The organism is Chroogloeocystis siderophila 5.2 s.c.1 (assembly GCF_001904655.1).
Taxonomy (GTDB): Bacteria; Cyanobacteriota; Cyanobacteriia; order Cyanobacteriales; family Chroococcidiopsidaceae; genus Chroogloeocystis; species Chroogloeocystis siderophila.
This window is the reverse complement of the sequence record NZ_MRCC01000001.1, coordinates 115,343-230,685: the sequence shown is the minus strand read 5'-3', so window position 1 is coordinate 230,685 and position 115,343 is coordinate 115,343. Positions and strand designations below refer to the sequence as shown.

The window sequence follows — 115,343 nt, the reverse complement described above, 5'->3', positions numbered from 1 at the left end:
TTCTTAATGCGCTGCGGTTGCCATACAGGAATATTGTGCTGCATAGCCACAGATTTCACTGGCGAAGCACTTAACTGATTACCACGCCCGCGACGTTTATCCGGCTGCGTGACAACTGCAGACACTTCAATCGCTGGATGCTGCAATAATTTTTTTAACGTGGGTACTGCAAAATCAGGAGTACCAAAAAATACGACTTTCATTCAAAGCGACAAGCTAGGCGACTATCGGCTATCCTACCGCAGAGTTTTGCTCAGAAAGCAATTAGAGTTCATTGTAATCTCAAAATGTATAGGCTCTTGATTCAAGCCCCTGTATTTATATATGGGGTTTAAGCTAAAAGCTAATCGCTGGTTTTGACAAGGCACAGGTACAAGTGTTGTGACACTTTTATTTGTGAACTTCGATTGAACCAACGCAAGCTGTAGAAAAATTTAATTGAAATAGGTCTTCTCAGTTGCCTATTTCTCTTGTTATACCTGAAATAGCATACTGCCACATCGCCTACTTCAGGTGCTTCTGACCTCGCTACTGCCCTACCTAAAACTGTACAAATGCTACAAAACTTCTTCTCAGGATGGTTTTGCCCACAGCCACGCCTCAAGCTGTTAGTGGCTATGCTACTGACACCAGTGATCGCAGCTACGTCAATTCAAGCGGCGTCAGCCCAGTCGTTTGAAGCACTCACGTCTTCGTTAAGTCAATTGTCACCAGAAAAACAGGCTAGCGATCAGCCATCAGTATCTCTCGATCCATTAAATAGCCCTTATCCAATTCCTTGGAATTGGGTAATGAAAACTTACGAAGATGTTAGTTCGCAAGAAGGTTCGGGAGTGCGTTACTATCGCAGTCATTCGCTGCTTTCGCCTGATGGCGAGTATGCTGCTTACAGCCGCATTCAAATGCAAGTACAGCCAGAACTCTATCATAGTCAAGTCAGCAGTGTCATGTTTTTAGAAAACTTGCGCACTGGAAAGTTACAAGAAGTCAAAGCTTCATCTCCCTTAGCGCTGCATTTATTGATCCGTGGAGAATCAGCAGTACCAGGAATTATTTCAATTTTGTCTCCCATCGGTTGGTCAAAGTCGAGCGATCGCTTACTCGCGCGTCAATTTGAAGGTTTCTTTAATACTTCTGATGTGTCTGACTATGCTGTGATTTGGCATCGATACAAAAACCAAACAACAACACTTGCGCCAGCACAAACTTATCACGACCATGCCATGTCAATCCTACTCGGCTGGAGTCAAACTGACCCCGATCAAGTTGTCTTCCGAGTCGGTGAATTAGGTGATGAGCATTGGCAGATGTGGACAGTGGCAGAAAACGGTCAAACAACACCCGCAACAAGCATAGAACAACCTATTGTTTTCGGACTACAGCAAATGAAACTTTGGGCAGGCGAACAAATTGCTTCTCGATAGTATTACAGAGATCAGGGGTCAGGGTTCAGAGGTCAGAATAGTTCTAAACTCTCCTATTGTCCTAACCATCTTGACCACTGCTATAAAAGTGAGTATTGCTAATTGCTCAAGCGATTAAAAACGCGATTGACCAAGGTAACGTCCTGCAAGCTGTATAGCATCAGCAATATCTACCTCGCCATCGCCGTTGGCGTCTAAGAAAGTATCTAATACGGTATTTCGGTTATTAGTTTGAGTATTAGCAACTGGTGCATTTTGTACGCGGCTGCCGCTTTGCAATAGATTTAGCACAACAGGCACTAAAATAGGTAGCATTTGCACAATCATATTTGGATTCAAACCTGTGCGCTGTGCGGCAAATTGTGCGAGTTGTTGAATTTGACTTTGAGAAAACAACCCAGAAACCGCTTGCGGGTTTGGTGATGCACCGCTGTATTGATTGACAAACGCTTGTGTTTGGTCGTAACCATCTCTAGAACGCTTTTGCTGTAGTCCTGAGCGAACGTAATTACCTACAATCGACATTAACGATTGCATCGTCGATGGATTTGTGTGATAGCTATTGCTTAGCTGCTGTACTGTATTCAGAATGTTAACTAGCTGTCCAGAACTTGCTTGCTGCGAAGGATTATTGATTGCACCAAGAATTTGGTCAAAAAGTCCCATATGTCTATACTTATATCATGTATGACTTCAATTTTCCCTAGTCAACAAGCTGACGACCTCTAGCTAACAGTAGAAAATTTGCTCAAATCTGCGGTAACGTTCTTCCTTACTTTCTCCCCCTAATTGGGCTACGGTGTACACATAAATTTAGACTGGCGTCGCTCCAAGCTTTTTCACCCCCTTGCATCGGTGAAAGCGGGGTGAAACCCCAATCCCCACTACGTGAGGACACCGAGTCTCCTGTTGTAGGAACTGGCGTGGGCTGGGGGGCGGTTCGCCAGGGACTTTGCTAGATACCGACTATTTGTGTACACGGTAGCCATAATTAGGAAAGAGCGAGAGGGGCGAGAAGCCGCAAATTTGAATCAGTAAAATTGTACAGACACTATGACTCGGCTTGCATTAAAGATTTTGATCGGAGTCGAATGAGACGGTCAATACAGGCTTGACCATAGCTAATTGCCTCATCAAGCGTCTGAAAACAAAATGGTTCGCTGTAGTGATTTCCTTCTGGATCGGTGTAGTCTACGACGATACCGTTCAATTCTTGCTTTGCAAGTAAGATCCACTGTTTGTAGTAATTCATTATCCTTACCTCTGTTTACATGTAGCGACGGACGAGGTGGGCCGAAAGGTCAGCAGCTAACCCAAATTATTGATTAAGGGATACCTGCGAAGAGACCCTTAGGACAATTGCTTATATAAAATATAAAGCTAATGCCACAGGTACTCCTTCCATTGCCTACGAAGTTAGCTGACGGGCTAAGATTGGAAGGTATCTTTCTCTTATATAGAGATTCGCCCCGAACTTTGGTTCCTCCGTTCTTCAACGCAAGCGGTAGAAGATTAGGCTACCCACTAAACAACTGATCGCTAGTAGCAAATGGATACTTTATATCCATGGTAATAACTCATCAGCTATACCAAATATACTGGAATTGCTTTTGTTGCGCAATCATTTTTGTTGTAAATTGCTAGTGTAATATCTTGATACACAAAATTGAGTCAAGCTATAGCCTTAACCGCATCTAACTTTCAGAACTATATTAAATTTTTCTAAAGTTTCAAAACGCCTTGTTGTGATCGCCCTATTACCCCTGACGCAGTCAGGACAACAGCAAGCAGATTAAGATCAAAAGCATCTCCTGCGTTGTAGTGACTCTAAGACAATGCCTTTTCCACGCATCGTAATGCTGCTGATTGCCCTAATTGTTATCGTCGGGCTGTTGCTGTGGCTGTTTGCTAGCTTGTCACAGTTGTTATGGCAGTTGTCTTACACTTCGCCGTTCCTGGCGGATGTGCTGCTATTTCTGATTGTCGCCTTGGTTGTCTTGCTGATCGGTGTAGTTATCTACTACATCGCGATTGTCCAACGCGGTGAAAGGCGATCGCGACGACGGGCGCAACGGCAAATTCAAATTCCCGAAGACCGCACGGACGTTGCGGAGGAAAATCTGCGTGCAATCCAACAGCAATTGACACAAATTCAAGATGAAGTGGCGCGTCAAGCGTTACTCGCGCGATCGCAGGAAATTGAAGCAAGTTTATCGCGCGGTGCGTTGCGAGTCGTTGTCTTTGGAACAGGTTCAGCGGGCAAAACTTCACTCGTGAATGCGATCTTTGGGCGAATTGTCGGACAAGTCGCAGCACCAATGGGAACAACACAGGAAGGACAAACTTACAGCTTGCGGCTCAAAGGCATGGAACGCCGGATTTTGATTACGGATACGCCAGGAATTTTAGAAGCAGGAGTCGCCGGAACAGAACGCGAAAGACTCGCACGACAATTAGCTACTGAAGCTGACTTATTGTTGTTTGTTGTAGATAACGATTTACGGCGTTCGGAATACGAACCGTTGCAGACATTGGCAGAAATTGGCAAGCGATCGCTTTTAGTTTTGAATAAAACCGATTTATACACTGACATAGACCGCGAAACAATCCTCGCCCAACTGCGCGAACGAGTTAAAAACTTTATTGCACCAACGGATATTGTGGCGATCGCTGCGAATCCGCAACCTGTCGCGTTAGAAAATGGCGAAATTTTTCAGCCTGAACCAGATATTATGCCGTTACTGCGCCGCATGGCTGCGGTTTTACGTACTGAGGGTGAAGATTTAGTCGCAGACAATATCTTACTGCAATCGCAACGACTCGGCGAAGAGGCACGGCAGATTATTGATGCTCAGCGGCGTCGTCAAGCGGATCAGGTTGTAGACCGTTTTCAATGGATTAGTGCAGGTGTTGTCACAGTAACGCCGTTACCAGGTGTTGATTTACTCGCCACCGCAGCGGTGAATGCGCAAATGGTTGTCGAAATCGGGAGAATCTACGGCAGCGATTTGAATTTAGAACGCGGTAAAGAGTTGGCACTTTCTTTAGCAAAAACGCTTGCAAGTTTGGGGATTGTCAAAGGGGCAATTCAACTGTTATCAACAGCACTACAATTTCATGTTGCGACGTTTGTCGTTGGTCGTGCAATTCAAGGCGTGACTGCTGCGTATTTGACGCGAATTGCAGGTAAAAGTTTTATCGAGTATTTTCGTCACGATCAAGATTGGGGTGACGGTGGAATTACTGAGGTAGTACAGCGTCAATTTGAACTTAACCGCCGCGATGAGTTTATCAAAGCTTTCGTGCAAGAAGCGATCGCCCGCGTAATTAAACCGCTTAAAGTTGATTCGTAACTTGGTAATCGGTAATTGGCGTGTCTAGCCACTAATCACTCGTCATACCAAGGACTTCGGATAAACTTTTTAGCATCAAATATACAGATGTTGCCCCAGGATCTTGATGGTCGATGCTGCGATCGCCTAAGTAGCTGGCGCGACCTTTTTTTGCCAGCATGGGGATAGTTGCTTGCATTCCTTGTTCGGCGGCGGCGGTTGCTTGTTGAATTGCTTCTGAGGTTGTTTTACCTTGACCGATAGCTTGGGTAAAAGCCGTAACCGCAGGCGATAGCGCGTCAATCATTGTTTTATCACCAAGTTGCGCTTTGCCGCGTTGTAAGACGCCATCTAAGCCTGCTTGCAGTAAACTTGCCAAATCTTCGTTCGATAATTCTTGTTTTCCAGCAACAGCGGTACTCGCGCGTAAAAAGAAAGTGCCATACAATGGTCCACTCGCACCACCCACACTAGAAATAAGTGTTATACTAACTGTTTTCAAAACACTGCTGATATCTTGCTCTGCAAGTTTAGGTAACTGACTTGCGACTTTTTGAAATCCACGATCCATGTTGATACCATGATCGGCATCACCGATCGCCGCATCGAGTTGTGTCAAGTATTCTTTGTTCTGCGCGATCGCATCTGCGAATTGCTCTAACCATTGTAAGATCTGCTCTTTTGTCATCATCATCAACTTCCCCAGCGCCAGCTTGCTGTTTTTACGGGTGCATCCCAAAGGCGAATCATTTCATCGTCTAACCTTAGTAGCGTAATCGAACACCCTTGCATATCGAGCGATGTGATGTAAGAACCGATTAAGTTGCGGACAATTTGCCATCCTTGCTGCGCGCACAAATCGGCAAGTTGGCGATAAACAATGTACAGTTCAGCTAGCGGCGTACCACCCATACCGTTGACAAAAGCTAAAAGGCGATCGCCCTTTTCCCATTCAGGATTGGTTAATTGCACGTCAACAAATCCTCCTTTGCTTTCATCCCACTCGCGGACTGTGCGAGTATAGACAATATCCTCAAAAATTGACATTGCTAGCATCTCAGTAATCTCATCCGCCGACTTAATCGTCATTCTTTCGCGCCCTGGTTCGCCGTGAATGCCAATTCCCATTTCAATTTCGTCAGCATCTAATTCAAACGTCGGCTTCATGATTGCGGGTACAGTACATGAAGTTAAGGCGACTCCCATACTTCGCCCATTGAGATTAACTCGGCGACACAAATCGGCAATATCGGCTAAATCATATCCTTTTTCTGCCGCCGCACCACAAATTTTTTCGGCTAGTACCGTTGTTCCTACACCTCGCCGCCCTTGCGTGTACAAACTGTCTTTGACGGCAACATCATCATCGATTAAAATACTCAAAACTCGCAGATCTTCAGCACGCGCTAACTCGGTTGCCATCTCGAAGTTCATAACATCACCACTATAGTTTTTGACTATATAAAGAATTCCTGCACCACCATCAACTTGTTTTGCCGCTGCTAGCATTTGATCGGGCGTTGGCGAAGTAAAAACTTCACCAGGACAAGCAGCATCCAGCATTCCCCTACCAACAAACCCTGCGTGCAGTGGTTCGTGTCCGCTACCACCACCTGAAATTAGCGCAACTTTTCCTTGTACGGGTGCATCTGCACGATAGACAAACGTAGGCTCAAATTGTACTTTTAATAGATCAGAATGCGCCTTTGCCATTCCTATTAAACTCTCACGGACAAAATCTTCCGGTTGATTGATGAGTTTTTTCATTGTAGTGACTTCTGACAATGTAGCTTTGAGGCTGGTAATCGGTAATGCGTATCTATCCGTTAAAGAAGAAGACAAATCAAAACTCTTTTAGGGTAATTGTTCTTTTAGTTGGCTAAGACTATCAGGATTGAGCGTAATTTTTACTTCTAGTTGTTGATGATTATCTCGTAATGTGAGAATGTGGTTTTCGCCAACACGACGATACAGCCAGTGCGGATTTTTGACTTCAATTGTTTCATAATTTACCTCGCGTAAAGCTACACGGATAACGAGTTGTTTTTGCGATTGCGGGAAAATATATAACTGCTGTAGGTGTGTATCGAGTACCAACTGATGCGGTGTCGTGTTACGTGTTTGCGATGTATCAGGTTTTTGCCAGTAAAGCGTGATACCGCGAATTTCAGGATTTTTGATTTCAAAAACTTCATCAAAGCGTTGTGGTTCCCAGTCAAGTTGATCAACATCGCCAGCTTGGGGAATCATCCGCTGTGCCAGCGTAACTTGCTTATTTGCTAAGCTTGACCACCATTGTTGAATTACTGCAAAATTGTCAAGATTATCTGGTTTAGGGTTACCTTGCTGCCAAAGTATTTTACCTTCCATATGTCTTATCTCAGTTGCGATCACTTCTCTTTAGCAGAATACTTGATGCATGATTAGCTAAGGGCTAAAAGCTAATCGCTTGCTAAAGATGGATTTACCAATTATTTACCACCCTGACTACGTAGCACCTCTGCCCGAAGGTCATCGCTTTCCGATGCCTAAGTTTAGCCAACTCTATGAATTACTCATCGCAGATGGTGTAGCAGATCCTGGACAATTTCATACTCCCGTACAACCACTATCCGAATGGATCACATTAGTTCATACTCCAGATTACTTTCAAGCATATTGTACAGGGACACTCGATCCTAAAGCGCAACGCCGAATTGGCTTACCTTGGAGTTCGGCGTTAGTCAAGCGCACGTGTATTGCTGTCGGGGGAACAATTTTAACAGCTAAATTAGCCCTCAGTCACGGTTTAGCGTGCAATACTGCGGGTGGAACACATCATGCTTTTCCAAGCTATGGTTCGGGTTTTTGTATTTTTAACGATTTGGCGATCGCCACGCGTGTTTTACAACAGTTGCAACTCGTCAAAAAAGTATTGATTGTAGATTTGGATGTGCATCAAGGTGACGGGACAGCGTATATTTTTCAAGAGGATGCGAGTGTTTTTACGTTTTCGATGCACTGTGAAGTAAATTTTCCAGGAACTAAACAAAACAGTGACTTGGATGTTCCTTTACCTGTAGGAATGGAAGACGATGCTTATTTGCAAACGTTAGCGAATTACTTACCCGATTTACTTTCTCATGTTAAGCCAGATCTTGTGTTATACGATGCAGGTGTCGATCCGCACGCAGGCGATCGCTTGGGTAAATTAGCTTTAACTGACGCTGGTATTTATCGCCGCGAAATGCAAGTCTTAAGTACCTGTTTCGGTCGCGGTTATCCGGTAGCTTGTGTGATTGGTGGTGGTTATGCGGATGACTTTAACAGTTTAGTTTATCGCCATTCTTTACTGCACCGCGCCGCAAGTGAAGTTTATCGGCATTATCGCTAAGCAAAGTTACGAATTTTGAATTATCAATGAGTTAACTCAAAACTTTTCGGATGCTAACCTCTTGACGGATGCGTCGCAATAATTACAGATTTACACTGTAAGGTGTAAAAATATATCCAATTTGAGGAAATACCGTGCTGCTATCCAAAGGTTTTGAAGTCGAGATGTACACTGGTACACCCCAGGGTGATATTGTCGGTCTTTCAGACCAAATTGTAGCCGGTATAGATGGGTTTGTCCGCGAACCAGATAGCCGTAATGTCGAATACACAACGCCTCCACTAACGAAGTATGAAGATCTTCTGTGTTCCCTACTACGTCCTCGCTTGCGATTACGCGAATATTTACAAAAATTAGGAAACTATACTTTAATACCTGGAAGTACGCTGGCTTTGGGTGGAAGCGATCGCTTCTTTCGTTCCGATCCAAGCAACCCGTATCACGACTATATCGAACAAACCTACGGTACCAAAGTTGTCACCGCTAGCGTTCACATCAATATTGGTATTGCCGATCCAGAGACATTGATGCGTGCGTGTCGTTTGGTACGCGTAGAAGCTCCATTATATCTCGCACTCAGCGCCGCATCTCCCTTTATCGATAGCAAAGCCACAGGATATCATTCAACGCGCTGGGGATTATTTCCGCAAACTCCTACATATGTACCTTTATTTGAAAGCCACGCGCATCATATTCGGTGGGTAGAAGAACAGTTAGCAGCAGGAACGATGCAAAATGTCCGCCACTTATGGGTGTCAGTACGACCGAATGGTGATCGCCGTCCGTATAACCTGAATCGTTTAGAATTACGCATTTGCGACCTTGTTAGCGATCCTATCAGTTTACTCGCGATCGCCGCTTTGCTTGAAGCACGTCTTTTACAACTGATTGCCGATCCGAGTCTCGATCCCCTCGAAACCAGTACTATACCTGCAACAAATCGCCCAGAGGAACTAATTGCGATTACCGTTGCAAATGAAGCGGCGGCGGCACAATCTAGTTTAGATGCGCGCTTGACCCATTGGCAAGATGGTAGAAGTATCTTAGCACGCGATTGGATTGCAGAAATTTACAAAGATGTTTGGGCGATCGCGAAACAAAGTGGCTTTAACTGCTTTCTTTCCCCTGTGCAAAAAATTCTTCGCGAAGGAAACGAAGCACAGCAGTGGTTGCAGCTTTTTACTTATGGTTTCAGTGTCCAGCAAATTATGACACAAGCAAGCCTCGCGATGCGCGAACGCGAAAGCAAACTCGAAGCTGAAATATGTTCTCCTGTAGCAGCTTGAGTTGAATTGTTGAGAAGATTCAAAATATTTAATCAGTGTGATTGGGTATATTAACATTAAAAAAAACTATAAGTTGACTTTAGGCGCATCTTGATTGGAACAGACGATTTAAGATGTTCGCAGTCCGATCAAGATCACATGCCTCAGATTGTCTTAGTTCATCCCCAAATTCCGCCGAATACTGGAAATATTGCTCGTACCTGCGCTGCAACCGAAACCGAGTTACATCTAGTTGGTCCACTAGGTTTTGAGATTAGCGATCGCTATCTCAAGCGGGCCGGATTAGATTACTGGCCTTATGTCAACTTGCACTATCATGAATCAATTGCTACTTTTCAGTCTTACTGCAAACAACGGGGCGGACGCACAATTGGTTTTAGCGTGAGGGGAAGTGACAACTATGCAGCTTTCCAATTTCAAACTGATGACTGGTTAATATTCGGTAGTGAAACGACAGGTTTACCGCCTGATATGCTGGCAGAATGTACTGCTACGGTGTATATTCCTATGCCACATCCCAAGGTGCGGAGCTTAAATCTCTCCGTCAGCGTTGCGATCGGTTTATTTGAAGCTCGACGTCAACTAGGATATCTTGTATGAATTGTTGTTTTTACACTCAGCAAAGCATTCAAGAAAACGACAAGTTTGATGACTAAATGCATTTTTGGACGCGCGTCAATCCGCAATAGAGTTAAAGTTTAGCCTGTGCTTACTGAGAAGTCAATATGGTTTTAAGCGCAGGTATTTTTTGTATTTATCTATTCTTACTAGCATAAATTTATACAAAGTATTTTGGTAAAAGTTTGTGAGACTATCGCTTTGCGCAAAATGTACTTTGGTTAAAACACGATAAGAAATTTTTATATTAAAAAAGATTTTTTAGGAGAAGAAAGCGATAGATTTTACTCATTCTAAATTGGCTAAATCTGTCATGTCTTTGGGGATCAAATCTGAGTAAACCGAGTACAATCGACAAGCTAAGCTATTTAGCTAGATTTAACGATCTTCAACATTAGCTAAAGGAGGCAAAAGTAAACTTACAGCAGGATGACGACGACATAGCACAGCCACATAACAACTGTGGGTATGCGTACTCTGATTGCCAAAAATTTAGAAAAAAGGTTAAGTACATAGCAACTGCGATCGCTTGTATAAAGAAGAATGGCAGTCGCAATTGACTACCAACGAATGGTAGTAAAAATCGATACCCATTTCTTTAGGTATGCGCTGAGCGACAAGATTCAGCACAGTGTTAGGAGTTGATGTAAACTTGTCTAAATTAAAATTGCCTAGTAATCTTGCTTAAGTATGTTTGCTGGATCTGAGGTGAATCTATAGAAAGTAGTAGCCTAATTCATTGACTAGTAATAAACTCGATAAATCGAGATCAGGTAAGCCCTATTGCTCATAGGAGGTCATTTTTGAAACGAGCATGGATGAAGAAGGTTAAGGCTGTTCCTGCTAGCGCTAAAAGCAAAGCAGCTGCGGAGGAGCAATTGAAGCCCGTTCAGCCCAAGGTCAAACGGCGAGTGCGCACTTCGGTCGCGATGATGGCGATCGCAATATCAATGGGAGGACCCAACCTTTTACTGACTCGACACGATCGCACTCCAGCGGCTGAGATCCCGCAGGGTGAGGAACCGGCTGCTATTCCAGTTTCGACGACTTCGTCTACTCAAGCAGCGTCAATTGTGGTAGAAGTTGTGCCAGCGCCAGCCACTACGTCTGTAACCCCTGCGAGTCCTCCTGCGCCGGATACAGTGCAAATCAATACAACGCAGCAGACAACGCCAATTCGAGTAGAACAAGAACAACGGCAAAAGCCACCGCTGGCGATAGATGCGAGTCAGAAAAAATATACCGCACCAAAAGCAGTAGCGCCACGCCGCGTCGAAACGACGACAAATGATTCGACACAAATCAGTACGAGTAAAGTACGGGCTACACAGCGCCAAGATCGCTTAGTACAACAACTCAAATCAGCCAACAAAGTAGACGCACTCAACAAATCGAGTGGCGTTCCTCTTCACGCATCAACACAGCCAGTTAGCAGTAGAAACAACCAACAGCAAGAACCAACAGCCCCAGCAGCAACTAAACAAAAGTTGCTGGTCAATCGCTTAAAGCAACAATCGAACCACTCAAAAAACAGTTCGGCGGAGTTGCGGTCTGAGGAGTTCAATACGCGTACAGCTATTCAAGCAACACCACAATCGCCCAGTACGGATGTGACGCAGCCAAGCAATCGTTTAGTTAGCCCATATGTCGAGACGGCTAGACGCGAAGCATCAACGAATAACAGCACAAGCGAGTTAAATCAACCTGTAGCAACTGCACCTCAACAGCCTAGCTACGAATCTAACCAAAATCAACTGGTACAGCGATTGCGTACAGCGCAGCGTCCGATGCGATCGCAGCCAGAAAGTACGGGTAATCAAAACGTTATTGTAGAAACTCAAGTTCCATCAGTAGCGATCAATCCACCCCAAATTTCAACTCCAAGTTTAGATCCACTTAATAAAATTACGTCTCCTACTGTTATTGGAACGCAAGTAACACCAACCGAAGATATCCGCGATAACAGCGTCGTGGTCGATATTAAAGAATCTTTAACACCAATTGCCGTGACTTCTGAGGCGTCACAGCAACAAACGCAGGCAGAAATTGTCAACGGGCAACACCGAATTGATCGCACTCAACTGCCAACGACATCAGTAGAATTTGGAATTGCAAATGTACCATATACGATTCCTAGTCCTACGCAGACGGCAACTCAAGAAGCAGAAACGACAACACCACAAACCGCAGAAAACCAAAGTATAGTTGCAGAGCGTACGCAGCCAAAAACGCTAGAAGCACAAACAGTTTTTGTTATTTCTGAAGTACCTGAAGACACGAACAAAGCCAGCGTCCAAGTCGCATCGCTGGCAACAGAATATCAGGTAAAACCAGGAGATACACTAACCGCGATCGCGCGTGCGCATGATGTTGCCCTAGATGAACTTGTCAGTGCGAACCAAATCACTAATCCTGACCAACTACAAATTAACCAAAGCATTACGATACCGACTTCGGTATATCACGGTGCAGTTGCTCAAAATATCAATGTCAGCGATCGCTCTCAACAACAAAACAGAGCAACAATTTCTGCACAACCCCATGTATCGGTTATTCCTGATAGCCGTGAAGCCTCAGTAGCTACATTTGTTGCTTATAACAACCCTTCAACGAATACAGCAGAACAAGAACCAACAGTAGCAATGCTTGGCGTGGGTGGTAGTCTCTCAAATGAGGAACCACTTGATCCACCAAATCTGTATGTCCAAGGCTTACAGGCAGAAATTCAACAACTGCGTCAAAAGTACAACACTCCTACAGCTAATTCTGCCAAGCAAACCGTTGAAGCTTCAATTAAAGTAAATACTAAGCTTACTGCTACTCCAGCCAAGCCCAAATCGGTGGCGTCCGTTGTGACTCAAACCCGTTCTCGTAAAGTAGCTTCTGAACCGGTTAACCCAGAGTTTCGTGTCGCTCAAGCAAATACCTCAGGTTCCGGCACAATTAAAGCTCGATTAGCAACTGCACCGACAAACGTCGATCCTACCGAAGCATTACAATCGCTCCGAGGAAGGCAAGTATCTCCAGAATTGCCACCGCTGGGTGCAGCAGATATGTATTTGCCTAAACCAGGATCGTCAGCACCATTCACAGGCTATATTTGGCCTGCAAAAGGCGTTCTCTCTTCTGGTTATGGCTGGCGCTGGGGAAGAATGCACCGAGGAATCGATGTAGCAGCACCAGTGGGAACTCCTATTTTTGCAGCAGCTTCTGGTGTGATTGTGCGCGCCGGTTGGAATTCTGGTGGTTATGGCAACTTGGTAGATATCAGACACCCTGATGGTTCACTGACTCGTTATGCTCATAACAACCGCATCTTAGTCCGTGCAGGGCAAGAAGTCGAACAAGGTCAACACATTGCTGAGATGGGAAGCACTGGTTTTAGTACAGGTCCTCACCTTCATTTTGAAGTGCATCCTGCAGGTAAAGGAGCCGTTAATCCGATCGCTTTGTTACCTCGTCAGCGTTAGTCATTGAATCGCCTCAAATTAGCAGTGAGTAGGGAAGGGATATTAAGTTCCTTTCCCTACTCATTTAATGGTCTAGCTGAGAGAGTGTGGTCTTAGAATCAGAGTGATCGCATTCTACGCCAAATTGTAAAGCTCAGTAGTGCGATAATACTAGCGATTGTGACTAGCGCGGCGATCGCACTCATTCCCTGTAGCTGCATTGCGAGCCAATTCGAGACAATTGTGCCTGTCCACAGTGTTAGCGCTGTATGCCTTTGAGAAAAGCCCCAAGCAAGTAATCGATGGTGCAAATGGTCTTTACCAGGGTTACTCAGAGGATTTTTACCTGCCATCAAGCGCAGTACAAAGACTTGAGTTGTATCGATGACTGGTAACAGCAGAAATAAAACGGGTGGTACTAGCGCAAATACTGTAGTTACTTTGAGATTACCTAAAATCGTTGTTGCTGCTAAGACATATCCAAAAAAATAGGCTCCGGCATCGCCCATAATAATCCGTGAAGGATGGAAGTTGTGCCGCAAAAATCCTAGGGCGCCTCCTCCTAAGGCGGCGAGTAGTAACGTTGCGGCTGCCCGTGTTTCAAATTGCGCAGACACCGCCAGCAAACTCATCGCGGTAATAAAGCTAACTCCCCCAGCCAAGCCATCCATTCCATCCATCAGGTTAATGGCATTGGTAATTCCGACCACCCACAGCACGGTAAGACATATCGCAAGTAGCGAGTCAACCGGAGTTCCTAACGGTGCTTCAATTTTGATACCACTGCTGATAAGTAGCAGGGCTGTCAGAATTTGAGTGAATAAGCGTACCCAGGGCGGTAAGCCAAATTGGTCATCAATAAAGCCAACAAGGACTAATATCGATCCTCCCAGTAAGATGGTCAGTACTTCCGCAAGGACACCTTCAATCACGATCGGGCGTAACAGCGTCGCCAGGACTAATGCAGCTAGAACTCCAAAATAGATTACTAAACCTCCGGCGTTGGGCAACGGTTCGCGATTGAGTCGCCTTTCATTAGGTTGGTCTGCCCAACCAACTTGTAATGCAAACGAACGCACGGGCGGAGTCAACAGCCAGGTGACTACCCAGGCTAATAAAAAGGTAAAGATCACCGCTAGCCAGCCAGTTCCACTAGGATTAGCAATGCCGAGCGATTGAAGAAATCCGTACAGGTTCATCTGTTAATTCAACCCTTACTGGGAATGATGACATCAAGCATTATTGCTACATAAATGAATATGCTACTGCGTTAGGGAAGTTTCGTCGCTGATATAAATCAGGGAAAAAACTAGGAAATTTCACATTTTTATGACTCAATGCCTGTCTTTATGCACAAATCGTGCTATTTCTATTTAATTTAAGCAAGACTAGTAATCGCAGATAGTGTATGCTATATTTATAAGTCGTTGTCTAATACTTGGCTCAGTAGCTCAGTTGGTCAGAGCAGGGGACTCATAAGCCCAAGGTCGAGTGTTCAAATCACTCCTGAGCCATTTTTTATCATAAATACAAAAGCTGTGCAAGGCTTATTCGTAAGGGTTTCAAGATTACTGGCATTTTCCGTATTACCGTTGAATACAGTTGATTGTTGCTAATACTGGGTGATTTTTTAGGCAAGTTTTAGGCATGAAATATTTCCGGTGGACGCGGGCGATCGCTGCGGTTAAAAAGATCATGTTTTTACAATCTTGCCACATTGGTTAGGCGTCACAATACAAGACGCTAAGATTGGAGCAAGCTCAATGAATTCATCACAAATCGTGTTCTTAGGCAACCAAAATACCGATATTTACGCGATTGGTCAGTACATCGCCAATCATATTACTGAAAACTGGCAAAATCTCCTCTTCAAACATCACGGTAAGTTGCTAGACGCATTTAACAAAGCCGGTGATATGGCGTATGGAGCGTATTGCTACAAGCTGTTTCGTCCACACCAACAACTTAAACACGCAGTTTCGCCTCCCTCGTCAACCCCAAGCGATCACTTTAACAGAAACTAGCAAGGAAGCGGTTGTCAAAGCGTTCCACCGATTTCAAAAATGCACTCGAATTTCAGATTGAATACGCAGAATATCTGCAAAGCTTAGAAAACAAGGTTGAAGCACTACAGATGCAGCACACCTAGACCTTAGCTTCAGAAAATTTGAACAACGCTAACGATATCCAGTTGCATCTGCGGGTTTACCAACAGCCTCAACTTCACAAATGTAGCGCCAAGCATCAGGCTGCGAGCCATCCAAGTCTGTAAAGCCATAGACTTTTGCCAGTTGACCACTTGACAGCGACTGACCATTCCAGCGGGTAACGTTTGGATCTCCAGCAAGACAAGCCACAGCACGACCAATATAATGAGGGGTTTCAGAAATAACAAAGTGAGGCTCTTTTGCAGTTGCGTCTTGCCAATTGGCTTCGCTAACCCCAAAATGATCTAACATGATTTCTGAGCGCAACCAGCCTGGAGTTAGCGCCACAGATGTGCATTGATGAGGTTGAAGCTCTTGTGCTAGTGCCCAAGCCATGCGAATTACTGAGGTTTTTGCTAGATCGTAGAACAGTGATAATCGGTAGTTTGTATTGTTGTATTCTGCCGTACCATCAGTGACTTCGATGACTAGACCCCCTGAATTTTTGATTAAAAGCGGTAGCGCAAAGTGGCTAGTAATGATGTGCGTATCGAGTGCCAGTCTAAACAATCGCAGTCCCTTTTCTAAAGAAAGCTGCCACACGGGCCGATTAAACTCTGCCAGATATTCTCCACCGATATCATTAACTAGGATATCCAACCGACCTTGCTCGTTCTCAATTCGCGTTACCAGAACTTGAACCTGTGTTGGATCGAGATGATCGACCTGAACCGGTATACCATAACCGCCCGCTTGATTTACTAGTTCTGCCGTTTCTTCAATAGTTTCAGGACGGTTGTACTCGGAGCGTTGAGCGTGGGTGGTTCGACCTGTGACATAAACAATTGTACCTGACGCACCTAGTTCAATGGCAATACCGCGACCTGCACCGCGTGTTGCTCCTGCAACTAAAGCTACTTTGTTCTTCAGCACTTGATTTATCATCTAAACCTCCTCCATTTCTACTTGGGGAAGCAAATATCTAATTAGCGATCGCAACTATGTGTTGTAAAACACTGCCGAGTGCATAAGAGTGCTGCGAGTGTTATTTGATACCGCTTAACATGTACCTTACTTTGGCGACTGACCAATGTCACTAGACCAGGTACTTCGTCAACATAGCGAGCCATGACATCGTGTATCCGGCTGAGTCGTGCTTTGGAAAGCCGCCAATGCTCAATAGCTGTTTCTTCCGTCCTGCTACATGGTGCTAAAATCTGGAATTCTGCTATGACTGCCGTTGATAATTTACTGTCATAAACTCGTGCCACTCTCCATCATCGCCCAACACAGACGATGTCAGCACTCGATGATTGTCGTTTTTGAACTTGATCGCGTCTTTGTACTTTGCCAGCCCTTCACCAGTCATCGCCGGTCCCTCTGCGTTGAGCGTCAACACCCTTCTAGCCGCATCTAGTTCGCCATCGTATACCCAAAGGTGAGACATCATCGAGCCAATCCAAGTGCCCACATAACGCTGCTTTTGCGAATCGTAGCCAAGTGTCACCATCGTTGTTGCAGTACCACAGCCAGGCATCTCACCGTGTCCTTCAGCTAGAATCCAGATGCCATCAAGCGATCGCACGCTCTCGGTTCCCGTAGCCTTTTCCGGAGGCTGATTTGCCTCCATCATCACCTCTGTTTCGTATGTCCACTCGCCAACAAGCTTCTGTAGCCAATAGTGTTCGTTCTGTAGTTCAGTCTTCATCGCTGACTCCTATTGTGCTTTATTTGTCTCTATTGCTTATGCTCAGCTTTTCGTTTCACCGTAATGTTTAATGCATCAAGCGGCTGGCTCGGAGTTAATCATCCACGGGATGCCAAATTGATCGACAAGCATACCAAAACGGGCAGCCCAAAATGTCTTCTGCATAGCCATCCGCACTGTCCCGTTTTCAACCAATGCCTGAAAAATACGCTCTGCTTTTACTGGATTGTCAATGTTGAGTAATACAGAACAGCCTTTTGTTTCTTCATACTGCTCAGGTGAACAGTCAGAACCCATTAATAGTCGGTCGTCCACAATTAAGCTGGCATGTATAATTTTGTTGCGCCACTCCGACGGCACTTCCTCTGCCATTGGCGACTCACCATAGCTCATCATCGCTTCGATTTTGCCACCTAGACACTGCTCATAGAACTTAAACGCTGTCTCGCATTGTCCGTTGAAAGTCAGATAGGGATTCAACTGCATCGTGCGCTCCTTTGGCTAATTGATGATTGAAGAATCTACTTGCGTGAAATGATGTAGCTCCCTGATTTCCACTTGAATAGTACAAATGTACCATAAGAGACGAAATCTATTCACCAGCGAAATATATCTTAAGAAAGATGTGCAAAGTAATTTAGAATTCAAACCTACGGTGTTGAACTAACGCTCAGCAAGCCCAACTTCATCGACAAGAAGCTGAGTGATTGATTTGGAACACACTGACGAACAAAACACAAGTCTCAGAAACGCTGGCAAGAACAACACCACACTGCTGATGAGTTGTTTAAGTGCCGTACTAGAACCTCAACAAAGAGGCGATCAGGTTTTGACGGCATTGTTGTGCTGAAACCTTAGATGCCACAAGGCGTTGATCACTAGCTCTGTAGGAACTGGGTATAGCTGCCTTACCATCGACGCAGCTTCGTTACTCTGGACGCGACCAAGATTCAGTAAAAGTGATCGCCTCTTCCCCTGTGACGGTTGTATTAAAAAAGGAATTTACCGCTACCCAACCGAGTCGCGGAGTAATACCATAAGGTTGCAATGTCGATAATTTGAATATATTTTCCGACTTTAACCGAGTAAGCGATCGCACTTCCAGGCGTGATGCGATATTCTGCAACTACTTTGCCCAATGGTACAGGTATATCTAGGTAAAATGCATGAGTTGATTTAACCGCAACAGTCACTTCTTGTATTCAGTAAAAGTAAATATGTACCTGTATCAACCCAAAATTTGAATCAAATCGCCGCAACTGATTGTACCACCTTGCACTACGCTGGCATAAACGCCCACATTACCATGATTGTGCTGCACCGCAGTTTTGAGAATACTCGGATCGTTCGGTAAATCGCCTTGCGGTAATGTTGTCATGACACAACGCGGACAAAAGCCCGTAATCTTGATTTGAACTTCTTCACCGATCACAACGATGCGATTAATCCAGTCGTTTTCGATAAAATCGTTAGTTGTATTTGAAGCAATTGCAATATTAGGGCGAAAGCTGCGCATCTCAAATCGTCCTGATGGTGTTAATTTTTGTAAGCGTTCGATTGTTGCGGTTGTGAGCAAATGTAATGTAGCTAAATCAAAGAAAGTACCCGCTGGTATCTTTTCATCAGTAACAGTTTCTTGGTAGGGAAGCCCTTCCATGTTTAACCAGTATTCTTCTAGGATAGGTTCGGGCGGTGCGGTTGATGCCAGTGTTACCCCACGCCCTAACACATCGGAAAGTAACTCGTTGATGTTTTCTTGTTCACTTGATAGTTTTGTTCCGTCTGGAAGGGTAATTTCAACGGGCGGAATGTTGTTTATTATTGGTGAAGCAACAAAAGCAGCGTGGAAATCAAACAGTTTAGCCATTTGCGAGGATTTTTGGCGCTGACAACTTTACCTGTGGCAAATTCAATTAAAGCATAAGCGCGATCGCCGACTACTCCTTTGTGGCTTATCTCAGTCGCATCCAATTTTTCCCCCATCATTGATTTAACAGGGTAGCGCCGTAAAGAAACAACTGAACCAACTACCAACGCTGCTCTCATCACAATACCTCACAACTCATGCTGATTACGATTAGTCGTTTTAATTCGCTTTCTTTGACGATTCTTTGTACGACGTTGCAATAAACTACCCGATGCAACCATACCTATTAAAGTCATTGGTAGTTGCCATTGCTGTTTTTTTGAGCTAATAACTCGTGATTCTCTTCTCGCAGGTTGATGGATTTTATCAACTGTAGAATTATAAGCTGTTCCTGCTAAAGACAACGCACTTGCCACAATTAAAAGACTCAAAGCCACAGGATTTTTTGCTGGAAGCTTGCCACTTTTTATTTTGTACGAAGCATAGATAAACCACAAGAAGAGAATACTACTAACAATCAGTAAAAAAGTAATAATTGATGGATTGTTGCCAAAGGTGTAAATTGGTCCTTCAGCTTCAAGAAATTCTTTTGGATTGCTAAACGGACTACTCATATCTTTCTCCCTTGTTTAGTCTTGCATCCCTGGTTGTGGCTCTAATCTTCCTGTTACCGCTTCAGCACGATTTTGTATAGTCACTGTTGATGTTGCCCAATTCATGCTGTATTCGGGATAGCCTTCTACACCTAAGTCAGCGATATCTAATCCAGCAATTTCTTCATCACGAGGTACGCGTAAAAGATGCAATTTCTTGAGTAGCCAGCTTGTAGTATAACCTGGAATAAAGCCTAAAATAATGACACAAATTAAGGTAGGAACTAATTGTCCAATAAAACCTGTTACCGGTACACCTTCGCCTTGAGGATATCCAGTTGCTAATACTCCTACTGCTAAACTTCCTAGCAATCCACAAAAACCATGTACGCCAAAAGCACCTACTGCATCATCAATCCCAATTCTTTCGATAAATAAAGCGACTTTTGGCATTAAAAATGCACCAAAGAACGCTAAAACAATGACAACAGTTGGATGATATAAATCCATGCCAGCACCAACTGAAATGATTCCCGCAAGTCCTCCTGAAATTGTGAAAAAAGGATCGGCTTTAGAAGAAATATAAGCACCGATAATTCCAGATGCTAATGCGAGCGTTGTATTAACTCCAATCGAAGCTAAAGTCATTGGAGTTCCGTAAATCGTTGTTTCTCTGGTATAGCCTGGTAGGAAGATTAAACAAGCTGCTAAGAAGGCATAAAATCCCACAAAAATAAGCATCAAACCTACCATTGTTAACGGTAGATTATGTGGTAATATTGGTTTAGGATTGCCTCGTTCATCGTACTTACCAATTCGAGGACCGAGATTAAGTAATACGCCTAAAGTAAAGAAGCCAGAAACACCGTGAACAACTGCTGAACAACCAAAATCGTGATAGCCAAATGCAGTATAAAACCAACCAAAGGGGTTCCATCCCCACGCCGCAGCCACAACCCAGGTAAACGAACCGAGAATGATTGACATAATAATATATGCACCGATTTTAACTCGTTCGATCAAGGCTCCTGAAAGAATCGAGGCTGTAGTCATAGCAAATAATGCAAAGGCAAAAAAGAAAACTCCGGTTAGATGATCGGCGGTGTTTGGTGCTAACGCAGGCGACCAAGGATAAGATGTTTCTACAACTGCCATTGCCGCTTTTATGGTATCATTTGTTGCAGTTGTCCACGGACCAAGGATTCCTCCACTCACAGGAAATAGAGGAAAAGCGTTATAAACCCACCATCCAAAAAAGAAAAATGCGAGTCCTACGCTAGAAAGGGTGAGTAAGTTTTTTACCATCGTAGCGAGAACGTTTTTGGTGCGTGATGCACCACCTTCGTAGGCAAGAAAACCCGCATGAATCAGTAACATGAATACAGAGGCATAGAAGTAGTAGCTCTCTGATATGAAGGTTCCTAAAAATTCTTGAGCTTCAGCATTCATGGGTAATGCTTGGTAAGTTCATACTTGCGATAGATTTGTTATTACAAGTTTGCGGCTGGTAGTCTTTATTGTTTGTAACCAGTGTTACCAATAGCGATTTAGATTGATGAAGCTCATAAATGAGCAAATCGCAGACGTACAAAGGTAGGATTATATTGTAGTTTCTTGGAGAACTTTTGGAGAATTTTTAGCTTCTTCGGCGGCTACTTGGGCGAGTAAAGTTCAGCGAGTTGTTTTTTTATCTTCAATATTTAATTTGTTAATTTCGTTTGTAATACATGCTCATGATGCTCATTGACGTGTTGATTCCAGTAGTCGAGTGAGTCGATTCCTAATAATGCCAATTTGCCAACAAATTGTCTTAGTACTTCATTTGTTGGTCCCATAGCCCACCCGGCTTTACCATCACGTAAATAATGTTCGATTCCTAATTCTTTTTTGAAGCCTGTACCACCGCAAGCATGAAGCATTTTATCACAAACTTGAGCGACGTTTTTGGCAGCAATAAATTTAATTTGCCAGTACCAATGTAAGTAAGCAGAACGGGGAACATGTCACTTTTTCTACAAGCAATTATGCTGAGCGGCTGGGCAATGGTGAGTCAATTAACCCATTCAGATAAGCACAACGATGAGCTAACACTTGCGGGACATTTTCCCGCTTCCACTGGGCAGCTGAAAGTTGCACTCGCCGACCAATCTGTTTGATAGCGGATTCCACGGCACCCGAACCGATTGAGGAAAATTCTTGTGCCTGGTAATACTCATAATTCACAATGCGATATCGTGACCATCTTTTAGACAAACTACAGGTTGAGCGAAGGATTGTTCATTGGTCCAATCAATCAATTGAGCATTAGTTTGAAAGTTAGCGAGCATTCCTTGGTCTTTGGTAAATATGCCTTGACTTTATTCTCTTGTAGAGTGGCTGCGATCGCTTCCGCAGAATTACTAGAATCAACTGTAGAATGTCTACGCATTAAAATATTGGCAAACTCAATAATTTATGCATAAGAAGCATCTTTAGCTTTAAATTAAACGTTTTGACTCAACCAAGCTTCTAAATCAGCGATTTGTTCTAACGACAGCGATGCAATTTGAGTTTGCACCTGTGGCGGTAACTCCCTCAAGCGTCGCGTGAGTAGTCGCACCACAAGTTCGCGCCCTTCTGCTAAGCGCCCTTGTTATTCACCAAATTACTAAGCACGATCGCCTCTCAGAGTTAGTCCAAATAAAATAATATCGAAACGCACAAATTATCAAAAGCGATCGCTTTTGATATACATGATACAGAAAGCGATCGCGCGTCATTTAAAAGTCAATCTTTATGCTTGTTGATGAAAAGGACAGCCATTTGCAATCGTTCCACCTGATGTTAGTTTTCCTAAGAAAGAATTAGTATCAAAATAATGTTCTAGCAATTCAATTTTGAGATCGTCAGTCACCCGCGCTACACTAATACCGACGATTTCTACAACTTCTCCTGTAGGTTCATGTCCTTTGTAAGAACCGCTAAAAGTTCCCCAATGACGCCACTTGAAAGTTACATTAGGTGGTCCTGCTAACACTTCAATAAGTTCCCATAAGAAACCATTCGGAAAAGTATCATGAAAGATTTTTCCTGATGATTCAAAATCTTCAGACTTAGCACTATAGTGCTCTGATTCTCCTAAAAATAAGTTGTAAGTTCCCGCAGCAACAACATCGTTAGCTGTGTATTCTGGCTGATTATTTGTCCGCATCCGAAACTTATCAGCAACAATAGATAACCACTGTTGAGGATTCGTCTTAAAAGAGGCTTCCATTTCAAAAGTTCTGACTAAATTTTGGACGATCGCCTCTAAAGAACCTTCGATATGATTGTATTGACTTTGCTCTTTGAGTGCTGCATTATTACGCGAGTAGTCTGGTGGTTCTCCATAACGCCACTCAGCATGACTTTCCTTTGCAATCACTGTATCTCTGTCTTGAACCCACAAAGGTGTATCTGATGTACCCATAATTGTCGTTTCCGCTACTCGAAAGGATTTAATTTGATAGAGTTTAGCAAACTGTAAATTGCGCATAAATGCGAAATTTACTGAAAATCTCACTAGAATATTTATTCTTGAAGATAATAACAGTGGTACTACTGAACTCCAGCTAGCTTAATATTTGCTAAAGATTTACACCTGGGTTGCAATAAGTAGGAAGCTACAAACATCGCATAAGTTTTGTAATATAAGTCAGACAGGATATATCTTTTGCAGCCCTAAGCGCGATCGCACTTCTTACACCCATGACGACAAGTATTGACTTTCTCCATAGCCTCAATCCGAGTCAACGCCAAGCTGTAGAACATTTCTGCGGTCCGATGTTGGTCGTTGCTGGCGCAGGTTCTGGTAAAACACGGGCGCTGACTTACCGAATTGCCAATCTGATTCTGAAACACCGCGTCGATCCTGAAAATATCCTGGCTGTCACCTTCACTAATAAAGCCGCGCGGGAGATGAAAGAACGCATCCAAAAGCTGTTTGCCGAACAAATTGCGATTCGTGACTATGGAAAGCCCTTAGAAGCGTTAGTACCGCACGAACAGACAAGTTTGCGATCGCGCGTGTATAAAACAATGATTAAAGATTTGTGGATTGGTACTTTCCACAGCTTATTTTCCCGCGTGCTGCGATTTGATATTGAAAAATATCAAGATGAAAAAGGACGGCGTTGGAATCGCAATTTTTCAATTTTTGATGAATCTGATGCGCAAAGCCTTGTCAAACAAATAGTGATTAAACAACTTAATTTAGATGATAAAAAGTTTGAACCGCGTTCGGTACGCTATGCAATTAGTAATGCGAAAAATCAAGGATTAACTCCCCAAGAGTTTGAGCGTCAACAACCCAATTATCGCGGGCGCGTTATCGCTGAAGTTTACAGTCAATATCAAAGCGCTTTAGCCGAGAATAACGCTTTAGATTTTGACGACCTCATTCTCGTTCCTGTACAACTCTTTCAACAAAACGAACAAGTATTAGGCTATTGGCATAACAAATTTCAACATATTTTAGTTGATGAGTATCAAGATACCAACCGGACGCAATATGACTTAATTCGGTTACTTGTTACCAACGGAGAAACAAATAAACAAAATTGGAATTGGCAAAATCGCTCGATCTTTGTCGTTGGTGATGCCGATCAGTCAATTTATAGTTTCCGTATGGCAGATTTTACAATTTTACTAGAATTTCAGTCTGATTTTGGCGATGGTTTGCCTGATGCTGATACTCGCACTATGGTAAAGCTAGAAGAAAATTATCGCTCTAGAGAAAACATTCTGCAAGCCGCCAATGAACTAATAGAAAATAATACTCAGCGCATCGATAAAATTCTCAAACCTACGCGTGGGGCTGGCGAACAAATTTATTTATACAAAGCCGATGATGAAATTGCGGAAGCGCAGTTTGTCATTAATCAAATTCGCAATTTAGAACGCCGCTATTCTGATTTTGATTGGGGTAGTTTTGCTATTCTCTACCGCACTAATGCACAATCGCGACCGTTTGAAGATACTCTATTACGCTGGGGTATTCCTTATACAATTGTTGGTGGATTGAAGTTTTACGATCGCAAAGAGATTAAAGATATTCTCGCCTATCTGCGGGTCATTGTTAATCCTTCAGATACCGTGAGTTTGCTACGTGTAATTAACACACCGCGTCGTGGTATTGGTAAAGCTACAATCGATGCTTTGGTAAGCGCAGCGCAAGAATTAAGTATTCCTGTGTGGGAAATTATCAGCGATGAGACATCGGCGGGTACTTTAGCAGGGAGATCGGTAAAAGGTGTGACGAGTTTTGCGCAGTTAATCAGCCACTGGCAAGAACAAGTCGATATTACTCCGGCATCGGTCATTGTGCAAGCAATTATGGAAGAATCAGGTTACATTCAAGACTTGAAAAACCAAGGTAATGATGAAAGTTTAGAACGCCTGCAAAACTTGCAAGAACTCCACAATGCTGTCGTCCAATTTGAAGAAGAAAGTGAAGATACTTCTTTAGAAGCTTTTTTAGCTAGCACAGCTTTAAATTCTGATTTAGATAATTTAAAAGAAGGACAAAAAGCCGTTTCTTTACTAACACTACACGCGGCTAAAGGGTTAGAATTTCCTGTAGTTTTCCTAGTAGGAATGGAACAAGGTTTATTACCTAATTTCCGTTCGTTAGACGATCCTGATTCTTTAGAAGAAGAACGACGTTTGTGTTATGTTGGCATTACTCGCGCGCAAGAACTCTTGCATCTTTCGCACGCGCGGGAACGTCGTCTTTATGGTTCGCGCGAACCGGCGATTCGTTCGCAGTTTTTGACAGAGTTACCCGAAGAATTACTTGCAGATCAACAGCCTGCGAGTCGGAGTTACACAAAACCACCAAGTATCGCTTCGCGAAGCAGAGAAGTAGCTGCGACTCCTGTAAATACAAGTCCGCAAAATTGGCAAGTCGGCGATCGCGTCTTACACAAAACCTTCGGAGTTGGTGAAATCACTCATGTTTTCGGTTCTGGAAATAAAGTCTCTGTCGCGATTAAATTTCCCACACTAGGTCAAAAAATTATTGATCCGAGAATCGCCCAGTTGCAACGAGTAAATTAATCTTAAAACTACTTGCTTTTTGTCATGGATTGAGCATCAATCTTTAACTTAGATTTGAACCACTTGAGTGTAGCCATCACAAACTGGCTAGGCTTGGCGATCGCGGGTTTCAAGTGAAATCTTGAATAAATTTTAGTAACATTCAATACTCGCTCAACTGACAACAGCGAGCCTGTATTCGTATCGCTTCACTGTTTTTCGCCTCTGGTTTTACAAGCTATGTAAAACTACATAGCTCTACATGAATAAATGTTACAAAATCTTGGATACTTCCGGAAAGGCAAGATTTGACGTTGAGGGACACCTTGCAGACAAGTTTTAAGCAGGAGTGTCAATGTTTATGAATGGTAAATGATTAATAGGCTATCGCATCTCACAGTGACGAATTATTGCTCACCAAAGCGCTGAGGCAAAAAATTAACTGTTGCCATAAATTTTTGTGCTTAATAAATTAATCATGAACAATATGCACATATCAATTACGCAATCATTAACTATTGCATCAACTGGATTACTACTAAGTTTGCTAAGTAGTTATGGGTCTGAGGCTCTTGCCCAAAACCGTGATGTTGCCGTAGTCGTAGTAGGACAACAACAACCGTTGTCTCCAACGGCGATCAAAAACTCTTTGCCACACAGGAATTCTCTAGCACCACTATATCTTCCTAATCTCACTCCATCTAGCCAAGCAGAAATCAACCAAAGTGGAGTAACGCCAGGAGTAGCGACACCAGGGAAGGTTTCTAATCAAGGAAATCGTATGAATGGAGAATTCTCTACAAATTCAGTAGATAACTCGATTATTCCTCAAGCTTTTGGCTCTATTTCAGTACCATACACTTCCAAACGAGTGTCACATCTGCCTACTTCAGCCGTAGGTGCTGGTTCTAATGCTTACCTCAGCGCTACTTATCCTTATCGTACTATGGGAAGGCTCACATTCAACATCGGTTCTAGAACCACTCATTGTTCTGCAACCTTAATTCGTAGAAGTGTAATTGTCACCGCTGCACACTGCATTCAGGACTTTGGCACTGGCACAAGTCTTTTCTCAGGTTTCACATTTACACCAGCATCTTATAATGGCTCTGCTCCCTATGGAAGTTGGGCTTGGGAATCACTTGTGAGACCTGCTTCTTGGGCAAACGGAACCGACACAGGAAGCGGAACGGCTAGAAACAATGACTTAGCGGTTATTGCTTTGCGCAAGAATTCCCAAGGTCAGTTTATTGGAGATATAACTGGATATTTAACTTACGGTTGGAATAATTATTCATTTGTTAGCTCTAGTCGTACAGGTAATTTATCAGTTGCTGCACTTACCACCACTGGATATCCAGCATTATCAGATTCAGGTCGGATTATGCAAAGATCTGATGGACCTAGTTATCTGACCACAGTTAGTGGTGCTAAGCAAATCTATCAAGGTAGTAATTTTACTGGTGGCGCAAGTGGAGGAGCTTGGTTAGCTAATTTTGGATATCAAGATCCCGCTTTCTCTGGAGGAGCAAATGCAGGCAATGCATCTACGGCTAACGTAATTGTCGGTGTCACTTCTTGGGGTTCTATTGATCCAAATTCACCAAAAGATAATTACTCATCTCAATTTGCACAAAATACACAATACCCTTCTAGTAGTTATGGTACTTTTGGAGCCGGCAATATTGGTTCTTTGCTGAACACATTATGCTCCTCAAGACCTTCGGGTAGCTCCCAGACTTTTCAACAACTAGGATATTGTACTTAATATTTACCAATAGTTAGGTGTTATTAATTGTTAGCAATAAGTGCCTTTAGAGGTTACAATCTCGTTGCCTATTAAAGGCATTTATTTTATTATAAAAATCCAGTGGATTGAACAAAAATAAATATAGCAGTCCTAAATCATTCGTGAGACTCTCTCTTTTCTCTGCGTTACGCCAGTTGCTGTAACGGGGGACACCCCCAAGGGCGCACTGGCTCCTTCCTCTGTGTCTGGAGTGGTAGCCTACGGCATGCCGCTCCGCGTCTACGTCTCCAAAAAAAATCTTACAACTCAAATAAGATTGCTATATATGTAGCAGAGGTCAGAGATCAGGGTTGAAAATTAGTTAGAGTAATGGTTATTCGTATCTTCAATGTCTCAACTACCCCAACGAGACTGATATATTAGCAATTGCTTGCAATTTTATAGTTGCAAAGACTTTTATCGACTGAGATTTCTAATTTTTTTATAATCACAGCATTCTAACTCTAACAGCGTTCGTTTTTACTCTCTTTATACGCGATTGTAGAGGGAACAGAAAATAGGAAAAAAGTGTCTTTGAGTTTACCTAGCTTTGAAAAAAGAGGATAGGGATCTTCAATTTCTACTTCATTTATAGATGAGAGGTTATCCATCATGCGAACAAAGATGGTTACACTCAAACTTTTTTTAGTACCATTGGGTTCTATCTTAATTACCACGGGGGTTGTCTTAAGCTACAGTCTTAGTTTATTGGCTGGTACAACGTCTTCTTTAACCCAATTACTTTCTATGTCCTCCGAATCCTCTTTGCAGTCTGATATAGCTTTCAAAAATTATTCTTGGCAACTTGAACGTTGGGAGCGTCAAGGGTCTGTTGTCACTCTTGTACCCAAAACCAAGATATCTCTGCGTTTTGAAAACAATCAAGTAAATGGTTCTGGGGGATGTAATAGTTTCAACGGCTCCTATAATTTGGTGAATAATCAACTTTCTGTAGGCGCATTAAGTGCAACTCGAATGCGCTGTGACGAACAGGTAATGAATCAGGAATCCCAATTCTTTTTTGCTCTCCAATCGGTACGTTGTATTGCGACTGATGCTTCAGGTCGTTTAATGTTATTTTATAAAGGTGATACGAGTGAGGGAGTGCTGTACTTTGTAAAAGCAAAGTAAAACCATGTCACTTTTGAAAACAGTTATAACTAAGCCCCAAGATGACTTATCTTCTGCCTCTTCAGCAAAGGGAAATGGTAAAAACAAACGATTGCTATGTAGTACAAAATACAATATTTAAGTTTTACTATTTTTCGTAACAACTAGTGCTAGGTTTCCTCAATTTAAACAAGCCCCCTGGGTTCACTTCTCACGATTGCGTCGCGCACGTACGACGACTTTTACAAATGAAGCGTGTTGGACACGGCGGAACACTAGATCCTGCGGCGACAGGAGTTTTACCGATCGCTTTAGGTAAAGCTACCCGATTGTTACAATTTTTACCAGGAAATAAAGCTTATCAAGCAACAATTCAACTAGGAATTACGACAACAACCGATGATCTAGAAGGGGAAGTTATTACCTCACAGCCAGTATCAAATTTAACTCTAGAACAAGTTGCAACCGCACTCAAACAGTTTCAAGGCAAAATTGAGCAAATACCGCCGCGTTATAGTGCAATCCAAGTTCAAGGAAAACGCTTATACGATCTTGCCCGTGCAGGGGAAAATGTTGAAATTCCTGTACGGAGTGTCGAAATATTTCAGATTGAAATTTTAAATTGGTACCCAGGTGATTTTCCGCAAATCGAGGTGGTGATCACCTGTGGTGCGGGAACATATATTCGCGCGATCGCTCGCGATTTGGGTAGAGTCTTACAAACTGGTGGAACTTTAGCTAAACTCATCCGCACGCACAGTAGTGGTTTTGAAATTGCAGATAGCTTAACGTTTGAGCAATTGGAATTTCAAATTCAACAACACAGTTTTCAACCTATTCTACCGACACGGGTATTACAGCATCTTCATGCTGTCACCTTACCTATTGCGATCGCTCAAAAATGGTGTCAAGGTCAAAAAGTTTCTTACGATGCTACTGATGAATTACCGTTAAACTCACCGTTGCGGATTTATCACGAAGGCGAGAACTTTTTAGGGATTGGATATTTAACGATAATAGATACAGAAACCACGTTAGTTCCACAAATTGTCTTTTAAGCCACTTCAATTAGAATTTTTAGTTGCTGATTGATGTTGTGTGTACTCGTGATAGACTAGCATCTTCGTTAATTGCTTGTTCTGCTTCGATGTAAAGCTGAGCAACAATTGCTTGCCGGTTAATAAAAGCTTGCTCTAAAGCCGCTTGTATTCTTATATTTTTAGCATGCCCTCCTTCTTCAATCTATACGCAGCAAAGTCGCATAAACACTGATAGTCTGAATAGTGCCACGCAATTATTGAATCAAAACAAATCAACCATGGTTTGTGGCAAAGCTACTAGCTAGTTTTAGGTTTTAGAACGGAGAGGGAGGGATTCGAACCCTCGAATAAGTTGCCTTATTACAGCATTTCCAGTGCTGCGCCTTCAACCACTCGGCCACCTCTCCAGGTGTCACAAATTATAATTATACAATGAAGTCATGCACATTCAGCAAGAATAGATAATTTATTAGCTTCATGACTCGTTATTACAAAATTCAAATTCGCGATCGCGCGCGCGATAAGAACTACACGCTCAAAGTTCCTGAAGACGGCTATATCCTCCAAAATGCCGAAAAGCAAGGCGTAGAACTGCCATTTTCCTGCCGTAATGGTGCTTGTACAACCTGTGCGGTACGAGTGCTATCAGGAGAAATTTATCAACCCGAAGCGATGGGCTTATCTCCCGAATTACGCGCCAAAGGCTATGCGTTGTTGTGCGTTAGCTACCCACTTTCTGATTTGGAAGTCGAAACCCAAGACGAAGATGAAGTATACGAACTACAATTCGGACGTTATTTTGGTAAAGGAAAAGTGCGGGCGGGTTTACCGTTAGATGAAGATTAGAGGTCAGAGTCATGCTACGTTTAAAATTGTTTGCGTGCTGCTTCTACTCTTAATTTCGGCGTGTCAGCCAAAAACAACACCGCAAGGTAAGACTGTCAAGGTAACGCGGGTAGTCAGTGGTAATACACTTGAAGTCATCGGCTTAGAGGCGCAAAGTAATTTTAATGCACGAGTCCGCCTCATCGGAGTAGACGCACCCGATTTGCAACAACAGCCGTGGGGACAAACGGCAAAACAACAATTAGAAAAAATTGTTCAAGGCAGCAATGTTCTGCTAGAGTTCGACGTGCAACAAAAAGACCGTTTTGGTCGCTACCAAGCGTATGTATGGTATGACAAAGTATTGTTAAATGAATGGCTTGTCGCACAGGGATATCTTCTAGCTGTTGCTAGAAACCCTAATGACAAGTACACTCAGCAACTGACTCGCGCGCAAGAATCAGCTAGACTCATGGAGCGGGGGATTTGGAATCCCTTTCAACCAATGCGTTTGACTCCAGCAGAATTTCGCCGTCAGCTAATATTGCAGAGGACACCTCCGCAATCACTGCCATTTCAATCTCGTCAATTATGACTTCAACTTCCCAACTGCAAATTTATCTAGATATTGCAACAGAAGCCGCGCTAGCTGCTGGAGCGGTTGTTCAAAGCTATTATGGTGCATTAGATGGAGTTGTTGAAAAAGGACGCCCTGGAGATTTAGTCACCCAAGCCGATAAAGCTTCCGAAGCCGTCATTTTAGATGTGCTACGGCGTCACGTACCGCAACATGGAATTTTGGCGGAAGAATCAGGTAACGTCGGAAATTCAACCAGCGATTATCTTTGGGCAATTGATCCCCTAGATGGTACAACCAATTTCGCGCACCAGTACCCTAGTTTTGCTGTATCAATTGGGTTACTCGTTGCGGGGAGTCCCCACGTAGGCGTGATTTTCGACCCTTTCCATCAAGAATTATTTCGGGCTGCTAGAGGCTTAGGCGCGACACGCGATCGCCGCCCAATTTCTGTTTCCCAAACGCAGGAACTGAGTAAAAGCCTTTTAGTTACAGGTTTTGCCTACGATCGCCGCGAAACACCAGACAACAACTATGCAGAATTCTGTCATCTCACACATCTTACGCAAGGCGTGCGCCGCAGTGGCTCCGCCGCGCTTGATTTAGCTTATGTCGCGTGTGGGCGCTTAGATGGTTACTGGGAACGCGGACTTTCACCGTGGGATATCACGGCGGGAATTGTCTTACTTGAAGAAGCTAAAGGAAAAGTCACTGCTTACGATCAAAGTCCGTTTGATATGGCATCGGGGCGAATTTTAGCAACAAACGGCTATCTCCACGCAGCTTTGAGTGATGAGTTGCTACACGTTCGTTCTTTAACATCGGTAGGGAATAATATTAACAACAGCGATCGCGCTTTTAGCTACGAATCCCCAACTTAGGAAATATGGCGCAGTACACTAGAAACAACTTATAGGCTTTGCAGGTGGCACAAGGTTCTATGTCATTTAAAATCGACCGTGGCTTATTCCAGTATGATTTCACTGACCACCATGCAGTTCTCGGCATTCCTGTCGATGCAGATTTCGAGCGAATTCGCAAACGTTATCTGCAAATAGCCCGTCGTTTACACCCTGATAGTTGTGCAGCCAGCACTCCAGAAGAGAAACAACTCGCCAATCAACTACTCTCAAAAATTGTCAATCCTGCCTACGAACAATTCTCTAAAGAGCGTAACCGTACTGAACATCTTGTTGTACTAAGAGAAATGAGCAAGCGTCTGGCACAAGAACCAACTACCGTTGAACTAAAATCTAAACTAGCACAAAAGTTAGCTCAAGCAAGCAATATTGAACACTTTTATCAAACTTCACTTCACCAGCTAGCCGCAAAGCAGTATGAGAATTTCGAGCAAGTTTTCGATATTATTGGCACTTTAAGCGAACTCAATTTAGTCTACTTGATGCACAAAGGTGCGAGTGGTTTTCAGCAACCCAAAGCATCAACTCGTACTACTCCCAATCCCAGCGAAACCCCACAGCCAACGCCTACACCCCAACCTACAAGCGCTGTCGAGCAATATTATCGCCGCGCGCAAGCTTGTATAGAAAACAGTAACTTTGTGCAAGCGCGGATTGAGTTACAAGATGCACTCAAGTTAGAACCAAATAGTAGTAGCTGCCATAGCTTGATGGGAGTCTTGTATTTGAAGCAAAATCAAGTCACCATGGCTAAGGTTCATATTAATAAAGCATTGCAGTTGAATCCTCAAGACCCAATGGCACTTAAAGCAAAGAAATTACTCAATCAAGCAACACAAACATCGAGTACAAAATCAGCGTCAGTACCTCAGCCGAGTCCAGGAAAAGCCAATAATGGGGGTAGTGGTTTGTTTGGTGGTTTATTTGGCGGGAAGAAAAAGTAATGGTATATCAGTCGCCAGCAGGGGCGCGGGATTTATTGCCCTTAGATGTAGCACAAAAACGGTGGATCGAAGAACGATTGCAGCAAGTCTTTCACCGTTGGGGCTATCACCGCATTATTACATCAACTTTAGAACACCTCGATACCTTAATGGCAGGTGGTGCAGTCGAGCGATCGCAACTGATTCAGCTTCAATCTGATGAAGGCGAGATCGGACTACGCCCCGAACTTACCGCATCTATCGCCCGCGCCGCTGTGACGCGCATGGCAGGCTCGATGTATCCGCAACGCTTGTACTACAATGCTAATGTTTTTCGCCGCGCGTCAAGTAGTAACCACAATCAGCAACAAGAATTTTATCAAGCAGGCGTTGAATTACTTGGTGCTAAAGGTTGGCTAGCAGATGCGGAAATTTTACTGTTGCTTGCTGAGTGTATGCAAGAACTCAGTTTAAATAACTGGTGTCTGATCTTAGGCGAAGCCGGAATCGCGCGATCGCTCTTATCAACATTTCCAGTCAATTTGCGCGAACAAGTTCGCTATGCGATCGCCAACCTCGACCGCATCACACTAGAAACTTTACCCCTAAGTCACGAACTACGCGATCGCGCGCTGATGATGCTTGACTTACGCGGACGTCCTGCTGATATCTTACAAAAACTCGCCTCGCTCAATTTAGAAATACCTCAAACAGAAGCACTCAACTACTTGAAGTCGTTACTTGCTTTATTAGATGAATGCTTTCCAATATCATCACAAGCAATTATCCTCGACTTAAGTTTGATCCAAACATTTGATTACTACACTGGAATTGTTTTCAAAGTCGTCAGCAATACTCATCCTGCAAGAATTATTGGACAAGGTGGACGTTACGATCAACTCTTAGGACTGTATCACCCACAAGCCGAAACAATTCCAGGAATTGGATTTTCGCTGAATATTGAAGATTTACATCAAGTTTTACTTCCCTCACAACAACTGCCTCACGCAACTCCTGCAAGTCATTGGTTAGTGGTTCCCGAAACTCCCCAAGCTTACACCGCAGCCTTTGCCTATGCAGCTAAATTACGCACTTCGCAACATCTTGTACGCGTTGAATTGAATTTAAGCGATAGCGATCCTGATAAGATTCGCGAGTACGCCCGTCACCGCCGTATTCAACAAATTGCTTGGATAAAACCCGAAGGTCTACCTACGATAGAGGCGATCGCATTCACAAAAACGCCTCACTAGTAAGGAATTGAAAATGCCACCTTCACGAGTTTCTACAACAAGGTTTTGAAGTCGAAGTCCCCCAAATATTGGGGAGCTACTGAAGTGCGGAGTTTCCTCCCGCGCGTGAGCGCAAGTTGCGTGGATTCAAGGAGCAAATTTACCATCTTTAACACTTCTTAGGCATCCTCCTTCAATAAGATTTTATCAAGCTAGATTGTCAATTAAAATACAAGTTAGCTTATTTTTAACTGTATATTAAATAGTTGAATTTGTAGTAAAAAAAAACTAATTAATCCTAGTAGAAAACACTGTATTCTTTTGAAATTTATACTTAAAGTTAATTTCATTAAGTAGTAACACCATTTCACCAAATAAACACTACGAATCATTTTTCTTCTGCTGCCTATTTGTAGCAAATTCAAAGTGACATGGTATAAGAAGGTATTAAATAGTTAGTAATGACACTTACAATATACTTAAGGAATAGATTAATAATTTGGTTTAATTAGCTATTTATATAGTAAAAATAAAAAGGAAAAGATTTATACATCGGCTGACTTTTGGCAGCAAGATATAAGGACAAGGAAACTTAAAATCAAGTTTTTTGTTAGAATCAAAAAATATTCTAATCTATCTAGTTTAAAGAAGCAGAAGAGAGAAGGTTATGCCACATACAATCGTTACAGAAACTTGTGAAGGAGTTGCTGACTGCGTTGATGCTTGTCCTGTAGCTTGTATTCACCCTGGACCAGGAAAAAACATGAAGGGTACGGAATGGTTCTGGATTGATTTTGCTACCTGCATTGACTGCGGTATTTGTATTCAGGTTTGCCCTGTTGAGGGCGCAATTGTTCCAGAAGAAAGACCAGAATTGCAAAAAAATCCTTAATAAGTAGATATTAAGTTAGGAGATTTTTCAAATACAGCCTTAAAACCAATGAATTGTACTTAATTTAAGCGTCGTAATTAATTATGCAGCTAAAAGCTGAAGCTTAAAGGATAATATTCATACTTCACCTCTTTTGGCTGTGCGCGTATGATGCAAACGACTCCTTTATTAAAAGTTGAGGATGTCTGGGCGGGTTATGTTAAAGACTTAGACATCCTGCAAGGAATCAATTTTTATATCTTCCCTGGAGAATTAGTTGCAGTTATTGGTCCTAATGGTGCAGGAAAATCGACATTAGCAAAAACTATATTTGGGCTATTGACTCCGCAGCGCGGGAAAATCACTTTTAACAATGAAAATATCGCTGGACTTAAATCAAATCAAATTGTACAGCGCGGAATGTGTTACGTACCACAAATTGCAAATGTGTTTCCTTCTTTGAGTGTAGAAGAAAACTTAGAAATGGGAGCTTTTATTCGTAACACGCCCTTAAGTGAACTCAAAGAGAAGATTTATACAACTTTTCCTGTTCTAGCGAATCGCCGCCGCCAAAAAGCAGGAACACTTTCCGGAGGAGAACGCCAAATGTTGGCGATGGGGAGAGCGTTGATGCTAGAACCGAGTTTGCTGTTATTAGATGAACCTAGCGCAGCACTTTCACCGTTGTTAGTCAATAATGTATTCGAGCAAATACAACAAATTAACAAAGGAGGAACCGCGATTGTTCTTGTAGAACAAAATGCGCGTAAAGCATTAGCCATGGCGCATCGAGGTTATGTACTCGATACAGGACGCGATCGCTTTACTGGTTCAGGTAGTGAATTACTCAACGATCCCAAAGTCGGTGAACTTTATCTTGGTGCAGGTAAACACCACTAGCAACGCATATGTTTTTAAGTATCTCTCCAGCGCAGCTACAAGCGATTCGCGCGCACGCCGAAAGCACGTACCCAGAAGAATGCTGTGGTTTTTTATTGGGTAAAGTCGTTGACAAGCAAAAATTAGTTATCGAAGTTGTCCCAACGGAAAATGCTTGGCACGCTGCAGTACTAGAATGGAAAGACGATTCGACCAATCATGGCAAAATAGACCGATATGCGATCGCCCCGCAAGAAATGTTCAAAATTCAAAAAGCTGCACGTGATCGCGATTTAGATATAATTGGTATTTACCACTCACACCCGAATCATCCGGCAGTTCCTTCGCAATGCGATCGTCTCTATGCTTGGCAACAATACTCATATATCATAGTTTCGGTGGTCAATGGCGAATGTGACGATGTGCAGAACTGGAGCCTGGACGACCGTCATCAATTCCAGTCAGAAAATCTAATCGTTACAGAACGCTTTGAGTCGTTATTTTAAAAACTACAAAAATCCAAACATCCCAAAGCTATCCTCAGATAGGATCAAAAATCTGTTCCTTCACACACTGTTATGCTCAATCCCAATCTGGATGAAATCCAGTTAACAAAAGAAGAATACGAACGATATTCGCGCCACCTGATCTTACCCGAAGTTGGGCTTGATGGGCAAAAGCGCCTCAAAGCCGCAAGCGTACTGTGTATTGGTACAGGTGGACTCGGTTCACCGCTACTTTTATACCTTGCGGCTGCGGGTATTGGACGTATTGGTATCGTTGATTTTGATGTTGTCGATAATTCAAACTTGCAACGTCAAGTCATTCATGGCACATCCTGGGTTGGTAAACCTAAGATTGAATCGGCGAAAAACCGTATCTTAGAAATCAATCCCAATTGTCAAGTTGATTTGTACGAAACTCGCTTGAGTTCGGAGAACGCTTTGGATATCATCGCACCTTACGACATTGTAGTCGATGGTACAGATAACTTTCCAACGCGGTATCTCGTCAATGATGCGTGCGTGTTGTCTAATAAACCTAACGTCTACGGTTCGATTTTCCGGTTTGAAGGACAAGCAACCGTATTTAACTACGAAGGTGGTCCTAACTACCGCGATTTATATCCTGAACCACCACCCCCTGGAATGGTTCCATCGTGTGCTGAAGGCGGCGTTTTAGGAATTTTACCTGGTATCATCGGGGTGATTCAAGCAACTGAGACTGTCAAAATTATTTTAGGGCAAGGAACAACTTTAAGCGGACGGTTGTTACTGTTCAACGCCCTCGATATGAAGTTTCGCGAGTTGAAACTGCGTCCGAACCCCGAACGTCCTGTCATCGATAAACTCATCGACTACGAATTTTTCTGTGGTATTCCCCAAGCCAAAGCCGAAGAGGAGAAACGACAGATGGAAATGCCAGAAATGACCGTACAAGAATTAAAAGAATTGCTCGATAGTGGTGCAGATGATTTTGTACTACTTGATGTGCGCAATCCTAACGAATACGAAATTGCCAAAATTCCAGGTTCTGTCCTCGTTCCGTTACCCGATATTGAACGCGGTGAAGGCGTCGAGAAAGTGAAAGAACTACTCAACGGTCATCGTTTAATTGCGCATTGTAAGATGGGTGGACGCTCTGCGAAAGCGTTAGGGATTCTCAAGGAAGCAGGAATAGAGGGAACCAACGTTAAAGGTGGGATTACTGCTTGGAGTCGCGAAGTCGATTCTTCTGTACCTGAGTACTAAGGGATGGGGTGGGGATAACCCACCTTTTTTTGATCTAAAGCACTTTTATTGTCAGGCGATCGCGTTAACTAATCGTCTGTGTGATATCAGTATCTATTAACAGAGTCGCGGCTCCAGAAGTATAGCGATCGTACAACACACCACCAAAATTAGTGGTTCCACGATCGCTCCATCCTTGCAGTGTCGAAGTGACAGCATCTCCAGTATTACCTTTGACAATCAATTGATTTGTCGTCTCAGATAAATCCAACAAATCCAAGCGCGTGAGTTTGAGGGTGTTGTTACCAGTCCCTGCAAGATCAATAATTTCAATTCCTGTAATTCGGTTATTTGGTGTCGTTGTCAAGTCAATATTGACACCACTGATATCAACCGCGAGTGTATCTGTACCACTTCCGCCATCAAGACGGCGATCGATTGCACCATAGCTCAGAACGTCGTTACCCGCACCACCAATCAGGACATCGCGACCTGCTCCACCTCGGATTGTATCATTACCTAATCCACCGACGAGAATGTCATCGTCGTTTGTCCCCAGAAGTAGGTCATTACCCGTAGTTCCCTGGCGCGTGACTTTGTTTGTAAAATCGCGTCCAAAAATGACATAACTTTCTCCCGCAGATTCTAGACCATTAGGGTCAGCACCTGGGGCACCAATAATCAAGTCATTAAAGCCATCACCGTTGACATCGCCTGCACTGCTAACCGAGCCACCCGTGTAAAAGCCACGAATTCTATTAATGGTAAAGCCATTATTGCCATTAAGTTCTGCTAGGTTGAAGCTAGCATCAAACCCTGAAGCTTTGCCAAATACAACGTAGCTTTCAACTGCGTAATTGAACATTCCAGAATCAGAAGACAATACTGCCCCAACGATAATGTCATCAAATCCATCACCGTTAATATCTCCTGCATCACTGACAAAGCTACCCGAATAATCATATGTACTCGCGCCGTTAATCGTAAAGCCATTTCTACCGTTGAGTGTAGAAAGGTTGATTTCATCATTGGTGAACCTAAACATAGTTGCCGTTGAGATTCAGTGCCGCATTTCCTTGAACAATTGCAATCAATTCGTCTGCGGCACCACTGTTGTCACGGTAGATTGCTGTCCCTGCGGGTAAATTGCCTCCTGAAGCAGCTAAAAAATAATCGCTGCGTTTGCTATTGAGCCGGATAAAGTCATTATTAGCATTAAAATCGGTAATCAACGCATAATCTCCTAATCCTGGAGTTGCAGCGTTGCGATCATTGTAAAATGTGGTTGTGGCGTTTCCTAGGATAAATGTATCTCTGCCACTACCACCCGTAAGTGTATCTTTGTCACCAACTGTGCCATTGCTACCAATTAAAGTGTCATCGCCTGCATTGCCAATAAGCAAGTCATTCCCTGCTTTACCTCTAAGAATATTCTTAGATGAAGTACCCATAATCTTATTATTTAAATCATTGCCAGTACCAGATATAGTAAAGTCGCCTGTTTGCGTTAAAATCAAATTCTCTACGTTGGCACTCAACTCATTATTAGAAAAACTGTATATTGCAGTGTCGATACCAGAATTAGGCACTTCAATTATCTGTGGATCGTAGGAAATTGCTATATAAGTATCGTCACCGTCACCACCATACAAAACATCAAAACCCAATCCGCCATAAAGCTTATCCTTTCCTGCGCCGCCGTAAAGTGTGTCGTTACCACGACCCCTGTTTAAGGAGTCATTGCCATCTCCACCTCTCAAGACATTGTTGGCGTTGTTACCAGTAATGACGTTATTTCATGTATTGCCTGTACCATTGATTGCACTGTTTCCAGTTAAAACTAGATTTTCTAAATTGGTTCCTAATGTGTAGTTTCTCAAAGCTCGTACTGTATCGATTCCGGCATTGGGTGACTCGTTGATAATGTCAAGAGTATTATCGATGATATAAGTATCATTTCCCAATCCTCCGTTAAGGACATCAACACCCGCACCACCATTGAGTGTGTCATTTCCACTTAAACCTCGTAGCAAATCGTTACCGGCAAAACCAAAGATAGTATCAGCAAATTGGGTTCCGGTTAAGGTATCCTTACCAGAGGTTCCATTAATTGTTGCCATATACTTGCATCAATACTAAGAGTAAAATTAGTGAGTTTCTCCATAGCAATCTATGGAAACGAGCAATATCAAGCTGTCTACGCCAATTGACGCAGTCGGATTTTTTTCTATAGTTGAAATACAAATATGCTTTCAACCCTGATACTCTCAGAGTAGATTAATTGAAATACTAAAATAATAAATTTTTGATAAAGTTAGTAACAAAAGAGTGATTAATTTGAAGTTACAATAGAGTTAGACTAACGATGTGTTGTTGAGCTTAATGGTAATTACTTAATTTCAACGCATGAAAGATAACTTTTTATACATATAGTTAAGAGGCAAGAGGTGAAATCCTGTCATAACATGACACTTCCGGTGCGGAGGTTTCCTTAGCATTGTTAGCTGACTGATATTGAGGTTTTAACAATGTCCTCACCAACTCTTCAACTGGTATATTAATTCAATAAAAACTATCTAAATAAAGTATCAGCAACACGGCAGACATCGTACATTTCTTGCACATCGTGGACTCTGAGAATATCTGCACCGTTAGCAATCGCTGCACAACAAGCTGCAGCAGTTCCCCAAACTCGTGCTTTAGGTTCTGGCTGATTTAAGATATGTCCGATAAAACTTTTCCGCGATGGTCCGACTAAAATCGGACAGTTGAGCGCGCGAAAATGAGATAACTTACGAATGATTTCGATACTTTGGTTGTATTTTTTAGCAAAGCCAATACCAGGATCGATAATGATACGATCTTGAGAGATTCCAGATGCGATCGCTGCGTTGATTCTACTCGCTAAAAACGCATAAATTTCCCCGATTAAATCCTCGTATTCGGTATGTTGTTGCATCGTTTGTGGTGTACCGCGAATGTGCATTAATACAATTGGTACACCAAGCGCAGCCACGGTTGGTAACATATCCGCATCAAAAGTCCCGCCAGAAATGTCATTAATGATATCTGCACCAGCCGCAATCGCAGCTTTAGCAACTGTTGCTCGTGTCGTATCAACAGAAATGGGAATAGGTATTTCTGGACGCAAAACTTGTAATACAGACAATACGCGCTCTCGTTCTTCTTCAGGTGAAACTTCTTCTGCACCTGGGCGCGTCGATTGTCCGCCGATATCAAGAATATCTGCACCAGCGGCGACTAAGTGCCGTGCTTGAGCTAGCGCAGAAGGTGGGGTGTTAAACTCGCCACCATCACTAAAGCTATCTGGCGTGACATTCAACACTCCCATCAGGTAGCTACGCTTACCCCACTCAAAAGAGTCTAAGGTTACCATCGAGTTAACTCTAAGTCACCACTACTGATAATTAACAATTCGCGCAAAACTACTTGGTTCTAAACTTGCCCCTCCGACTAAAACACCGTCAATCTCTGGTTGTGCCATAATTTCATCAATATTGTTTGGCTTCACTGAACCACCGTATTGAATTGGCGTATCAGGATAATTTAACTGACTGCGAATTAACCCAATCACGCGGTTTGCTTCAGAGGCTTCGCACGTATCACCCGTTCCAATTGCCCAGATTGGTTCGTATGCGATGATCAGATTTTGCTGATCGACTTTCACCAGATCTTTTTCCAACTGTATCGAAATGAGTGCTTCAGTTTCACCCGCATCGCGTTGTTGCTTCGTTTCTCCTACACACAAAATAGGAGTCAATCCATGAGCTTGGGCTGTTATTAATCTTTTATTGACTGTTTCATCCGTCTCGCCAAAGAATTGTCGCCGTTCACTGTGACCAATGATCGCGTAACGTACGCCAATTTCTGTGAGCATGGGAGCCGCAATCTCACCTGTATAAGCTCCTTGAACTTCCCAGTGGACGTTTTGTGCGCCTAACTGCACGCGGCTTCCGTGAAGATTTTTAGAAATTAACGACAGTGCAGTAAATGGAGCGCATAGCACGACTTCTCGCGCTTCTGGTGTATGCTCCAAACTGGGCATAAATTCTTGCAAGAACTCCAGGGATTCTGCCTGGGTTTTGTACATTTTCCAATTACCGGCAATAACTATTTTTCGCACAGGTGACTCAATCAATCCGAATTTAAAACACGATGAAATGTAAAAACAGTTTAAAGCTTTAAGGGATCAATGTCACATTTTACTTGCGAATTTTATAGCAGATGTTAGAGGAGCAAGGCACTGCTTTGCCCGTAGGGAGTAGGGTTAAAACAGAGTCTATAATGTCACGGATTAACAAAGCGATTAGCTATTAGCCATTCGTATTTAGCTAATTGCCAACCGCTAACTGCTTTGTATAAATTATTGATTTGTTGTTGCGGCTTCGCGCGCTGCGGCGGCTTGGTCAGGATGAATTCCTAGGCGGGTCAGGTTAATCCGACCTTTGCTGTCTAACTCTCTGACTTTGACAATAACTTCATCACCTACTGCAACTTCATCTTCGACTCTACCTACACGGTAATCCGCAAGTTGCGAAATATGAATCATGCCTTCTTTACCAGGCAAAAATTCGACAAACGCACCTATGGGAATAATGCGAGTGACTTTACCCGCGTAAACATCGCCTTCGTTCAGCTTGCGCGTCATACCTTGAACGATGTTTCTAGCGCGTTTGGCTTTGCTTTCATCAATCGCAGAGATTGTCACTGTGCCATCATCTTCGATGTCAATTTTGGCTCCAGTTTCCTCAGTAATACCTTTAATTGTCTTACCTCCAGGTCCAATTAACATCCCGATCATCTCTGGATCGATCTTAATCGTGAGTAGCCGTGGGGCAAAAGGTGACATCTCGGTACGCGGAGTATCGATTGCTTGCAGCATTTTTTCTAAGATGTGCAATCGTGCGGGCAAGGCTTGCTTAATCGCTTGTTCAATTATTTCTAAGGGTAAACCTGGGATTTTCATATCCATTTGCAAGGCTGTAATCCCGCTATCTGTCCCTGCAACTTTAAAGTCCATGTCGCCTAAAAAGTCCTCTATACCTTGAATATCGGTAAGGACGCGGACTTCATCACCTTCTTTAATTAAGCCCATTGCTGCGCCACTGACAGGTTTGATAATTGGGACACCTGCATCCATTAACGCCAGTGTCGAACCGCAAACCGAACCCATCGAAGTGGAACCGTTAGACGAGAGAACTTCGGATACGACGCGGATGACGTAGGGAAATTCATTTTTGGGTGGTAACACTGGAATTAAAGCACGTTCGGCAAGCGCACCGTGACCGATTTCCCGACGCCCTGGAGCGCGCAGTGGCTTGGTTTCTCCTACCGAAAATGGTGGGAAGTTGTAGTGATGAATGTAGCGCTTTTCTAAATCTTGTTGCAGATCGTCGGATAAGTTTTGCGCATCTCCTGGTGTACCTAGCGTACACGCAGATAGCACTTGGGTGAGTCCGCGATTAAATAAGCCACTGCCATGAACTCGTTTCGGCAGAACGTCTACACGACAAGAAACTGGGCGGACTTCATCAAGCTTACGACCATCAACACGAACGCCATCTTCGACAATTTGACGGCGCATCAGTTTTTTGGTCAAGTCTTTGAATATGTTGCCTACAGCTTTGCTATTTGTCGTCGCGGCAACTTGAATGGGGTCTTCTTCTGGAAGTTCGGCGATCGCTGCAACAATTTCTTCTTTGACGGCATCTAACGCAGCATCGCGGTTATTTTTGTCAAGGTCAAATTGCGACAAAATTTGTTTAACTGGTGCTTGGGCGCGATCGCGAATAAACTCGACTAAGGTCGGCTCTACTTCGGCGGGCGGTTCCTCGTATACCGTCTCTATTCCAAGCTCCGCTATCAGGTTTCTTTGCGCCTGAATTAAGTCTTGTACAGCTTCGTAACCGAAATCAATTGCCTCAATGATGTCTTGTTCGGGCAATTGATTAGCGCCAGCTTCCACCATAATTACGCCTGCTGGCGATCCGGCGACAACTAAATCTAAATCTCCAGCTTCAATTTCTGCATACGTGGGATTGATAATAAAGTCATCTCCGACTAAACCAACCCGCACGGCTGCCATCGGACCATCAAACGGTATTTTTGCTAACAGCACTGCCAGCGATGCACCTGTTACAGCTAGTACATCAGGTGGAACTAACTCGTCCATCGATAAAGTTGTTGCGACAATCTGTAAGTCATCGCGCAACCACTGGGGAAATAAAGGGCGTAGTGGACGGTCTATTAAACGGCTAGTTAGAATTGCTTTTTCGGGTGGACGTCCCTCGCGCCGGAGAAAACCACCAGGAATCCGACCAACGGAATATAGTCTTTCTTCGTAGTCTACCGTTAGCGGCAGAAAATCAATGCCTTCCCTTGCGGCAGAGCGGGTAGCTGTTACTAATACAGCGGTGTCCCCAGATTGCATTAAAACTGACCCACCAGCTTGGGGTGCTAGTAGACCTACGGTCAATCTAATATCCCTTCCGTCAAAGGATATTGACCTATCAATCTCTACCATTAAGTTTTTTGTCCTTCTTTGTCACTTTCTTTTTCTGTGGCAATCCTAGCATTTCTAGCCCTATGACTGCCTTGCAGCGGATAAATTAGAAACTAATGTTACAAGAATAGAGGGTAGGGTTTTAGGTCTATGTATATGTCAGTAGAAAAAAGGTTCTATATATTAATTGAAGTATGTTTTTTTACTAACGCTTGTAGCTGATATTTACAGTCTTTTACACAAAGCGTCCATGTATCACATAGACGCCCATTTGCTAAAGCAGCGTATGAAGAATTAGTTAATAATGCTACATCAAAAGATTTTTATGCTTTAACCGCAGCTAGCTTCGTCTTTAAAACCAAAGAAAATCTTGGTGTGATATAACTTAGATGATTGAGATGCAGTACGTTGACTTGCAGCAATCTTGTTGGATCTTTTCAATTGCTATTTTAGTTGTACAATAAATTTAGTATCAATAATATTGATATATTCAGAAAATTTAGTTTGATCTAATATAAATACAAAGTTATTTATCCAAAATAGATATTTTTCTATTCTTACTTACCTTAGCAATAAATATTTTTTTTGCTTTACTGTTGATTTAGATATTTCAATTTAAGAACTTTTAATTAAAGAAGGAAAATCTTTGTTTACGTATAATTTTACCAGGTTGTTTAATTTAGATACTTAAAGCGATAGCAGTTAGAGAATATATCCTTTTAGAATAGTAGAAAATGTTATTTAAAACTTACGCTAGCTAAATTAGCATACTGGTTAGTTTAAATAAACAAAAGTATTTGTGTCAGATCGAGTAATTGGTAAATGGCAATTTTACATGGTAGTTGGCTAGTAGCAAATAACAGCTTATTCATTTGGGGAGAAATGTGGCGGTCTTTGGGTGGGATAGAAGCCGCGTCAACAGCGGAAATTTTAGATCATCCGTTGGTAATGACTTTAGCAGAATTAGATGAATTGCTACGCAAAACTGACTTTTTGCCGCAGGTATCGCGTAATATCTTAAAATCGGCGTTGCCAGTTATGGAAACTGCGACGACTGAACGCAGTCGTAAAGGAAAGACAAAACAAGCGAACAGTGTAGTAGAAATTAAGCGATCGCCTACTGCTATTTTTGCCTTACCAACCGATCCTGATACAGGTTATCCAATTCATTCAGCCGCGTTTTCTTTAGATGCAGACCCTACACTCAAACCTTGGCGTGTGCAAGGTTTATATCTAGATCCTTTAGCGACATTTCAGTTTCTCACTTCGTTACCGTTAGGTAGCGCAAGTCAAGATGAGTATCTAGGAGGCGATTTACGCTTTTGGTCGCACGTTGCGCGTTGGAGTTTGGATCTGCTGAGTCGTTGTAAGTTCTTACCCGCATTAAGCCAATCTAATGATTCATTCGTGGCTAGCTGGCGATCGCTGTTAGATAGCGCCGTCGATACTTCGCGACTCGAAAAATTTGCGAAAATCATGCCTAGTGTTTGTCTAGCTTATCGCACAGGTGAAGAGGACAATGACGCGAGCCAACCGTCGCCACAAGAAGTGATATTAAGCTTTCTGAATAGCACTATAGACGCGCAGATTAGAACTTTCCTCAATGGCACTACGCTACCAAATGCACCCTCTCCGATACCAGAATGGTTACAAGCATTAACAACGCCAGATGAAACCGTCAAAGCCGCACCCAATCAACTCGAAAGATTAGCCGCCGTACTGAATGCTTGGACAGCACCACTTCAGTATCAAATCAACCAAGCTCAAATTCGGACTTGTTTTATCCTACATCCACCGGCAACAGGTAATGAGTGGACACTAGCATACGGTTTGCAAGCCGCTAGCGATCCAGAATTTGTAATCGATGCAGCAAGCATTTGGCGTCATCCGGTTGCTGAGTGGGCGATCGCTGATCGCACAATTCATCAGCCACAAGAGACGTTTTTAAGAGGATTGGGGTTAGCTTCGCGTTTATTTAACCCCATAGCAGCAAGTTTAGACGAGCAATATCCGACATCATGTCGTTTAACGCCGCTTGAAGCCTACGAATTTATCAGATCAATCGCGCCAAGGTTTACTGATAGCGGATTAGGAGTGATTTTACCGCCAAGTTTAGCAAATCGCGAAGGTTGGGCAAATCGCTTGGGGTTGAAAATCCGCGCTGTAACACCGCGCGAAAAACAAGGAGTAGGGCTACAAAGTTTATTAAATTTCGAGTGGGAATTAGCAATTGGCGGACAAACATTATCGAAAGCTGAATTTGACCGCTTAGTAGCGTTAAATAGCCCGTTAGTAGAAATCAATGGCGAGTGGGTAGAACTGCGATCGCAAGACATCAAAACCGCTCAAAGCTTTTTTGCAAGTCGCAAAGATAAGTTATCGCTATCACTCGAAGATGCTTTACGGTTGAGTAGCGGCGACAGCTTGGTGATTGAAAAACTTCCCGTCGTCAACTTTGAAGCAACGGGGGCGCTACAAGAATTAATGTCCGCGCTGACGAATAATCAGGCGATCGCGCTTTTACCACCACCAAAAAGCTTTCAAGGCGAACTGCGTCCGTATCAAGTACGCGGCTTTAGCTGGCTCGCTTTTCTCGAACGCTGGAATTTAGGCGCGTGTCTCGCCGACGATATGGGACTTGGTAAAACGATTCAGTTTATTGCCTTTATGTTACATCAAAAAGAGCAGGAGGCACTAGAAAATCCCACATTACTTGTTTGTCCAACTTCAGTATTGGGTAACTGGGAGCGCGAAGTCAAGAAATTTGGACCGCAGCTAAAAGTGATGCTACACCACGGCGACAAGCGCCCTAAAGGTAAAACCTTTGTCACCGCCGCGCGCAAGCACGATTTAGTCATTACAAGTTATGCGTTGATTCACCGCGATGTTAAAGATTTACAAAGTGTTTCGTGGCAAGGAATTGTACTCGATGAGGCACAAAATATTAAAAATCCTGAAGCGAAGCAGTCGCAATCAATTCGCCAACTCGAATCCGCGTTTCGCATTGCCCTAACAGGAACCCCAGTCGAAAACCGCTTGCAAGAATTGTGGTCAATTTTGGATTTTCTCAATCCAGGTTATTTAGGCACGCGGCAATTTTTTCAACGACGCTTTGCAATACCGATCGAAAAATACGGCGATGTTGATTCTCTCACACAGTTGCGATCGCTTGTTCAGCCTTTTATTCTGCGACGCGTTAAAACAGATCGCGATATCATTCAAGATCTGCCTGAAAAGCAGGAAATGACCGAGTTTTGCGGTATAAGCCCCGAACAAGCCGCGTTGTATCAACAAGTTGTCGAGGAATCTTTAGCGGAAATCGACGCCGCAGAAGGATTGCAACGGCGGGGAATGATTTTAGGATTACTCGTCAAACTCAAACAAATTTGCAATCACCCTGCACAGTATTTCAAGCAAAATAAAATTGCCGAACCGCGTCAGTCAGGAAAGTTACTGCGCCTTGGAGAAATGTTAGAGGAAGCTTTAGCCGAAGGCGATCGCGCGTTGATTTTCACGCAATTTGCCGAGTGGGGTAAACTGCTGCAACCTTATCTACAACAGCATTTACAGCGCGAAATTTTGTTTCTCTATGGCAGTACTTCCAAAAAACAACGCGAGGAAATGATTGATCGCTTTCAGCACGATCCGCAAGGTCCGCCGATTATGATTCTATCTTTAAAAGCTGGTGGTGTCGGGTTAAATTTAACGCGGGCAAATCACGTCTTTCACTTTGATCGCTGGTGGAATCCTGCGGTAGAAAATCAAGCGACAGACCGCGTATTTCGCATCGGTCAAACTCGGAATGTTTTAGTTCATAAGTTTGTGTGTACGGGGACTTTGGAAGAAAAAATTCACGAAATGATCGAAAGTAAAAAAGCTTTAGCCGAACAAGTTGTAGGCGCAGGGGAACAGTGGTTGACAGAATTAGATACCGATCAATTGCGTAACTTACTTGTACTCGACCGTAACGCTGTTATTGATGAGGATGCAGAATGACCAACTTTAGTTTTCAAGCAAGCCGCGAATGGTGGTCGCAACGCTGGCTCGATCTCCTCGATTCCTACCGCTTCAAAAAGCGTCTAGAGCGCGCGCGCAATTACGCGCGTCAAGGTAATATCTTAGGTATCCAATTTGAAGGCGCAAAGGTATCAGCACGCGTCCAGGGTACAGAACCTGAGCCGTATCACGTTTCGCTGTTTTTGGAACCTTTTACGGATGAACAGTGGGGTTACGTCATTGAAACGATGTCGCAACGCGCCATTTTTGCAGCAAAACTCCTAGCGGGCGAAATGCCACCTAATATTGAAGAAGTCTTTACAGCGAATGGGCTATCACTATTTCCGTTTACACTTTCTGAAGTCCGTAGCAAATGCTCGTGTCCTGATAAAGCAAATCCTTGTAAGCATATCGGTGCGGTGTATTATCAATTAGGCGATCGCTTTAGTGAAGATCCTTTTGTCTTATTTCAGCTTCGCGGACGTACCAAAAACCAAATTATTGATGCTTTGCGCGAGTTACGCAGCGCGCACCAAGAAGAAGTTGTTAGTACTGAACCAGAAACGATTTCATCTACTCTAGACAATGCATCAAGTGTCACGAGTGCATCGTTTTGGCAATATCAAGAACCCCTCGATCCCGACTTAGTCGTTATTGCGCCATCAACGAGCAGTGATGTCTTAGAAATGTTAGGTGCAATTCCATTGTCTCACGATCTTGCTGACGATTCTGACGCTAACTCGTCTGAGATACTGATGAACTACTTAGATACGACTTACAAACAGGTGGCTCAGCAAGCTTTCATCGCAGCGATGAACACTGCAGCTAGTTAAAACCTAACGTTGATGATTACCAGAGTTGCATAATTTGTAACTTGGTGTTACTTTATTCCTGGAAAATACTTAGATTATTCAGCCATGCTACCAGGCTGTCAATCTGTATTGATGATATTTCATGAACTAGTACGCAAATCAACTATGTCAAAAAATTATACAAGTAGATTTCAATTTATATTTTTATCAAAGATTATCTTTCGTTATATATAACTTGTTCTCTACTACTAGCCCGATATTATGGTTGGGAAACTTAAATAGAAACAATTAGTCTTAAGCGCTAAGTGTCTTTTGCTTATCAAAAGTTGTGATAGGCGTTTTATAAACTATGAGAGTATACAAATGTAAGACAACCGACTTGAAAAAAGAGAATCTTAACTCAAATAAGAAAGAATGCTATTGTAGAAAGTTCCCAATTGGCTTATGGTTTGATGCTCGCAATAGCCTCGATGCTGAGAGTTTAAAACTAAAGCAGATTTAGGAATATCCTAAGTATTTTAATGAGCTTGTAGAAAAATTGACTAGCATATTATCTAAAATTAGGCAACCTTGACTTTGGCAGACAAAATTTAACGAGTAGAGTAGTTTTTTGCTATGTCTGTTAAGATAATCAATTAATTTTAAAAAACTTACGGCTCATGCTGTAGTAGCTTCAATAACTAGAGAATTTTCATAAATAGATCTATGCCAGAAATTTTGAAACTTGAAGATGCTGTAGAATTCGCCGAAAATCCAGAACCACGGTGTCCATGTGTTCTTCTTCTTGACACATCTGGTTCGATGCAGGGCGAAGCAATTGAAGCACTCAACGAAGGCTTAAAAGTATTTAGGGATGAGTTGAATCGCGACAGCCTTGCTAAAAAACGAGTTGAGGTAGCGATTATTTCTTTCAACTTTGAGGTAAAAGTCGTTCAAGAGTTCGTTACCGCTGATCAGTTTGAGCCACCGACACTTGTCGCGCATGGTTTGACTCATATGGGTGCAGCAATTCATCAAGGGTTAGATTTAATTCAAGCGCGCAAAACTGAATATCGCAACAACGGTATTGCTTACTATCGTCCGTGGGTATTCTTGATTACGGATGGCGAACCACAAGGCGAGTTGGAAAGTCTTGTAGAGCAAGCAGCACAGCGAATTAGAGATGATGAAAATAGCAAGCGCGTTGCCTTTTTTGCGGTGGGTGTCGAGGGTGCTAATATGGATCGTCTTAGCCAAATTGTCGTACGATCGCCATTGAAGTTAAAAGGACTCAATTTTCAGGAAATGTTTATTTGGCTATCAGCTAGTATGCAGCGCGTTTCACAATCGAAGCCAGACGATCAAGTTGCCTTACCACCTCCAGGTTGGGGCACGGTTTAAAATTTGTCGTTGTATTATTCTTCTCTGCTTACCTAGATGCCATCACGCAATCGCTTTGAGTCATTGTCTGTGGAGGAATTAAAGCCACAACATGGGGTACAGGGCGGGGCGTATAGCCGACAAGTGATTCTCCTTTGTAAGCAAGTGAAGTACTTGCACCCGAATCGAGCATCACGGCATCGCGTAATCCAGCTTGAGCGAGTGCTATTCCAAGCGATACTGAATCTATCAGTTTTGTAGAAACCCCAATTGTTGGTTGTCCTAGTTGATTAATACCCCAAAAAGCTCGATGGCGAGCTGCATCATAATCAAATAAACTGCCAAAGGTACTTGCGGGTTGTGGTTGACTGTCTTTGACTAGCCATGCTGCTGCAACAAAGCTATCGGTGACGTTTGGTAATGCGGCGTTTAATCCGGCTAGCGTGTTGTGCTGTTGAGAGTTGAAAGCAACAAATTTAACGGCTTGAGAATTGATAAGTACTAGAGGGCGTCCGTTCAGCTTGCGATTTTCGCTATTATTCCCAGGAACGAATTTGCCACTGTGACTTAATACAGGTCCAATCATGACATTAGAATCAAGGGATTTGAGCGAAAAGAAACCGCCATCGACAGCAGCGATCGCAGGACTTCCTACAAGAATTTGTGGAACTTGATAGCGGCTTTTGGCGTGAATTGTGATTGGTTTACCACCAGTGATGAGGATGAATCGCGAAGAGTCAATCGTGGTTGTTTGAACAGAAATATCCGTCGTAAAGTCAAATTTTACACCCCAAGCAGGTAATTGAGAACCTCCCCACGCACCAGCGATCGCGTGCTTTAAGCGTGATTGTCCAATACGGGCGATCGCCAAAAGACTTTCAGATTCTCCCGCAAAGCGATCTGCCGAATCATCCATTGTTAGTGCAGCTTTATACCCTGCTTGCCCGACAAAGCGCGTCACTCGCGAATCATATTTCCCCGCAGGATACGTGAAGTAATCAATGCTAATCCCTAACTGAGTTTCTAGAATTCGTTTCGATTCAGCGATTTCAAATCGCAATTCAGCTTCTGATAAATCTCTTAAATCGGCGGGATGCGTTACACTGTGAGCCGCGATCGTGACTAAAGGATCAGCCGCCATTTGTCGCAATTGTTCCCAGCTAACGTGTGGTCTTCCTGTATTTTTACCAATATTAGATGTATAAATTGAAAAAGTAGCCGGATAGCCGTATTTTTTTAGTAAGGGATAGACGTATTGATAATGACCGCTGTAACCATCATCAAATGTTAACAAAATTGGCTTTTTTGGTAGTGGTATTCCTGTACGAAGATGAGTAACTAATTGCGCCAAACTAATGGGAGTGAGTTGGTGCGATCGCATTAATTCGAGGTGCGTTGCAAGTTCTTGTGGTGTAACGTCAAAAAAGACTTGTTTTTGTGGCAAGATATCGTGATACATCATGATTGGTACTCTTGCCTGCTTTGCTCTGACGTGCAAGTTTGGTGTTGGAGGGGGATTCAAGTAAGCTGCAAGCCAAGGTCCAAGATCTTGTACAAGTTTTGGAATCAAAGTTTGTGGCGCATCTACCCAACTTGCAAGCTGGATTGTTGAATTTGCTATATTCTGCTGAATAGCACTCGGTTCTCGACACGCATTTGCTAACGCAGGTGCTGGCAAAGGTATTGCTAGCCCAATAACGCTAAAACCGCAGTAAAAACGGGCATTTAGAATCCGCTTTTGGTATATTTTCATATTGTTTGCACGCGACAAGCATCATCTCAAAGAAATGCCTGCGTCATGGCAGGTAGTTGAAGTCAATTACACCCTACTCATGAAGCGTTAAGGGTGTGCTAGCAACTTATTAACAAACAACTAAATTCGCTTTAAGCTGTTTTCATCTCGCTATCAAGAATAAGATTTCCAGAAGCGGCTACTGACCAAACTCTACTCTTGCCTGTTCAACCAACTCTACTGTGACAACTTCTTGCCCTGCGGCACGCGCTAATTGCTCAATTCGTGCTTTAGCTTGAGTTCGCGCAAAAAAAGGAATGTTTTTTAGCTTGGCTTTAGCTTCAGGTGTCCATCGCAAAGCCTCTAAAGATTCAAAGTCGTTCATAACTATTACTTATGATATAATGCCATGTCACTTTGAATTTACTACAAATAGGCAGCAGAGGGGCAGAGGAGAAATGATTTGTCGTTTTTATTTGTTGAAATGGTATAACATGACTATCCAAGTTGTGTTGAAATTAAGAAAAGCTTTTCTCATCGAATTTTCAAAAAAAATAGCTCCTGTACAAACACAGGAGCCAGAATATTATTCACGAACTATTAGTATTGACAAAAGCAAAATATGTTTGTTGCTTAGTCAATATCTCCCATCGCCATTACTGGCTCGTTCTCGCGGTTAATACCTTTTTCAAAACCAGCTACTGCTGCTCTTGCGCGACCCGCGTGCCACAAGTGACCCACGAGGAAGAAGAAGAACATAATAAAGTGGAAAGCAGCTAGCCAAGAACGTGGAGATACGTAGTTAAACGAGTTAATCTCGGTTGCTACACCACCGACAGAATTGATCGAACCTAGAGGTGCGTGTGTCATGTACTCAGCAGCACGACGCGCCTGCCATGGCTGAATATCGTTCTTGATTTTGTCTAAATCAAGACCATTAGGACCGCGCAGCGGCTCTAACCAAGGCGCGCGGACATCCCAGAAGCGCATTGTTTCACCACCGAAGATGATTTCACCAGTGGGAGAGCGCATCAAGTACTTACCCAAACCTGTAGGACCTTGCGCGGAACCAACGTTAGCACCCAAGCGCTGGTCGCGAATCAAGAAGGTCAATGCTTGAGCTTGCGATGCTTCGGGACCTGTAGGACCGTAAAATTCGCTGGGATAAACAGTGTTGTTAAACCAAACAAAGCAAGTGGCAATAAACGCCATCAAGGATAAAGCACCTAAGCTATAAGATAGGTAAGCTTCCCCCGACCAGATCAAAGCACGACGTGCCCAAGCAAAAGGCTTAGTCAGAATGTGGAAAATACCGCCAGAAATCAGCAGCAGCGCGACCCAAATGTGACCGCCAACAACATCTTCTAGGTTATTTACACTGACAATTGAGCCTTCACCACCAAACGGAGATTTGAGCACGTAGCCAAAGATCACCGCTGGGTTTAGCGTTGGGTTAGAGATCACGCGCACGTCACCACCGCCAGGTGCCCAGGTGTCGTAAAGACCACCAACAAACATTGCTTTAATTACCAGCAATAGCGCACCGCATCCTAGAATGATGAGGTGGAAACCGATGATGCTAGTCATCTTGTTCTTGTCTTTCCAGTCGTAACCGAAGAAGGAAGAGTATTCTTCTAAGGTTTCTGGACCGCGAATTGCATGGTAGATGCCACCAAATCCAAGAACTGCTGAAGAAATGAGGTGGAGTACACCAACTACAAAATAAGGGAATGTGTTAATAACTTCACCACCAGGACCCACGCCCCAACCTTGTGTAGCAAGGTGAGGTAGCAAAATGAGTCCTTGCTCATACATTGGCTTTTCTGGAATGAAGTGCGCGACTTCAAATAAAGTCATTGCTCCAGCCCAGAAGACAATCAAGCCAGCGTGGGCTACGTGAGCACCCAGTAACTTACCAGATAGGTTAATTAAACGGGCATTACCTGCCCACCAGGCAAAACCGGTCGATTCTTGGTCGCGACCGCCGCCCATTATTAAATCGCGATTAAAAGAGGCATTATAAGGCGTTTCCACGGGGTAGTACCTCCTCAGGGAATTGGAAATGCTCGTGAGGCTGGTCTTGGGGAGCCATCCAAGCCCGAATACCTTCATTGAGCAGAATGTTTTTGGTGTAGAATGTCTCGAATTCGGGGTCTTCTGCCGCACGCAACTCTTGCGAGACGAAATCATACGCCCGCAAGTTGAGCGCTAAACCGACAACTCCTACCGCACTCATCCACAAGCCAGTGACCGGCACAAACAACATGAAAAAGTGCAACCAACGCTTGTTGGAAAACGCAATCCCGAAAATTTGCGACCAGAAACGGTTCGCGGTCACCATGCTGTAGGTTTCTTCCGCTTGTGTTGGGTTGAACGCACGGAACGTGTTGGCTTTGTCACCGTCTTCAAACAGTGTGTTCTCTACGGTTGCACCGTGAATCGCACACAACAGCGCCCCACCTAACACTCCGGCTACTCCCATCATGTGGAAGGGGTTGAGTGTCCAGTTGTGGAATCCTTGGAAAAATAGCAAGAAGCGGAAAATCGCTGCTACGCCAAAGCTGGGAGCAAAAAACCATCCTGATTGTCCCAAGGGGTACATCAAGAACACGCTGACGAATACCGCAATCGGTGCACTGAATGCCAACGCGTTGTAGGGCCGGACTCCCACTAGGCGGGCAATCTCAAATTGCCGGAGCATGAAGCCAATCAGGGCAAATGCTCCGTGTAGTGCTACGAATGTCCACAATCCGCCCATCTGACACCAACGTGTGAAGTCCCACTGCGCTTCTGGCCCCCACAAGAACAGCAATGAGTGTCCCATGCTGTTTGCTGGTGTTGATACTGCTACTGTTAAGAAGTTGCATCCTTCTAAATATGACGATGCAATTCCGTGCGTGTACCACGATGTGACGAATGTTGTTCCGGTTAGCCATCCCCCTAACGCCATGTACGCGCAGGGAAATAGTAACAGTCCTGACCACCCGATGAATACGAATCTATCTCGTTTTAGCCAGTCATCAACGACGTCGAACCATCCTCGACTCGTTGCCTGTCCTACTGCTATTGTCATTGAACTATAATCCTCGCGGTTTACTAAAAATTGCAACTCATTTGAGGAATTAAATTTTTGACACTCTTCACTACGCCAAGTAGCGAAAATTTATGAGAAAATACCTACAAACCAAAGTTTGCTGTTTCCTCAAGGGTCTGTCAAATTGCCCTACCACTTTCTGGTTATCCAGTCTATGGTTTTTAATCTTTCTTAACTTATCACATTATTCACGCTCTGTAACCAGTCCAGCTATATGGGATTATGGTTTTAGCATTAGCTTCTTAATATAATAGATATCAGAAATTTTACAATTTGACACAAGTTTTCTCAGGAATGTAGGCAATTTGGCAAAATCTAACAGCTTAACGTTTTTTAAAGTTTTAGAATCAGCAGGGTAGATTAATGACTTTATCATCAACCAAGAATACGGGTGACTTTGCACAAGATAACTCTGCTTCTCAGGTTCTTCATCAGAAAATTTTAGGCTCAAGGCGTTTTAGTAACTACTGGTGGGCAACAGTTGTCTCGTTGGGAGCAACTGGGTTTTTGCTTGCTGGACTGTCGAGTTATTTCAAAATCAACTTACTTCCGTTTGCTACACCTAATGAAATTACGTTTGTTCCGCAAGGTTTGGCGATGACTTTTTATGGTGCTGCGGGCTTACTATTAGCACTGTATCTTTGGGTTGTCGTTATCTTAGATGTAGGGGGCGGTTACAACGAATTCAACAAAGAGACAGGCAAAGTCCGCATCTTTCGCTGGGGATTTTGGGGGAAAAATCGACGAATTGAAATCGATTTTCCAACACAAGATGTGCAAGCAGTACGAGTAGAAGTCAAAGAAGGTTTGAACCCGCGTCGGGCTTTGTATTTGCGGGTGAAAGGTCGGAGAAACGTCCCACTTACCCGTGTAGGGCAGCCACTGTCATTACAAAAGCTGGAAACCGACGGTGCACAACTTGCTCGGTTTTTAGGCGTGCCACTCGAAGGTTTATAATCAGATTTTGCAATGATGATGAAACACTCAGGTTGAGTGAGTAACATAATGCATCGAAAAATTCAGTTGTTGTTTGCTGTGTTGCTGATTGGTGGTTTGATGTTAGGCGGATGCACACCCGATCAAGCTTCTGTCTCTTCGCCAACTTCTCCAGCAACGCAGACAACATCGCCTACTACAACACCTACTACTCAAACGAGTAGTCCACAAATGAACTTACCTGTATTAGAAGGAACTGCCACCGTTGTGATGACGGTTAATAGTTCGCCGATTACGATTGAAGTCGATGGCAAAAATGCCCCAGTCACCGCAGGCAATTTTGTTGACCTTGTGCAACGCGGTGTTTATGACGGATTAGTTTTCCATCGTGTTGTCCGCCAGCCGGAACCTTTTGTTGTTCAAGGTGGCGATCCGCAAAGTAAAAACCCAAACTTCCCTCCACAGCGCTTAGGCACTGGTGGATTTATCGATCCAAATACAGGAAGCGAGCGCTTTATTCCTTTAGAGATCAAACCTAAAGGTGCTGCCGAACCAGTTTATAGTCAAACTTTTGAGAAAGCTAGGATCTCAACACCGCCACAGCTACCTCATACGCGTGGCGCAGTCGCGATGGCGCGATCGCAGCAGCCAGATTCTGCTTCATCACAGTTTTACTTTGCTTTAGCCGATTTGCCATTTTTAGACGGTAGTTATGCAGTGTTTGGTTATGTAACCGATGGCATGGATGTCGTCGATCAAATTCAGCAAGGCGATCGCATCGAATCGGCTCAAGTAACCCAAGGTGCGGAAAACTTACGAGGTGGGCAATAGTTAAAGAGTATTGAGGGATTTAACAGAGGTGAAAAGAGAATAAAAACTAGCATTAGGATCTTCTATTAGCAGCAGATCTTCACTCACCCCTGAATTGTGGATGTTGTTGTTACTGGTATTGGCTTAATCTCGTCTTTAGGTACAAACCTAGAGACGAGTTGGCAAAATTTACTAGTTGGTCAGTCTGGAATTCGCTTACAGCAGCCGTTTGCAAAACTCAACCCACGACCGTTAGCACTGATCGCACAGCAGCCAGCTGAGTTAGAAGATCTTGCTTGGCTGGCGATCGCATCAGCAATTAAAGATGCAGGATTAAAATTGCCACTACCCGAATGTGGCGTGGTTATAGGCTCAAGTCGCAGCCATCAAGCGGCGTGGGAAGACTTGGCACGACAGATATATTTTGACGTACCAGAAATAGCTCTAGAAAGATGGTTGGACAAATTACCACACGCACCAGCGATCACAGCAGCACGTCAAATTGGCGCAAAGAATTCAGTTTTAGCGCCGATGGCGGCGTGTGCAACAGGGATCTGGACAATTGCGCAGGCGTATGAACTAATTCAAACAGGGCAATGTCAACGCGCACTCGCTGGTGCCGTTGAAGCACCAATAACACCACTGACATTGGCTGGTTTTCAGCAAATGGGGGCATTGGCACGAACTGGAGCGTATCCTTTTGATCGCGATCGCGAAGGACTTGCGTTAGGGGAAGGTGCGGCGATGTTTGTTCTAGAAACCGCCAAGCAAGCAAAGGAACGTCAGGCAAAAATTTACGGGCAAATCCTCGGCTTTGGCTTGACGTGTGATGCTTATCACGCAAATACACCTGAACCTCAAAGTCGAAGCGCGATCGCAGCAGTCAAGCAATGTTTGGAACGTAGTAAATTATTGTCAACAGACATTGACTATATCCACACGCACGGTACAGCAACCAAGCTCAACGATCAAAGCGAAGCAAATATACTACAAATGTTGTTTCCGCACGGCGTTGCTGTCAGTTCCACTAAGGGAGCCACAGGACATACTTTAGGTGCTTCTGGTGCTTTGGGTACTGCTTTTTGCTTAATGGCATTACGCGATCAATTATTACCCCCGTGTGTCGGATTGCAAACACCAGAGTTTGATTTAGACTTCGTTACCACACCACGCCGAGGTAAGATTCATTCGGTTCTTTGTTTTAGTTTCGGTTTTGGCGGACAAAATGCTGTAGTAGCATTGAGAAAATTTGATGAATAAAATCCTCAATGTTCCACAATGAGTCTTACCGAAGAAATTCTCTCTCAATTGCCTGGCAACATCCTCAACAGTTTACGTCGTAGCGATCGCCTTTTAGCATCAATCAGAGAAGGTAACAATCCCGTACCCCTAGTAATTCACCAAGATCGGGAAGCTTTAGGGACAGTTGATTGGGATGTGGTTATCTGTGGCGGAACATTAGGGATTCTAATCGGCTGTACTTTAGCACAACGAGGATGGCGTGTAGCACTTGTTGAACGAGGAATTTTGCGCGGTAGAGATCAAGAGTGGAATATCTCGCGCCAAGAGTTGGAGGTTTTTTTAGAACTTAACATACTCACTGAAGCTGAGTTAGAACAAGCGATCGCTACCGAATACAATCCCGCCCGCGTTAGCTTCCATAATGGTGTCGAAGTATGGGTACGCGATGTTTTAAATATTGGTATCGATCCAGTTTATTTATTAGAAACGCTTAAATCAAAGTTTCTCGCAGCTGGCGGTAAATTGTTCGAGAACACACCCTTTGTCAGCGCTACAGTGCATCCTAATGGCGTTGCTGTCAAGACAGGAGACGCCCCACTCAACACGCGTTTGCTACTTGATGCCATGGGGTACGCTTCTCCTATTGTTCAGCAAGCCCGACAAGGAAAAAAACCGGATGGAATTTGCTTAGTCGTGGGAAGTTGTGCGACTGGCTTTCCTGAGAATGATACTGGAGACTTACTCGTCTCTTTTACCCCGCTACAAAACCAATGTCAGTACTTTTGGGAAGCGTTTCCCGCACGCGACGGGCGAACAACGTATTTGTTTACATACATGGATGCACATCCGCATCGCCCTACTTTAGAAGATTTGTTTGAGGATTATCTGCGCTTAATGCCAGAGTATCAGAATGTCACGTTAGATCAGTTACAACTGCAACGAGCATTGTTTGGCTTTTTTCCTTCTTATCAACAAAGCCCTTTACGTCTTGCGTGGAATCGCATTTTACCAATTGGCGATAGTAGTAGTAGTCAGTCTCCCGTTAGCTTTGGTGGTTTTGGTGCAATGATTCGTCATCTCCAGCGTTTAACTTTTGGTATTCATGAAGCGCTGAGTTGCGATTCCCTTTCCGTACAGGCTTTAGCACTCCTACAACCTTATCAACCCAATATTAGTGTCACCTGGCTATTTCAAAAAGCAATGAGTGTAGGTGTCAATCAAAAAGTTGCACCCGATCAAATCAATCAACTCTTGTCAGCCGTATTTCAAGAAATGAATTTGTTAGGAGATTCGGTATTAAAACCATTTCTACAAGATGTTGTCCAATTTCCGGCGTTAACAAAAACACTGCTAAGAACAGGATTTATGCATCCCGTATTAGTTGCTAAAATCATTCCCCAGGTGGGATTAAATCACTTATTGACTTGGATGTTCCATTTTTTGAGTTTAGGTGTTTATTCTGGTTTAGCTCAATTAACCGCACTACAGGTGTGCAGCAAAAATTTACCTGATGTACCTCGGTACTACTGTCAAAGATTGATTGATGCGTGGAAGTATGGTTCTGGTAGCGACTATAGCAAAAGTCAGAGTTAATAAAACAGAGACTTGGCACTGCTTAAGCCGTAGTTGGCGCGTAATATTCTGTATACCATTGAATAAATTTATGCATACCTTCCTCTATCGATGTATTCGGTTTAAATCCCACATCTGCCATTAAATCTTCAACATCGGCATAAGTTGCAGGAACATCGCCAGGCTGCATTGGCAAGAAATTCTTTTGTGCTTTTTTGCCTAGTGCCGTTTCAATAATTTCAATAAACTTCATTAACTCTACAGGGCTATTGTTACCAATGTTGTAAAGTTTATAAGGGACAGTAGATTCATTCTGTGCATCAGTACTCAGATTTTTTTGATTTTGCGGGGGTTTATGCATAACTCTTACAACACCCTCGATGACATCATCTATATAGGTAAAATCGCGTTGCATCTTGCCAAAATTGTAAACATCGATCGGCTTGCCTGTAGCGATCGCCTGTACAAACTTGAAATAAGCCATGTCAGGTCTACCCCAAGGACCATAAACTGTAAAAAATCGCAGTCCTGTCGTTGGTAAGTTATATAAATGACTATAAACGTGCGCTACAAGTTCGTTAGCTTTCTTACTGGCGGCGTAAAGCGAAATCGGGTGATCGACGTTATCAGTCACCGAAAAAGGAACTTTCTTATTCGCACCATATACGGAACTTGAGGAAGCAAAAACTAAGTGTTTAATATGACTGCGACGACAAGCTTCTAATAAATTAACAAATCCCGACAAATTACTATCAACATAAGCAAACGGATTTTCGAGTGAATAACGAACTCCAGCTTGAGCAGCTAAGTTTACTACATAATCGAACTCGACATTTTGAAATAAATCAAACATCCCTCCGCGGTCAATAAGGTCGAGAAACTGAAATGAAAAATTAGGATGGTAATTGATTTGAGCTAATCTATCTTTTTTGAGTTTGACATCGTAGTATTCATTTAAATTATCGATTCCGTAAACTTGAATACCTTCACTTAATAGGCGTTGTGCTAGATGAAATCCAACAAATCCAGCAACTCCTGTTACTAATACTTTCATGTACATCTTCTCCGGCGATTAAAGGATATTTATTTAGGGAGCAGACAGATTTATAGCTTGACTTATAGGTAAACTATCTTTCAATGGATAATGAACAACACTTAAGTAACCAGAATTTAACTGCAAGCGCCAAAAATCACTAGCATTGAGTCCTAATATTTGACCTATAATACATTTAATAATGGCACTACTAGCAATCACTAATCCGGTCACTAATGTATTAGTTGCCAATGAACGGCGCGAATCAATCGTTTGTTGCCATACAAGCGGAAAATTGTGTCTAGATACTTGCAGTTGCACTGTTGTTGAATGATACTGCAAAAGATGCGAGGTAATTTCTTGGCAAGTGCATAATTCACTTGTGAGGCTGAAGTCTATCGATACTGGCTTGAGAAATTCAGCCAATTGCAGCAATTGACTTGGGGCGATCGCATCTACAGGTAATAGTAACAAGCGTAACCCCTGCTTTCCGGCTTTGAGTTTGGGCAGAACTTCGCCTAAATGCGACGTCAAATTTAACGCGCTTAACTTTGCTGACAGGCTATTTGCTGGAAAATTCAGAATACTTATACCACAGTTTGATTGCTGAATTGTGTGATACCGTGCTGGTGGTAAATTGAGGGCGCTGCTAATCAAGGCACGATTTGTACCACCATGACTGACAACTAATATTGTTTTATCTAAATGACGCGGTAGAATCGTTTGCCAAAACTGTTTTGCTTGTTCGTAAAGATTGAGTACCGGAAATTCTGGCTTTATAGCAGTCGCAGCATTGTGATAGTAAGCTTTACTCAGAGAATCTTGGTGATTGATTTGAAATTCATGCGGACGTTGCTGCCAACATTGGTATTCTACAGCAAAATTTTGGCGCACATCCTCAAAAGTTTTGCCTTGCCAATCAGGGAGATCAATCTCTGTGAGATTGGGATCTGTATTGATTTTGATTAAAGATTTAGCACTGGGACTAAGACCCTTGATAATTTGATGCGTTGTAGCGATCGCGCGTTGCAAGGGACTCGTATAGATCGCGTCGATCGGTATTTTTTGCAGGGCAACTCCAGTTTGATAAGCTGAGTTATAACCTTTTTCGGTTAACACAGACTCATCACTACGACCTTGGTATCTTCCTTCAGCGTTGAAGGTGCTTTGACCATGACGTACTAGAATGACACGGGTAAAACCTACCTCAGCATTAGACTGCGAGTCCATTGAACTTTTCCTTTCGAGAGTTGTCAGTGCTAACTGTCATACAAAGCATCAGATATTCTTCTTTGAAGGACAATACAGATTTGTTCTGCTGAACCACAGCGTTTCTCAGTTAAAGCACAGCCATGTCGATCGCAACTGTGATTTCAATTCTAGACAGTTCAAAAGTTTTGAACTATGAGTTAAACCCATAGCGTCTATCGTGACCGCTTACCAGTCGCTAACTCAAATTGTTTTTTAGACTTCTAGGGCATAATCTTCTCCTGATTCGCTGCCAATGACAGCTTGCATACGGTACAAAGCAGCGTAGCGACCGCCACGATAGATGAGTTCTTGATGTGTGCCAGTCTCCAGGATTTTACCGCGTTCAATGTAAAGAATTAAGTCAGCGTGCTCAGTTGTTCTTAAGTTATGGGAAATGATGAATGTCGTACGTCCCGCAGTGAGTCGATCGAGTGCTTCGCTCACAGCACGTTCATTTTGATTATCTAAGCCTGTCGTGGGTTCATCGAGAATGACGATTGGTGGTTGACGAACCGCAGCCCGTGCGATCGCAATTCGCTGGCGCTGTCCTCCAGAAAGCGTTGAGCCGCGTTCGCTCAAAATCGTGTCGTACCCTTGCGGCATTGCCATAATAAACTCGTGCGCATTTGCTAGTTTTGCTGCGGCTGCGATTTGTTGTTGGGTTGCGCCGAGGAAACCGTAAGAGATGTTGTCGCGGACGCTGACAGCAAACAACACGCTGTCTTGTAAAACAATGCTAATTTGCTGGCGTAGAGAATCGAGCTTGTACCCGCGCAGATCGTGCCCGTCAATCAAAATGCTACCTTCAAGCGGATCGTACAAACGTAGTAGTAAACTGACTTAGAGGAGGTCTGAAAAGTAAAAAAGCTCTCGTTACAATAACCTGTCAATAGCGAAAAATGACAGAGAACGAGAGTCATGGGTCAATCATATCGTACCGATCTCACGGATGAACAATGGGAATTACTGAGGAAGTTGATTCCACCAGCTAAAGTAGGCGGTCGTCCTCGTAGCGTCAATATGAGAGCAGTCATAAATGGAATTTTTTATGTACTTGTAGCGGGATGCGCTTGGTCATTATTACCTCATGACTTCCCCTAGTGGAAAACGGTATATCACTATTTCCGGCAGTGGCGTTTAGATGGGCATTGGGAAAGGATTCACGAGCAGTTAAGACAATGGATGCGAGCTACCTGTAACCGTCATCCTAGTCCTTCGGCAGCAATCTTGGATAGCCAATCTGTCGAAACTGCCACCATGATTCATTTAGGTGTTGGCTATGATGCAGGCAAACAAGTCAAAGGTCGTAAACGTCATATTTTGGTTGATACTTTAGGCTTGTTAATGGTCGTGGTTGTCACCGCCGCTAACTTGCCAGAAAGAGAAGGCGCCAAATTAATCTTGGCTATTGGACATCAACGAAAAACTCAATTTTCTCGTCTTGTCAATATTTGGGTTGATGGTGGTTATCGAGGAGAGGGGTTGATGCGTTGGGTCATGGATACCTACCATTGGATTCTCGAAACAGTTTTACGCTCTGGCACTGCTCAAGCATTTAAGGTTTTGCCTCGTCGCTGGGTCGTAGAACGTACTTTTGGTTGGTTTAACTGGTGTCGGAGACTGAGCAAAGATTATGAGGTTTTACCTGCCACTTCTGAGGCGATGATTCAAGTTGCGATGATTCGTCTTATGTTGAGACGATTGGCATAGTCTTTGACTTTTCAGACATCCTCTTACACGTTACTGCAGGAGGGCACTTATATTCTTGACAGAAATCAAAAATTTCTGGCGAGCCTACTACCAAAACTTTGTCATATAACCATTGAACGACTGTATAATAACTTTGTTGTTTCTACTCATTTATAGTAACTTCAGGTGAATCAAGAATATCTCTTAAAACTAGTACAAGCTTGGTGCTATGTAGAAATTGTTTAATATAGTTAATCGTTGGTTTTAACTCTTGATTTAACCCATATGGTTTTTTATCTACTAAAATTAAATCAGGTTTAAAATTCGCAGTCGCTGCAAGAATAATATCGGCTCTAAGCTTGAGAGTTTCATCAGTTTGTGTACCCAAATATTTGGGAGACAATTTACCTGAATAGCTGCGATTAATACAAGGTAATTTAATATAGTCCAATTCTACTGGCGTCCTAAAACTATGAAGCATAGGTGATCCAGAAATAAGTAAAATTGATAAGTTAGGAAGAGACTCTAATAAGTATTCGCAGATAGATAGCATTCTCCGAATATTACCGAGACCGAATGTCTCGTGAGAATAAACCATCAGTCTCATCGTTAAATGACCTCTGCTTAAGTTCTATAGTTTTAGTAAAAAAGACAGCAGAGTTACGGTAGATAAATAGTGTAACTTTGCTCCCGTACTTCTATACCTTGACAAATTTTCATGAATTAAAAATGAATAATTTGTGAGAAAAAACCATTCTTCAAGAAAAGGTTAAGCAAAAGTTAATTAATGAATAAAAAACGAGTTTATAAGATAAAATGAGATAAAGCTTGGTTAACTTCGCAAGCGATAACCAATACCGCGAACTGTTTCAATAAATTTATTACCTAACTTCTTACGTAAATAGCCTACGTAGACATCTACAATATTTGAACCAGGATCGTAATTGTAACCCCAAACGCGGTTGAGGAGTTGTTCGCGACTCAAAATTTGTCCAGGATGTCGTAGAAAAGTTTCTGCTAGCGTAAATTCTCTCGCGGGTAATTCGACTAAGCGATCGCCTACGGTAGCTTTGCGCGCACGCAAGTCTAGAGTAATATCTCCTACCTTAAGTACGATTTCCTCATTCACTTTTGGTACGTGCTTGTCCCGCAACCGCAACCGCACCCGTGCCAGCAATTCTTCAAAGCGAAAAGGTTTGGTAACATAATCGTCAGCACCGCCTTCTAGCCCAGCAACTTTATCGTTGATATCATCGCGGGCGCTGAGGATAATAATTGGTAACTGCTCGCCTAAACCGCGTAATTCTTCTAAAACTTGCCAACCGTCTTTACCAGGAAGACCGATATCTAATAGTAAAAGGTCAAAGCGATCGCTTTGGATCATCACGATAACTTCATTGCCATCTTTTACTATTGCAGTAGTAAAACCTGCTGCTTTGAGTCCTTTTTCCAGAAAAGAAGCAATTCGAGGTTCATCTTCAGCAATCAGAATATGGCTCATGAGTTGCAAGGCTATTTATTCCAAAGACAATCTTTAACTAATCAAATTAAAATCGCAACACCGTCCTATTAAAGATTCAGTACATTTCAAGTTATTGGTTTAACCGCAACTAATGATATTCCTCTAAAAATTATTGAAGACCTAGCTATTTTTCTTCGCAAAGAGTATGGAAGTTTTAGTAGTGTATGCTCGCTCAACTCAATAATCTTTATCGTAGCAGGTGTGAGGGGGAGTTTTATCTGAAGGTTTTCTGTACTTTTGTAGTAACTCATTTGCGAAAATCCAACTTTTTTGAATAAGTTATACAAATCAGTAATCAAGTATTCTTGAAGATGAAACCCTGTTGCAGTTTCATCATAACAACCTGAAATATCGTGCGGTCCTGATAATCGATTAGGAGTATGACAAATGTAAACTCCGCCTGGAGTAAGCGCTTTATATATATTCTGTAACTGCTCGATTGCATCCTCTGGGTGCAAATGCTCCATCAGTTGATCGCTGTAAACAACGTCGATGCTACTATTAGACACTGGAATATTAACACCATCAGATATCACAAGTTCCATATTAGGCGGGAAGCTGATGTTTTTTGTAATTTCATTAGAAACATCGACTGCATAAACCTTACGAACAAGTTTCGCTACTTCTAAAGCAAGACAACAATCACCAGATCCTACTTCCAAAAACGTTGCCTCTGGAGGTAAGAATTCTCGGATTAACCGCATCCGGCTATGACTCCACTGCAAGTTAGCTTCAGGATCGGTGTTGATTAATTGCGGATGAAAAGGAATCTTTTGAAATAATTCGTCATACACGTGACTATAAAGATATTTTCGTTCTGCTTTTGTTGAGTTCCGCAATTTTTGAGCTAAATCTTTTTCAACTTTGTAGAGTTGCTCGACTTGCGCAACCGTAAGATTATTTTTTTTAGCGTATTCCTGAATATAATTTGGCATTGCGTTCGATCTATTTTTATTAAGAGACATGCACACCTGTGTAAGAAAGTTGGCTATCGAAATATTACACTATTAGTACTTGTATAAAAAGTAGCATTCTACGCTTCAACATACCAACAGTGAGTATTTTGTAAAAGCTGCATCGCCAGTAAGTAAACAATCGAGATATCGCATTAAATTAAGCGACAGGAGAATCTACAGGAATGATGAGCGTAAAAGTTGAACCAACACCTGGTTGGCTGGAAAGTTCTACTTGACCGCCGTGCGCAGTGGCGATCGCTTGTACAATTGCTAAACCTAATCCCGCACCTTCTGAACGACGACCATTGACACCGCGAGCGAAGCGTTTAAAAATACGCTTTTGGTCGTTATAAGCAATTCCTTCACCCGTATCGCTCACCCAGAAACGTGCTTTTCCATTCCGCACAATTGAACCAAGTGCAATTACATCTCCAGGCTGTGTATGCTGTGTAGCATTCTGCGCCAAATTGATGATCGCTTGTGTCAAGCGTTGGCGATCGGCAACAATCGAACCACAACCTTTACTATCGAGTCGCCAGTTACGTACTGCAAGTGTTCGCGCTTTGGTGTAAATTTCCTCAGTTAAAGACCCGACATCTACTGTTTCTAAACATAAAAACTTTGGTTGTTCTGCTTTAGCGAGGATTAGCAAATCATCAACAAAGCGAGTCATGCGATCAAGTTCGTCAGCAATTAGGTCGATTGTTTCCCGTCGTTCTTGCGGATCGTCGCTGATCAGTTCGAGGTGTCCGCGAATAATTGTGATTGGTGTCCGTAGTTCGTGACTCGCGTCATTGATAAAATCACGTTGACTCGCAAATGCATCCTCTAGCCGGTTCATCATTTCATTAAAAGTCAGCGTTAATTCGGCGATTTCATCAGTTCCTTGGACGGGGATACGCTGCGTTAAATCAGAATTATGACTAATCGAAAGCGCCGTTTTTGTCAGTAGGCGTAGAGGCGCTAAGACTCTACCTGCGACTATCCAAGCAAGTACTGAGGCTGCGGTCGAGACGATAATTATAATCCTAACAACGACCGCGATCGCTTCATCAACTTCTTCACGCTCTCCGGTTGTAATATGCGCAACAACAAAGACTCCTTGAACTTCTGCTGTGCTGTCAAGCGGTTCGGCTTGATATGTAATTCTGACTGGCTGTGCAAAATACAGTAGTTCTCCTGGCGTTGTATTTACCTGTCCTCGTTCTGGCTTAGTCAGTTTGCCCCAACGTTGCAGGAGTGGCGAGTCTTGTTGTAGTGGTTCGGGCAACGCGCTAGGACTATACTTGTACAAACTACCATTTAACAGTGTTAATAAAAACTCATCATCGTCGGGAATATTCCTTGACACAAACAAGTCAAACAGCGCAGTGACTTCATTACGTGTAAATGGTCTATTCGTATCCGGATTAACACCATTCGCTAATTTACGAAACTCCTCGACTTCTTGCCTAAGCGATCGCTGTACTCGGTCTTGGACACGCATAAACAACTCTTGACGAATTGCAAAAATCGATACCACCGAAGAGGCAGCCATCAAAATAATATACCAAGCTAAAATGCGCGTTCTAGCACTGAGTAAAAATCTATGCCATTTGCGAGTCTTAACGTGCATCACATTTGTTTCAGTCCTCAGGTGAGATTTTAATTAACTGAACCTCTGCATAAACTTCCTATCTTCTACCAAAACGTGTTTCTACTTTAGGATCAATTGTAGAATTGACTTGCCGCTATAACTGCTTAGAAAGTTAAAACAAGCTTGATTTTACTGTATATAACTAGATATTCATGTACTACTTGTTACTAAGCAATCAGTAGTAACCTCGCCCTCGTTCCTTTTATTCAGCCAGTAAAATCCTTATGGATTTCCCTTTAGCCCGCCAACATTTCTTTCAAGAAATTCATCAACCAGACGCTCAAATCGACTTAGCCAAAGCCGCACTTTACATCGCGCAAGAAGAATATCCGCAACTCGATATCGAAGAATACCTGAATGCACTTGATACAATGGCGGCTGAAGTACGAGAACAGCTGCCAAGCGAACAATACCCACTGCGGATTATTCAGACTGTCAATCGTTACTTGTATGACGATCTCGGATTTAGTGGTAACACAACAAGCTACTACGACCCTCGTAATAGTTTTTTAAATGATGTCATTGAGCGGCGGACAGGAATTCCGATTACACTCTCTTTAGTTTACTTAGAAGTGACTAAACGCATTGATTTTCCGATGTTGGGAGTGGGAATGCCAGGACATTTCCTGATCCGCCCTAATATCCAACAAATGGAAATCTTTGTCGATCCCTTTCACCGTGGTGAGGTGTTGTTTCCTGAAGATTGTCAAGACAAGCTGAGTCAAATTTACGCGCAGCCAGTGAAGCTTGAGAGTTCCTTTTTAGATGCTGTTACTCATCGGCAGTTTCTGGCACGAATGCTGACTAACCTCAAATTTGCCTATCTTCAAAAAGAAGAGTTAGCAAAAGCCCTCGCAGCTGTAGAAAGAATCTTACTATTATTTCCTGATATACCAATCGAAATACGCGATCGCGGTTTACTTTATTACCAACTTGGTAACTGGAATGCAGCAATTAACGACCTGCAAACGTATCTCGCAAAAGTCCCCCAAGCCTCTGATGCGCCAGTGATTCGTCGTCTACTCAATCAACTAGGAAGCAATTCTTAAACTCAATTATCTATTCTCTCCTGCGCTTCTATTACCTCTGCTAAGCGCTTCAGGCGATGTAATTGGGCTTGCATATCTTTTTGTGTCAACGCAAAAGCAAAGGTATTAAAGCCCCAGCGAACCACAGGATTGGGGATTTCAAACTCGAAGTGGTTAAGTAAATGCGTTCCTTGAGCGCGTGGTTGACATTCCCAGCGATCGTGTCCGTGAAAAAAACCTTGAAACTCCCATACTACCAATCCAGGCGACCGCTCGATGACGACATTATGTAAGGTAGGTTTGAAAAGCGGAATTTGAATAACAAAGCGGCTACGGCTACCAATTTCAGTACTCCAAGCGCCTATCGGTTCACAGTAGAGCAGCGGATTGAGCCAACGATGCATCAACGTTTGATCTGTGATGCAGCGGTCTATTACGTCTATACTGGCATTGATATCAATTGACTGTTTTAATTGACTAATAGGCATGGATTAGCCAAAGTAGCGATGAAATATTCAGCAGGATATTGCTTACTGAGTCAGTTTATAAAGTAGAACTAGTAAGATTCCCTTGTCAAGAAAGAATGGCAAACCAATTTGCTACTCGATAAACCCTAGCCCCGTAAGTACACTCTTGTGCAGAGCTTTTAATTATATTGTGCTGCCTTGCAGACTTTGCTTAAATAGCTCCGAAGGAAGTTGAAAGGCAGTTGTGATTCATGAGCTAGTTTACCGTATTAAAATTTACCATTATTAAAAAAAATCCAGCAATTTTGATAAAAATGTGTCACTAACAAAAACAAGCTTTTCACACAGTGTGACACAGGGACAGTAGTTTTGCTGACATTAATCTAGACGCTTGCTCTTTTCGCTTGCGACACTTTTAACCTTTTCCTCATTGCTGCAATTAAACTTAGCTTTTGTGCTGACAACTAGAGGTCAACTCGACTAAGCTGGAAAACAATTTTCTTATCGTGTCTCTAGTTCTCCCTTAAAGTATTTAATTCTATTAAAAAATGAGAAAAAACTGAATTTTTAGAGCTAATTACGCATACAGGTAGATGCCAAACGACAAACTTCGCCAGCACTCTAAATATTGACGTAATATTCTATTTTTCTAGGCGGTTTCCTCGTATAATGCAAGCGAAATACCCGACTCAAATGTAGGATTATCTACTGTAACCTAAATTTTGCAAGGAAAATTCGTATTCTCTCCTCACACCTGACGTTTACTCTAAAAAACCATGAATGAAACTTGGCAAGGTATAGCAAACGGAGTAAAAGTGCCAATAATCGGTAATGCAATACTGGCACAATTTCAACAACAAGCTCCAGCAGGACAACCACTACAGCAAACAGGACAAGCTGTACAAGATACGGTGGGCTTCACGACGGGCTTACTAGCAGGTTTGTGGTCGTTTCTGCCAAATTTATTAGCAGCGCTGCTGGTATTAATTATTGGTTGGATTATTGCTGCGATCGCCAAATCAATCACCAAAGGACTCCTAAACCGTACTAATTTAGATAACCGCATCGCCGCCGGAGTCGTTGGGCGTAGTGAAACAGGCGAACTCCCACGCGTCGAAAACTTAATCGGCAACATTGTCTTCTGGATTATTATCTTATTTACGGCAGTCGCAGTTTTACAAACTCTCCAGTTACAAGCCGTATCGCAGCCACTGAACAACTTCCTTAATCTCGTTCTTGGCTTTATTCCTCGGATAATCGGCGCAGCCATCTTGTTTGGCGTGGCGTGGTTAATTGCGACGCTCGTAAAACTGATTACAACACGGGGATTGCAAGCATTACGACTCGATGAACGTTTAGATCAGCGATCGCCCGACGAACCGCGCGAATCGAACCGAATGTCGTTGAGCGAAACCATTGGCAACGCGCTGTACTGGTTCATCTTTTTACTGTTTCTCATTCCGGTTCTCGACACTTTAGGGCTGCAACAGGCGCTGCTACCAGTACAGAACCTTGTTAATGAAATTCTGTTGATTCTGCCAAATATCTTAGCAGCAGTTTTGATCGCGGCTGCGGGTTGGTTACTCGCAACAGTTGTCCGGCGAATTGTTACCAATTTGCTCGCGTCAACCGGAGTCGATCAAATGGGCGAACGGTTCGGGTTGGGAAGAACTCGCACCAGTACATCGACACAGTCCTTGTCAGGAATTATCGGCACAATTGTTTACGTGCTGATTTTAATTCCGGTAGCAATTGCGGCGTTAAATGCGCTGCGGATTAATGCGATTTCTGTTCCGGCGATCGCGATGCTTCAGCAAATCCTCAACGCGCTACCCGCAATCTTTACTGCGGCACTAATTCTGATTTTAGGTTATTTCCTAGGGCGCTTTGTAGCAGATCTTGTTACAAACATTCTCTCTAGCTTGGGCTTTGATAACATCTTCTCTGTGATTGGCTTGTCAGGCTTGCAACGCCGCCGCGTGCCTTCGGATATTAGAAGAACCGAAGAAGTTTTTGTGATTCCACCTCCTGGTAGCGACCAAGAAACTATTTTGCAACCTGAGCGCACAACAACTGAGAACGCCGCCGCCGCGATCACAACGCGCACGCCATCAGAAGTTGCCGGAATTATTACCTTAGTGGGAATTATGCTGTTTGCAACAGTAGCAGCAGTTAATATCTTAAATATTCCCGCACTCACCGCACTCGTAAGCGGTTTGATTGTGATCTTCGGGCGCATTTTGGCTGGCTTGATCGTGTTTGCGATCGGTTTATTTCTTGCCAACCTGGCATATAGCTTAATTGTCAGTTCCTCTAGCAATCGTCAGGCACAACTTTTAGGTCAAGTAGCACGAATTGCAATCATTGTCTTTGTTTCGGCTCTAGCACTGCAACAAATTGGCATTGCAACCGAGATTGTTAACTTAGCCTTTGGATTGCTTCTCGGTGCGGTTGCAGTCGCAGTAGCGATCGCCTTTGGCTTAGGTGGACGCGATATCGCCGCGCAACAAGTGCGTAACCTCTTGAGTTCATTCCAAGAACAACGCAATCAACCACCACGTTAGTAGAAAGCAAAAGAGCAGCGGAGCAGAGGATGCAGAGGGTGCAGAGGAGCAGAGGAGAAATAATATATAATATAATGTTCTCTAGTCACTCACCCCTCACTCCTCACTCCTAACTTACTGCGCAATTCATCTTTAATCCGATTAATAATTGAAGCTTCATCGAGCGAAGCCAAGATACTTTGCACAACAGCTTTAGGACCTTCAGGACCCCAAGTTGCACCATTGGCGAGGTAAGTCTTGGTGACTTGTCCGATACCATAAGATGACACACCAGCCACTCCAGCTTGCGTCAATGCGACCGAGATATAAGGACCTAGCGAAAGACCGCCAGTCGCGGTTGCAGAGACACCCAGTAATGATTTGAGCGAACTTAAGCCTAAATTTGTCAGTAACTCACTGACACTGATTCCCCCCATACTGATAGCGATTTTTTGTAACAATCCAGCCGCACCCGTTTGCGTCATAGGAATATCGTAGAGTTTCGACAGGCTGAGAATCAAAGCAATATCAATAATCGCACCGCTCATCAAATCAACAACGGTTAATGGATTAAGTGCGATCGCGGTTGCTTTCGTCATCACAGCACGCCAAATTAATTGATTCGCACTGCGATCGCGAATTTCGAGTTTACGCTGAACTAATTGCTCGTTGACGCGATCGGCATAAAGCATACTGTTAAGTGCTACTAAAGCTTTGCCCTCGCGGTACAAAATTTCTAAAATTTTGAGCTTGAGTTCCTCGACTTGCGGCGTACTGGCTCGGAGTTGAACTCCACGCGTTCCATCAGCACGTTGCACCGCCGTCCTTACCAATGGCGAAGCTGCCGCCATCACAATTTCATCAGGAGAAAGTAACTCGCGGACACGCTCATCGCGGATTTTGTGGTAAATCGCTAGGCGATCAGTTTGTGGATACTGGTCTATTTTGTTAAATACAAGCAAAATTGGCTTGCCAGCTTCGCGCAGTTGTGATAAGGCTATGTGTTCTACCTGCGTTATGTCACCCGCCACAACAAATAAAATCAAATCAGCTTGCGCCGCGACTTGCGTTGCTAGTTCAGCTCGAGTTTCACCATCAACCTCATCTAACCCTGGAGTATCAATCAGTTCAATCTGCGACTTTCCAGCACCTGTAAGTGTCGCTTTTTGATACGAATCGCCATTAATACTTTCTTCGCTCACGCTCCAAGCTACACGCGATGCTGTACGCGTTACGCCATGTAGTGGTCCTGTGACAAACACAGGTTCTCCGACTAAAGCATTGAGTAACGATGACTTGCCTCTCCCTACCATACCAAAAGCAGCAATTTGTAATACTTGGCGTTCTAGGTTGCTTAGCATCGTTTCTAATTGCTGAATCTCAGCTTCTAAACCATGCCGCTCTTGAGACGTAAGATCGAGCTTTGTAACTAAATTGTGGAGTGTATTTTTTGCTTGTTGATAATTTAACTCTGCTTGAATCTCGGCAACGCTAGAAATCGCACGCTCTAATTCTGCATCATCCCAATCATCTAAAAGTGAAGATGTGCTTTCTCCAAGCGATTCTGATGATGTTTGGCGCTGCTCAAAATTTTGAAACAATTGATTTCCATCAGAAATTGGATCAGGCGATGCAAAAGTCAATTGGCTTACCTCCACGTATCAGCAGTTTCGCAATGCTTCATCTCGATCCTAATCATCTTTTATGTCAAAAGGTTGTTCGGTTTTTTCGCCTTTGAAGGAGGCTCGAAAAACGCTGATCTCTATAAAACGATATACCCTAGGAAGGGTACCCAAATTTATGTCTTTGTATCTTTGTTCCGAGTTATGACCTATAGGCACAATGGAAGTTAATAATCTAATCGTTCATTGTCGAAATTGGGAAGCAAAGGATTGTGAGTCGTAAGCGATTGCCTGAAACTACTGCCCATGTTAGGATTACACGACAATCCTGGCAGTTTGGCTTCTTAGAAGGAGAAGTACGAGCCGGTGATTTTGAATGGCAGTTTCAATGGTGCTTTCGGCGCGGTGAATTGTCTGTCAAACCTTCTCAAGGTCGTGCGCTTATTAAGGAACCGTTAGGACGCTTTCTAGAACAGAAAGATTATCAACTCGAACCAGGAGGAGATTACGCTTTTACTATTCGTGCAGAACTTTAGTAGAAGCGAGGGGTGAGCAACACATGGTTAGTGAATAGTTTTGAATTATAAGAGAATTTTCTTAATTTTCTCGCTTTTTACTTTTTCTAGACACTTGGCACTTATCGCAGTTAGCAATTAGCTTTTTGAAAGATTTGTCTTGAAAACTCCCCTCAACGCTCTTAACCTGCGCAAAGACGTTCTCGCTGTGGTAACAAAGACTCAGGATTATAAATGTCTTAATCTAATACGTTTTGCTATAGAACTCGTAACTGTCTTAAACTCAACACTTCACGACTCAAAATTCAAAACCTCATTGTGCTAGGCGATTGAGATATCTTTCGATTAACAAAATGGCGACAATATCATCGATAGGTTTTGGTGGTTGACGTAAACCGCGTGGAAGTAGCTGTTGCAAGCCTTGTGGGGGAAACATTTGCCAGTAGCGATCGCGCGCTTCTAAGGATGTATATCGTTCGTCAACCATGACAATTGATGGAGGTTCGGAGAGTTCTTTCTCTAGTTTTTGTTTCCAATTTTTAGCAGTTGTTTGATCTCCGATGACGATTAACGATACGGGAAATTGTTGACGAAGTTGTGTAATTGAGACGATCGCCGCTGTTGCTGAAACAACTTGATGGTAATACAACTTGCGGTCGAGTCCCATCACTGCGATTCCACACTTATCGCGCCCTGGATCAAACCCTAAAATAGTTGGCTGCATTGACACAAACCTTTTTCTGAGAGGTCGGGGATCAAAGGTCTGAGGTCGGGTGAGCTAATAATCCTAACCTCAAAAATGTTTAATTGTCTTTGCTTTAATTAAGCAAGCGTGAGCGATTTTCTTAAATGCGAAGCAAGTAATCAAAATAACTCCCTGACCTCTGACCCCTTGTAACTAGGTACGAAACACAACTTGCCCATTTTGCGTTGCTAATAATTCAACTTTCAAAGGTCCAGCAGTGTACGTGACCTCTGCTGCTACCGCTTGAATTTCAACCGGCTGATTGTATTGTTTGAGTTGTTCAATAAAACCAATCAATGTTTCAATTCGATTATCGCCAATTTGGATCGTATCGCCTAGGATACCCGCTCTTTGGGCGCGAAAATTAGAAGCTCCTAAAAGAAGTTCTACCCGCTGTCTGAGTTCGGTGTCTGACATAGTAGCAGGATTAGCAGAGATTGCGGCTAAGACATCTCCAGGACGAAATACAACTTGATTTTGCGCAGCATCGGCGATCACTTGTACGGATCGTTCGCCCAAAACATAATTTCCCGCTGACATAATGCGAACAACGTAATCACGCCCATCATCAATTTGCGCAATGAGTTGGTCTACTTGTGCAGGCGAGATATTGACAACTTGCGCGTTGACTTGTTCGATACCAGGTTGCGTAAATCGCAGCGCTGTTCGATTTGCTTCTCCCAACAGTTGATCGACGGCTTGACGCGCCGCTTTGGGATCGACGATTCGCACAACACCACCCGCTAACACTTGACCGCGAAACAATGCAACATTTCCGCGTCGCAATACTTGTAGGTTTCTTTCGAGACTTTGCGCTTCTTGTTCGAGATAGTTTTGTTGAACTTCTAATTGTTTCAAGCGGCTTTCGCGTTGTGCAATTACTTGATCGCGTTGCGTAATACTTTCATCGAGTTTCGCGATTTCGCGATCGCGTTGCGTAATTTGCGCTTTGAGTTGGTCGCGTTGCTCGACTAACTGCTGCAATTCAGCTTGTACTTGTTGAATTTCAGTGCGTAGTTCTCTGGCGCGTTGCGAAACCGTTTTTAACCTGGCTTGTGCTTGCTGGAACTGCGCAGAAACCTGAGTTAACTCTTGTTGTGTTTGATTGAGTTGTGCTTGTGTTTGCGATTGTCGGGCTTGGGTGCGATTGAGTTGTGCTTGCGTTTGTGCTTGTTGTGTCCGCGCTGCTTGTAGTGATTCATTGATGGCTTCTAAGCGTTGCTGCGCTTCGGCTTCGCGTCGTTGGGCTTCTCGTTGCTCGGCTCTTTGTTCGGCTCTTGCTTGCACGAGTTCCTGTTGGACTTGCATTTTTTCTTGGGTTGTCGCTTCGAGTTGTTGACGTGTGGCTTCTAGTTGCTGGCGTCTGTCGCGCAGTTCGCTTTGAATTGCTTCTAATTCAAATACTCCAGTGCGTAATCGCTCATCTGCTGCAAATAAAATTGCTAACGTCGAAGCTGAAATGATACTTCCCGTCAAAATGGTAATCACGACAGCTGTATTACGCGGACGCAGGTTGAATAAGCTTAACCGTGCTTTACCAACTCGCGTACCTAGGCGATCGCCCACCGTTGCGATTACGCCTCCCAAAATCAAAATCGATGCAATCAAAATGTATCCGGTGGTCATTTTTAGCTTTTTATTACCCCTCCAGATACAGCCTACTACCTTTTAGGAGGAAGCTCGCTGTTTTTCAGCGAGGGAATTTGAGACGAATCTCGCGATCGCACTCTTCCATCTCGACAACTTCCTCACCACAGCAACTAACTAAACTGTTGACTCAACGCCACTGGGTTGTGTACTGTAATTTTTTTCTTGTGTATAGAAATCATATTTTCCTGACGCAAGTCTCCGAGTAGCCGAGTGACAGTGACGCGAGTCGAACCGATTGCTTCAGCGATCGCCTGATGTGACAGTTTCAGATCGATTGTGATCCCATCTGCATTAGGCACGCCAAAGTCACGGCACAAAATTAACAAAAAGCTAACCAAGCGCGAACCCATATCGCGGTGTGCTAGGGTTTCAATCATCATTTCTGTCTGTAAGATCCTTGACGATAGACCACGCAGCATCAACATTGATAATTCAGGATTATCTTTTAAAGATTGTTCTACTTGTTCTATCGGTGCGGATAATAACTCTACGGGTGTAAACGCCACGGCGTGATAAAACCGATCTGAACGGTTCCCCGTCAGCAGTGACAAAACCCCAAAAACACTGTTCTCGCGCAGCAGCGCTACCGTGATTTCCTCTCCCGCTTCGTAAACGCGTGAAAGCTTCACCGCACCTTTGATGAGAAAATAAACTCGTTCTGCTGGATCGCCAGGAAAAAATATCGTTTTACCTCGTTCAAAAGTTTCCACAACTGGTGGAAACGAGCCAGCGCCTACCTGACGAAATACAGCTGCTAGCGGTCTATCTTGCGTCACGACCATATATCCTTGCCCTTACCGATGCTCGAAAGCTTACACCAATTCAACATTCCACACGCGAGTTTGAGACTTTAAATCACTTAAACCGACTTGCATTTGGGATTTTGTAGTCTAATTTACATAAAATCTAAAATGGCAAATTTCCTACCCCTAAATCAAGACTTTAGATTAATTTACATACAATTTGTCCACTTACTACTAGTTAGCATAACTTGTCAACCTCTTAAGTGAGAAACTAAGTATTTACAAGGAAATTTGTGCCCTCTTCCTGTCGCTTTCCCTCAGCATTGAGGAAGAACGTTTGTTCACAAGGTTGACGGACAAATCCAGAATTCTGAAGGTTCTATAAGCGATGCGCGTATGCGGTAGCCCTGATGCTGAAAAAGCTTCTCAGATTCCAGTATCCTCAAGAAGGTTGCATAAGTTAACTACCATGCTAGATTTAACGGGAAAAAATGCTTTAGTAACAGGCATTGCTAACAATCGCTCGATCGCCTGGGGAATTGCCCAACAACTGCATAAAGCAGGAGCCAATATTGGCGTTAGTTACCTTCCTGATGAGAAGGGAAAGATGGAAAAAAAAGTGGCAGAACTTGTAGAACCACTTAACCCTAGCTTATTTGTTCCCTGCGATGTTCAAAACGAGGCACAGATTGAGTCTACCTTTGCCGCGATTCAAGAAAAATGGGGCAAGCTTGATATTCTGATTCATTGTCTTGCATTTGCTAATAAAGAAGATTTAGGCGGCGAGTTTAGTAAGACATCGCGATCAGGGTTTGCGAAGGCTTTAGAAATTAGCACTTATTCGCTCATTCAGCTAAGTGCAGCCGCGAAGCCTTTAATGACAGAAGGTGGAAGTATTCTGACACTGACTTATTTAGGTGGCGATCGCGTCGTCCCCAACTACAACGTCATGGGAGTTGCCAAAGCTGGATTAGAAATGAGTGTTCGCTATTTAGCCTCAGAACTTGGTTCACAAAATATTCGCGTCAATGCGATTTCCGCAGGTCCTATCCGCACGCTTGCATCTTCTGCTGTTGGCGGTATTTTAGACATGATTCACCATGTCGAAGAAGTTGCTCCCTTACGGCGTACCGTAACTCAACTTGAAGTTGGTAATGCAGCAGCTTTTTTGTGTAGCGATCTCGCAAGCGGTATTACTGGACAAATTTTGTACGTCGATGCTGGCTACGAAATTATGGGAATGTAGTTAAATTAAGGTTTTGGGAAGCAGGCATCTCGCCTGCGGTTCACGAAATTGTAGCATGGTAATAGAGTTGTTCTCGTTAATTTTGACTTCATGCAGTTAAGCGATCCTCCAGACCAGGGCGACACCCTACAACAAATCTCAAACATTACCGTAGCGCGGACAGCTTCAATTCGCCGTAGTACAGGTGAAACTGATGTCCAAGTGAATTTAAATCTTGACGGTACAGGTCAGTGTACAGCAGCAACGGGCATTCCGTTTCTTGACCATATGCTGCATCAAATTGCGTCGCATGGTTTGATTGATTTAGACGTTCAAGCAACAGGCGATCTCGAAATTGACGACCATCACACGAATGAGGATGTTGGTATTACTCTCGGACAAGCGCTGAATAAAGCGTTAGGCGATCGCAAGGGAATTGTCCGTTTTGGCAACTTTCTCGCGCCGTTAGACGAAGCTTTGGTACAAGTTGCTTTAGACTTTTCGGGACGCCCTCACCTCAGCTACGGCTTACAAATTCCAACTCAGCGCGTAGGGACGTACGACACTCAACTTGTGCGCGAATTTTTTGTCGCGATCGTCAACCACAGTCAAATGACGCTACACATTCGCCAACTTGATGGTATCAACTCGCACCACATCATTGAAGCTACATTCAAAGCTTTTGCACGAGCGATGCGCATGGCGCTAGAAGTCGATCCCCGACGTGCAGGGGCAATTCCCAGTTCAAAAGGAGTTTTATAAAGCTTAGTTCAGTGATTAAATCGAGTGGCTAGTGGTTAGTGAAAGAGTGTGTGAATTTTGAGTAATGTAGAGCAAAAGAGTGATTAGTAAAAGAGAAGTTCATAAGTATTATCTCTCCTCTGCCCCTCTGCTCCCTTCTTTGACATAGGGGTTACACATCCTAGGGTAGATGGATACTATAGTAATCATTGATATTTATTAAGAATTATCAATGTTTATTTCTCCAAGTGGTACGAGTTTGAAAAGCTCCTTGACAAAAGCAGTGTTTTTTGGTATAGAACCCACTCCAGAGTTACTCGGCATTCTAGTGGTTTACTTTGTGCAAGGGATTCTGGGGTTGGCACGGCTAGCGGTGAGCTTTTTCCTCAAAGATGAGTTGGGACTAAGTCCAGCTGAGGTATCAGCGCTGTTTGGGATTGTGGCATTGCCTTGGATCGTTAAACCTCTATTTGGGTTCATTTCCGATGGTTTGCCGATTCTCGGATACCGCCGGCGTCCTTACCTCATCTTGTCAGGAATCTTAGGGTCGCTTTCCTGGGTGGGTTTAGCAACGCTCGTCCATAGTTCCGCCGCTGCAACTTTAGCACTCGCACTTGGTTCTTTATCAGTCGCGATCGGTGATGTCATTGTTGACTCGCTTGTCGTAGAACGTGCGCGCGCCGAATCGCAAGGAGAGGTTGGCTCGTTACAATCGCTGTGTTGGGGCGCATCAGCTTTTGGTGGCTTAATCACCGCCTATTTTAGTGGATTGCTTCTCGAACACTTTTCCACGCGCACGATCTTTTGGATTACGGCTTCTTTTCCATTGATTGTCTCAATAGTTGCTTGGTTGATTAGCGAGTCTCCGGTTAGCGAGAAGCCCGACTTATTGACTGTGAAGCATCAATTGGGAGAATTACGTAAAGCGATAACGCAAAAAGCTATTTGGCTTCCTACCGCATTTGTGTTTATTTGGCAAGCAACTCCCACAGCTGACGCGGCTTTCTTTTTCTTCACGACAAACGAATTAGGATTTGAACCAGAGTTTTTAGGCAGAGTCCGCCTAGTCACCAGCATCGCTTCGCTTCTTGGCGTGTGGTTGTTTCATCGCTTTTTGAAAAGTGTCCCGTTTCGCGTCATTTTTGGATGGAGTACCGCACTCTCAGCCGTTTTAGGAATGAGTATGTTACTACTCGTAACTCATACTAACCGTGCTTTAGGAATTGACGATCATTGGTTTAGTATTGGCGATAATCTGATCCTCACAGTGATGGGGCAGATTGCGTATATGCCAGTTTTAGTATTAGCGGCACGTTTATGCCCTCCAGGGGTGGAAGCAACCTTATTTGCACTCTTAATGTCGATTTCTAATTTAGGAGGGTTGCTTTCCTATCAATTGGGAGCGTTACTCATGCATTGGATGGGGATTACGCAAACCAACTTTCAAAACCTCTGGATACTAGTTGTCATTGCGAACGTTAGTACACTACTACCATTACCGTTTCTTAATTGGCTACCGGCAACCGAAATCACAACTCGAACAATTGAACCTGATGTAAAAGTCGATGCTGATGCGACTCCTACCAAGCAACATGGTGGACAAGCATTGTTACCAGAATTGATGTCTGAGTTAGTTCCGCAGTCACTATTGCAACAGCCAGCCGAAGAACCCGCAGAGTAGATTTTAGCTTTATAGTCTTATACCATTAGCCACTACAGCTATGCAACTTCACGAACGCGCATCTACAGTTCCTACACACTCCTATCAACGCCAAGATTGGCAAGGAGGATATGAATCACTCAAAACCGAATACGATTACTGGATTGACAACATTGAGGGGCAAATTCCACCAGAGTTGCAAGGAACTTTGTTCCGCAATGGTCCAGCGTTATTAGATATTAATGGTACTCCAATTCATCATCCGTTTGATGGTGATGGCATGATTAGTGCGATCGCCTTTAAAGATGGTCGCGCGCACTTCCGCAATCGTTTTATCCGTACTGCTGCGTTTATAGAAGAACAAAAAGCTGGCACAATCCTCTATCGTGGTGTTTTTGGTACGCAAAAGCCTGGTGGTTGGCTAGCAAACGCTTTCGATCTGCGATTGAAAAATATCGCTAACACCAACGTTGTCTACTGGGGCGGTAAACTTCTCGCATTATGGGAAGCCGCTGATCCCCACCGCCTCGATCCAGTCACATTGGAAACTTTGGGTAAAGACTCACTCAACGGCGTTTTAGCAGATGGCGAAGCTTTTGCTGCACATCCGAGAATTGATCCGAGGTGTAATCAAGATGGTGGCGTACCATGCATGGTCAACTTCTCGATTAAGCCTGGTTTGTCTTCGACAATTACGATTTTTGAATTAGATCCAGCGGGTAACGTGATTCGCCAACACGCGCACAATGTACCTGGATTCGCCTTTATTCACGATTTTGCCATTACCGAAAATTACTGCATCTTCTTTCAAAACCCGATCGCATTTAATCCGATTCCTTTTGTTTTAGGTTTGCGCGGTGCGGGAGAATGTATCAAGTTTCTCCCAAATCAACCCACCCGCATTGTTGTGATTGAGCGAAATAAATCGCGCCAGGTACAAATTTTAGAAACGCAATCTGGTTTTGTCTTTCATCATGCGAATGCGTTTGAGCAAGGTGATGAAATTTTCATTGACTCAATTTGTTACGAATCGTTTCCTGAAGTCGAAGCCGGAAGCGATTTCAAACAAGTTGATTTTGATGCACTTAAACCAGGACAGATGTGGCGCTTTCATGTCAACTTGCAACAGCAAACCGTATCGCGAGAATTAATTGAACCACGCTGTTGCGAATTTCCCACGATGCACCCCGAAAAAGTTGGACGTGCTTGTCGGTATTTATATATGGGGGCGGCGCACGCAGCAACTGGAAATGCGCCTCTGCAAGCAATTCTCAAAGTTGATTTAGAATCAGGACAGCGACAATTATGGAGTGCTGCACCACGTGGTTTTGTTAGCGAACCAATTTTTGTAGAACGCCCTGGCGGTGAAAGTGAAGATGATGGCTGGATATTGGCGTTAGTTTACGATGCAACGTACCATCGTTCGGATGTGGTGATTTTAAATGCGCGTAATTTAGAGCAAGGTGCGATCGCGCGTCTCCACCTCAAGCATCATGTTCCTTATGGATTACATGGTAGCTTTACATCAGAAGTGTTTGTCCCATCACCTAATATTTGATGTATTGTAATGGCGTGTTTGTTATGAAGCGCACGCCATCTATAAGATAATCTTTTCAAAGTTCTCTAGAGAGCAACCTTGACTCTTGACGCTAAGTGGTGTAACCATTTTTTTTGCTTAATGATGAATTAAAAATTATCTTTTTTTAAGTAGCTGTTACGATTTAAAGATCTACCTAAATTGCGTTTCAAATATTTATTTTTATTCAAAAATTTATTAGCGATCGCTCTTACTAATTTAGTTATCCTGATTGACGTTGATGAAATAAGATTTGTTCTTAAGTGAAACTTATTCAAGACAAAAAAATGCATCTTTGCTCACGAATAGGCACATTAAAGTTGTAACCACACTACTCGCGAGCGAGTTGTTTTGAATTTAGTAGGTCATTAAGTGTAATACATCACGCAGAACGCTATAACCGGCTAAATCCCAGAGTAAATAGGCGAGAAAGCCAATCATTGCTAAGCGTCCATTCCAGATTTCAGCTTGTGGATTCCAGCCAAACAGAAAAGCGTTGCGGTCTTTGCCGTTATACTCTTTAGCGACTGGAGGTATATTTGTGTTGCTATCCATAATTTTGCTCCGAAAAAATCTCTGATGCTTTAACTGTATCGACCTATTTTAGCGATGCTTTCTGTCTATAGATACAAACTTCAGCCAAGTCTAAAGAGCGATTCTTAGGGTATTTTTACGGGTAGTAATTCCACCGTTGGAGGGTGTAATTCTTCAAAGATTTCAATAAAGTGTTACATTTTGCCGTAGGTTAATAAAGTTAGAGTAAGGAAAGCTACTAGACTTTATTGATTCTTGTGCTTACCTAATTTTGTTTGGGATACAAGTTTTCAGACCTTAGGGGGATGCTTTAGCCTATCCGATTCAAAGACTCTGAGCTAAAAAGTTGAGTATTGCTGAAGATACAGAGTTTTTTCTCATGTAATCTTATAATTTACCCTGATTTAGGCTTTGACGAAGGGATATCATGTTTGAGAATACGGAAATACTACTGGAGCCACACCAAGCGCTATTTTGGATAGCGCAGGTGCCAGTCACTCCAGGGGCGGTAACGCCAGCCGAAGCAGCACTAGTTTTCTCAGGACCGAGATTCTTTGTTGCTTTAATTTCTGGTATTATTCTTGCCTTTGCTATTCAGTTAGTGTTAACAAACCTTTCGGTTGCTGCTGGCATTTCTTTCTTAGGGCGTTCCTCAGACTCAGACTCAGACTCATCGAGTGGCGATGGTGGTAGTGTAGGAGGAACGATTCGTAAGATTGGTACTGCGGTAGGAATTTGGACACTAGTCACAGTTAGTGTTGCTTTATTCATTGCTTGTCTTTTGGCAGTAAAACTAAGCTTGTTAACTATAGACGTAGGACTAGGCGCGATTCTAGGGCTTGTCATTTGGGGAGCATATTTTTTACTCCTGTTTTGGTTTAGTTCCACTACTGTAGGTTCCCTAGTCGGCTCAGTTGTCAATACCGCAACATCAGGATTGCAAGCAATTATTGGCACAGCAACAGCTGCATTGGGGGCGAAGGCGGTTAACAACCAAGTCGTAGCCACAGCTGAAGCAGCGGCAGCGGCGGTACGTCGCGAACTCGGTAGCGCGATCGACCCAATGACAATTCGGGAAAACATCGAAGATTATTTGGACACGCTTCGTCCTCCTGAATTGAACTTGTCCAATATCCGTAAGGAATTTGAAAATTTGTTGAACGATCCGCAGCTAAAAGAAATTGCGGGTACCGAAGATCTGCGGAACATCGATCGCCAGAAATTTGTAGAGTTAGTCAGCAGTCGTACTGATCTTTCACGGCGCGATATTAATCGCATCGTCGATCAACTCGAAAGTGTATGGCGACAAGTCGTATCGCAGCAAGCACCCCAAAAAGACCGTATGGGTGAGTTGATAGACTACCTCAAGTCGGTACAACCTGGGCAAGCCAAAACGGACGAATTAAGCGCCAAGGTAGAGCAACTGATTGCGGAAGTACGTTCGGACAAAGGAAAGCAAGGCTCAGATACCAAAGGTGCAGGATCTTTCCAAATGTCGCTTCAGCAAGGTTTGACAACCTTAATGGGGCTTGTTATGGGGAGAGCGGATCTATCAGATTTGGATGTTGAGAAAATCTTGAGTTCGCTTTCGCAAGCACGAGATAAAGCAACCGATCAAGCTGAAAAAGTTGCGGAGCAAGTAGGAATAAAAAGTGCTGCTGTACCGTACAATACGATTCGGGCAGATGTTGAAAACTACTTACTAAATACTTATTCTTGGCAGATTAACCGCGAAAAAGTTAATCAAGAATTTCGTGACGTTTTGTACGATCCATCTGCCGATCCAGGAACCGTACGGCGTCAGCTTGAGCAGATTTCGCGCCAGGATTTTGCAGATCTACTACAACAACGCGGTGTCTTTACGCAAGCCAAAATTCAAGAGATTGCCGATCAGCTAGAAAGCATTCGGCAAGAAGTTTTGACGGTTGTGCGAGCCGAAGAAGAACGCGAAGCGGTTCAAGAGTTACAGCGACGTGTCGAAAGTTATCTACTCGTAACAAGTAAGGCAGATCTGACGCCTGAAAAAATGCAGCAAGATTTTAAGCCATTGCTGGAGGATGACGAAGCAGATCACGAATTACTCACCTTACGCCTGGCGCGGTTAGAACGCGACTCTTTAAGACAAATTCTGCTACAACGTAACGACATCACACCAGAGGAAGCAGAAACGATCCTTAATGGAGTAGAAGAAGTACGCCAGCAAGTTTTATTCGAGTCGCAAAACGTTGCGGATCAAGCTAAACAACAAGCGGAAACGCTGTGGATTAATTTAGAGTCTTATCTGCGTAATACAGGTAAAGACGAACTTAATCCGGAAGGAATCAAGCGCGATTTGCAAAAACTGCTGGAAGATCCGCAAGCTGGAACCGCCGCAGTTCAAGCACGGTTATCGCGTTTTAACCGCAATACGCTAGTTCAGCTGTTGAATCAGCGTGATGACTTATCCGCAGAACAGATTAACCAAATTCTGCAACAAGTTGAAGGAACGTGGCATGACATTACGCACGCACCGCAAATGATTGCAGGCAAAGCCAAAGAGCAGTACGATTCGGTAACGCAGACGATCGCCGAATACCTGCGCAATACAGGGAAAGAGGAACTTAACCCTGAAGGCATTCAGCGCGACTTTGCTCGCTTGTTTAACAATCCGCAAGAGGGTGCAGCAGCGCTCAGACGGCGCCTCGCCCAGGTCGATCGCGATACGTTGGTGAAGCTGTTGAGTCAACGCCAAGACTTAAGCGAAGACCAAGTAAATCAAATTATCGATTCTCTTCAAGTTTCGATTCGCGACATTATTCGTGCACCGCGCCGCTTGGCAGCACGTACGCAAGCAAGTGTACAGAACTTCCAACAAACCTTGGAAGATTATCTACGCAGCACAGGTAAAGACGAGTTGAATCCCGAAGCGATTAAGCGAGAACTATACCTCTTGCTCAACGATCCACGCGCAGGAGTAGAAAGTTTAAGCGATCGCCTATCACACTTTGACCGTTCGACGATTATCGCACTTCTACAAGCGCGCGGTGATATGTCGGAAGAAGAAGCGGCGCGCACTGTCGATCAAGTTCTGGCGGTCCGCGATCAATTCGTAGAACAAGTACGGGCAATTCAACGCCGTATTCAAGACGTCATTGATGGCGTGTTTGGCAGAATCCGCAATTACTTGAATTCACTTGATCGTCCTGAACTCAACTACGATGGCATCAAAAAGGATGTACGTAAGCTGTTTGACGATCCGCAAGCGGGTTTTGAAGCGATTCGCGATCGCTTAGGTTCGTTTAACCGCGAAACGCTTGTCGCGATTATGAGTTCGCGCGAGGATATTTCGGAAGCCGATGCTAACCGAATTATCGACCAAATCGAAGGAGCGCGGAACAATGTGCTGCAACGTGCAGAACGCGTTCAACAAGAAGCACAACGCCGGCTCGAACAAGTCAAAATTCAAGCGCAACGACAAGCGGAAGAAACTCGCAAAGCGGCAGGAAGTGCAGCTTGGTGGCTGTTTGCAACGGCGGTTGTTTCGGCAATTGCAGCCGCAATGGGTGGCGTGATTGCTGTTTTAAGCTAGAAATTCGGTAATTTTAATTAATTGACAGTAAAAACCTCTCAAATCGGGAGGTTTTTTCTATAGACACTCGGTTTTAGCGTTTGTTAGCATTGTTTGCTATCGTAGGAGAGCAGGTAATACCATGTCGTCTCGATTTTAAAAGAAGAACAACTTTGGGGATTACTCGTTGCTAATCATTGTTCGCAACCGCGCCAATGGCAACTGATCGAAATCAATCTTCTTTAGCAACTCGCAACACAACTTGCGATCGCCATTAATCTGAACTTTACCAACAAGCACAAATCGAACTCGCTGAACGCAAACGTGCTGAAGCCGAAATTAGCCATCTCAACGCCGACTTGCAAAATCGCGCGGCGGAACTTGAATTAGCCAACAAAGAGAAGCCTTCCTATTCGATACCGCACGATCTCCGCGCCCCTTTACGCACGATTCATGGCTTTTCGCGGATTCTCTTAAAAGATTGCACAGCACAATTAACTCCAGAGGCGCAACGTTATTTGCAATTGGTATAAGCTAACGCGCAACAAATGGTATGCTTAATTGACGATCTGCTGACATTTTCGCGATTGAGTCGCGCGCCCTTAAAAAAAACAACGCGTTGAACCGAGTATGATCGTGCCTCAAGTATTAATCGATTTAGCCGAGGAGCAAAAAAAAATCGGCACGTTGAAATCACAATCGAAGCGCTAGCAGCGTGTGAAGCCGATCCAGCACTTATTAAGCAAGTCTGGATGAATTTACTATCAAACGCATTGAAATAGTTGATCGCGGTGCAACTTTCTACTTTACTTTGTGAGGCGATGTCGATGCGAGATAATGCGGTGAAAATTTTGCTTGTTGAAGATAATCCGTGTGATGCAGAACTGACGCTTCATTCACTTAAAAGTAGTAACCTCACCAATCATATTGAGGTAGTCCGCGATGGTGCAGAAGCACTCGACTTTATTTTTTGTACTAGCAATTATGCACATCGCTCGATGGATGATAGACCTAGGGTGATTCTTCTCGACCCTAAAATCCCAAAAGTTGACGGCTTAGAAGTTCTGCAAAAAATTAAATCCGATCTTCGCACGCGCATTATTCCTGTTGTGGTTCTGACATCTTCGCGCATTGAGGCAGGAAAAGAAGAATTAGCCCTAGAACAATTGATTGTTGAAAATGTTTGCCAAGCTTGATAGTGACTTGAATCGTAAATACAAAGGTACGGGCTTAGGCTTAGCACTATCGCGTAAATTAGCACGGTTACACGGAGGAGACATCACTGTGACTTCCGAACTAGGACGCGGTAGCTGCTTTACAGTTTGCTTACCAGTAAATTTATTAGATGAGTTACAGGAGTCTTATATTTGAAGGTAATAGGTAATCGAAATTACCCATTACCCATACTGTTAAAGATTGATAACTAGCCTATTTAGAAACCACGTTCTGCTGCAATTAAGTGCATTGCGGCTCGAAGTAGTCGATCTGCGGCACGATTTTGGGCTAGATAAGCAAAATTATAAGTATTTGTTACGGGTATTGCACTCGCATTTGCTGCTGGTGTCGCAGCATTAGCAACGAGCATTTTCGCGCGATCGAGTAGTTGTCTTACCGTGTTGTCATTTGAACGGTAATATTGAATTTCCGCCTCGGTTCTAGCAATGCGTTCTTGTGCGCGTTGGGGCGCTTCAATGTAGCTTCTGGAAGGACCGCTAGGACCTTTTTTCCCTACGACGTAACCTAACTCGCCTTCGTAGAGGTTTTCAGCAGCGTCATATATAGCAGCAGCGGCTTTTGCTTGCTCAGACGCTTCAAAGTACTGACCACCTCTAAAGTTAGATTCTGCTCTTTCCATGATTTGTTGAGCGATGGGTAATAGCTCATTGGCTTGCGAAGACGAAACCTGACGGGCGAGATACGATACGCGGTATGAATCTTCACGCGCTCTAGCAATGTCGCGTCCTGCACGTTCAACTTGTCGATATTCAAGGCTTGCTTGAGAACCACGACCTGATGGTAAAACAACGCCAGGTTGTGCAGGGGCTGTGGGGGATGCGGGACGTGGTTTTTGGCGTGATTGAGTGATTCCTGGAGTCGCGGTCGCGCTTAACCCAGAAATTGCTAACAGTGTTGCTAATACTAGCGTCTTCCTCATCGATCCTCTTCTGTTAACTTTTATTGCGAAAAATGCAAAACATAGATAAACTAACCGAAATGATGTATACAATCTCCTATCTGAAGATAGAAATTATTGAGAATAACACCTCCTTAACCGCGAATGAGAAGGCAACGCTAAAATCATTAAGCAATGGTTTTTCCTCTGCCTCATGTCTCACCCTGCTGAAACTTTAGACACGCTGAATGCAAATGGGAATCGTCCCCTTGGTGTGAATCGCGCTAGTCAGAATACGATCCGTATCCGTGGGGCTAGACAGCATAATCTCAAGAATATTGATTTAGAGTTGCCGCGCGATCGCTTGATCGTGTTCACTGGCGTATCCGGTTCGGGCAAATCTTCTTTAGCGTTTGATACAATTTTTGCTGAGGGACAGCGGCGCTATGTAGAATCTCTCAGTGCTTACGCTAGGCAATTTTTAGGACAACTTGATAAACCTGATGTCGAAGCAATTGAAGGTTTAAGCCCTGCGATTTCGATCGATCAAAAGTCAACTTCACACAATCCGCGTTCTACAGTTGGTACAGTAACAGAAATTTACGATTACTTGCGATTATTGTTCGGACGTGCTGGTAAACCGCATTGTCCGATTTGCGATCGCTCGATTGCACCGCAGACAATCGACGAGATGAGCGATCGCATTATGGAACTACCCGATCGCACGCGCTTTCAGATTCTCGCCCCCGTGGTACGCGGGAAAAAAGGAACGCATCGCAAACTTTTATCTAGCCTTGCTTCCGAAGGATTCGCCCGCGTCAGAATTGATGGAGAAGTTCGCGAACTAAGTGACTCAATTGAACTTGACAAAAATCAAACGCACAACATCGAAGTTGTCATTGATCGCTTAATTAAAAAATCAGGAATTCAAGAACGTCTGACGGATTCGTTAACGACTTGCTTGCGGCGATCCGAAGGAATTGCTGTCATCGAGATTCTTGATCGCGCTGAGGCAGATAATAACGTCGTGATGCATCCTACTGCAACACAGATGAAAGCCGTAGAGGATTCAACTGCATACGTGACGTCACCTTTAGAAAAAGAAATCGTCTTTTCTGAAAACTTTGCGTGTCCCGAACATGGCGCAGTGATGGAAGAACTGTCACCACGGTTATTTTCCTTTAATTCGCCGTATGGTGCGTGTCCGCACTGTCATGGATTGGGAAATTTGCGGACATTTTCACCAGAGTTAGTCGTTCCCGATCCTGCACAGCCTGTTTATGCGGCGATCGCACCCTGGTCAGAAAAAGACAATTCTTATTATCTTTCCTTACTTTATAGTGTTGGGCAAGCTTTTGGGTTTGAAATCAAAACGCTGTGGAAACACTTAACACCTGAACAGCAACACGTTATTTTACAAGGTGCAGAACAACCGATTTGGAATCACGATCGCAATGACTATCGCCGTTACGCAGGTGTCATTCCAATTTTACAGCGACAATATAATGATGCTTCCGAACTAATTAAACAAAAACTCGAACAGTATCTTGTTTATCAACCGTGCGAAGTTTGTCAAGGACAACGTTTAAAACCCGAAGCGCTGGCGGTGCGTTTAGGACAATACCGCATTCTCGATCTTACCGGAGTGTCGATTCGCGATTGTCAACAACGGATTCATAATTTAAAACTCAGCGATCGCCAAATGCAAATTGCTGATTTGGTATTGCGCGAAATTAAAGCCCGATTGCAGTTTCTTTTGGATGTAGGGTTAGATTACCTCACCTTAGACCGTCCAGCAATGACACTTTCAGGTGGAGAAGCACAACGCATTCGCTTAGCAACGCAAATCGGTTCAGGACTCACAGGCGTACTTTACGTTTTAGACGAACCAAGTATCGGATTGCATCAACGCGACAACGGACGCTTGCTAAGAACTTTAACGCGATTACGCGATTTAGGTAATACCTTAATTGTTGTCGAACACGATGAAGAAACCATCCGCGCAGCAGATCATGTTGTCGATATTGGTCCTGGTGCGGGGATTCATGGGGGTAATATTATTGCCCAAGGTGACTTGCAAGCATTACTAGAAGCAAAAGATTCGCTAACAGGCGCGTACCTATCGGGAAGACAGGCGATCGCAACACCCGCACAACGACGCGAAGGTAACGGGCGATCGCTTGTCATGAAAAACGCCCACCGCAACAACTTAAGAAACATTGATGTCAAAATTCCCCTTGGTAAACTTGTCTGCGTAACTGGGGTTTCGGGTTCGGGTAAATCGACACTCATTAACGAATTACTTTATCCGGCTTTACAACATCACTTAACGCGTAAAGTTCCCTTTCCACAACAAATCGATGCGGTGGAAGGATTGGACGCAGTTGATAAGGCGATCGTCATCGATCAATCTCCGATTGGGCGAACACCGCGTTCTAACCCCGCGACTTATACAGGTGTTTTTGATGCAATTCGCGACGTTTTTAGTCAAACAATCGAAGCCAAAGCACGAGGTTATAAGCCAGGACAATTTTCATTTAATGTCAAAGGTGGGCGCTGCGAAGCTTGTGGCGGACAAGGTGTCAATGTCATTGAAATGAACTTTCTTCCTGATGTTTATGTGCAGTGTGAAGTTTGTAAAGGTGCGCGATACAATCGCGAAACATTGCAAGTCAAATACAAGGGAAAATCCATCGCTGATGTTCTTGATATGACGGTAGAGGAAAGCTTAGAAGTTTTCCAAAATATTCCTAAAGCTTTTACGCGACTGCAAACATTAGTTGATGTTGGTTTGGGCTATATCAAACTTGGCCAACCTGCAACAACACTATCAGGTGGTGAAGCACAACGGGTAAAATTAGCAACTGAATTATCGCGCCGCGCCACAGGAAAAACTTTGTATTTAATTGACGAACCAACAACAGGTTTATCGTTTTATGACGTGCATAAGTTATTAGATGTTTTGCAACGTTTGGTTGATAAAGGTAATTCTATTTTGGTAATTGAACATAATTTAGATGTGATTCGTTGTAGCGATTGGATTATTGATTTAGGTCCAGAAGGTGGTGATAAAGGTGGTGAATTAGTTGCAGCAGGTACGCCGGAATCAGTAGCAGAAAATTCACAGTCTTATACGGGGCAATATATTAAGCAGGTTTTGCAGCAGTATCCATCAAAGTGAACTGAAACGAACCACATTCCCCGCAGGGCTTGCCGTAAACTACCACAAAGAGAGATGTATGAGAAGGGTTTTTCGGGCTAGGTATCAGTCGCAATCGAGGGATACGCATCCTGATGTTGATAAGTTTTTGATGCGGGCTTTTCGGAGTATGCCTGTTTGGAAGAAAGCGCATCTTGTTGATGAAGCAACGAAGGAAATTCAACACTGGGCGCTGGTTGGTATTCGTAATCAGTTTTTTAAAATTAGCTTAGCAGAAGTTAAGTTTCAATTAGCAGATCGTTTGTATAAAAATAATCAAGGAAAAAAATTGTGGATGCAGAAGCTATACAATTGGCATTAACGATTGCAACTATCTTTGATACTTTGGAAATTCCTTACTTAGTTGGTGGTTTAGTTGCTAGTTCTATATTAGGTGAACCCCAGCTAATTATTACTCAGAATCCTCAAAGGCTGGCTTGGCTACCTTCTGCTGAAGATATCATTTTACAGAAACTCATTTGGTAACGTATGAGTGGTGGAGTTTCAGATAGACAATGGCGTGATGTATTAGGCGTGCTAAAAGTCCAAGCAGATAAACTTAATATCAATTATTTAATCCAATGGGCTGAAAGTTTAATATTACAGAAATACCAACACAAGCATTCCAACAAGCTGGAGTTATTAATTAATATTTATTATACATATTTCTTAGGAAATATCTCTCCTCTGCATTCTCTATGCCTAGTCAGGTTCGTTTAATTACATCAATTCTTTGTTAAAATGGTTTATCATTAAATAATGTAAATAACTAATTACATCAAACTACCAAGTTAAAGAACTATGGCTGAAATGTCTGACCGTCAAAAGCGCATCATGGAGCATATCGCTCGCAGTAAAGGAGAGTTTATCAAAACTCCAATTTATTCAGAACAGCGTAAGCAGCAGATTATGGAACATATTCGCTTGAGTCGGGGAAAATAATGCAAATATCAACTAATGCTTTTGTCTTTCCCTTTTTGAAAAAACTGTTGTAAGATTTCGCTGGGTTTACGATCCCAGCGATCTATGTGTTCGTATATTAAACCTGCTTCAGTGAGTTTATAGGTTGAGTAACCATGGAAGAAGATATTAGCTTTCCAAGGTACGCGCAATACCCCACCTACTGTCCAATTAGCAATAATAGTATGTATTTCTGCTTGATATACGTCATGCAGGTCGAAGTGGATTTCAGTGAAAAACAATTGACCGTGAAATCGTAAAGTCCAAAAGATAATTCGGTAGTTTAGTTTACCTTTGAACTTATTGACTGGATCTTGAAAGTAGATGTCTTGAGTATATATATCGTAAGAGATATCTTGCTCAAAAAGTGTAGGTAAATCCTCTTTAAGCGTGGCAATGACTTTTTCGATTTGCAACTGATATTCTACATTCATTGCGCCTCAAAAGCGATTTTGGAGGAAGCGAAAAAACGATTGAATTCTGCGATTGGAATTTGAGTTTGCAGGATGTCCGCTGTAGTTATTATACGGAAGTGATCGCAATACTTTCCCTAAAACATCCTGATCTTCGCGCAACCCTTCATAAAAGAAGAACACTTCGCCAGAAATCCCGCGACTACGATTATAAGAGATCGCCTGTCGCAAGTGTTCTGCACTTATGCGATAAGAACCTAATTTAATTAAGATTCCTGGTGATAATTTTGCTAACTGTTCGCGATTCAACTGCTGCGTGACGCGATCAACAACTTGTTTGTAACTTGCAAAGTCGCGGCGATAAATTTGCGGATGGATGATATCCACCAAACCGCGTTCTAACCAAGCTTTGGAATCTTGAAGATATTCTTTGAGTCCCCAGTCATAAATATTCGGCGACATTGATACGAGCAAATCGGAGTTAATTGCCTTGACTTCTTGATAAAGACGTGCTAAGAAATTTGTTAATATATTAGCCCGCCATTGTAGCCATTGAGACTCTTTAGGGTTCGACGGCGGATAGCAATGAAAACTTTGCCGATAGTGCTCTATAGTACTTGCATCATAACCACCTTCACAAGGTAATGCAGGTAAGCGATCATCGCCTTGAACGCCATCAATATCATAGTTTCTAACGACTTCTAGCATCAAATCCAACATAAACTCTTGCACTTGCGGATCAAGCGCATTCATCCACTCAAAGCCATTCTTCTTGAGTAAATTCCCGTTAATATCCCGCGCCGCCCACTCTGGTTTCTTTGCTAAAATCATTCCGCCATCAGAATTGTAAGAACTAGCAAAACCATATTCAAACCATGGAATTACCTTAATCCCAACTCGCCGCGCCTCGACAATAATTTCCGCCAAGGGATCTCTACCTTGATACCGTGGGTCGATTTCCACATCAAACAGCGATCGCATAATTGGACTAGGGTAAAGCGTAAATCCCTTATTCCAAACATCAGGAAACACAACATTAAACCCTGTCTGTGCTAAAAAAGCCATTGCTTCAGCAATATTTTGCCGCGAATGCAGCACCCGACTATCAGTATTAGTTATCCAAACACCTCGGATTGCCATAACTCCTTAGTAATAATACTCACAACAATTTCTTTGTATCCTTTGTGTCTTTGTGGTTCATTCAAACAACAGATTTATGTATACAACCGACTGGAAACACGAATACATTACTACCAACGGCATCAAACTGCACTACGTTACCCATGGAGATGGTCCTTTGATGCTTATGTTGCATGGGTTCCCAGAATTTTGGTATTCATGGCGGCATCAAATTCCAGAGTTCGCTAAAGATTATAAAGTTGTTGCATTAGACTTGCGCGGTTACAACGATAGCGACAAACCGAAACAACAGTCAGCGTATGTGATGCGCGAATTTTTGCAAGATGTTAAAGGCGTCATTACCGGACTGGGATATGACAAGTGTATTTTAGTAGGACACGATTGGGGAGGTGCGATCGCGTGGAGTTTTGCCCACACCTACCCCGAAATGGTAGAACGTCTCATCATCATGAACATACCTCATCCAGCCAAATTTGCTGAGGGACTACGTACACCACAACAACTGATGCGCAGTTCATATATGTTTCTCTTTCAGCTACCCTGGCTACCCGAAATGCTGATCCAAGCCTCAGACTATCAAGCAATTGAGACAGCTTTCAAAGGTATGGCAATTAATAAAAGCGCTTTTACCCAAGCAGATATAGACGCCTATAAAGACGCAGCCAGTAAACGCGGTGCATTAACCGCCGCACTTAATTATTACCGTAACGTATGGCAACAAAGATTACTTAATCACAACTGGGATGTTTTAGAAGTTCCAACATTACTCATTTGGGGTGAAAACGATACTGCACTTGGTAAAGAACTTACCTACGGTACAGATAAGTACGTCAGAAACTTACAAATCAAATACATTCCCAACTGTAGCCACTGGGTACAGCAAGAAAAACCGCAACTAGTTAATCAATATATGCGCGAGTTTCTCGCTTAGACAAGGTTTGATAAAATTAAGTCATTCTCACAGCATTCCATATCATATGCGCGATCCTCTGCGGAGTTTAAAGTTTTTACCTTGGCGATCGCTGCTACAAGTTGCGCTGCTAGTTGCTGTCATTGTCATCGTTTTAGACTTTCTTCTCGCCTTGGGATACATTCAATCAGATGTATTCCGACGTTTACTCATGCTGATCTACGCCCCACCCCTGGGAATCATCATCTCTTTAGCCATATCCTTAGGAGTGGGGGCGTTAGGAGTTTATTTACTAGAGCGCTATTATCGCTTAGTATCAATCAACACAGGTTCTTTATGGGCATTAGTTCTGTGTTTAGCAGTCATTCTATTTCTCAAATCACTTCTACCACTTCCAGTCGTCCTATTTAACCTAAACCAAGCAACTTTAATCGGAATTATTATTGGCGTCTTCTGGAAAGGACGCCCCTACTGGCGCTAAAAATCTCAAATAAATTATCAATATCCTCTCTCATTCTTTACTCTCTGCGATCTCTGTGTCTCTGTGGTTCGTCAAAAAACAGGATAAACAATGAAAATAGGATTTCTCGGTACTGGACTCATGGGACTTCCCATGGCACACAGATTATTAAGTGCCAATCTTGAACTCATTGCCTACAACCGTACTACAGAAAAATTGACACCACTCAACGAAGCTGGTGCAGAAATTGCAACACATCCGCAAGCAGTCATACAAGCAGCAGAGTGCATCATTTTAATGCTGACAGATGCGACCGCGATTCACAGCGTACTTTTTTCGGACTCCTCTCAAGAATTAGCCGGAAAAACAATTATTCAAATGGGAACAATTTCTCCTACCGATAGCAAAGAAATTCGTGACAACGTTGTTGCCGCTAAAGGCGAATACTTAGAAGCACCTGTTTTAGGTAGTATTCCCGAAGCAACCGCAGGCAAATTAATTGTTATGGTAGGTGCAACCAAAGAACAATTTCAACAGTGGTTGTCCTTATTGCAAAACTTTGGTTCTGAACCTCTGCACATAGGTGAAGTTGGTACGGCTGCGGCGGTGAAACTCGCCCTCAATCAACTTATTGCTTCACTAACAACAGCTTTTGCGCAAAGCTTGGGATTAATTCAGCATCAAGGAATTGATGTGCAATTATTTATGCAAATTTTGCGTAATAGTGCGCTATACGCGCCGACTTTTGATAAAAAACTCTCAAGAATGGTCGAGCATAATTATGATAATCCTAATTTTCCCACAAAACACTTACTCAAAGACATCAACTTATTTATTGCTGAAGCGCAAGCCGCTGGTTTAAATGTAAGTGGCGCAGAAGGAGTAAAACAAATTATTGAAGCCGCAACTAGTCAAGGTTTCGCTGACGCAGATTATTCCGCACTCTTTTCTGCTGTCAAGCCTGAGTGATGGATAATAAAAAAACCAGATATCCACTACCTCAGGAACCTGGCTGAAATCTATATGATTGTGGATATTGATTATAGCGATAGTCACTGGGGGCGGGTCTTTCTAACCTCCGACCTCTGAACCCTACTATATCAGCTAGCGCTAGATACCGAGAAGGCGACAAAAATAACTCCACTCACTAAGACAGCAGCTACGACTCCCCAGATGACAAAATTGCGCTGTTGTGCTTTCGTTGGGGGTTCTGCTGCATACATCTTTGGTTCTTTGGCAAAATTGTTAAGACGTCCGCCTTCTTCTGTGGTATAGGGCATAAGTAAAATCCTTTTTTTCTGCTTATTTTAACTAAGCTTAATCACGACTAGTATATATACTCTACCATCTTAGCAACAAATCTTTACAAGGAAAATGCTAAAGGTGAAGAGTGGTAGAGATTGAGAGATTTAATCCTGACACCAGATACTAGCTAGTAATTGTGCCTGAAAGCGGTGAACTGGGGCTAGCGTAGTCTTTAATAGGGATTCTCCCAGCAAGATAAGCAAGACGTCCGGCGATCGCCCCCATACTCATTGCGCGTGCCATTGCTGGTGGGTTGTGGGCTTGGGCGATCGCCGTATTAATCAACAACGCATCCGCGCCTAATTCCATTGCTTGCGCAGCTTCACTCGGAGTCCCAATTCCCGCATCTACTACGACAGGAACATTAGCATTTTCAATGATGATTTGAATATTTGCGGTGGTTTTCAATCCTTGTCCTGAACCAATCGGTGAAGCTAACGGCATCACAGTAGCACAGCCAACGTCTTCTAACCGCTTAGCTAACATTGGATCGGCATTGATATAAGGAAGTACAGCAAAGCCTTCTTTCACTAACTTTTCTGCGGCTTCTAATGTTCCAATAGGATCGGGTAGCAAATACTTAGCATCAGGAATAACTTCCAACTTGACAAAGTTATTATCTTCTTGCCCTAACAACTTCGCCATTTCTCGCCCTAAACGCGCGACACGAATCGCCTCTTCTGCTGTTTGACACCCCGCAGTATTAGGCAACATCCAAATTTTATTCCAATCTAAGGCTTCTGCTAAACCTTCGTGTCCTGGTGCATTAGTTTGAACGCGACGTACTGCAACTGTGACAATTTCGCAACCACTGGCAACAATACTTTGCTGCATTTGTTCGATGCTGCGATACTTTCCTGTACCTGTCATCAAGCGCGAGTTGAATCTACGTCCTGCAATTATGAAAGGAGTATCAATTTCTACTAATGATTCTATTGGTTTTTCGAGCGTTTGCATTTTTGTCGCAGGTGATAAAAATTGAGTTGGTGATGATTTTGGCAATACCAAAGTCAGTTTGTTGTCTGGGTAAAATCGCGAGAAATGAAAGTGTTCTAACAAGGGATGCGATTTTTGTTGCCAAATGAAATCAGCAATTAACTTTGCTGTGACTGGTGCTAATAAAATACCATTGCGATAATGTCCAGTCGCCAGCGTCAAATTATGGCAAAGGCTAGAACCGAAAATTGGTAACTCATCTGGTGTCGCGGGACGAAATCCCCACCAAAATTCATCAATTGGGTAATTTTGTAATTGCGGTAGTAAGCGCGTTGCGTTTTGTAGTAGAGTTTGAATTCCTAACGGGGTATTGTACGGTGTCAATCCCACATCTTCACTTGTTGCGCCAATGATAATTCTGCGATCGCGACGCGGCACAATATATGTATCTGAGCCGTACAAAACTCGCTGTAGTGGTAATTCATAATGACTTTCAGGGACTCGCAGCGATAACATTTGCCCTTTTTTTGGACGTACCGCAATGGGTAATAATTCGTTTGACCAAGCACCCGCAGCTAGCACATAATGTTCAGCACGATAGACACCCGCTGAAGTTTGTACGCCAATGACACGTCGTTGCTGCTGTTGAATTGCTTGTACAGTAACGTTGTCTTGTATATTAATTCCTAAAGACTCCGCAGATGTCCATAGCGATCGCATCAGTGCCCGATTATCTACTTGCCCATCTTCAGGATACCACCAACCGCCAATGACATCGCGACTTAATCCTGGTTGATACAAATGAATCGCATTCTGATCTAGCCAGTAAGCAACTGCATCATCTTCTGCTGTATCGCTTGGTTTTTGATAGATAGGGGCTAAGATTCCACAAGCCCAATATCCTGTCGTGACACCAGAAAGTTGTTCGAGTTTATCAATCCATTCAGGATACAGCGATCGCGATTCTAAGCATAAATCGCGCATTGCCCCAGAATGAATTTTCTCCGCCTGTGGTGCTAGCATTCCCGCCGCTGCATGACTTGCTGCTGCACGAAAATCACGACTGAGTACCGTCACTGAAGTACCACGGAGTTTCAGTTCCACGGCGATCGCTAAACCAACAACGCCGCCACCAATAATTAAAACGTCACTTGTCGTCATTGCTAAAAAGCTGACTTGCCTTTACTGCGGATCGATTTCAAAAGTTCACGTGCTTATCTTTAGACTAACGCTAATTGAGAGGTGAGTGATTAATGGTTAGTAGCTAGTGGCTAGTGTTTAGTAAAAGAGAAGTTCATAAGTATTATTTATCCTCTGCTTCCTCAACTCCACACAATATCTGTACCTTGTCCCCAAAAACCATTAAATTTTTTCACTTTCACGTCTCCTAGCACTTGAGTTTGACAAGCCAAACGTAAGTTTCTTGTAGGATCGTGGGGAGGAAGGGAACGTCGTGCTTTGTCGCGCCAGTTAACTTCTGATACTTCTCCTTCAACGAAGACAGCGCAGGTACCACAAGTACCTATTCCGCGACAGTTAATAATTGTAGCGTTGCCATCATGAGGGTTGACTTCATTTTGCAGCAAAACTTGACGCAAATTAACGCCGCGAACGCATACTATTGTCTTTCCTTGAGCTACTAGCACTTTTGAGGAAATGTCAAGTTTGGTAACAGGTAATGTATTGATAAATTTTCTTTCCAATTACCAATTACCACCGTTCTGCTTGGGACACTACAAGCAACGTAAGGCGAGTTCGCTCATTACCAATTTTTAAGTTACGTTTATTTTCACCGATTAACTTACCTTCTGTAGTGGCATTTTCCTAAAATACTCTTCTCCAGGTTTCAAATTTTGTCCGGTTTCAACCTATGAATGCAAATTCCTCAAATCGACTTTGGATTTATGACACGACATTACGCGATGGTACTCAGCGCGAGGGACTATCGGTGTCAATTGAAGACAAACTACGAATTGCCCGTAGGTTAGATCAATTAGGGATACCCTTTATTGAAGGTGGTTGGCCTGGAGCAAATCCTAAGGATGTACAATTTTTCTGGCAATTACAAGAAGAACCACTTCAGCAAGCAGAAATTGTAGCGTTTTGTTCTACCCGTCGTCCGCATATTCCCGCCGCCGAAGATCCACTTTTACAAGCAATTCTCTCAGCTGGAACGCGCTGGGTGACTATTTTCGGTAAATCGTGGGATTTGCACGTTACCGAAGGCTTAAAAACGAGCCTCAACGAAAACTTGGCGATGATTCAGGATACAATTGCGTACCTGCGCAGCCAAGGACGCCGCGTCATTTACGATGCTGAACACTGGTTTGATGGCTTTAAGTACAATCGCGAATATGCTTTAGAAACCTTACGTACGGCGATCGCAGCCGGTGCGGAATGGCTTGTACTATGTGATACGAATGGCGGTACTCTACCGCACGAAGTCGGCGCAATTGTTAAAAATGTTGTGGAAGTTGTCGGCGATCGCAACTCGCCGCAAATTGGTATCCATACACACAACGATTCTGATACTGCGGTAGCAAATGCGATCGCCGGTGTCCTCGAAGGTGCGAGAATGGTACAAGGCACGATCAATGGTTATGGCGAACGTTGCGGTAATGCTAACTTGTGTTCGCTGATTCCCAACCTACAATTAAAATTAGGCTACTCGTGTATTCAAGCCGAACAACTTGCCCAACTAGCCCAAACAAGTCGCTTCATTAGCGAAGTTGTCAATCTTGCACCAGACGATCATGCACCGTTTGTCGGACGTTCAGCATTTGCACATAAAGGCGGTATTCACGTTTCTGCGGTTGAACGCAATCCATTAACTTATGAACATATTCCACCCGAACAAGTTGGTAATAGTCGCCGTATTATCATTTCCGATCAAGCAGGATTGAGTAATGTCATCGCTAAAGCGCGTACGTTTGGCATTGAACTTGATAAACAAAACCCTGCTGCTCGTCAAATTTTACAACATCTCAAAAACCTGGAAAGCCAAGGCTATCAATTTGAAGCTGCTGAAGCTAGCTTTGACTTATTAATGCGCGAAGCTTTAGGAAAACGCCAGCAGTTTTTTACAATTAAAGGCTTTCAGGTTCACTGCGATTTAGTATCAGGAATTGAACAACAAAATAGCGGTGCGTTAGCAACAGTAAAAGTCACAGTCAACGGTCAAGATATTCTAGAAGCCGCAGAAGGTAATGGTCCAGTAGCCGCGTTGGATGTAGCTTTGCGTAAAGCGTTAGTCAATTTCTACCCACAAATTGCTGAATTTGAACTTTCCGACTACAAAGTACGAATTCTCGACGAACATAGCGGCACTTCCGCTAAAACTCGCGTCTTAGTAGAATCACGGAGTCAACATCAACGTTGGACAACTGTCGGTGTTTCTACGAATATTTTGGCAGCCTCTTATCAAGCCGTTGTAGAAGGATTAGAATATGGGTTGTTATTGTATTCATCTACGGAGGCGGCATTTAACATGGTAATGGGTAATGGGTCATAAGTAATTGTTAACAAATGTCATTTCCTCCACTCACCAGGTTTGAAATTATATTTGTTTTCGCTTATTTACTTGTATTAATCTAATGTTTACTGCACTACGGAGATATCAAGAATCATTAGTTGCATTTATTGTCGTACTTTTGTGCATATTTGGAGTTATTTCACTGCAAGTACCTCAATTGAATCAGTTAACTACACGCGAACCGCTTACTGAAAAAGATCTAATAAGAGAGACTAAAGCTGAAAAAGTGCGACTGAATTTATTAAGAAAAATTCCTAGTTTTGGCTTTGATAATCTCATAGCAAACTGGGTATTTTTAAACTTTCTTCAATATTTTGGCGATGATGAAGTTCGTCCGCAAACAGGCTATAGCCTAAGCCCTGAATATTTTGAAATTATCTTAGAACGCGATCCACGCTTTCTACAAGCCTACTTATTTCTTTCTTCTAGCACCTCACTTTATGCAGGCATGCCAGAGCGTGCGATCGCTTTAATGAATCGAAATTTAAAACTGCTTTCTCCGACTGTACCGCAAAAATCTTATTATATTTGGCGTTACAAAGGAATTGATGAATTGTTGTTTCTAGGAGATTCCACCGCTGCGCAGCAATCATTTACAACCGCAGCACAGTGGGCAAGTGTTTACGCTGATGAAGAAAGCAAACAAGTTGCAGCAATTTCTCAGAAAACAGCAGAGTTTCTCTCGCGCAACCCCAAAAGTAAATCAGCACAAGTTGGTGCTTGGACAATGGTTCTGAGTAACCCAGTTGATGCAGCAACGCGTGACTTAGCAATTCGCCGCATTCAAGCGCTGGGCGGTGAAGTTTCAATCTCCCCTGAAAAAGTCGTACAAGTAAAACCACCAAAAGAAGATTAAACAGCCCAGCGAATAAATTCGCGGCTGGAAAACCTTGAAAACTAAGTCCACGAAGGTGGACTAAATGCAAAAATAAATATTTAATGTATGGGGTAAACTAACATTTATTGGTATAGCGGTAAATTAATCCAAAGCAACACAATAGAATTAGCAATTGACGATCCTGGTCTACTCTACGGCGCAACTGTATTTACAACGCTGCGAGTCTATCATCAATCACTCGCTCATCCCCTCACCAATTGGCAAGCCCACTGCGATCGCCTGCGTCATAGTATCGAAACATTCGGTTGGCAACTCCCTAATTGGGAACAAATTCAGCAAGGTGCACTTAGCTTAATCTCACACTTTCCCGTTCTCAGAATTACCATTTTGCCTAATGGCTGCGAATTAATTACAGGAAGACATCTACCTAGAGACTTGACAAAAAAACAAAAATATGGGGTCAAAGCTTGGATTGCAACAAATTATGAAAGATCCTTACCCTTGCATAAGACAGGAAACTATCTCTCGCCGTGGTTAGCTAAATTAGCAGCACAGCAACACTCAGCCGAGGAAGCCATCTTAGTTGATGAACAGGGAAATTGGTTAGAGACGAGTACGGGGAATTTATGGGGGTGGCGCGATAACTGTTGGTGGACACCACCATTATCCGCGGGAATACTGCCAGGAATTGCGCGATCGCAACTATTAGAATGGATAAAACAGCATTGTCCAGTTCAAGAGGAACCTTGGTTTGTAGATGCAGTCGATACGTTTGAGGCGATCGCCTACTCTAATAGCGTTGTGCAAGTGATTCCGATCCATACGGTGATAAAACAGCATGGAGAAGTCATCCAAAAGACGTACAATCCCTACCACTCTAGTCTCAAGCTACTGCGACAACTTTACATAGCATGACAACTAGTCAAAAATTAATGTAGATTAAGAATAGTTAACAATTCCCATAAAAGCGCCCTCGCACATTAAATTAGGAGGATTAACCTCGGTGAATAAACGGTGGAGAAACGCGGGGCTGTACGCACTGCTTGCGGTTGTTGTCGTTGCGCTAGGAACAGCGTTCTTCGATAGACAACCCCAAAGTCGAGAGACATGGCGTTACAGTCAATTTATTCAAGAAGTAGAACAAGGCAGAGTTGAGCGAGTTAGCCTAAGTGCAGACCGCACGCGAGCCTTAGTCACACCTCTAGACGGTGAAAAACGAGTCGTAAACTTACCAAACGACCCTGACTTAATCAATATTCTGACTAGAAATCAAGTAGATATCTCTGTTTTGCCACAAACCGATGATGGCTTCTGGTTTAGGGCATTAAGCAGTTTATTTGTACCAGCACTACTTTTAGTTGGTTTATTTTTCTTACTGCGGCGCGCGCAAAATGGTCCTGGTAGCCAAGCGATGAACTTTGGTAAATCCAAAGCCAGAGTTCAGATGGAACCACAAACCCAAGTAACCTTTGGTGACGTTGCAGGTATCGATCAAGCCAAGCTAGAACTCAACGAAGTTGTAGACTTTCTGAAAAATGCTGACCGCTTCACCGCAGTCGGGGCAAAAATTCCTAAAGGTGTGCTACTCGTAGGACCGCCAGGAACGGGTAAAACTCTACTCGCGCGTGCAGTTGCGGGAGAAGCAGGCGTTCCGTTCTTCTCGATTTCAGGTTCGGAATTCGTCGAAATGTTCGTGGGTGTTGGTGCTTCCCGCGTGCGCGACTTGTTTGAACAAGCGAAAGCTAACGCACCTTGTATCGTGTTTATCGATGAAATTGACGCCGTTGGTCGTCAGCGCGGTGCTGGCTTAGGCGGCGGTAACGACGAACGCGAACAAACCCTCAACCAGTTGCTGACCGAAATGGATGGTTTTGAGGGGAACACAGGTATTATCATCATCGCAGCAACGAACCGTCCTGATGTCCTTGATGCTGCATTATTGCGCCCAGGTCGTTTTGACCGTCAAGTTGTTGTCGATCGTCCTGACTACGCTGGAAGAGTTGAAATTCTGAAAGTTCACGCGCGTGGTAAGACTTTAGCGAAGGATGTTGATGTCGAAAAGATTGCGCGTCGTACTCCTGGCTTTACAGGCGCAGATTTATCGAACTTGTTGAACGAAGCCGCGATTTTAGCTGCACGCCGCAATCTAACGGAAATTTCGATGGATGAAGTCAACGATGCAATTGACCGCGTCTTGGCAGGTCCAGAGAAGAAAGACCGCGTGATGAGCGAAAAGCGCAAAACTCTAGTAGCCTACCACGAAGCTGGTCATGCGTTGGTTGGTGCTTTAATGCCTGATTACGACCCTGTACAGAAAATTAGCATTATTCCGCGCGGTCGCGCCGGTGGTTTAACTTGGTTTACCCCAAGTGAAGACCGCATGGAAACGGGACTCTACAGCCGTTCCTACCTAGAAAACCAAATGGCGGTAGCTTTGGGCGGTCGTATTGCTGAAGAAATCATCTTTGGTGAGGAAGAAGTCACAACAGGTGCTTCTAATGACTTACAGCAAGTGGCTCGCGTTGCACGTCAAATGGTAACGCGCTTTGGGATGAGCGATCGCTTAGGTCCTGTCGCCTTAGGTCGTCAACAAGGCAATATGTTCCTTGGTCGCGATATCGTTGCTGAACGCGATTTCTCAGAAGAAACAGCAGCAGCAATTGATGACGAAGTTCGTGAATTAGTAGAAGTTGCTTATCGCCGCGCGAAGGAAGTTCTTGTCAGCAACCGTCATATTCTCGATCAGCTGGCACAAATGCTGATTGATAAAGAAACTGTAGACGCTGAGGAATTGCAAGAACTACTAGCTAATAGCGACGTTAAAACTGCTGCTTTCGCTTAATTTATAGCAGCTACCTTAGCTAACCAGCTAGAAATTTAATTAACTTAGGGTAATTTTAGAACTAACTAGAATTACCCTTATTTTTTGTATTGGATATGTGCGGTATCGATGCGAGTGCGAATGAATTCGCCACTACATAAACAAAGTCCACAGAGATGAACTTTTCTAGGAGTTCTATAAAGTTCATCTCCCCTATTTTTGGGTGATTTAGGGGGCTATCTCCAGCATCTTATACCATGTCACTTTGAAGGTTACTATAAAATAGGCAGCTTCAGAAGCCTGCGCCGTGCGGAGGTTCTCCCCGTTGAGAGAAGTGGCGTACAACTGGTGTGAGCAGAGGAGAAATGATTTGTAGTTTTTATTTAGTAAAATGTTATTACTTCTCAGACATCCTCTCAAATAATACAATTAGGACATTAATAACAATACTCTTTCAATATCTTATTCGCACAAAAATAGGACAAGATGTACATCCTGTCCCGTCTAAATTAATAATTCTAAAAAACTTACGAGGCTTCAACTTTTGGTTTGCCCGAAGCACGCTCGAACCATTCTTGGTATGTTTTTTGGCGTTCAGCGTCTTCGACAACAATTTCTATACGCACTTTTTTACATCCTTGACGACGTTCGAGTGCGATCGCATTCAATAATAAGCTAGCAATTTTAGGTGAATCAAATTCTCCACTTACTGTCAAACCATTAACCGATCCTATTTTTGTACCAAATGATTGTGTTAATTGGTTTACTTCTCCTTCGCGCAACTCAATTCCCGTCAGTTCTTGTTGTCCTAGCTCTATTTCTGCAAGTTGTTTGCGCTCTGGGCTGACTTGTTCTACGATAAGTTTTTCTCGTCTTACGGGAATTTCTACCATCCGAGTTTCTATTTCTTTCCGGACAATGACTTCGCCAACTTTGCGTTTGTTGCGGTCAACAATGACTCTTTCGCCAAGCAAGCGAATAATTTCATCTGCTAATCCTTCTGGACTACTTGATGTAGACTCAGCCACGACTACTGCACCTTCACGAGTTTCACTGCTACTTGATGTCATAGCAGTATACTCTGTTGTATTTACAGGTGGAACGGGATTATTATTATTTTCTGGAAATTCCATTGTCGATCTTCCTGTAGCTTTACATTGTGGTAAATTTTCACTTTCTTCTGGACTGATATTTACCAAAACAGTCTTATTTATTGGATCTATTCTCTGAACCAACTTACTTACTAATAAAACTGGATGAGTCTTTTGTAAATCTTTTAACAATAAAACTAAATTAATTTGTTTATTTTTGTCTAGTTTTAGATCTATTACCGTAGCAAATATTTTGCCTTGGTTATTCAAAACAACGAAGTTACTTAACTTACTCTTTAGTTTTTCCAGTAGTGCATCTATACGGTTATGGCTTCGCATAGATTCATCTCTGAGTAAAAACTTTTGGTTATTCATTTCCCTTTACATAACTTATTTTAACTGCTACTTAAAATTAATTATTTCATCTTGATTTTTAAATCTTAAAAATCAAAAGTAGGGGATGTTAATTTATTTTTACCCCTACTTTTCTACCGCTTAAACTTTAAACCGCAAAGCGTAAAAGTGAAACTTTATTTAAATGCGGTCATTAGGTAGACGGTCTTGGTTCTCAACAACTGTACCTTCGTTGTGAATTTCTAACTCTTCACGCCGAATTGTTTCTTGAGCTTGAACTGTTTCTTGATCTACCTCTTTTCTCACTCGAACTTCTTCACGAACAAACGCTTCCTTGCGTACTTCTGGAGTTTCTTCGTAGAGTTCTACACGAGTTGTTTCACCTTCACCAAATCTGACCTGACTAGGATCGACAGCTTTACCCGCATCGGTAGGAGATACTCTTTCAATGACTACGCGCTCTTTCTCAATAGGAATAGAGACCTGCGCAGTTTCGGTTTCGACACGCTTACCGATGGAAACTTCACCAGCTTTCCTGCGTACTTTATTAGCAACTAAACGCTCTTGATAAAGCTTAAGATTTTGATTTGCGTCTTCCTTAAGGTTGTACAAATCCTCATCGTACTTGTAGTCATACGTATCGCGGGTATAAGTAGGTTTAGGAGCGGGAGCCGCCATACCAACGGTTGCTGCTGTGTCTAATGGTGCTCCTTCTAAAGGAATCTCAGCGGTAGCAGTTTGACCGCGATATACGCCGCGAACGCGCTCTTCGTAGTCATAATCAACTGCCATATTTTCATCAAATTCTGGCAAGTTTTCTGCTTGTTCTCTGGTCATTCCTACTGCGTACACGCGGTCTGCACCATAGTCAATCCGCGAACGACCGACAGGCATTAATACTTTCTTACCAAAAATCCAGAAGCCTAAATCAACTATAAAATAACGAAAATTACCTTCTTCGTCTACTAAAACGTCACTTACTGTACCGATCTTTTCGTCTGTTCCTTGTGCATATACGCTCATTCCTTTAACATCATTACCATCAAAGGCTTCGCGATAGTCTGGGTCAAAGTCACTAATTTTTAGAAGTGCCATACAAATGATTCCTCAACCTTGCATTACATAGCTTCTAATATAGGTAGTTTCTAATAATTATCCATCTTCCTATCGAATGAAATAGAATTTATAAAAAGCTTACTAGTGATAGATATTTTTTAAACTTATTGCTAAGTGATATAGTAAGATGAAGCTTGTAAAAAATTAATTTTAGTTTTTGGGATTGTGCGCGGATGATTAGCACATTCTCTTTAAATTCCACATATTTTAGTATTCCTTATGGAAGACCATACTAAATATTATATTTTATTCATCATTCTTGCGAGTGAATCCTAAATTAAACTCCAAATTTCCTAACTGTTAGGAAACTTGGAGAAAGACCTGTAGCTCAGTGAAGTAGAAACAAATAAAATTCTTAGTCTAATTTCACACCATGCGGTTTAGATAGGGTCATTATGAATTGTATTTGTTTGGTTAATATTAGGTTGACCTTCGGTGTCAATGTCTAGTTCTTCTCGACGGATTATTTCTTCAGCCTCTACAGTATTTTGTTCGACGATTTTTCTAATTCTAACTTCTTCGCGAACGAACGCTTCTTTGTGGATCTCCGGCGTTTCCTCGTACAATTCAATACGTACAATCTCACCCTCTTGAAAGTCAAGTTCTCCAGGAATTACAGTTCCACTCTCTGTAGTAGATACGCGTTCGATAACAACGCGCTCTTTTTCTAGTGGAATTGCTACTTTTGCGGTTTCAGTTTCAATTCGTTTACCAACGGCGACTTCACCTGTTTTCACGCGGTTTTTACTTGCTATTAATCTTTCTTCATATAGCTTTAATGTTTGGTGATTCTGCTCATTTAAGTTGTAGAGCGAAGAATCATTTTCATAGCTGTATGAGTCCCGATTGTAGGTAGTAGGATTAGTTAAATCATTATTTTGCGCGGTTGCGACTAAAGGACGATAAACGTCTCTCACTTGCTCCTCATAGTCGTATTCCACCGTTGACTGTTCATCATATTCTGGTAAACCTTCAACTTGTACTTTAGTTAAACCATCTACTGTGACGCGGTTTGTATTGTAGTCGATCCGAGATAGTCCTATAGGTAGTAGGATTTTTTTGCCCATAGCCCCGAAGCCTGTAGCAATTACCAAATATCGAAAATGACCTTCTGCATCAACTAAGGCAGTCATGACTGCACCTATTTCTTCGCCTCCTTCGGTGTAAAGCTTCAAATTCTTAATGTCATCGCCACCGAAGCTTTCTCGATAATTTGGGTCGAAGTCTTCGAGTTTGTACAACGGCATACTATTAATTACCTATTACTCTATATTACGTAATACCTAGACTAAAAATATCTTTGCTTTACTCCATCCTTCTGACGACTGACTTAACGTCGTTTTAAGGCTTAAATATTAGGCGACACAAAGATACCCTGTCTTGATATTTAAGATTTTTAAATTTTATGAGGAGAGTTTTTCAGAAAAGATTTAGATAGTAACGCTATGGTATCAGAGGAAAATAATTAAAGACGCCTGTATTTTGACAAAAACAACATATTGTGCCTCGAAAGCATGAGTTTTATTTATGATCAAGGCTTGGTTAGATTTGGTGCAACAGAATCGAGCGATCGCAGTCATTCGGGCGATTCAACACGAACAAGGCTATCAAATGGCAAAAGCCGTAGCTGCTGGCGGAATTAAGTTAATTGAAGTCACGTGGAACAGCGATCGCAGCGCAGATTTAATCGCGCGCCTGCAAGCTGAATTACCCCACTGTACGATTGGGACAGGTACACTGCTAGATTTAGCGCAGTTGGAAAATGCGATCACCGCCGGAGCAAAATTTCTTTTCAGCCCGCATTGCGATACTGCAATGATTCGCGCAGCGGTGCAACAAAATATACCGATTATTCCTGGCGCGCTCTCACCCACAGAGATTATGACTGCTTACACTGCTGGAGCCAGTTGCGTCAAAGTCTTTCCGATCCAAGCGGTAGGAGGTGCAAGCTACATTAAAAGTTTGCAAAGACCTCTCGGACATATACCATTGATTCCGACAGGGGGCGTGACGCTCGCAAATGCGTCCGATTTTATTGCAGCCGGAGCGATCGCGGTAGGTTTAGCCAGCGAATTATTTCCTAAACATTTAATTGCAGCTGGAGCTTGGGAAACGATTAGTCAACAAGCTAAAACCCTAGTGGAGCAACTTCATAAAATTCAATGACTCATAACACAAGGTACGATCGCCCAACTCAGATCAACATTGTTCATTTCTACTTGTAATAGCTTGGCATCGATCAAATTGGCTCCCCGCAGAATTGCCGAATTGAGATTAACATCCGTAAGAATTGCGCGGTGCAAGTCGGCTCCACTCAAGTTTGTTTTACTCAAGTTTGCCCAACTCAAATCCGCTTCGGTTAAGTTTGTGGTGACAAGTTCTGCTTGCTCTAAATTGGCTCCGCGCAGATTTGCCAAAATTGCTTTAGCGGCGATCAGATTTGCACGGTGTAGATTTACTCCAGTTAAGTTTGCCCCACTCAGATTTGCTTGCGATAAGTTAGCTTCACTCAGGTTTGCACCCTCTAAGTTTACTCTACTCAAATCAGCGGCAGTTAATTCACTGGCAATCAATTCTGCGCGTTCTAGCTGCGCACCACACAAATGCGATCGCATCAACTTTGTTTCTGTAAGATTTGCGCGATTTAAATTAGCATCAACTATGACGGCTTCGGTTAAATTTGCTTTGCTTAATTGAACTCCACTCAAATTTGCTCTGCTTAAATCTGCTCCAGTCAAGTTTGCCTCGTCTAGATTGGCGCGGCTTAAGTTAGCTTCGCACAATGTTGCTTTGTTGAGGTTTGCGCGCCACAAATTGACACCACTAAGATCTGCACCTGTTAAATTGGCTGCGGTTAAATCTACTCCGACTAAATGACTGCCGTTAAAGCGAGTCGCCGTCATGGTAGCTTGTTTGAGAATAACGCCATTCAAGTCGGCTCCCACTAAAATTGACCGACTTAAATCTGTAGCCTCTAAGATTGCTCGTTTGAGGACTATACCACTTAAATTGACTTCTTGTAAGGATGTATGACTCAGATCGACGTTGGGAAAATAGCGTTCTCCTGCGGCGTATCGCTTCAGGAGTTCTTCAGCGTTCATAGTAGTGAACCTCTGGCGTGAATTGCCTACAGACTGAAGTCTGTGGCTAGACTAACTAAGTTTGCCTGCGCACACTTGATAATTTCATTTGTTACTGAGTGGTTCATGCTCAATTTTTACCTGCACGTGTTGCTCAACAATGCGCACGGGATAAGTACGCAATCGTTCAAGCTGTTGATGTAAATGCGGTAGAGCTTCTAAAGGATAAACGCATCGCGGATAAACGTTTTCTCCAGTACGAATATCGTACTGAAAATGATGCCAGGGACAATCGATTATTCCTTGCCACACCATAGCTTTTGCAAGTGAGAGTTTTTGATGTCCGCACAAGCCTTGTAAGGCGTAAAATTGACCGCGATCGTTGACGATCAAAATTGGTAAACCTTCTACTTGTACGAGCTTTGTTGTCCCTGGTGGGATGTCGTCTACTGTGGCGACAGTGACGTAGCACACGGTTGTTAACTATGATTGTGAGGTACGACTAAGAACCTAGAAGTATAGGGTGATTCTCCTGGCGCACCTCGCCGGAAGTGTCCTGATGGTCCTTCTCCTAGAAATTCACTAAACCAAGCTTCGTGTTCTATTTCTTCATTGAGAATCGCAAGCGATAACTCGTACGTGCGGTGATCTTTACCAAATGCCATGTTGCAGATATCACTATAGACACGAATTGCACACCGCTCCGCTTCGACTAATACTTGCAACAGTGGACGAATATCGCCTTGTTCTACTGCTTGTTTAGCTTCGAGAACTGCGGTTTGTGACTCGTCGCTACCGCCACTTGTAAATCCAACGCGGGGGGTAGCATCGCTATTATTATGATGACGATCTGGAAGATAAGCATCTGGGCAAGCTGCTAGATTTGCGAAGTCACGAATATCACGCGGTAACTCACCGCCTAACTCGTAAATGCGGGGAACGAGTGCTTCAAAGTGGTTGCGATCTTCAAGTCGCGCATCTTCGATAATTTCTTTGAGTCCTTCGCCCTCTAAACCAATCGCATTCGCACGCAAAATTGTGTAGTAATAGTAGGTGGTAAACTCTGCTGACGCGGCGCAGACTAACTTGTCTAAAAGTTCTTTGACATCAATTCCAGCTTGTTCCACCATCTGCAGTGCAACTTTACCCATGGGGAACCTCCTTGTAGCATTTAATTCATTTTTAAATTGTTTTTTAATAGCTCAATACAATAGTCAAGACTATTGCGTACCCAAGCAAAAAATCTCATGATTGGGTGTAGCTGCCACCGGCACTCCACTTCACACCATCTTTCTATCGGGTGGCAAACTACACTTTAAACAGCAAATTTGTGATTCGCGGCTTTATGAGTAGAAATTCTACTGCACATTGCCTACATTTTTAATCTTGCCTAAATAAATCGCCAACGTGTTGACTTCGACAAAAAAGTTAAAGTATTTGTTGACCGGAGAAACGGGATACAAGCCCCGTCCTTCAGGACGGCTTTTCTTCTTTGAGCTTGTCAATCCAATCTTCAACTAACTGAGTCATACTTTTCTTTCGTTGCTTTGCAATGCGTCATAGTTTGTTCATGCGTTCGATTTTGATTCGAATATTGAGTCTTGAATCTTTCATTTTTGGCTACACGATGGCTACACATTACGTTATGTAAGTATGAAAGCTAGATATCAGTACAGATTCTACCCATCCAAACAGCAGTAGAGAGACTTAGCAAAGCTCTTTGGTTGTGTTCGTGTGGTTTGGGATAATGTGCTGACCCTGTGCAAAGCATCAGATCAGAAAAGTTACCTGCGGCTAATGAACTGCAAAAACTTTGCATTACGCTGGCTCAGAAACGAGAGAAACGAACCTGGTTAAGTGAAGTCTCAAATATCCCATTGCAACAGTCAATTCGGACTTAGGAGCAGCACCAGGGCAAACGCATCTAATTAAAAAAAAACTTTATACACGCATGAAATTATAAAGAGTGTTGTAAAAAAGGATTCAATTAAAAATAAAACCTTTGTTAAAGTGAATAAATGCTTAGAGAAGTGACATGGCCGATTAACTTGAACTTGTGAAACTTCAACCATCAACTGCAATTTCTGAATACTTTGGAGAACTAGAAGATCTCAGGATAGAGCGAAGTAAATTACATAAGTTAATTGATATTATTTACTATTACTATCTGTGCTGTCATCTCAGGAGCCGATAGTTGGGTAGATGTAGACTTGTATGGAAAAACGAAGTACAAGTGGCTAAAAAAGTTTTTAGAATTAGCTAATGGTATTCCTTCACACGATACTTTCGCACGAGTTTTTGCGCGGTTAGATACCCAGTACCTACAGCAATGTTTTTTGGGATGGGTAAAATCAATTAGCCAGCAGTTTCCGAGAGAAATTGTGGCGATTGATGGTAAAACTCTCAGGCATTCTTACGATTCGAGCCATGACAAGTCAGCAATCCGTATGGTTAGTGCTTGGGCAAGTGCTAATCGCTTAATTTTGGGACAAGTTAAAGTTGATGTAAAATCGAATGAGATTACAGCTATTCCTCAACTTCTACGAGTTTTATACCTAAAAGGGTGCATTGTCACCCTGGATGCAATGGGATGTCAAAGAGAAATTGTTAGCCACATTGTTGCCCAATCAGCGGAATATGTAATCACTCTCAAAAAGAATCAAGGAAGCCTTTATGAACGAGTAGAAGCAGCATTTAAGCAAGCTCTACAAAAAGATTGGTCAGGAGGCTGCCACACAGACTATAAGGTTAAAGAACAAGGGCATGGAAGAGAAGAAACCCGATATTATCGCAGCTTAAATAGTTTGGTTGAACCGCTCGACCCTTTAGGAAAATGGTCTAATCTTAACTCTGTTGGTATGGCTGAATATTTCAATGTCAAAAAAGATGGCACAGTTTATTTTGAGCGTCGATATTATCTTAGTAGTCTCAGTTTAGATGCTAAAGAATTAGCTAAAGTTATTCGGAAACATTGGACAATAGAAAATCAGTTACATTGGGTTCTAGATGTACAATTTGACGAGGACACTTCGCGAATCAGAAAAGATAATGCTCCAGCGAACTTAGCCGTCATTAGACACATTGCCCTTAATTTATTAAATCAAGAAAAAACAGTCAAAACTGGAGTTAAAAGTAAACGAAAAAAAGCAGACTGGGACAATGATTATCTTTTGAAGGTGTTAAAGGGTTAAACTCTAGTTGGAGATTTTATGAATCTTAGCTCCTCAATGGGTTTATTTTTGTCTCTCTATCAACCTGAGTTGTCCAGTCTGATAGAAAGCGTTTAATTGAATCAGAAAACTTATGCATCATTAGCTAGATAGCTTTCCTCATCCCATTTTCTAATTTTAAGATGCGTTTGCCCTGCTGCAAGATCTAAGTTGAACCAACTAGAAGCATTGGGTGGATATGACACTAGCCAAACAGGAGAGGTAATCGCAACAGTTGAGTCAATCTTGTCAACACAAGACTGAAACGAGCAAAACATTAAATATCACAATCCTTGCCACAGTTCATTAATAAATATCGAGATGAAAAAGCTTCATCTTGAGTTTGCTAGCTCGATTTAATTTATTTTTGCCTTGCTCCCACGATCGCACAAGCGACTCCCACTAATAAACTAGCTGCACCTAAGAGTGTTAATCTTCCTGGTAATTCGTCCAGCAGGAAATAAGCAAGAAAACTAGAGCCGACAGGTTCAAACAAAGCAGCAAGTGTGACAAAAGTTGGTGAAAGCCAGCGCATTCCCCAGTTCAAACTGGTATGCCCAATCATTTGCGAGAAAATTGCAATCAATAGTATGTAAACATAGACAATTAATGGATAGCCTGTATACGATGCCCCAAAAATTCCTGGCAACGGCAGTAATATTAAAGCTCCTGTCGTGTAAGCAATTGCGATATAACTGCCTAATCCTAATCCTTCTTGTTGGGCTTTACGTCCAAGAAGTAGATATAAGCTGTACATCCAAGCACCTAAAAGTGCTAAAAAATTGCCTAATAGACGATTACTCGCAACAGCATCTACCCCAGAATTCCCTAATGCAATCACAATACCGCCTACAAGTGCAAGACCAATTCCTATGAGAGTTATAAGTGATAACTTTTCACGCAACCATAACCACGAAAGTAAAGCAACCCAAATTGGCGTACTACTCACTAAAGTCGATGCAGCAGCAATGGATGTAAAAGCAAGTGAGGTAATCCATGTTGCAAAGTGTAACGCTAAGCAAATGCCTGCTACTAATGCATAGTATACAGAGGTACGACTCGGTAAAGATGAGTGCAAATGATGCCAAGCTGGTAGCAGTAGTATCGCCGAGATTGTCAAACGTGCTGCTGATAGAACAAGGCTAAATCCAACACTAGAAACCTCTGGTACTGCTGCAAATGCTAACCGCACAAAAATTGACGCAGTTGAAATACCAATTACCCCGACGATTAAAACTAACCCAACCTGCCAAGGTTTCGGTGCTTGCCAAATTTGCATTACGTTATCTTACGAGTAAGTAGGTGAAAATCAACGTAACTTAAAGACTGGTCATTGGTAACTGGTAACTGGGAATTGGTC

103 protein-coding genes, 2 tRNA genes, 7 pseudogenes and 1 riboswitch (1 of these 113 cut by a window edge) are annotated in these 115,343 nt (G+C 43.1%); of the genes and pseudogenes, 54 read left to right on the top strand and 58 right to left on the bottom strand.

The annotated features are described in order from the left end of the window. Window positions 1-203: the beginning of a methionyl-tRNA formyltransferase gene (fmt, locus tag NIES1031_RS01070; protein ID WP_073547696.1), read on the bottom strand. The gene continues 808 nt to the left of window position 1, outside the view; only the first 203 of its 1,011 coding nucleotides appear in the window; its start codon is at window positions 201-203; its stop codon lies off the left edge, out of view. A 351-nt stretch (window positions 204-554) separates the two neighbouring features. Here fmt and NIES1031_RS01065 point away from each other — a divergent pair, with 351 nt between their 5' ends. Continuing rightward, the gene (locus NIES1031_RS01065; RefSeq protein ID WP_236738669.1) at window positions 555-1,424 is read left to right on the top strand and encodes a hypothetical protein; all 870 of its coding nucleotides are present in this window, start codon (window positions 555-557) and stop codon (window positions 1,422-1,424) included. A 114-nt stretch (window positions 1,425-1,538) separates the two neighbouring features. Here NIES1031_RS01065 and NIES1031_RS01060 read toward each other — a convergent pair whose 3' ends face one another. Both NIES1031_RS01060 and NIES1031_RS01055 read right to left on the bottom strand, forming a co-directional pair. Continuing rightward, window positions 1,539-2,090, bottom strand: coding sequence for a DUF937 domain-containing protein (locus NIES1031_RS01060; RefSeq protein ID WP_073547695.1), 552 nt, complete (start codon window positions 2,088-2,090; stop codon window positions 1,539-1,541). 385 nt (window positions 2,091-2,475) lie between these two features. After that, the gene (locus NIES1031_RS01055) at window positions 2,476-2,676 is read right to left on the bottom strand and encodes a hypothetical protein (protein WP_015189572.1); all 201 of its coding nucleotides are present in this window, start codon (window positions 2,674-2,676) and stop codon (window positions 2,476-2,478) included. Window positions 2,677-2,814: 138 nt separating this feature from the next. After that, window positions 2,815-2,953, bottom strand: a riboswitch (cyclic di-AMP (ydaO/yuaA leader). Window positions 2,954-3,259: 306 nt separating this feature from the next. Between NIES1031_RS01055 and NIES1031_RS01050 the strand changes: the two genes are divergently transcribed. Further along, window positions 3,260-4,777, top strand: coding sequence for a YcjF family protein (locus NIES1031_RS01050; RefSeq protein ID WP_073547694.1), 1,518 nt, complete (start codon window positions 3,260-3,262; stop codon window positions 4,775-4,777). 31 nt (window positions 4,778-4,808) lie between these two features. Here NIES1031_RS01050 and dhaL read toward each other — a convergent pair whose 3' ends face one another. The 3 genes from dhaL to NIES1031_RS01035 are packed head-to-tail and all read right to left on the bottom strand — an operon-like array spanning window position 4,809 to window position 7,126. Next, window positions 4,809-5,450: a dihydroxyacetone kinase subunit DhaL gene (dhaL, locus tag NIES1031_RS01045; RefSeq protein WP_236738668.1), complete on the bottom strand. Its 642-nt coding sequence runs from the start codon at window positions 5,448-5,450 to the stop codon at window positions 4,809-4,811. Continuing rightward, entirely contained in the window at window positions 5,450-6,598 is a 1,149-nt protein-coding gene (gene dhaK, locus NIES1031_RS01040; protein WP_236738667.1) for a dihydroxyacetone kinase subunit DhaK, read from the bottom strand. The genes dhaL and dhaK overlap by 1 nt, the downstream gene beginning before the upstream one ends. 12 nt (window positions 6,599-6,610) lie before the next feature. Beyond that, window positions 6,611-7,126: a hypothetical protein gene (locus tag NIES1031_RS01035; RefSeq protein ID WP_073547692.1), complete on the bottom strand. Its 516-nt coding sequence runs from the start codon at window positions 7,124-7,126 to the stop codon at window positions 6,611-6,613. Between the two features lie 88 nt (window positions 7,127-7,214). Here NIES1031_RS01035 and NIES1031_RS01030 point away from each other — a divergent pair, with 88 nt between their 5' ends. The 4 genes and pseudogenes from NIES1031_RS01030 to NIES1031_RS26270 form a co-directional block, all read left to right on the top strand. Next, the gene (locus NIES1031_RS01030) at window positions 7,215-8,129 is read left to right on the top strand and encodes a histone deacetylase family protein (protein WP_073547691.1); all 915 of its coding nucleotides are present in this window, start codon (window positions 7,215-7,217) and stop codon (window positions 8,127-8,129) included. Window positions 8,130-8,263: 134 nt separating this feature from the next. Then, window positions 8,264-9,415, top strand: coding sequence for a glutamate--cysteine ligase (gshA, locus tag NIES1031_RS01025; protein WP_073547690.1), 1,152 nt, complete (start codon window positions 8,264-8,266; stop codon window positions 9,413-9,415). Window positions 9,416-9,553: 138 nt separating this feature from the next. Next, window positions 9,554-10,015 carry a tRNA (cytidine(34)-2'-O)-methyltransferase gene (locus tag NIES1031_RS01020; protein ID WP_073547689.1) on the top strand — a complete coding sequence of 154 codons (462 nt, stop codon included), beginning with the start codon at window positions 9,554-9,556 and terminating at the stop codon, window positions 10,013-10,015. Between the two features lie 2,912 nt (window positions 10,016-12,927). After that, window positions 12,928-13,503: pseudogene (locus NIES1031_RS26270) on the top strand (M23 family metallopeptidase); the annotation flags it as partial. A 98-nt stretch (window positions 13,504-13,601) separates the two neighbouring features. On the opposite strand, the gene NIES1031_RS01010 reads toward NIES1031_RS26270, so the two are convergent. Continuing rightward, entirely contained in the window at window positions 13,602-14,681 is a 1,080-nt protein-coding gene (locus NIES1031_RS01010; protein ID WP_073547687.1) for an MraY family glycosyltransferase, read from the bottom strand. 241 nt (window positions 14,682-14,922) lie between these two features. Between NIES1031_RS01010 and NIES1031_RS01005 the strand changes: the two genes are divergently transcribed. After that, window positions 14,923-14,996 (top strand) — tRNA-Met (locus tag NIES1031_RS01005). A gap of 72 nt (window positions 14,997-15,068) precedes the next feature. On the opposite strand, the gene NIES1031_RS25885 is transcribed toward NIES1031_RS01005, so the two are convergent. Then, window positions 15,069-15,200, bottom strand: coding sequence for a hypothetical protein (locus NIES1031_RS25885; RefSeq protein WP_269085981.1), 132 nt, complete (start codon window positions 15,198-15,200; stop codon window positions 15,069-15,071). 45 nt (window positions 15,201-15,245) lie between these two features. On the opposite strand from NIES1031_RS25885, the gene NIES1031_RS01000 reads away from it, so the two are divergent. Both NIES1031_RS01000 and NIES1031_RS26265 read left to right on the top strand, forming a co-directional pair. Further along, a complete protein-coding gene (locus NIES1031_RS01000; protein WP_218596615.1) occupies window positions 15,246-15,506 on the top strand; it encodes a DUF6022 family protein in 261 nt (86 codons plus the stop codon). Continuing rightward, on the top strand, window positions 15,487-15,567 hold the full coding sequence (locus tag NIES1031_RS26265) for a hypothetical protein (RefSeq protein WP_407919477.1): 81 nt from the start codon (window positions 15,487-15,489) through the stop codon (window positions 15,565-15,567). Before NIES1031_RS01000 ends, NIES1031_RS26265 begins: the two co-directional genes overlap by 20 nt. A gap of 92 nt (window positions 15,568-15,659) precedes the next feature. On the opposite strand, the gene NIES1031_RS00995 is transcribed toward NIES1031_RS26265, so the two are convergent. The 12 genes and pseudogenes from NIES1031_RS00995 to NIES1031_RS00945 all read right to left on the bottom strand — a co-directional run bounded on the left by NIES1031_RS00995 (window position 15,660) and on the right by NIES1031_RS00945 (window position 23,245). Continuing rightward, entirely contained in the window at window positions 15,660-16,574 is a 915-nt protein-coding gene (locus NIES1031_RS00995) for an SDR family oxidoreductase (protein ID WP_178378015.1), read from the bottom strand. A gap of 283 nt (window positions 16,575-16,857) precedes the next feature. Beyond that, complete coding sequence (locus NIES1031_RS00990; protein ID WP_073547685.1) at window positions 16,858-17,337, bottom strand: DUF1579 domain-containing protein; 480 nt, start codon at window positions 17,335-17,337, stop codon at window positions 16,858-16,860. A gap of 75 nt (window positions 17,338-17,412) precedes the next feature. After that, window positions 17,413-17,823, bottom strand: a complete 411-nt coding sequence (locus NIES1031_RS00985; protein ID WP_073547684.1) for a VOC family protein — start codon at window positions 17,821-17,823, stop codon at window positions 17,413-17,415. A gap of 503 nt (window positions 17,824-18,326) precedes the next feature. Next, window positions 18,327-18,530: a hypothetical protein gene (locus NIES1031_RS24115; protein ID WP_073547683.1), complete on the bottom strand. Its 204-nt coding sequence runs from the start codon at window positions 18,528-18,530 to the stop codon at window positions 18,327-18,329. Window positions 18,531-18,565: 35 nt separating this feature from the next. After that, window positions 18,566-19,204 (bottom strand): MOSC domain-containing protein, encoded by a 639-nt coding sequence (locus NIES1031_RS00975; protein WP_218596613.1) that lies wholly within the window; start codon window positions 19,202-19,204, stop codon window positions 18,566-18,568. Next, window positions 19,156-19,383 (bottom strand): MOSC N-terminal beta barrel domain-containing protein, encoded by a 228-nt coding sequence (locus NIES1031_RS24630; RefSeq protein ID WP_218596612.1) that lies wholly within the window; start codon window positions 19,381-19,383, stop codon window positions 19,156-19,158. Before NIES1031_RS24630 ends, NIES1031_RS00975 begins: the two co-directional genes overlap by 49 nt. Before the next feature lie 9 nt (window positions 19,384-19,392). Continuing rightward, window positions 19,393-19,818, bottom strand: coding sequence for a hypothetical protein (locus tag NIES1031_RS00970; RefSeq protein WP_073547682.1), 426 nt, complete (start codon window positions 19,816-19,818; stop codon window positions 19,393-19,395). A gap of 15 nt (window positions 19,819-19,833) precedes the next feature. Beyond that, window positions 19,834-21,246, bottom strand: coding sequence for an ammonium transporter (locus NIES1031_RS00965; RefSeq protein WP_073547681.1), 1,413 nt, complete (start codon window positions 21,244-21,246; stop codon window positions 19,834-19,836). A 251-nt stretch (window positions 21,247-21,497) separates the two neighbouring features. Further along, the gene (locus tag NIES1031_RS00960) at window positions 21,498-21,752 is read right to left on the bottom strand and encodes an acyl-CoA dehydrogenase family protein (RefSeq protein ID WP_269085985.1); all 255 of its coding nucleotides are present in this window, start codon (window positions 21,750-21,752) and stop codon (window positions 21,498-21,500) included. Window positions 21,753-21,819: 67 nt separating this feature from the next. Next, a pseudogene (locus tag NIES1031_RS00955) lies at window positions 21,820-22,032 on the bottom strand (hypothetical protein); the annotation flags it as partial. Window positions 22,033-22,279: 247 nt separating this feature from the next. Beyond that, window positions 22,280-22,417: pseudogene (locus NIES1031_RS00950) on the bottom strand (DUF4351 domain-containing protein); the annotation flags it as partial. Window positions 22,418-22,570: 153 nt separating this feature from the next. Continuing rightward, entirely contained in the window at window positions 22,571-23,245 is a 675-nt protein-coding gene (locus NIES1031_RS00945; RefSeq protein ID WP_073547825.1) for a SnoaL-like polyketide cyclase, read from the bottom strand. Between the two features lie 278 nt (window positions 23,246-23,523). Between NIES1031_RS00945 and pcrA the strand changes: the two genes are divergently transcribed. The 4 genes from pcrA (at window position 23,524) to truB (ending at window position 29,808) form a co-directional block, all read left to right on the top strand. Beyond that, window positions 23,524-25,872 carry a DNA helicase PcrA gene (gene pcrA / locus NIES1031_RS00940; RefSeq protein ID WP_073547680.1) on the top strand — a complete coding sequence of 783 codons (2,349 nt, stop codon included), beginning with the start codon at window positions 23,524-23,526 and terminating at the stop codon, window positions 25,870-25,872. Window positions 25,873-26,329: 457 nt separating this feature from the next. Beyond that, entirely contained in the window at window positions 26,330-27,619 is a 1,290-nt protein-coding gene (locus NIES1031_RS00935) for a trypsin-like serine peptidase (protein ID WP_073547679.1), read from the top strand. A gap of 645 nt (window positions 27,620-28,264) precedes the next feature. Continuing rightward, the gene (locus NIES1031_RS00930; protein ID WP_178378014.1) at window positions 28,265-28,771 is read left to right on the top strand and encodes an META domain-containing protein; all 507 of its coding nucleotides are present in this window, start codon (window positions 28,265-28,267) and stop codon (window positions 28,769-28,771) included. A 146-nt stretch (window positions 28,772-28,917) separates the two neighbouring features. Continuing rightward, window positions 28,918-29,808: a tRNA pseudouridine(55) synthase TruB gene (gene truB / locus NIES1031_RS00925; protein WP_073547677.1), complete on the top strand. Its 891-nt coding sequence runs from the start codon at window positions 28,918-28,920 to the stop codon at window positions 29,806-29,808. 302 nt (window positions 29,809-30,110) lie between these two features. Here truB and NIES1031_RS00920 read toward each other — a convergent pair. Continuing rightward, window positions 30,111-30,197 (bottom strand) — tRNA-Ser (locus NIES1031_RS00920). 70 nt (window positions 30,198-30,267) lie between these two features. Between NIES1031_RS00920 and NIES1031_RS00915 the strand changes: the two genes are divergently transcribed. The 9 genes from NIES1031_RS00915 to moeB all read left to right on the top strand — a co-directional run bounded on the left by NIES1031_RS00915 (window position 30,268) and on the right by moeB (window position 37,768). Continuing rightward, complete coding sequence (locus tag NIES1031_RS00915; RefSeq protein ID WP_073547676.1) at window positions 30,268-30,636, top strand: 2Fe-2S iron-sulfur cluster-binding protein; 369 nt, start codon at window positions 30,268-30,270, stop codon at window positions 30,634-30,636. A 34-nt stretch (window positions 30,637-30,670) separates the two neighbouring features. After that, window positions 30,671-31,210, top strand: a complete 540-nt coding sequence (locus NIES1031_RS00910) for a thermonuclease family protein (protein ID WP_236738666.1) — start codon at window positions 30,671-30,673, stop codon at window positions 31,208-31,210. After that, window positions 31,204-32,073 (top strand): inositol monophosphatase family protein, encoded by an 870-nt coding sequence (locus tag NIES1031_RS00905; protein WP_236738684.1) that lies wholly within the window; start codon window positions 31,204-31,206, stop codon window positions 32,071-32,073. Before NIES1031_RS00910 ends, NIES1031_RS00905 begins: the two co-directional genes overlap by 7 nt. Before the next feature lie 59 nt (window positions 32,074-32,132). After that, a complete protein-coding gene (locus NIES1031_RS00900) occupies window positions 32,133-33,056 on the top strand; it encodes a J domain-containing protein (protein ID WP_073547673.1) in 924 nt (307 codons plus the stop codon). Further along, complete coding sequence (locus NIES1031_RS00895) at window positions 33,056-34,288, top strand: ATP phosphoribosyltransferase regulatory subunit (protein WP_073547672.1); 1,233 nt, start codon at window positions 33,056-33,058, stop codon at window positions 34,286-34,288. The genes NIES1031_RS00900 and NIES1031_RS00895 overlap by 1 nt, the downstream gene beginning before the upstream one ends. A 646-nt stretch (window positions 34,289-34,934) precedes the next feature. Further along, window positions 34,935-35,159 carry a ferredoxin family protein gene (locus NIES1031_RS00890; protein ID WP_015188641.1) on the top strand — a complete coding sequence of 75 codons (225 nt, stop codon included), beginning with the start codon at window positions 34,935-34,937 and terminating at the stop codon, window positions 35,157-35,159. A gap of 147 nt (window positions 35,160-35,306) precedes the next feature. Further along, on the top strand, window positions 35,307-36,038 hold the full coding sequence (locus NIES1031_RS00885) for an ABC transporter ATP-binding protein (RefSeq protein WP_178378013.1): 732 nt from the start codon (window positions 35,307-35,309) through the stop codon (window positions 36,036-36,038). 8 nt (window positions 36,039-36,046) lie between these two features. Further along, the gene (locus NIES1031_RS00880; protein WP_073547671.1) at window positions 36,047-36,523 is read left to right on the top strand and encodes a M67 family metallopeptidase; all 477 of its coding nucleotides are present in this window, start codon (window positions 36,047-36,049) and stop codon (window positions 36,521-36,523) included. A gap of 72 nt (window positions 36,524-36,595) precedes the next feature. Next, a complete protein-coding gene (gene moeB, locus NIES1031_RS00875; RefSeq protein ID WP_073547670.1) occupies window positions 36,596-37,768 on the top strand; it encodes a molybdopterin-synthase adenylyltransferase MoeB in 1,173 nt (390 codons plus the stop codon). A gap of 64 nt (window positions 37,769-37,832) precedes the next feature. Here moeB and NIES1031_RS26180 read toward each other — a convergent pair whose 3' ends face one another. The 6 genes from NIES1031_RS26180 to NIES1031_RS00845 all read right to left on the bottom strand — a co-directional run bounded on the left by NIES1031_RS26180 (window position 37,833) and on the right by NIES1031_RS00845 (window position 44,291). Further along, complete coding sequence (locus NIES1031_RS26180) at window positions 37,833-38,792, bottom strand: calcium-binding protein (protein ID WP_073547669.1); 960 nt, start codon at window positions 38,790-38,792, stop codon at window positions 37,833-37,835. Further along, window positions 38,785-39,507 carry a calcium-binding protein gene (locus tag NIES1031_RS24105; RefSeq protein WP_073547668.1) on the bottom strand — a complete coding sequence of 241 codons (723 nt, stop codon included), beginning with the start codon at window positions 39,505-39,507 and terminating at the stop codon, window positions 38,785-38,787. The genes NIES1031_RS26180 and NIES1031_RS24105 overlap by 8 nt, the downstream gene beginning before the upstream one ends. A gap of 36 nt (window positions 39,508-39,543) precedes the next feature. Then, window positions 39,544-39,867, bottom strand: a complete 324-nt coding sequence (locus NIES1031_RS24100; protein WP_073547667.1) for a calcium-binding protein — start codon at window positions 39,865-39,867, stop codon at window positions 39,544-39,546. 452 nt (window positions 39,868-40,319) lie between these two features. After that, the gene (gene folP, locus NIES1031_RS00855; RefSeq protein ID WP_073547666.1) at window positions 40,320-41,144 is read right to left on the bottom strand and encodes a dihydropteroate synthase; all 825 of its coding nucleotides are present in this window, start codon (window positions 41,142-41,144) and stop codon (window positions 40,320-40,322) included. A gap of 21 nt (window positions 41,145-41,165) precedes the next feature. Continuing rightward, window positions 41,166-41,891: a triose-phosphate isomerase gene (gene tpiA / locus NIES1031_RS00850; protein ID WP_073547665.1), complete on the bottom strand. Its 726-nt coding sequence runs from the start codon at window positions 41,889-41,891 to the stop codon at window positions 41,166-41,168. 240 nt (window positions 41,892-42,131) lie between these two features. Next, the gene (locus NIES1031_RS00845) at window positions 42,132-44,291 is read right to left on the bottom strand and encodes a polyribonucleotide nucleotidyltransferase (RefSeq protein WP_073547664.1); all 2,160 of its coding nucleotides are present in this window, start codon (window positions 44,289-44,291) and stop codon (window positions 42,132-42,134) included. Between the two features lie 801 nt (window positions 44,292-45,092). Between NIES1031_RS00845 and NIES1031_RS00840 the strand changes: the two genes are divergently transcribed. The 3 genes from NIES1031_RS00840 (at window position 45,093) to NIES1031_RS00830 (ending at window position 50,458) form a co-directional block, all read left to right on the top strand. Beyond that, window positions 45,093-48,266, top strand: coding sequence for a DEAD/DEAH box helicase (locus NIES1031_RS00840; RefSeq protein ID WP_073547663.1), 3,174 nt, complete (start codon window positions 45,093-45,095; stop codon window positions 48,264-48,266). Next, window positions 48,263-49,099, top strand: a complete 837-nt coding sequence (locus NIES1031_RS00835) for an SWIM zinc finger family protein (RefSeq protein WP_073547662.1) — start codon at window positions 48,263-48,265, stop codon at window positions 49,097-49,099. Before NIES1031_RS00840 ends, NIES1031_RS00835 begins: the two co-directional genes overlap by 4 nt. Window positions 49,100-49,783: 684 nt before the next feature. Continuing rightward, a complete protein-coding gene (locus NIES1031_RS00830; RefSeq protein ID WP_015188631.1) occupies window positions 49,784-50,458 on the top strand; it encodes a vWA domain-containing protein in 675 nt (224 codons plus the stop codon). A 28-nt stretch (window positions 50,459-50,486) separates the two neighbouring features. On the opposite strand, the gene NIES1031_RS00825 is transcribed toward NIES1031_RS00830, so the two are convergent. The 4 genes from NIES1031_RS00825 to psbD form a co-directional block, all read right to left on the bottom strand. Continuing rightward, window positions 50,487-52,190 (bottom strand): polysaccharide deacetylase family protein, encoded by a 1,704-nt coding sequence (locus NIES1031_RS00825; protein ID WP_073547661.1) that lies wholly within the window; start codon window positions 52,188-52,190, stop codon window positions 50,487-50,489. Window positions 52,191-52,368: 178 nt separating this feature from the next. Continuing rightward, window positions 52,369-52,554, bottom strand: coding sequence for a PCP reductase family protein (locus NIES1031_RS00820; RefSeq protein ID WP_015188629.1), 186 nt, complete (start codon window positions 52,552-52,554; stop codon window positions 52,369-52,371). Between the two features lie 248 nt (window positions 52,555-52,802). Continuing rightward, entirely contained in the window at window positions 52,803-54,161 is a 1,359-nt protein-coding gene (gene psbC / locus NIES1031_RS00815; protein WP_073547823.1) for a photosystem II reaction center protein CP43, read from the bottom strand. A 25-nt stretch (window positions 54,162-54,186) separates the two neighbouring features. Beyond that, entirely contained in the window at window positions 54,187-55,242 is a 1,056-nt protein-coding gene (psbD, locus tag NIES1031_RS00810) for a photosystem II D2 protein (photosystem q(a) protein) (protein WP_073547660.1), read from the bottom strand. Window positions 55,243-55,626: 384 nt separating this feature from the next. Between psbD and NIES1031_RS00805 the strand changes: the two genes are divergently transcribed. From NIES1031_RS00805 to NIES1031_RS00790, 4 genes are all read left to right on the top strand, one after another. Next, window positions 55,627-56,220, top strand: coding sequence for a photosystem I assembly protein Ycf4 (locus NIES1031_RS00805; RefSeq protein WP_073547659.1), 594 nt, complete (start codon window positions 55,627-55,629; stop codon window positions 56,218-56,220). A 48-nt stretch (window positions 56,221-56,268) separates the two neighbouring features. Continuing rightward, on the top strand, window positions 56,269-57,030 hold the full coding sequence (locus NIES1031_RS00800) for a peptidylprolyl isomerase (RefSeq protein ID WP_073547658.1): 762 nt from the start codon (window positions 56,269-56,271) through the stop codon (window positions 57,028-57,030). Window positions 57,031-57,126: 96 nt separating this feature from the next. After that, window positions 57,127-58,269, top strand: coding sequence for a beta-ketoacyl-ACP synthase (locus NIES1031_RS00795; RefSeq protein ID WP_218596611.1), 1,143 nt, complete (start codon window positions 57,127-57,129; stop codon window positions 58,267-58,269). An 18-nt stretch (window positions 58,270-58,287) separates the two neighbouring features. After that, window positions 58,288-59,844, top strand: a complete 1,557-nt coding sequence (locus NIES1031_RS00790; protein ID WP_073547656.1) for an FAD-dependent oxidoreductase — start codon at window positions 58,288-58,290, stop codon at window positions 59,842-59,844. Window positions 59,845-59,866: 22 nt separating this feature from the next. On the opposite strand, the gene NIES1031_RS00785 is transcribed toward NIES1031_RS00790, so the two are convergent. The 3 genes and pseudogenes from NIES1031_RS00785 to NIES1031_RS00775 form a co-directional block, all read right to left on the bottom strand. After that, window positions 59,867-60,877, bottom strand: coding sequence for an NAD-dependent epimerase (locus NIES1031_RS00785; protein ID WP_073547822.1), 1,011 nt, complete (start codon window positions 60,875-60,877; stop codon window positions 59,867-59,869). Between the two features lie 33 nt (window positions 60,878-60,910). Beyond that, a complete protein-coding gene (locus NIES1031_RS00780) occupies window positions 60,911-62,086 on the bottom strand; it encodes a histidine phosphatase family protein (protein WP_084544216.1) in 1,176 nt (391 codons plus the stop codon). Window positions 62,087-62,320: 234 nt separating this feature from the next. Then, a pseudogene (locus tag NIES1031_RS00775) lies at window positions 62,321-62,932 on the bottom strand (ATP-binding cassette domain-containing protein); the annotation flags it as partial. Between the two features lie 93 nt (window positions 62,933-63,025). Here NIES1031_RS00775 and NIES1031_RS00770 point away from each other — a divergent pair. Continuing rightward, window positions 63,026-63,817 (top strand): annotated as a pseudogene (locus NIES1031_RS00770) (IS5 family transposase). Between the two features lie 142 nt (window positions 63,818-63,959). Here the strand turns inward: NIES1031_RS00770 and NIES1031_RS23105 are convergent. The 4 genes from NIES1031_RS23105 to NIES1031_RS00750 form a co-directional block, all read right to left on the bottom strand. Further along, window positions 63,960-64,277, bottom strand: coding sequence for a hypothetical protein (locus tag NIES1031_RS23105; protein ID WP_073547654.1), 318 nt, complete (start codon window positions 64,275-64,277; stop codon window positions 63,960-63,962). A 351-nt stretch (window positions 64,278-64,628) separates the two neighbouring features. Continuing rightward, window positions 64,629-65,297, bottom strand: a complete 669-nt coding sequence (locus NIES1031_RS00760; protein WP_073547653.1) for a response regulator transcription factor — start codon at window positions 65,295-65,297, stop codon at window positions 64,629-64,631. Window positions 65,298-65,383: 86 nt separating this feature from the next. After that, window positions 65,384-66,253, bottom strand: a complete 870-nt coding sequence (locus NIES1031_RS00755; protein WP_073547652.1) for a class I SAM-dependent methyltransferase — start codon at window positions 66,251-66,253, stop codon at window positions 65,384-65,386. Window positions 66,254-66,431: 178 nt separating this feature from the next. Then, on the bottom strand, window positions 66,432-67,889 hold the full coding sequence (locus tag NIES1031_RS00750) for a sensor histidine kinase (protein ID WP_073547651.1): 1,458 nt from the start codon (window positions 67,887-67,889) through the stop codon (window positions 66,432-66,434). A 245-nt stretch (window positions 67,890-68,134) separates the two neighbouring features. Here NIES1031_RS00750 and NIES1031_RS00745 point away from each other — a divergent pair, with 245 nt between their 5' ends. Then, complete coding sequence (locus NIES1031_RS00745; RefSeq protein ID WP_073547650.1) at window positions 68,135-68,959, top strand: SirB1 family protein; 825 nt, start codon at window positions 68,135-68,137, stop codon at window positions 68,957-68,959. Between the two features lie 2 nt (window positions 68,960-68,961). Here the strand turns inward: NIES1031_RS00745 and NIES1031_RS00740 are convergent, their stop codons facing one another. Beyond that, a complete protein-coding gene (locus NIES1031_RS00740; protein WP_178378010.1) occupies window positions 68,962-69,426 on the bottom strand; it encodes an SRPBCC family protein in 465 nt (154 codons plus the stop codon). 755 nt (window positions 69,427-70,181) lie between these two features. Between NIES1031_RS00740 and NIES1031_RS00735 the strand changes: the two genes are divergently transcribed. Then, window positions 70,182-71,969, top strand: coding sequence for a mechanosensitive ion channel (locus tag NIES1031_RS00735; RefSeq protein WP_073547649.1), 1,788 nt, complete (start codon window positions 70,182-70,184; stop codon window positions 71,967-71,969). A gap of 89 nt (window positions 71,970-72,058) precedes the next feature. Here the strand turns inward: NIES1031_RS00735 and NIES1031_RS00730 are convergent, their stop codons facing one another. Continuing rightward, complete coding sequence (locus NIES1031_RS00730) at window positions 72,059-73,447, bottom strand: GTP-binding protein (protein WP_218596628.1); 1,389 nt, start codon at window positions 73,445-73,447, stop codon at window positions 72,059-72,061. A gap of 395 nt (window positions 73,448-73,842) precedes the next feature. Between NIES1031_RS00730 and NIES1031_RS00725 the strand changes: the two genes are divergently transcribed. Further along, the gene (locus NIES1031_RS00725) at window positions 73,843-74,106 is read left to right on the top strand and encodes a DUF3146 family protein (RefSeq protein WP_073547648.1); all 264 of its coding nucleotides are present in this window, start codon (window positions 73,843-73,845) and stop codon (window positions 74,104-74,106) included. Between the two features lie 292 nt (window positions 74,107-74,398). Here NIES1031_RS00725 and NIES1031_RS00720 read toward each other — a convergent pair whose 3' ends face one another. From NIES1031_RS00720 to ntcA, 3 genes are all read right to left on the bottom strand, one after another. Then, window positions 74,399-74,809, bottom strand: a complete 411-nt coding sequence (locus tag NIES1031_RS00720; RefSeq protein ID WP_073547647.1) for a pre-16S rRNA-processing nuclease YqgF — start codon at window positions 74,807-74,809, stop codon at window positions 74,399-74,401. A 174-nt stretch (window positions 74,810-74,983) separates the two neighbouring features. Continuing rightward, window positions 74,984-76,456, bottom strand: coding sequence for a DUF3084 domain-containing protein (locus tag NIES1031_RS00715; RefSeq protein ID WP_073547646.1), 1,473 nt, complete (start codon window positions 76,454-76,456; stop codon window positions 74,984-74,986). Window positions 76,457-76,590: 134 nt separating this feature from the next. After that, window positions 76,591-77,262, bottom strand: coding sequence for a global nitrogen regulator NtcA (ntcA, locus tag NIES1031_RS00710; RefSeq protein ID WP_015188606.1), 672 nt, complete (start codon window positions 77,260-77,262; stop codon window positions 76,591-76,593). Window positions 77,263-77,692: 430 nt separating this feature from the next. Here ntcA and fabI point away from each other — a divergent pair, with 430 nt between their 5' ends. From fabI to NIES1031_RS00690, 4 genes are all read left to right on the top strand, one after another. Then, window positions 77,693-78,469, top strand: coding sequence for an enoyl-ACP reductase FabI (fabI, locus tag NIES1031_RS00705; RefSeq protein ID WP_073547645.1), 777 nt, complete (start codon window positions 77,693-77,695; stop codon window positions 78,467-78,469). Between the two features lie 90 nt (window positions 78,470-78,559). Continuing rightward, window positions 78,560-79,210 (top strand): imidazoleglycerol-phosphate dehydratase HisB, encoded by a 651-nt coding sequence (gene hisB, locus NIES1031_RS00700; protein WP_073547644.1) that lies wholly within the window; start codon window positions 78,560-78,562, stop codon window positions 79,208-79,210. Between the two features lie 211 nt (window positions 79,211-79,421). Beyond that, complete coding sequence (locus NIES1031_RS00695) at window positions 79,422-80,870, top strand: folate/biopterin family MFS transporter (protein ID WP_073547643.1); 1,449 nt, start codon at window positions 79,422-79,424, stop codon at window positions 80,868-80,870. Window positions 80,871-80,910: 40 nt separating this feature from the next. Next, window positions 80,911-82,407 (top strand): carotenoid oxygenase family protein, encoded by a 1,497-nt coding sequence (locus tag NIES1031_RS00690; protein ID WP_073547642.1) that lies wholly within the window; start codon window positions 80,911-80,913, stop codon window positions 82,405-82,407. A 375-nt stretch (window positions 82,408-82,782) separates the two neighbouring features. On the opposite strand, the gene NIES1031_RS00685 is transcribed toward NIES1031_RS00690, so the two are convergent. Then, window positions 82,783-82,980 carry a chlorophyll a-b binding domain-containing protein gene (locus tag NIES1031_RS00685; protein WP_073547641.1) on the bottom strand — a complete coding sequence of 66 codons (198 nt, stop codon included), beginning with the start codon at window positions 82,978-82,980 and terminating at the stop codon, window positions 82,783-82,785. 406 nt (window positions 82,981-83,386) lie between these two features. Between NIES1031_RS00685 and NIES1031_RS00680 the strand changes: the two genes are divergently transcribed. The 4 genes and pseudogenes from NIES1031_RS00680 to NIES1031_RS00670 all read left to right on the top strand — a co-directional run. After that, the gene (locus tag NIES1031_RS00680) at window positions 83,387-86,527 is read left to right on the top strand and encodes a hypothetical protein (RefSeq protein ID WP_073547640.1); all 3,141 of its coding nucleotides are present in this window, start codon (window positions 83,387-83,389) and stop codon (window positions 86,525-86,527) included. Between the two features lie 338 nt (window positions 86,528-86,865). After that, on the top strand, window positions 86,866-87,039 hold the full coding sequence (locus tag NIES1031_RS24095) for a hypothetical protein (protein ID WP_178378009.1): 174 nt from the start codon (window positions 86,866-86,868) through the stop codon (window positions 87,037-87,039). Window positions 87,040-87,297: 258 nt separating this feature from the next. Next, window positions 87,298-87,702, top strand: coding sequence for a response regulator (locus tag NIES1031_RS00675; protein ID WP_236738665.1), 405 nt, complete (start codon window positions 87,298-87,300; stop codon window positions 87,700-87,702). A gap of 1 nt (window position 87,703) precedes the next feature. Then, a pseudogene (locus NIES1031_RS00670) lies at window positions 87,704-87,877 on the top strand (ATP-binding protein); the annotation flags it as partial. A 61-nt stretch (window positions 87,878-87,938) separates the two neighbouring features. On the opposite strand, the gene NIES1031_RS00665 reads toward NIES1031_RS00670, so the two are convergent. Next, window positions 87,939-88,661 (bottom strand): hypothetical protein, encoded by a 723-nt coding sequence (locus NIES1031_RS00665; RefSeq protein ID WP_073547639.1) that lies wholly within the window; start codon window positions 88,659-88,661, stop codon window positions 87,939-87,941. 172 nt (window positions 88,662-88,833) lie between these two features. On the opposite strand from NIES1031_RS00665, the gene uvrA reads away from it, so the two are divergent. The 4 genes from uvrA to NIES1031_RS24090 all read left to right on the top strand — a co-directional run bounded on the left by uvrA (window position 88,834) and on the right by NIES1031_RS24090 (window position 92,760). Then, window positions 88,834-91,800, top strand: a complete 2,967-nt coding sequence (uvrA, locus tag NIES1031_RS00660; RefSeq protein WP_073547638.1) for an excinuclease ABC subunit UvrA — start codon at window positions 88,834-88,836, stop codon at window positions 91,798-91,800. A 58-nt stretch (window positions 91,801-91,858) separates the two neighbouring features. Then, the gene (locus NIES1031_RS00655; protein ID WP_143167675.1) at window positions 91,859-92,140 is read left to right on the top strand and encodes a hypothetical protein; all 282 of its coding nucleotides are present in this window, start codon (window positions 91,859-91,861) and stop codon (window positions 92,138-92,140) included. After that, window positions 92,131-92,304: a hypothetical protein gene (locus tag NIES1031_RS23560; RefSeq protein ID WP_178378008.1), complete on the top strand. Its 174-nt coding sequence runs from the start codon at window positions 92,131-92,133 to the stop codon at window positions 92,302-92,304. Before NIES1031_RS00655 ends, NIES1031_RS23560 begins: the two co-directional genes overlap by 10 nt. 315 nt (window positions 92,305-92,619) lie before the next feature. Next, window positions 92,620-92,760 (top strand): hypothetical protein, encoded by a 141-nt coding sequence (locus tag NIES1031_RS24090; RefSeq protein WP_178378007.1) that lies wholly within the window; start codon window positions 92,620-92,622, stop codon window positions 92,758-92,760. A gap of 8 nt (window positions 92,761-92,768) precedes the next feature. On the opposite strand, the gene NIES1031_RS00645 is transcribed toward NIES1031_RS24090, so the two are convergent. Both NIES1031_RS00645 and NIES1031_RS00640 read right to left on the bottom strand, forming a co-directional pair. Continuing rightward, complete coding sequence (locus NIES1031_RS00645) at window positions 92,769-93,212, bottom strand: C6orf136 family protein (RefSeq protein WP_073547635.1); 444 nt, start codon at window positions 93,210-93,212, stop codon at window positions 92,769-92,771. Window positions 93,213-93,218: 6 nt separating this feature from the next. Beyond that, window positions 93,219-94,331, bottom strand: coding sequence for a glycoside hydrolase family 10-like protein (locus NIES1031_RS00640; protein ID WP_073547634.1), 1,113 nt, complete (start codon window positions 94,329-94,331; stop codon window positions 93,219-93,221). 76 nt (window positions 94,332-94,407) lie between these two features. Here NIES1031_RS00640 and NIES1031_RS00635 point away from each other — a divergent pair, with 76 nt between their 5' ends. The 3 genes from NIES1031_RS00635 to NIES1031_RS00625 all read left to right on the top strand — a co-directional run bounded on the left by NIES1031_RS00635 (window position 94,408) and on the right by NIES1031_RS00625 (window position 96,670). Next, window positions 94,408-95,262: an alpha/beta fold hydrolase gene (locus NIES1031_RS00635; RefSeq protein WP_073547633.1), complete on the top strand. Its 855-nt coding sequence runs from the start codon at window positions 94,408-94,410 to the stop codon at window positions 95,260-95,262. A 46-nt stretch (window positions 95,263-95,308) separates the two neighbouring features. Continuing rightward, window positions 95,309-95,722 (top strand): peptide chain release factor 1, encoded by a 414-nt coding sequence (locus tag NIES1031_RS00630; protein ID WP_073547632.1) that lies wholly within the window; start codon window positions 95,309-95,311, stop codon window positions 95,720-95,722. 90 nt (window positions 95,723-95,812) lie between these two features. Beyond that, window positions 95,813-96,670 (top strand): NAD(P)-dependent oxidoreductase, encoded by an 858-nt coding sequence (locus tag NIES1031_RS00625; RefSeq protein WP_073547631.1) that lies wholly within the window; start codon window positions 95,813-95,815, stop codon window positions 96,668-96,670. A 131-nt stretch (window positions 96,671-96,801) separates the two neighbouring features. On the opposite strand, the gene psb34 is transcribed toward NIES1031_RS00625, so the two are convergent. The 3 genes from psb34 to NIES1031_RS00610 all read right to left on the bottom strand — a co-directional run bounded on the left by psb34 (window position 96,802) and on the right by NIES1031_RS00610 (window position 99,645). Beyond that, on the bottom strand, window positions 96,802-96,981 hold the full coding sequence (gene psb34 / locus NIES1031_RS00620; RefSeq protein ID WP_015188588.1) for a photosystem II assembly protein Psb34: 180 nt from the start codon (window positions 96,979-96,981) through the stop codon (window positions 96,802-96,804). A gap of 148 nt (window positions 96,982-97,129) precedes the next feature. Next, window positions 97,130-99,103, bottom strand: coding sequence for a glycine oxidase ThiO (gene thiO / locus NIES1031_RS26175; RefSeq protein ID WP_073547630.1), 1,974 nt, complete (start codon window positions 99,101-99,103; stop codon window positions 97,130-97,132). 161 nt (window positions 99,104-99,264) lie between these two features. Beyond that, complete coding sequence (locus tag NIES1031_RS00610; protein ID WP_236738664.1) at window positions 99,265-99,645, bottom strand: 2Fe-2S iron-sulfur cluster-binding protein; 381 nt, start codon at window positions 99,643-99,645, stop codon at window positions 99,265-99,267. Between the two features lie 167 nt (window positions 99,646-99,812). Between NIES1031_RS00610 and cimA the strand changes: the two genes are divergently transcribed. From cimA to ftsH3, 4 genes are all read left to right on the top strand, one after another. Next, entirely contained in the window at window positions 99,813-101,453 is a 1,641-nt protein-coding gene (gene cimA, locus NIES1031_RS00605; RefSeq protein WP_073547629.1) for a citramalate synthase, read from the top strand. Window positions 101,454-101,535: 82 nt separating this feature from the next. Beyond that, window positions 101,536-102,330, top strand: a complete 795-nt coding sequence (locus NIES1031_RS00600) for a hypothetical protein (RefSeq protein ID WP_073547628.1) — start codon at window positions 101,536-101,538, stop codon at window positions 102,328-102,330. 102 nt (window positions 102,331-102,432) lie between these two features. Beyond that, window positions 102,433-103,227: an aminotransferase class IV gene (locus NIES1031_RS00595; RefSeq protein WP_073547627.1), complete on the top strand. Its 795-nt coding sequence runs from the start codon at window positions 102,433-102,435 to the stop codon at window positions 103,225-103,227. 88 nt (window positions 103,228-103,315) lie between these two features. Continuing rightward, window positions 103,316-105,154 (top strand): ATP-dependent zinc metalloprotease FtsH3, encoded by a 1,839-nt coding sequence (gene ftsH3 / locus NIES1031_RS00590; protein ID WP_015188582.1) that lies wholly within the window; start codon window positions 103,316-103,318, stop codon window positions 105,152-105,154. A gap of 506 nt (window positions 105,155-105,660) precedes the next feature. Here the strand turns inward: ftsH3 and NIES1031_RS00585 are convergent. The 3 genes from NIES1031_RS00585 to NIES1031_RS00575 form a co-directional block, all read right to left on the bottom strand. Beyond that, window positions 105,661-106,266, bottom strand: a complete 606-nt coding sequence (locus NIES1031_RS00585; protein WP_218596610.1) for a DUF2382 domain-containing protein — start codon at window positions 106,264-106,266, stop codon at window positions 105,661-105,663. Between the two features lie 492 nt (window positions 106,267-106,758). Then, the gene (locus NIES1031_RS00580) at window positions 106,759-107,673 is read right to left on the bottom strand and encodes a DUF2382 domain-containing protein (RefSeq protein WP_073547626.1); all 915 of its coding nucleotides are present in this window, start codon (window positions 107,671-107,673) and stop codon (window positions 106,759-106,761) included. Window positions 107,674-108,074: 401 nt separating this feature from the next. Next, window positions 108,075-108,941, bottom strand: coding sequence for a DUF2382 domain-containing protein (locus NIES1031_RS00575; RefSeq protein ID WP_073547625.1), 867 nt, complete (start codon window positions 108,939-108,941; stop codon window positions 108,075-108,077). Window positions 108,942-109,221: 280 nt separating this feature from the next. On the opposite strand from NIES1031_RS00575, the gene NIES1031_RS00570 reads away from it, so the two are divergent. Further along, window positions 109,222-109,860 carry a bifunctional 4-hydroxy-2-oxoglutarate aldolase/2-dehydro-3-deoxy-phosphogluconate aldolase gene (locus NIES1031_RS00570; protein ID WP_073547624.1) on the top strand — a complete coding sequence of 213 codons (639 nt, stop codon included), beginning with the start codon at window positions 109,222-109,224 and terminating at the stop codon, window positions 109,858-109,860. On the opposite strand, the gene NIES1031_RS00565 is transcribed toward NIES1031_RS00570, so the two are convergent. The 4 genes from NIES1031_RS00565 to NIES1031_RS24085 form a co-directional block, all read right to left on the bottom strand. Further along, entirely contained in the window at window positions 109,854-110,795 is a 942-nt protein-coding gene (locus tag NIES1031_RS00565; RefSeq protein ID WP_073547623.1) for a pentapeptide repeat-containing protein, read from the bottom strand. The two genes, NIES1031_RS00570 and NIES1031_RS00565, sit on opposite strands and share 7 nt — an antisense overlap. Before the next feature lie 84 nt (window positions 110,796-110,879). Next, window positions 110,880-111,248, bottom strand: coding sequence for a Rieske (2Fe-2S) protein (locus NIES1031_RS00560; protein WP_073547622.1), 369 nt, complete (start codon window positions 111,246-111,248; stop codon window positions 110,880-110,882). Between the two features lie 5 nt (window positions 111,249-111,253). Next, window positions 111,254-111,925, bottom strand: coding sequence for a Dps family protein (locus tag NIES1031_RS00555; protein WP_073547621.1), 672 nt, complete (start codon window positions 111,923-111,925; stop codon window positions 111,254-111,256). 207 nt (window positions 111,926-112,132) lie between these two features. After that, window positions 112,133-112,279 (bottom strand): hypothetical protein, encoded by a 147-nt coding sequence (locus NIES1031_RS24085; protein WP_178378006.1) that lies wholly within the window; start codon window positions 112,277-112,279, stop codon window positions 112,133-112,135. Window positions 112,280-112,830: 551 nt separating this feature from the next. Here NIES1031_RS24085 and NIES1031_RS00550 point away from each other — a divergent pair. Continuing rightward, a pseudogene (locus tag NIES1031_RS00550) lies at window positions 112,831-113,965 on the top strand (ISAs1 family transposase). Window positions 113,966-114,344: 379 nt separating this feature from the next. On the opposite strand, the gene NIES1031_RS00545 reads toward NIES1031_RS00550, so the two are convergent. After that, window positions 114,345-115,262 carry a DMT family transporter gene (locus tag NIES1031_RS00545; protein WP_073547620.1) on the bottom strand — a complete coding sequence of 306 codons (918 nt, stop codon included), beginning with the start codon at window positions 115,260-115,262 and terminating at the stop codon, window positions 114,345-114,347. Window positions 115,263-115,343: the final 81 nt, after the last annotated feature.

What these genes read in the sequence shown, in the direction of transcription:
- NIES1031_RS01010 (WP_073547687.1), bottom strand. Translation starts at nt 14,681, where the DNA reads ATGAACCTGTACGGATTTCTTCAATCGCTCGGCATTGCTAATCCTAGT.
- NIES1031_RS00695 (WP_073547643.1), top strand. Translation starts at nt 79,422, where the DNA reads ATGTTTATTTCTCCAAGTGGTACGAGTTTGAAAAGCTCCTTGACAAAA.
- NIES1031_RS00720 (WP_073547647.1), bottom strand. Translation starts at nt 74,809, where the DNA reads ATGCAGCCAACTATTTTAGGGTTTGATCCAGGGCGCGATAAGTGTGGA.
- NIES1031_RS00915 (WP_073547676.1), top strand. Translation starts at nt 30,268, where the DNA reads ATGACTCGTTATTACAAAATTCAAATTCGCGATCGCGCGCGCGATAAG.
- NIES1031_RS01050 (WP_073547694.1), top strand. Translation starts at nt 3,260, where the DNA reads ATGCCTTTTCCACGCATCGTAATGCTGCTGATTGCCCTAATTGTTATC.
- NIES1031_RS00985 (WP_073547684.1), bottom strand. Translation starts at nt 17,823, where the DNA reads ATGCAGTTGAATCCCTATCTGACTTTCAACGGACAATGCGAGACAGCG.
- NIES1031_RS00825 (WP_073547661.1), bottom strand. Translation starts at nt 52,190, where the DNA reads ATGAAAATATACCAAAAGCGGATTCTAAATGCCCGTTTTTACTGCGGT.
- NIES1031_RS00655 (WP_143167675.1), top strand. Translation starts at nt 91,859, where the DNA reads ATGAGAAGGGTTTTTCGGGCTAGGTATCAGTCGCAATCGAGGGATACG.
- NIES1031_RS00935 (WP_073547679.1), top strand. Translation starts at nt 26,330, where the DNA reads ATGAACAATATGCACATATCAATTACGCAATCATTAACTATTGCATCA.
- NIES1031_RS00555 (WP_073547621.1), bottom strand. Translation starts at nt 111,925, where the DNA reads ATGGGTAAAGTTGCACTGCAGATGGTGGAACAAGCTGGAATTGATGTC.
- NIES1031_RS00760 (WP_073547653.1), bottom strand. Translation starts at nt 65,297, where the DNA reads ATGAGCCATATTCTGATTGCTGAAGATGAACCTCGAATTGCTTCTTTT.
- NIES1031_RS00900 (WP_073547673.1), top strand. Translation starts at nt 32,133, where the DNA reads ATGTCATTTAAAATCGACCGTGGCTTATTCCAGTATGATTTCACTGAC.
- NIES1031_RS00735 (WP_073547649.1), top strand. Translation starts at nt 70,182, where the DNA reads ATGAATGAAACTTGGCAAGGTATAGCAAACGGAGTAAAAGTGCCAATA.
- NIES1031_RS01065 (WP_236738669.1), top strand. Translation starts at nt 555, where the DNA reads ATGCTACAAAACTTCTTCTCAGGATGGTTTTGCCCACAGCCACGCCTC.
- NIES1031_RS00895 (WP_073547672.1), top strand. Translation starts at nt 33,056, where the DNA reads ATGGTATATCAGTCGCCAGCAGGGGCGCGGGATTTATTGCCCTTAGAT.
- psbC (WP_073547823.1), bottom strand. Translation starts at nt 54,161, where the DNA reads ATGGGCGGCGGTCGCGACCAAGAATCGACCGGTTTTGCCTGGTGGGCA.
- NIES1031_RS00750 (WP_073547651.1), bottom strand. Translation starts at nt 67,889, where the DNA reads ATGCACGTTAAGACTCGCAAATGGCATAGATTTTTACTCAGTGCTAGA.
- NIES1031_RS00965 (WP_073547681.1), bottom strand. Translation starts at nt 21,246, where the DNA reads ATGAATGCTGAAGCTCAAGAATTTTTAGGAACCTTCATATCAGAGAGC.
- NIES1031_RS00995 (WP_178378015.1), bottom strand. Translation starts at nt 16,574, where the DNA reads ATGATAAATCAAGTGCTGAAGAACAAAGTAGCTTTAGTTGCAGGAGCA.
- NIES1031_RS00945 (WP_073547825.1), bottom strand. Translation starts at nt 23,245, where the DNA reads ATGGGTACATCAGATACACCTTTGTGGGTTCAAGACAGAGATACAGTG.
- NIES1031_RS00845 (WP_073547664.1), bottom strand. Translation starts at nt 44,291, where the DNA reads ATGGTAGAGATTGATAGGTCAATATCCTTTGACGGAAGGGATATTAGA.
- NIES1031_RS00840 (WP_073547663.1), top strand. Translation starts at nt 45,093, where the DNA reads ATGGCAATTTTACATGGTAGTTGGCTAGTAGCAAATAACAGCTTATTC.
- NIES1031_RS01055 (WP_015189572.1), bottom strand. Translation starts at nt 2,676, where the DNA reads ATGAATTACTACAAACAGTGGATCTTACTTGCAAAGCAAGAATTGAAC.
- pcrA (WP_073547680.1), top strand. Translation starts at nt 23,524, where the DNA reads ATGACGACAAGTATTGACTTTCTCCATAGCCTCAATCCGAGTCAACGC.
- NIES1031_RS00600 (WP_073547628.1), top strand. Translation starts at nt 101,536, where the DNA reads ATGTTTACTGCACTACGGAGATATCAAGAATCATTAGTTGCATTTATT.
- NIES1031_RS00570 (WP_073547624.1), top strand. Translation starts at nt 109,222, where the DNA reads ATGATCAAGGCTTGGTTAGATTTGGTGCAACAGAATCGAGCGATCGCA.
- dhaL (WP_236738668.1), bottom strand. Translation starts at nt 5,450, where the DNA reads ATGATGATGACAAAAGAGCAGATCTTACAATGGTTAGAGCAATTCGCA.
- NIES1031_RS01020 (WP_073547689.1), top strand. Translation starts at nt 9,554, where the DNA reads ATGCCTCAGATTGTCTTAGTTCATCCCCAAATTCCGCCGAATACTGGA.
- NIES1031_RS00990 (WP_073547685.1), bottom strand. Translation starts at nt 17,337, where the DNA reads ATGAAGACTGAACTACAGAACGAACACTATTGGCTACAGAAGCTTGTT.
- NIES1031_RS00575 (WP_073547625.1), bottom strand. Translation starts at nt 108,941, where the DNA reads ATGCCGTTGTACAAACTCGAAGACTTCGACCCAAATTATCGAGAAAGC.
- NIES1031_RS00755 (WP_073547652.1), bottom strand. Translation starts at nt 66,253, where the DNA reads ATGCCAAATTATATTCAGGAATACGCTAAAAAAAATAATCTTACGGTT.
- NIES1031_RS00970 (WP_073547682.1), bottom strand. Translation starts at nt 19,818, where the DNA reads ATGAGTAGTCCGTTTAGCAATCCAAAAGAATTTCTTGAAGCTGAAGGA.
- NIES1031_RS00890 (WP_015188641.1), top strand. Translation starts at nt 34,935, where the DNA reads ATGCCACATACAATCGTTACAGAAACTTGTGAAGGAGTTGCTGACTGC.
- NIES1031_RS00820 (WP_015188629.1), bottom strand. Translation starts at nt 52,554, where the DNA reads ATGAACGACTTTGAATCTTTAGAGGCTTTGCGATGGACACCTGAAGCT.
- NIES1031_RS26180 (WP_073547669.1), bottom strand. Translation starts at nt 38,792, where the DNA reads ATGTTTAGGTTCACCAATGATGAAATCAACCTTTCTACACTCAACGGT.
- NIES1031_RS00930 (WP_178378014.1), top strand. Translation starts at nt 28,265, where the DNA reads ATGGTTACACTCAAACTTTTTTTAGTACCATTGGGTTCTATCTTAATT.
- NIES1031_RS01030 (WP_073547691.1), top strand. Translation starts at nt 7,215, where the DNA reads ATGGATTTACCAATTATTTACCACCCTGACTACGTAGCACCTCTGCCC.
- NIES1031_RS01035 (WP_073547692.1), bottom strand. Translation starts at nt 7,126, where the DNA reads ATGGAAGGTAAAATACTTTGGCAGCAAGGTAACCCTAAACCAGATAAT.
- NIES1031_RS00630 (WP_073547632.1), top strand. Translation starts at nt 95,309, where the DNA reads ATGCGCGATCCTCTGCGGAGTTTAAAGTTTTTACCTTGGCGATCGCTG.
- NIES1031_RS00645 (WP_073547635.1), bottom strand. Translation starts at nt 93,212, where the DNA reads ATGAATGTAGAATATCAGTTGCAAATCGAAAAAGTCATTGCCACGCTT.
- NIES1031_RS23105 (WP_073547654.1), bottom strand. Translation starts at nt 64,277, where the DNA reads ATGCTTCATAGTTTTAGGACGCCAGTAGAATTGGACTATATTAAATTA.
- NIES1031_RS00665 (WP_073547639.1), bottom strand. Translation starts at nt 88,661, where the DNA reads ATGAGGAAGACGCTAGTATTAGCAACACTGTTAGCAATTTCTGGGTTA.
- NIES1031_RS00745 (WP_073547650.1), top strand. Translation starts at nt 68,135, where the DNA reads ATGGATTTCCCTTTAGCCCGCCAACATTTCTTTCAAGAAATTCATCAA.
- NIES1031_RS00785 (WP_073547822.1), bottom strand. Translation starts at nt 60,877, where the DNA reads ATGAAAGTATTAGTAACAGGAGTTGCTGGATTTGTTGGATTTCATCTA.
- NIES1031_RS00835 (WP_073547662.1), top strand. Translation starts at nt 48,263, where the DNA reads ATGACCAACTTTAGTTTTCAAGCAAGCCGCGAATGGTGGTCGCAACGC.
- psbD (WP_073547660.1), bottom strand. Translation starts at nt 55,242, where the DNA reads ATGACAATAGCAGTAGGACAGGCAACGAGTCGAGGATGGTTCGACGTC.
- NIES1031_RS00740 (WP_178378010.1), bottom strand. Translation starts at nt 69,426, where the DNA reads ATGCCTATTAGTCAATTAAAACAGTCAATTGATATCAATGCCAGTATA.
- moeB (WP_073547670.1), top strand. Translation starts at nt 36,596, where the DNA reads ATGCTCAATCCCAATCTGGATGAAATCCAGTTAACAAAAGAAGAATAC.
- NIES1031_RS00880 (WP_073547671.1), top strand. Translation starts at nt 36,047, where the DNA reads ATGTTTTTAAGTATCTCTCCAGCGCAGCTACAAGCGATTCGCGCGCAC.
- NIES1031_RS00975 (WP_218596613.1), bottom strand. Translation starts at nt 19,204, where the DNA reads ATGGCTAAACTGTTTGATTTCCACGCTGCTTTTGTTGCTTCACCAATA.
- NIES1031_RS24090 (WP_178378007.1), top strand. Translation starts at nt 92,620, where the DNA reads ATGGCTGAAATGTCTGACCGTCAAAAGCGCATCATGGAGCATATCGCT.
- NIES1031_RS00715 (WP_073547646.1), bottom strand. Translation starts at nt 76,456, where the DNA reads ATGACCACCGGATACATTTTGATTGCATCGATTTTGATTTTGGGAGGC.
- NIES1031_RS00690 (WP_073547642.1), top strand. Translation starts at nt 80,911, where the DNA reads ATGCAACTTCACGAACGCGCATCTACAGTTCCTACACACTCCTATCAA.
- NIES1031_RS00800 (WP_073547658.1), top strand. Translation starts at nt 56,269, where the DNA reads ATGCATCGAAAAATTCAGTTGTTGTTTGCTGTGTTGCTGATTGGTGGT.
- NIES1031_RS00585 (WP_218596610.1), bottom strand. Translation starts at nt 106,266, where the DNA reads ATGGAATTTCCAGAAAATAATAATAATCCCGTTCCACCTGTAAATACA.
- NIES1031_RS25885 (WP_269085981.1), bottom strand. Translation starts at nt 15,200, where the DNA reads ATGTGGCAAGATTGTAAAAACATGATCTTTTTAACCGCAGCGATCGCC.
- NIES1031_RS00625 (WP_073547631.1), top strand. Translation starts at nt 95,813, where the DNA reads ATGAAAATAGGATTTCTCGGTACTGGACTCATGGGACTTCCCATGGCA.
- thiO (WP_073547630.1), bottom strand. Translation starts at nt 99,103, where the DNA reads ATGACGACAAGTGACGTTTTAATTATTGGTGGCGGCGTTGTTGGTTTA.
- NIES1031_RS00565 (WP_073547623.1), bottom strand. Translation starts at nt 110,795, where the DNA reads ATGAACGCTGAAGAACTCCTGAAGCGATACGCCGCAGGAGAACGCTAT.
- ntcA (WP_015188606.1), bottom strand. Translation starts at nt 77,262, where the DNA reads ATGGTCGTGACGCAAGATAGACCGCTAGCAGCTGTATTTCGTCAGGTA.
- fabI (WP_073547645.1), top strand. Translation starts at nt 77,693, where the DNA reads ATGCTAGATTTAACGGGAAAAAATGCTTTAGTAACAGGCATTGCTAAC.
- NIES1031_RS00640 (WP_073547634.1), bottom strand. Translation starts at nt 94,331, where the DNA reads ATGGCAATCCGAGGTGTTTGGATAACTAATACTGATAGTCGGGTGCTG.
- psb34 (WP_015188588.1), bottom strand. Translation starts at nt 96,981, where the DNA reads ATGCCCTATACCACAGAAGAAGGCGGACGTCTTAACAATTTTGCCAAA.
- NIES1031_RS00685 (WP_073547641.1), bottom strand. Translation starts at nt 82,980, where the DNA reads ATGGATAGCAACACAAATATACCTCCAGTCGCTAAAGAGTATAACGGC.
- cimA (WP_073547629.1), top strand. Translation starts at nt 99,813, where the DNA reads ATGAATGCAAATTCCTCAAATCGACTTTGGATTTATGACACGACATTA.
- NIES1031_RS00680 (WP_073547640.1), top strand. Translation starts at nt 83,387, where the DNA reads ATGTTTGAGAATACGGAAATACTACTGGAGCCACACCAAGCGCTATTT.
- NIES1031_RS00545 (WP_073547620.1), bottom strand. Translation starts at nt 115,262, where the DNA reads ATGCAAATTTGGCAAGCACCGAAACCTTGGCAGGTTGGGTTAGTTTTA.
- NIES1031_RS00805 (WP_073547659.1), top strand. Translation starts at nt 55,627, where the DNA reads ATGACTTTATCATCAACCAAGAATACGGGTGACTTTGCACAAGATAAC.
- NIES1031_RS00830 (WP_015188631.1), top strand. Translation starts at nt 49,784, where the DNA reads ATGCCAGAAATTTTGAAACTTGAAGATGCTGTAGAATTCGCCGAAAAT.
- NIES1031_RS00580 (WP_073547626.1), bottom strand. Translation starts at nt 107,673, where the DNA reads ATGGCACTTCTAAAAATTAGTGACTTTGACCCAGACTATCGCGAAGCC.
- folP (WP_073547666.1), bottom strand. Translation starts at nt 41,144, where the DNA reads ATGGTAACCTTAGACTCTTTTGAGTGGGGTAAGCGTAGCTACCTGATG.
- NIES1031_RS00885 (WP_178378013.1), top strand. Translation starts at nt 35,307, where the DNA reads ATGATGCAAACGACTCCTTTATTAAAAGTTGAGGATGTCTGGGCGGGT.
- NIES1031_RS00780 (WP_084544216.1), bottom strand. Translation starts at nt 62,086, where the DNA reads ATGGACTCGCAGTCTAATGCTGAGGTAGGTTTTACCCGTGTCATTCTA.
- NIES1031_RS24630 (WP_218596612.1), bottom strand. Translation starts at nt 19,383, where the DNA reads ATGAGAGCAGCGTTGGTAGTTGGTTCAGTTGTTTCTTTACGGCGCTAC.
- hisB (WP_073547644.1), top strand. Translation starts at nt 78,560, where the DNA reads ATGCAGTTAAGCGATCCTCCAGACCAGGGCGACACCCTACAACAAATC.
- NIES1031_RS00790 (WP_073547656.1), top strand. Translation starts at nt 58,288, where the DNA reads ATGAGTCTTACCGAAGAAATTCTCTCTCAATTGCCTGGCAACATCCTC.
- uvrA (WP_073547638.1), top strand. Translation starts at nt 88,834, where the DNA reads ATGTCTCACCCTGCTGAAACTTTAGACACGCTGAATGCAAATGGGAAT.
- NIES1031_RS01000 (WP_218596615.1), top strand. Translation starts at nt 15,246, where the DNA reads ATGAATTCATCACAAATCGTGTTCTTAGGCAACCAAAATACCGATATT.
- NIES1031_RS01060 (WP_073547695.1), bottom strand. Translation starts at nt 2,090, where the DNA reads ATGGGACTTTTTGACCAAATTCTTGGTGCAATCAATAATCCTTCGCAG.
- NIES1031_RS00635 (WP_073547633.1), top strand. Translation starts at nt 94,408, where the DNA reads ATGTATACAACCGACTGGAAACACGAATACATTACTACCAACGGCATC.
- NIES1031_RS24100 (WP_073547667.1), bottom strand. Translation starts at nt 39,867, where the DNA reads ATGGCAACAATTAATGGAACCTCTGGTAAGGATACCTTAACCGGAACC.